General features: G+C 72.3%; 115 protein-coding genes and 2 pseudogenes (2 of these 117 only partly in view). 61 read left to right on the top strand and 56 right to left on the bottom strand.

The genetic code is table 11. The annotated features are described in order from the left end of the window. The 9 genes from ABGB11_RS02755 to ABGB11_RS02715 form a co-directional block, all read left to right on the top strand. Positions 1-2,040 carry the 3' portion of a glycosyl hydrolase 115 family protein gene (locus ABGB11_RS02755; RefSeq protein WP_347628392.1) on the top strand. It extends 1,137 nt beyond the left edge of the window, so 2,040 of the gene's 3,177 nt are visible here — the last part of the coding sequence; its start codon lies off the left edge, out of view; its stop codon occupies positions 2,038-2,040. Then, positions 2,037-3,092 carry an endo-1,4-beta-xylanase gene (locus ABGB11_RS02750; RefSeq protein WP_347628390.1) on the top strand — a complete coding sequence of 352 codons (1,056 nt, stop codon included), beginning with the start codon at positions 2,037-2,039 and terminating at the stop codon, positions 3,090-3,092. Before ABGB11_RS02755 ends, ABGB11_RS02750 begins: the two co-directional genes overlap by 4 nt. Positions 3,093-3,244: 152 nt before the next feature. Continuing rightward, positions 3,245-5,032 (top strand): glycoside hydrolase family 15 protein, encoded by a 1,788-nt coding sequence (locus tag ABGB11_RS02745; protein ID WP_347628388.1) that lies wholly within the window; start codon positions 3,245-3,247, stop codon positions 5,030-5,032. A 19-nt stretch (positions 5,033-5,051) separates the two neighbouring features. Next, the gene (locus ABGB11_RS02740) at positions 5,052-6,104 is read left to right on the top strand and encodes a glucose 1-dehydrogenase (RefSeq protein WP_347628386.1); all 1,053 of its coding nucleotides are present in this window, start codon (positions 5,052-5,054) and stop codon (positions 6,102-6,104) included. A gap of 353 nt (positions 6,105-6,457) precedes the next feature. After that, positions 6,458-6,673, top strand: coding sequence for a hypothetical protein (locus tag ABGB11_RS02735; protein WP_347628384.1), 216 nt, complete (start codon positions 6,458-6,460; stop codon positions 6,671-6,673). 57 nt (positions 6,674-6,730) lie between these two features. Then, on the top strand, positions 6,731-6,907 hold the full coding sequence (locus tag ABGB11_RS02730; protein WP_347628382.1) for a hypothetical protein: 177 nt from the start codon (positions 6,731-6,733) through the stop codon (positions 6,905-6,907). A gap of 273 nt (positions 6,908-7,180) precedes the next feature. After that, positions 7,181-7,678, top strand: coding sequence for a nuclear transport factor 2 family protein (locus ABGB11_RS02725; protein WP_347628380.1), 498 nt, complete (start codon positions 7,181-7,183; stop codon positions 7,676-7,678). Between the two features lie 312 nt (positions 7,679-7,990). Beyond that, entirely contained in the window at positions 7,991-8,164 is a 174-nt protein-coding gene (locus ABGB11_RS02720; protein WP_347628378.1) for a hypothetical protein, read from the top strand. 680 nt (positions 8,165-8,844) lie between these two features. Further along, on the top strand, positions 8,845-9,735 hold the full coding sequence (locus ABGB11_RS02715; protein WP_347628376.1) for an RNA ligase family protein: 891 nt from the start codon (positions 8,845-8,847) through the stop codon (positions 9,733-9,735). Positions 9,736-9,745: 10 nt separating this feature from the next. On the opposite strand, the gene ABGB11_RS02710 is transcribed toward ABGB11_RS02715, so the two are convergent. Continuing rightward, on the bottom strand, positions 9,746-10,210 hold the full coding sequence (locus tag ABGB11_RS02710; RefSeq protein ID WP_347628374.1) for an ATP-binding protein: 465 nt from the start codon (positions 10,208-10,210) through the stop codon (positions 9,746-9,748). Positions 10,211-10,348: 138 nt separating this feature from the next. Between ABGB11_RS02710 and ABGB11_RS02705 the strand changes: the two genes are divergently transcribed. The 6 genes from ABGB11_RS02705 (at position 10,349) to ABGB11_RS02680 (ending at position 14,943) form a co-directional block, all read left to right on the top strand. Further along, positions 10,349-11,164: a helix-turn-helix transcriptional regulator gene (locus ABGB11_RS02705; RefSeq protein ID WP_347628372.1), complete on the top strand. Its 816-nt coding sequence runs from the start codon at positions 10,349-10,351 to the stop codon at positions 11,162-11,164. Continuing rightward, positions 11,161-11,352: a DUF397 domain-containing protein gene (locus ABGB11_RS02700; RefSeq protein WP_347628370.1), complete on the top strand. Its 192-nt coding sequence runs from the start codon at positions 11,161-11,163 to the stop codon at positions 11,350-11,352. Before ABGB11_RS02705 ends, ABGB11_RS02700 begins: the two co-directional genes overlap by 4 nt. A gap of 85 nt (positions 11,353-11,437) precedes the next feature. After that, positions 11,438-12,190, top strand: a complete 753-nt coding sequence (locus ABGB11_RS02695; protein WP_347628368.1) for an SDR family oxidoreductase — start codon at positions 11,438-11,440, stop codon at positions 12,188-12,190. A 26-nt stretch (positions 12,191-12,216) separates the two neighbouring features. After that, a complete protein-coding gene (locus tag ABGB11_RS02690; protein ID WP_347628366.1) occupies positions 12,217-12,588 on the top strand; it encodes a MerR family transcriptional regulator in 372 nt (123 codons plus the stop codon). Between the two features lie 293 nt (positions 12,589-12,881). Continuing rightward, positions 12,882-13,991: a phosphodiester glycosidase family protein gene (locus ABGB11_RS02685; protein ID WP_347628364.1), complete on the top strand. Its 1,110-nt coding sequence runs from the start codon at positions 12,882-12,884 to the stop codon at positions 13,989-13,991. 28 nt (positions 13,992-14,019) lie between these two features. After that, on the top strand, positions 14,020-14,943 hold the full coding sequence (locus ABGB11_RS02680) for an SEC-C domain-containing protein (protein WP_347628362.1): 924 nt from the start codon (positions 14,020-14,022) through the stop codon (positions 14,941-14,943). Position 14,944: 1 nt separating this feature from the next. On the opposite strand, the gene ABGB11_RS02675 is transcribed toward ABGB11_RS02680, so the two are convergent. The 14 genes from ABGB11_RS02675 to ABGB11_RS02610 form a co-directional block, all read right to left on the bottom strand. Beyond that, positions 14,945-15,724, bottom strand: a complete 780-nt coding sequence (locus tag ABGB11_RS02675; RefSeq protein WP_347628360.1) for an NYN domain-containing protein — start codon at positions 15,722-15,724, stop codon at positions 14,945-14,947. 75 nt (positions 15,725-15,799) lie between these two features. Further along, positions 15,800-16,900, bottom strand: a complete 1,101-nt coding sequence (locus tag ABGB11_RS02670; protein WP_347628358.1) for an alanine racemase — start codon at positions 16,898-16,900, stop codon at positions 15,800-15,802. Beyond that, a complete protein-coding gene (locus ABGB11_RS02665; protein WP_347628356.1) occupies positions 16,897-17,724 on the bottom strand; it encodes an amidohydrolase family protein in 828 nt (275 codons plus the stop codon). Before ABGB11_RS02665 ends, ABGB11_RS02670 begins: the two co-directional genes overlap by 4 nt. Beyond that, the gene (locus ABGB11_RS02660; RefSeq protein WP_347628354.1) at positions 17,721-18,563 is read right to left on the bottom strand and encodes an IclR family transcriptional regulator; all 843 of its coding nucleotides are present in this window, start codon (positions 18,561-18,563) and stop codon (positions 17,721-17,723) included. The genes ABGB11_RS02665 and ABGB11_RS02660 overlap by 4 nt, the downstream gene beginning before the upstream one ends. A 135-nt stretch (positions 18,564-18,698) precedes the next feature. Further along, positions 18,699-20,276, bottom strand: a complete 1,578-nt coding sequence (locus tag ABGB11_RS02655; protein ID WP_347628352.1) for a D-aminoacylase — start codon at positions 20,274-20,276, stop codon at positions 18,699-18,701. Further along, positions 20,273-20,758, bottom strand: a complete 486-nt coding sequence (locus ABGB11_RS02650; protein ID WP_347628350.1) for a RidA family protein — start codon at positions 20,756-20,758, stop codon at positions 20,273-20,275. Before ABGB11_RS02650 ends, ABGB11_RS02655 begins: the two co-directional genes overlap by 4 nt. A gap of 23 nt (positions 20,759-20,781) precedes the next feature. Then, positions 20,782-21,783, bottom strand: coding sequence for an oligopeptide/dipeptide ABC transporter ATP-binding protein (locus ABGB11_RS02645; RefSeq protein WP_347628348.1), 1,002 nt, complete (start codon positions 21,781-21,783; stop codon positions 20,782-20,784). Then, a complete protein-coding gene (locus ABGB11_RS02640; RefSeq protein ID WP_347628346.1) occupies positions 21,770-22,771 on the bottom strand; it encodes an ABC transporter ATP-binding protein in 1,002 nt (333 codons plus the stop codon). Before ABGB11_RS02640 ends, ABGB11_RS02645 begins: the two co-directional genes overlap by 14 nt. Further along, entirely contained in the window at positions 22,768-23,670 is a 903-nt protein-coding gene (locus tag ABGB11_RS02635) for an ABC transporter permease (RefSeq protein ID WP_347628344.1), read from the bottom strand. The genes ABGB11_RS02640 and ABGB11_RS02635 overlap by 4 nt, the downstream gene beginning before the upstream one ends. Beyond that, positions 23,667-24,626, bottom strand: coding sequence for an ABC transporter permease (locus ABGB11_RS02630; RefSeq protein WP_083598088.1), 960 nt, complete (start codon positions 24,624-24,626; stop codon positions 23,667-23,669). Before ABGB11_RS02630 ends, ABGB11_RS02635 begins: the two co-directional genes overlap by 4 nt. A gap of 63 nt (positions 24,627-24,689) precedes the next feature. Beyond that, entirely contained in the window at positions 24,690-26,348 is a 1,659-nt protein-coding gene (locus ABGB11_RS02625) for a peptide ABC transporter substrate-binding protein (protein WP_347628342.1), read from the bottom strand. Between the two features lie 51 nt (positions 26,349-26,399). Further along, positions 26,400-27,251, bottom strand: coding sequence for a fumarylacetoacetate hydrolase family protein (locus ABGB11_RS02620; RefSeq protein ID WP_347628340.1), 852 nt, complete (start codon positions 27,249-27,251; stop codon positions 26,400-26,402). A 3-nt stretch (positions 27,252-27,254) separates the two neighbouring features. Then, positions 27,255-28,193: a Gfo/Idh/MocA family oxidoreductase gene (locus tag ABGB11_RS02615; RefSeq protein WP_347628338.1), complete on the bottom strand. Its 939-nt coding sequence runs from the start codon at positions 28,191-28,193 to the stop codon at positions 27,255-27,257. Continuing rightward, positions 28,193-29,215: a Gfo/Idh/MocA family oxidoreductase gene (locus ABGB11_RS02610; protein ID WP_347628336.1), complete on the bottom strand. Its 1,023-nt coding sequence runs from the start codon at positions 29,213-29,215 to the stop codon at positions 28,193-28,195. Before ABGB11_RS02610 ends, ABGB11_RS02615 begins: the two co-directional genes overlap by 1 nt. Before the next feature lie 166 nt (positions 29,216-29,381). On the opposite strand from ABGB11_RS02610, the gene ABGB11_RS02605 reads away from it, so the two are divergent. From ABGB11_RS02605 to ABGB11_RS02595, 3 genes are all read left to right on the top strand, one after another. Beyond that, positions 29,382-30,716, top strand: coding sequence for an aspartate aminotransferase family protein (locus tag ABGB11_RS02605; protein ID WP_347628334.1), 1,335 nt, complete (start codon positions 29,382-29,384; stop codon positions 30,714-30,716). 134 nt (positions 30,717-30,850) lie between these two features. Beyond that, positions 30,851-31,981 carry an acyl-CoA dehydrogenase family protein gene (locus tag ABGB11_RS02600; RefSeq protein WP_347628332.1) on the top strand — a complete coding sequence of 377 codons (1,131 nt, stop codon included), beginning with the start codon at positions 30,851-30,853 and terminating at the stop codon, positions 31,979-31,981. Then, positions 31,978-32,880, top strand: a complete 903-nt coding sequence (locus ABGB11_RS02595; RefSeq protein WP_347628330.1) for an acyl-CoA dehydrogenase family protein — start codon at positions 31,978-31,980, stop codon at positions 32,878-32,880. Before ABGB11_RS02600 ends, ABGB11_RS02595 begins: the two co-directional genes overlap by 4 nt. Here ABGB11_RS02595 and ABGB11_RS02590 read toward each other — a convergent pair. Beyond that, the gene (locus tag ABGB11_RS02590) at positions 32,864-34,426 is read right to left on the bottom strand and encodes a FadD3 family acyl-CoA ligase (protein WP_347628329.1); all 1,563 of its coding nucleotides are present in this window, start codon (positions 34,424-34,426) and stop codon (positions 32,864-32,866) included. The two genes, ABGB11_RS02595 and ABGB11_RS02590, sit on opposite strands and share 17 nt — an antisense overlap. 180 nt (positions 34,427-34,606) lie before the next feature. Between ABGB11_RS02590 and ABGB11_RS02585 the strand changes: the two genes are divergently transcribed. Further along, a complete protein-coding gene (locus ABGB11_RS02585) occupies positions 34,607-36,217 on the top strand; it encodes a Coagulation factor 5/8 type domain-containing protein (protein WP_347628328.1) in 1,611 nt (536 codons plus the stop codon). Positions 36,218-36,319: 102 nt separating this feature from the next. Further along, on the top strand, positions 36,320-36,553 hold the full coding sequence (locus tag ABGB11_RS02580; protein WP_347628327.1) for a hypothetical protein: 234 nt from the start codon (positions 36,320-36,322) through the stop codon (positions 36,551-36,553). 58 nt (positions 36,554-36,611) lie between these two features. Here the strand turns inward: ABGB11_RS02580 and ABGB11_RS02575 are convergent, their stop codons facing one another. The 3 genes from ABGB11_RS02575 to ABGB11_RS02565 form a co-directional block, all read right to left on the bottom strand. Further along, positions 36,612-37,205, bottom strand: coding sequence for a TetR/AcrR family transcriptional regulator (locus ABGB11_RS02575; protein ID WP_347628326.1), 594 nt, complete (start codon positions 37,203-37,205; stop codon positions 36,612-36,614). Continuing rightward, entirely contained in the window at positions 37,195-37,971 is a 777-nt protein-coding gene (locus ABGB11_RS02570) for an SDR family NAD(P)-dependent oxidoreductase (RefSeq protein ID WP_347628324.1), read from the bottom strand. The genes ABGB11_RS02575 and ABGB11_RS02570 overlap by 11 nt, the downstream gene beginning before the upstream one ends. 90 nt (positions 37,972-38,061) lie before the next feature. Further along, on the bottom strand, positions 38,062-38,691 hold the full coding sequence (locus ABGB11_RS02565) for an HNH endonuclease family protein (protein WP_347628322.1): 630 nt from the start codon (positions 38,689-38,691) through the stop codon (positions 38,062-38,064). A gap of 255 nt (positions 38,692-38,946) precedes the next feature. Between ABGB11_RS02565 and ABGB11_RS02560 the strand changes: the two genes are divergently transcribed. The 7 genes from ABGB11_RS02560 (at position 38,947) to ABGB11_RS02530 (ending at position 46,562) form a co-directional block, all read left to right on the top strand. After that, positions 38,947-39,279, top strand: a complete 333-nt coding sequence (locus ABGB11_RS02560) for a metalloregulator ArsR/SmtB family transcription factor (RefSeq protein ID WP_021599418.1) — start codon at positions 38,947-38,949, stop codon at positions 39,277-39,279. A gap of 109 nt (positions 39,280-39,388) precedes the next feature. Next, on the top strand, positions 39,389-39,871 hold the full coding sequence (locus tag ABGB11_RS02555) for an oxidoreductase (protein ID WP_347628553.1): 483 nt from the start codon (positions 39,389-39,391) through the stop codon (positions 39,869-39,871). After that, on the top strand, positions 39,868-41,895 hold the full coding sequence (locus ABGB11_RS02550) for a proton-conducting transporter membrane subunit (protein ID WP_347628320.1): 2,028 nt from the start codon (positions 39,868-39,870) through the stop codon (positions 41,893-41,895). Before ABGB11_RS02555 ends, ABGB11_RS02550 begins: the two co-directional genes overlap by 4 nt. Next, entirely contained in the window at positions 41,892-42,845 is a 954-nt protein-coding gene (locus ABGB11_RS02545; RefSeq protein WP_347628318.1) for an NADH-quinone oxidoreductase subunit H, read from the top strand. The genes ABGB11_RS02550 and ABGB11_RS02545 overlap by 4 nt, the downstream gene beginning before the upstream one ends. Positions 42,846-42,860: 15 nt before the next feature. Continuing rightward, on the top strand, positions 42,861-43,523 hold the full coding sequence (locus tag ABGB11_RS02540; protein ID WP_021600052.1) for a hypothetical protein: 663 nt from the start codon (positions 42,861-42,863) through the stop codon (positions 43,521-43,523). Next, entirely contained in the window at positions 43,520-45,010 is a 1,491-nt protein-coding gene (locus ABGB11_RS02535) for a proton-conducting transporter membrane subunit (RefSeq protein WP_347628315.1), read from the top strand. The genes ABGB11_RS02540 and ABGB11_RS02535 overlap by 4 nt, the downstream gene beginning before the upstream one ends. Before the next feature lies 1 nt (position 45,011). Continuing rightward, a complete protein-coding gene (locus tag ABGB11_RS02530) occupies positions 45,012-46,562 on the top strand; it encodes an NADH-quinone oxidoreductase subunit C (RefSeq protein ID WP_347628313.1) in 1,551 nt (516 codons plus the stop codon). Positions 46,563-46,578: 16 nt separating this feature from the next. Here the strand turns inward: ABGB11_RS02530 and ABGB11_RS02525 are convergent, their stop codons facing one another. From ABGB11_RS02525 to ABGB11_RS02495, 7 genes are read right to left on the bottom strand one after another with little or no spacing between them, the layout of a single operon-like run. Next, complete coding sequence (locus ABGB11_RS02525; protein WP_347628311.1) at positions 46,579-47,421, bottom strand: MaoC/PaaZ C-terminal domain-containing protein; 843 nt, start codon at positions 47,419-47,421, stop codon at positions 46,579-46,581. Next, entirely contained in the window at positions 47,418-48,593 is a 1,176-nt protein-coding gene (locus ABGB11_RS02520; protein WP_347628309.1) for a lipid-transfer protein, read from the bottom strand. The genes ABGB11_RS02525 and ABGB11_RS02520 overlap by 4 nt, the downstream gene beginning before the upstream one ends. Further along, a complete protein-coding gene (locus ABGB11_RS02515; protein ID WP_347628307.1) occupies positions 48,590-49,036 on the bottom strand; it encodes a MaoC family dehydratase in 447 nt (148 codons plus the stop codon). Before ABGB11_RS02515 ends, ABGB11_RS02520 begins: the two co-directional genes overlap by 4 nt. After that, positions 49,033-50,109: an acyl-CoA dehydrogenase family protein gene (locus ABGB11_RS02510; RefSeq protein ID WP_347628305.1), complete on the bottom strand. Its 1,077-nt coding sequence runs from the start codon at positions 50,107-50,109 to the stop codon at positions 49,033-49,035. The genes ABGB11_RS02515 and ABGB11_RS02510 overlap by 4 nt, the downstream gene beginning before the upstream one ends. Further along, entirely contained in the window at positions 50,109-51,041 is a 933-nt protein-coding gene (locus ABGB11_RS02505; protein WP_347628303.1) for a MaoC family dehydratase N-terminal domain-containing protein, read from the bottom strand. The genes ABGB11_RS02510 and ABGB11_RS02505 overlap by 1 nt, the downstream gene beginning before the upstream one ends. After that, complete coding sequence (locus tag ABGB11_RS02500; protein ID WP_347628301.1) at positions 51,038-52,201, bottom strand: acyl-CoA dehydrogenase family protein; 1,164 nt, start codon at positions 52,199-52,201, stop codon at positions 51,038-51,040. The genes ABGB11_RS02505 and ABGB11_RS02500 overlap by 4 nt, the downstream gene beginning before the upstream one ends. A gap of 34 nt (positions 52,202-52,235) precedes the next feature. Next, positions 52,236-53,891: an AMP-binding protein gene (locus ABGB11_RS02495; protein WP_347628299.1), complete on the bottom strand. Its 1,656-nt coding sequence runs from the start codon at positions 53,889-53,891 to the stop codon at positions 52,236-52,238. 136 nt (positions 53,892-54,027) lie between these two features. On the opposite strand from ABGB11_RS02495, the gene ABGB11_RS02490 reads away from it, so the two are divergent. After that, entirely contained in the window at positions 54,028-55,629 is a 1,602-nt protein-coding gene (locus ABGB11_RS02490) for an AMP-binding protein (protein WP_347628297.1), read from the top strand. A gap of 151 nt (positions 55,630-55,780) precedes the next feature. On the opposite strand, the gene ABGB11_RS02485 is transcribed toward ABGB11_RS02490, so the two are convergent. After that, on the bottom strand, positions 55,781-56,590 hold the full coding sequence (locus ABGB11_RS02485; RefSeq protein ID WP_347628295.1) for an NAD(P)H-binding protein: 810 nt from the start codon (positions 56,588-56,590) through the stop codon (positions 55,781-55,783). Between the two features lie 141 nt (positions 56,591-56,731). On the opposite strand from ABGB11_RS02485, the gene ABGB11_RS02480 reads away from it, so the two are divergent. From ABGB11_RS02480 to ABGB11_RS02470, 3 genes are all read left to right on the top strand, one after another. After that, positions 56,732-57,499: an SDR family oxidoreductase gene (locus ABGB11_RS02480; protein ID WP_347628293.1), complete on the top strand. Its 768-nt coding sequence runs from the start codon at positions 56,732-56,734 to the stop codon at positions 57,497-57,499. Positions 57,500-57,594: 95 nt separating this feature from the next. After that, a complete protein-coding gene (locus ABGB11_RS02475) occupies positions 57,595-58,527 on the top strand; it encodes an NAD(P)-dependent oxidoreductase (protein WP_347628291.1) in 933 nt (310 codons plus the stop codon). Continuing rightward, the gene (locus ABGB11_RS02470; protein ID WP_347628289.1) at positions 58,524-59,471 is read left to right on the top strand and encodes an RNA polymerase sigma-70 factor; all 948 of its coding nucleotides are present in this window, start codon (positions 58,524-58,526) and stop codon (positions 59,469-59,471) included. The genes ABGB11_RS02475 and ABGB11_RS02470 overlap by 4 nt, the downstream gene beginning before the upstream one ends. On the opposite strand, the gene ABGB11_RS02465 is transcribed toward ABGB11_RS02470, so the two are convergent. The 3 genes from ABGB11_RS02465 to ABGB11_RS02455 form a co-directional block, all read right to left on the bottom strand. Then, positions 59,428-59,787 (bottom strand): Type 1 glutamine amidotransferase-like domain-containing protein, encoded by a 360-nt coding sequence (locus ABGB11_RS02465; protein ID WP_347628287.1) that lies wholly within the window; start codon positions 59,785-59,787, stop codon positions 59,428-59,430. The two genes, ABGB11_RS02470 and ABGB11_RS02465, sit on opposite strands and share 44 nt — an antisense overlap. Positions 59,788-60,092: 305 nt before the next feature. Beyond that, the gene (locus ABGB11_RS02460) at positions 60,093-60,281 is read right to left on the bottom strand and encodes a DUF397 domain-containing protein (protein ID WP_347628285.1); all 189 of its coding nucleotides are present in this window, start codon (positions 60,279-60,281) and stop codon (positions 60,093-60,095) included. After that, positions 60,278-61,087, bottom strand: a complete 810-nt coding sequence (locus ABGB11_RS02455; RefSeq protein ID WP_347628283.1) for a helix-turn-helix transcriptional regulator — start codon at positions 61,085-61,087, stop codon at positions 60,278-60,280. The genes ABGB11_RS02460 and ABGB11_RS02455 overlap by 4 nt, the downstream gene beginning before the upstream one ends. A 114-nt stretch (positions 61,088-61,201) precedes the next feature. Here ABGB11_RS02455 and ABGB11_RS02450 point away from each other — a divergent pair, with 114 nt between their 5' ends. Then, positions 61,202-61,651: an ATP-binding protein gene (locus ABGB11_RS02450; protein ID WP_347628282.1), complete on the top strand. Its 450-nt coding sequence runs from the start codon at positions 61,202-61,204 to the stop codon at positions 61,649-61,651. An 11-nt stretch (positions 61,652-61,662) separates the two neighbouring features. On the opposite strand, the gene ABGB11_RS02445 is transcribed toward ABGB11_RS02450, so the two are convergent. Continuing rightward, on the bottom strand, positions 61,663-62,775 hold the full coding sequence (locus ABGB11_RS02445; protein WP_347628551.1) for an epoxide hydrolase family protein: 1,113 nt from the start codon (positions 62,773-62,775) through the stop codon (positions 61,663-61,665). 33 nt (positions 62,776-62,808) lie between these two features. Further along, positions 62,809-64,227: an AAA family ATPase gene (locus ABGB11_RS02440; RefSeq protein ID WP_347628280.1), complete on the bottom strand. Its 1,419-nt coding sequence runs from the start codon at positions 64,225-64,227 to the stop codon at positions 62,809-62,811. 145 nt (positions 64,228-64,372) lie between these two features. Between ABGB11_RS02440 and ABGB11_RS02435 the strand changes: the two genes are divergently transcribed. Continuing rightward, entirely contained in the window at positions 64,373-65,293 is a 921-nt protein-coding gene (locus ABGB11_RS02435) for a 3-oxoacyl-ACP reductase (protein ID WP_347628278.1), read from the top strand. A gap of 25 nt (positions 65,294-65,318) precedes the next feature. Here the strand turns inward: ABGB11_RS02435 and ABGB11_RS02430 are convergent, their stop codons facing one another. Then, on the bottom strand, positions 65,319-65,933 hold the full coding sequence (locus ABGB11_RS02430) for a TetR family transcriptional regulator (RefSeq protein ID WP_347628276.1): 615 nt from the start codon (positions 65,931-65,933) through the stop codon (positions 65,319-65,321). 168 nt (positions 65,934-66,101) lie between these two features. On the opposite strand from ABGB11_RS02430, the gene ABGB11_RS02425 reads away from it, so the two are divergent. From ABGB11_RS02425 to ABGB11_RS02405, 5 genes are all read left to right on the top strand, one after another. Next, positions 66,102-67,607 carry an FAD-dependent oxidoreductase gene (locus tag ABGB11_RS02425; RefSeq protein WP_347628274.1) on the top strand — a complete coding sequence of 502 codons (1,506 nt, stop codon included), beginning with the start codon at positions 66,102-66,104 and terminating at the stop codon, positions 67,605-67,607. A gap of 91 nt (positions 67,608-67,698) precedes the next feature. Further along, on the top strand, positions 67,699-68,535 hold the full coding sequence (locus ABGB11_RS02420; RefSeq protein ID WP_347628272.1) for an alpha/beta hydrolase: 837 nt from the start codon (positions 67,699-67,701) through the stop codon (positions 68,533-68,535). Between the two features lie 49 nt (positions 68,536-68,584). Then, positions 68,585-69,523, top strand: a complete 939-nt coding sequence (locus ABGB11_RS02415) for an alpha/beta hydrolase (RefSeq protein WP_347628270.1) — start codon at positions 68,585-68,587, stop codon at positions 69,521-69,523. A 189-nt stretch (positions 69,524-69,712) separates the two neighbouring features. After that, a complete protein-coding gene (locus ABGB11_RS02410; protein WP_347628268.1) occupies positions 69,713-69,859 on the top strand; it encodes a helix-turn-helix domain-containing protein in 147 nt (48 codons plus the stop codon). Then, complete coding sequence (locus ABGB11_RS02405) at positions 69,856-70,065, top strand: hypothetical protein (RefSeq protein WP_347628266.1); 210 nt, start codon at positions 69,856-69,858, stop codon at positions 70,063-70,065. Before ABGB11_RS02410 ends, ABGB11_RS02405 begins: the two co-directional genes overlap by 4 nt. Before the next feature lie 60 nt (positions 70,066-70,125). On the opposite strand, the gene ABGB11_RS02400 is transcribed toward ABGB11_RS02405, so the two are convergent. Then, complete coding sequence (locus tag ABGB11_RS02400) at positions 70,126-70,500, bottom strand: VOC family protein (protein WP_347628264.1); 375 nt, start codon at positions 70,498-70,500, stop codon at positions 70,126-70,128. Between the two features lie 146 nt (positions 70,501-70,646). Here ABGB11_RS02400 and ABGB11_RS02395 point away from each other — a divergent pair, with 146 nt between their 5' ends. Together ABGB11_RS02395 and ABGB11_RS02390 are read left to right on the top strand one after the other, a co-directional pair. Further along, on the top strand, positions 70,647-71,300 hold the full coding sequence (locus tag ABGB11_RS02395) for a response regulator transcription factor (RefSeq protein WP_347628262.1): 654 nt from the start codon (positions 70,647-70,649) through the stop codon (positions 71,298-71,300). 5 nt (positions 71,301-71,305) lie between these two features. Next, positions 71,306-72,556 (top strand): HAMP domain-containing sensor histidine kinase, encoded by a 1,251-nt coding sequence (locus ABGB11_RS02390; RefSeq protein WP_347628260.1) that lies wholly within the window; start codon positions 71,306-71,308, stop codon positions 72,554-72,556. Here ABGB11_RS02390 and ABGB11_RS02385 read toward each other — a convergent pair. From ABGB11_RS02385 to ABGB11_RS02375, 3 genes and pseudogenes are all read right to left on the bottom strand, one after another. Next, positions 72,544-74,142: pseudogene (locus tag ABGB11_RS02385) on the bottom strand (FtsX-like permease family protein); the annotation flags it as partial. The gene ABGB11_RS02390 and the pseudogene ABGB11_RS02385 sit on opposite strands and share 13 nt — an antisense overlap. Positions 74,143-74,705: 563 nt before the next feature. Then, positions 74,706-75,404 carry an ABC transporter ATP-binding protein gene (locus ABGB11_RS02380; RefSeq protein ID WP_347628258.1) on the bottom strand — a complete coding sequence of 233 codons (699 nt, stop codon included), beginning with the start codon at positions 75,402-75,404 and terminating at the stop codon, positions 74,706-74,708. Between the two features lie 66 nt (positions 75,405-75,470). Beyond that, the gene (locus ABGB11_RS02375; RefSeq protein ID WP_347628256.1) at positions 75,471-76,613 is read right to left on the bottom strand and encodes an acyl-CoA dehydrogenase family protein; all 1,143 of its coding nucleotides are present in this window, start codon (positions 76,611-76,613) and stop codon (positions 75,471-75,473) included. Between the two features lie 77 nt (positions 76,614-76,690). On the opposite strand from ABGB11_RS02375, the gene ABGB11_RS02370 reads away from it, so the two are divergent. Further along, on the top strand, positions 76,691-77,428 hold the full coding sequence (locus tag ABGB11_RS02370) for a MerR family transcriptional regulator (protein ID WP_347628254.1): 738 nt from the start codon (positions 76,691-76,693) through the stop codon (positions 77,426-77,428). After that, on the top strand, positions 77,425-78,072 hold the full coding sequence (locus ABGB11_RS02365; protein ID WP_347628252.1) for a hypothetical protein: 648 nt from the start codon (positions 77,425-77,427) through the stop codon (positions 78,070-78,072). The genes ABGB11_RS02370 and ABGB11_RS02365 overlap by 4 nt, the downstream gene beginning before the upstream one ends. Before the next feature lie 9 nt (positions 78,073-78,081). On the opposite strand, the gene ABGB11_RS02360 is transcribed toward ABGB11_RS02365, so the two are convergent. Genes ABGB11_RS02360 through ABGB11_RS02350 form a run of 3 tightly spaced genes read right to left on the bottom strand, consistent with a single transcriptional unit; the run spans position 78,082 to position 80,583 of the window. Beyond that, complete coding sequence (locus tag ABGB11_RS02360; RefSeq protein ID WP_347628549.1) at positions 78,082-79,689, bottom strand: polyamine aminopropyltransferase; 1,608 nt, start codon at positions 79,687-79,689, stop codon at positions 78,082-78,084. A gap of 11 nt (positions 79,690-79,700) precedes the next feature. After that, on the bottom strand, positions 79,701-80,138 hold the full coding sequence (locus ABGB11_RS02355) for a DUF350 domain-containing protein (protein WP_347628250.1): 438 nt from the start codon (positions 80,136-80,138) through the stop codon (positions 79,701-79,703). A gap of 10 nt (positions 80,139-80,148) precedes the next feature. Further along, positions 80,149-80,583, bottom strand: coding sequence for a DUF4247 domain-containing protein (locus ABGB11_RS02350; protein ID WP_347628248.1), 435 nt, complete (start codon positions 80,581-80,583; stop codon positions 80,149-80,151). A 95-nt stretch (positions 80,584-80,678) separates the two neighbouring features. On the opposite strand from ABGB11_RS02350, the gene ABGB11_RS02345 reads away from it, so the two are divergent. Beyond that, entirely contained in the window at positions 80,679-81,872 is a 1,194-nt protein-coding gene (locus ABGB11_RS02345) for a transposase (RefSeq protein WP_347628246.1), read from the top strand. Here the strand turns inward: ABGB11_RS02345 and ABGB11_RS02340 are convergent. The 4 genes from ABGB11_RS02340 to fdxA form a co-directional block, all read right to left on the bottom strand. Continuing rightward, entirely contained in the window at positions 81,851-82,411 is a 561-nt protein-coding gene (locus ABGB11_RS02340; RefSeq protein ID WP_347628244.1) for a DUF2617 family protein, read from the bottom strand. The two genes, ABGB11_RS02345 and ABGB11_RS02340, sit on opposite strands and share 22 nt — an antisense overlap. Before the next feature lie 2 nt (positions 82,412-82,413). Then, the gene (locus ABGB11_RS02335) at positions 82,414-83,034 is read right to left on the bottom strand and encodes a DUF4178 domain-containing protein (protein WP_347628242.1); all 621 of its coding nucleotides are present in this window, start codon (positions 83,032-83,034) and stop codon (positions 82,414-82,416) included. Positions 83,035-83,197: 163 nt separating this feature from the next. Continuing rightward, a complete protein-coding gene (dapC, locus tag ABGB11_RS02330) occupies positions 83,198-84,283 on the bottom strand; it encodes a succinyldiaminopimelate transaminase (protein WP_347628240.1) in 1,086 nt (361 codons plus the stop codon). A gap of 118 nt (positions 84,284-84,401) precedes the next feature. After that, positions 84,402-84,728: a ferredoxin gene (fdxA, locus tag ABGB11_RS02325; RefSeq protein WP_132203056.1), complete on the bottom strand. Its 327-nt coding sequence runs from the start codon at positions 84,726-84,728 to the stop codon at positions 84,402-84,404. Positions 84,729-84,840: 112 nt separating this feature from the next. Here fdxA and ABGB11_RS02320 point away from each other — a divergent pair, with 112 nt between their 5' ends. Next, positions 84,841-85,098, top strand: a complete 258-nt coding sequence (locus tag ABGB11_RS02320; RefSeq protein ID WP_347628238.1) for a hypothetical protein — start codon at positions 84,841-84,843, stop codon at positions 85,096-85,098. 94 nt (positions 85,099-85,192) lie between these two features. Here the strand turns inward: ABGB11_RS02320 and ABGB11_RS02315 are convergent, their stop codons facing one another. The 3 genes from ABGB11_RS02315 to ABGB11_RS02305 all read right to left on the bottom strand — a co-directional run bounded on the left by ABGB11_RS02315 (position 85,193) and on the right by ABGB11_RS02305 (position 87,494). Continuing rightward, complete coding sequence (locus ABGB11_RS02315; protein WP_347628236.1) at positions 85,193-86,041, bottom strand: polysaccharide deacetylase family protein; 849 nt, start codon at positions 86,039-86,041, stop codon at positions 85,193-85,195. A gap of 161 nt (positions 86,042-86,202) precedes the next feature. Then, positions 86,203-87,075 carry a crotonase/enoyl-CoA hydratase family protein gene (locus ABGB11_RS02310; RefSeq protein ID WP_347628234.1) on the bottom strand — a complete coding sequence of 291 codons (873 nt, stop codon included), beginning with the start codon at positions 87,073-87,075 and terminating at the stop codon, positions 86,203-86,205. Positions 87,076-87,161: 86 nt separating this feature from the next. Continuing rightward, positions 87,162-87,494: a hypothetical protein gene (locus ABGB11_RS02305; protein ID WP_347628232.1), complete on the bottom strand. Its 333-nt coding sequence runs from the start codon at positions 87,492-87,494 to the stop codon at positions 87,162-87,164. Between the two features lie 45 nt (positions 87,495-87,539). On the opposite strand from ABGB11_RS02305, the gene ABGB11_RS02300 reads away from it, so the two are divergent. Together ABGB11_RS02300 and ABGB11_RS02295 are read left to right on the top strand one after the other, a co-directional pair. Further along, positions 87,540-88,346: a methyltransferase domain-containing protein gene (locus tag ABGB11_RS02300; RefSeq protein ID WP_347628230.1), complete on the top strand. Its 807-nt coding sequence runs from the start codon at positions 87,540-87,542 to the stop codon at positions 88,344-88,346. Between the two features lie 21 nt (positions 88,347-88,367). Next, positions 88,368-89,033, top strand: a complete 666-nt coding sequence (locus ABGB11_RS02295; RefSeq protein WP_347628228.1) for a hypothetical protein — start codon at positions 88,368-88,370, stop codon at positions 89,031-89,033. A gap of 14 nt (positions 89,034-89,047) precedes the next feature. Here the strand turns inward: ABGB11_RS02295 and ABGB11_RS02290 are convergent, their stop codons facing one another. Further along, positions 89,048-90,946, bottom strand: coding sequence for a TNT domain-containing protein (locus ABGB11_RS02290; RefSeq protein WP_347628226.1), 1,899 nt, complete (start codon positions 90,944-90,946; stop codon positions 89,048-89,050). A gap of 216 nt (positions 90,947-91,162) precedes the next feature. Here ABGB11_RS02290 and ABGB11_RS02285 point away from each other — a divergent pair, with 216 nt between their 5' ends. Continuing rightward, complete coding sequence (locus ABGB11_RS02285) at positions 91,163-92,251, top strand: alpha/beta fold hydrolase (protein ID WP_347628224.1); 1,089 nt, start codon at positions 91,163-91,165, stop codon at positions 92,249-92,251. On the opposite strand, the gene ABGB11_RS02280 is transcribed toward ABGB11_RS02285, so the two are convergent. Next, positions 92,235-93,191, bottom strand: coding sequence for a zinc-binding dehydrogenase (locus ABGB11_RS02280; RefSeq protein WP_347628222.1), 957 nt, complete (start codon positions 93,189-93,191; stop codon positions 92,235-92,237). The genes ABGB11_RS02285 and ABGB11_RS02280 overlap by 17 nt on opposite strands. A gap of 156 nt (positions 93,192-93,347) precedes the next feature. On the opposite strand from ABGB11_RS02280, the gene ABGB11_RS02275 reads away from it, so the two are divergent. The 4 genes from ABGB11_RS02275 to ABGB11_RS02260 all read left to right on the top strand — a co-directional run bounded on the left by ABGB11_RS02275 (position 93,348) and on the right by ABGB11_RS02260 (position 97,301). After that, positions 93,348-93,941: a hypothetical protein gene (locus tag ABGB11_RS02275; protein ID WP_347628220.1), complete on the top strand. Its 594-nt coding sequence runs from the start codon at positions 93,348-93,350 to the stop codon at positions 93,939-93,941. Between the two features lie 23 nt (positions 93,942-93,964). Then, positions 93,965-94,720, top strand: coding sequence for a hypothetical protein (locus ABGB11_RS02270; RefSeq protein WP_347628218.1), 756 nt, complete (start codon positions 93,965-93,967; stop codon positions 94,718-94,720). Then, on the top strand, positions 94,717-96,468 hold the full coding sequence (locus ABGB11_RS02265) for a serine/threonine-protein kinase (protein ID WP_347628216.1): 1,752 nt from the start codon (positions 94,717-94,719) through the stop codon (positions 96,466-96,468). The genes ABGB11_RS02270 and ABGB11_RS02265 overlap by 4 nt, the downstream gene beginning before the upstream one ends. A gap of 86 nt (positions 96,469-96,554) precedes the next feature. Further along, complete coding sequence (locus ABGB11_RS02260) at positions 96,555-97,301, top strand: GNAT family N-acetyltransferase (protein WP_347628214.1); 747 nt, start codon at positions 96,555-96,557, stop codon at positions 97,299-97,301. A gap of 10 nt (positions 97,302-97,311) precedes the next feature. On the opposite strand, the gene ABGB11_RS02255 is transcribed toward ABGB11_RS02260, so the two are convergent. Next, positions 97,312-98,157, bottom strand: a complete 846-nt coding sequence (locus ABGB11_RS02255) for a helix-turn-helix transcriptional regulator (protein WP_347628212.1) — start codon at positions 98,155-98,157, stop codon at positions 97,312-97,314. Between the two features lie 476 nt (positions 98,158-98,633). Between ABGB11_RS02255 and ABGB11_RS02250 the strand changes: the two genes are divergently transcribed. Together ABGB11_RS02250 and ABGB11_RS02245 are read left to right on the top strand one after the other, a co-directional pair. Continuing rightward, positions 98,634-99,011, top strand: a complete 378-nt coding sequence (locus ABGB11_RS02250) for a zinc-binding dehydrogenase (RefSeq protein WP_347628210.1) — start codon at positions 98,634-98,636, stop codon at positions 99,009-99,011. A gap of 134 nt (positions 99,012-99,145) precedes the next feature. Next, entirely contained in the window at positions 99,146-99,514 is a 369-nt protein-coding gene (locus ABGB11_RS02245; protein WP_347628208.1) for a nuclear transport factor 2 family protein, read from the top strand. Here the strand turns inward: ABGB11_RS02245 and ABGB11_RS02240 are convergent. Next, on the bottom strand, positions 99,483-99,977 hold the full coding sequence (locus tag ABGB11_RS02240) for an ATP-binding protein (protein WP_347628206.1): 495 nt from the start codon (positions 99,975-99,977) through the stop codon (positions 99,483-99,485). The two genes, ABGB11_RS02245 and ABGB11_RS02240, sit on opposite strands and share 32 nt — an antisense overlap. A gap of 138 nt (positions 99,978-100,115) precedes the next feature. Here ABGB11_RS02240 and ABGB11_RS02235 point away from each other — a divergent pair, with 138 nt between their 5' ends. From ABGB11_RS02235 to ABGB11_RS02220, 4 genes and pseudogenes are all read left to right on the top strand, one after another. Continuing rightward, a complete protein-coding gene (locus ABGB11_RS02235; RefSeq protein ID WP_347628204.1) occupies positions 100,116-100,904 on the top strand; it encodes a helix-turn-helix transcriptional regulator in 789 nt (262 codons plus the stop codon). Then, positions 100,844-101,077 (top strand): DUF397 domain-containing protein, encoded by a 234-nt coding sequence (locus ABGB11_RS02230; RefSeq protein WP_347628202.1) that lies wholly within the window; start codon positions 100,844-100,846, stop codon positions 101,075-101,077. Before ABGB11_RS02235 ends, ABGB11_RS02230 begins: the two co-directional genes overlap by 61 nt. 49 nt (positions 101,078-101,126) lie before the next feature. Then, positions 101,127-101,258: pseudogene (locus ABGB11_RS02225) on the top strand (DUF397 domain-containing protein); the annotation flags it as partial. Positions 101,259-101,346: 88 nt separating this feature from the next. After that, positions 101,347-101,523, top strand: coding sequence for a DUF397 domain-containing protein (locus tag ABGB11_RS02220; RefSeq protein ID WP_347628200.1), 177 nt, complete (start codon positions 101,347-101,349; stop codon positions 101,521-101,523). 137 nt (positions 101,524-101,660) lie between these two features. Here the strand turns inward: ABGB11_RS02220 and ABGB11_RS02215 are convergent, their stop codons facing one another. The 3 genes from ABGB11_RS02215 to ABGB11_RS02205 form a co-directional block, all read right to left on the bottom strand. Beyond that, positions 101,661-103,652: a serine/threonine-protein kinase gene (locus ABGB11_RS02215; RefSeq protein WP_347628198.1), complete on the bottom strand. Its 1,992-nt coding sequence runs from the start codon at positions 103,650-103,652 to the stop codon at positions 101,661-101,663. Positions 103,653-103,762: 110 nt separating this feature from the next. Then, positions 103,763-104,452 (bottom strand): response regulator transcription factor, encoded by a 690-nt coding sequence (locus ABGB11_RS02210; protein WP_347628196.1) that lies wholly within the window; start codon positions 104,450-104,452, stop codon positions 103,763-103,765. Continuing rightward, positions 104,431-105,753, bottom strand: a complete 1,323-nt coding sequence (locus ABGB11_RS02205; protein ID WP_347628194.1) for a sensor domain-containing protein — start codon at positions 105,751-105,753, stop codon at positions 104,431-104,433. The genes ABGB11_RS02210 and ABGB11_RS02205 overlap by 22 nt, the downstream gene beginning before the upstream one ends. A 127-nt stretch (positions 105,754-105,880) precedes the next feature. On the opposite strand from ABGB11_RS02205, the gene ABGB11_RS02200 reads away from it, so the two are divergent. Continuing rightward, positions 105,881-107,176: an SGNH/GDSL hydrolase family protein gene (locus ABGB11_RS02200; protein WP_347628192.1), complete on the top strand. Its 1,296-nt coding sequence runs from the start codon at positions 105,881-105,883 to the stop codon at positions 107,174-107,176. Positions 107,177-107,206: 30 nt separating this feature from the next. On the opposite strand, the gene ABGB11_RS02195 is transcribed toward ABGB11_RS02200, so the two are convergent. Then, on the bottom strand, positions 107,207-108,124 hold the full coding sequence (locus ABGB11_RS02195; protein WP_347628190.1) for a chlorophyllase: 918 nt from the start codon (positions 108,122-108,124) through the stop codon (positions 107,207-107,209). 107 nt (positions 108,125-108,231) lie between these two features. Between ABGB11_RS02195 and ABGB11_RS02190 the strand changes: the two genes are divergently transcribed. The 3 genes from ABGB11_RS02190 to ABGB11_RS02180 all read left to right on the top strand — a co-directional run bounded on the left by ABGB11_RS02190 (position 108,232) and on the right by ABGB11_RS02180 (position 111,143). Continuing rightward, on the top strand, positions 108,232-108,807 hold the full coding sequence (locus ABGB11_RS02190) for a TetR/AcrR family transcriptional regulator (protein ID WP_347628188.1): 576 nt from the start codon (positions 108,232-108,234) through the stop codon (positions 108,805-108,807). Between the two features lie 35 nt (positions 108,808-108,842). Further along, on the top strand, positions 108,843-110,348 hold the full coding sequence (locus ABGB11_RS02185; protein WP_347628186.1) for a hypothetical protein: 1,506 nt from the start codon (positions 108,843-108,845) through the stop codon (positions 110,346-110,348). Positions 110,349-110,414: 66 nt separating this feature from the next. Next, positions 110,415-111,143: a hypothetical protein gene (locus tag ABGB11_RS02180; protein WP_347628184.1), complete on the top strand. Its 729-nt coding sequence runs from the start codon at positions 110,415-110,417 to the stop codon at positions 111,141-111,143. Here the strand turns inward: ABGB11_RS02180 and ABGB11_RS02175 are convergent. After that, a protein-coding gene (locus tag ABGB11_RS02175; protein WP_347628182.1) for an MmcQ/YjbR family DNA-binding protein crosses the window boundary here: on the bottom strand, positions 111,140-111,170 show its 3' portion. It continues 311 nt past the right edge of the window; 31 of the gene's 342 nt are visible here — the last part of the coding sequence; its start codon lies beyond the right edge, outside the window; its stop codon occupies positions 111,140-111,142. The genes ABGB11_RS02180 and ABGB11_RS02175 overlap by 4 nt on opposite strands.

Genomic DNA, 111,170 nt, shown 5'->3' with positions numbered 1-111,170 from the left:
GACGGCATCGAGCTGATGCAGAACATCATCTCCAGCGAGCGGGGCATCCTCGAAAAGGTCACCGGAAAGAACCCGTCCGCCACTCCCCAGGTATGGACGCTCTACAAGGAGGTGCAGCGGTACTGGGACCGGGGCCTGCGCGTTCCCGACGACGTGACGGTCGTCTTCACCGACGACAACTGGGGGAACATGCGCAAGATGCCCGACCGGAGCCTGCCGGATCGGGCCGGCGGTTACGGGCTCTACTACCACTTCGACTACGTCGGCGGCGGCCGCAACTACAAGTGGGTCGACACGGCGCAGCTCGGCAACACGTGGGAGCAGCTGAACCAGTCCTACCAGTACGGCATCCGCAACCTGTGGGTGGCGAACGTCGGCGACATGAAGAACAGCGAGCTGCCGCTCCAGTTCTTCCTCGACTACGCGTGGGACCCCGGCCGCTGGCCGCTGAACAAGCTCCAGGAATGGCAGGAGCAGTACGCGGCGCAGAACTTCGGCCCCGAGCACGCGGCCGAGATCGCCGAGATCCTCGACGGCTACGGGAACCTCCAGGCCCTCCGCAAGCCGGAACTGCTCAACCGCCGCATCACCGTCGACCCCGGAAAAGACTTGCCCACCGACTCCAGCGCGGTCGTCTACGACGACCAGCAGACGCCCTTCTACCTGAACCAGTACCGGGAGATGGACGGCGTGACCGCGCGGTGGCGGGAGCTGGCCGCCAGGGCCGAACGGGTCCGCAAGCGCCTGCCGGAGGCGTACCAGGATGCCTTCTACCAGCTCGTCTACTACCAGGTGAAGGCGACGGCGAACCTGTACGAGCTGCGCGACGCCGAATTCACCAACATCCTCTATGCCGGGCAGGGACGCGCGGCGACCAACGACTACGCCGATCTCGCCGAGGCGCGGTTCGCCGACGACCAGGCGATGGCGACCTACTACAACACCCGGCTCGCCGGCGGGAAATGGGACGGTTTCCAGACCCAGCCGCACATCGGCTACGGCGACGTCGAACGGTACGGCCCCAACGCGCCCTGGCAGCAACCGGAGCTGAACAACGAGGCCCTGCCGGACGAGATCTTCCCCAAGCTCAAGCGCATCACCGTCCCGGACGGCGCCGACATGGGGGTGGCGATCGACGGCTCGGACGAATGGTGGCCGGCGTCGAAGTCCGAGGCCGTCCTTCCGGAATTCAGCCCCTACCAGAGCGCGCCGGCCCAGTACATCGAGGTCTTCAACCGCGGTTCCGACCCCTTCACCTACCGGATCACCCCGGCCGAACCGTGGGTGAAGGTCGACCGCGCCCATGGCCGCGTCGGTAAACAGATCCGGGCGACCGTTCATGTCGACTGGTCCCGCGCCCCGAAGGGCACCAGCCGCGTTCCCATCGAGATATCCGGGCCGAACGGCCGCAAGGTCACCGTCCAGGCCGTCGTGAAGAAGCCGGCGTCGTTCAAGGCGCGCGGTTTCGTGGAGGCCGGCGGCTACGTCTCCATGGACGCCGGCCATTACAGCCGCGCGACCGGCACCGCCCAAGCGCACTGGTACCGCCTTCCGGGCATCGGGCGCACCGACGCGGGAATGGCGGCGTACCCCGTCACCGCGCCGGTCCAGGAGCCCGGCAAGGGGCCGCGTCTCGAATACGAGATGACGCTGACCACCACGGGCCCGGTGAAGGTCTGGGCCTACCTCTCGCCGCGCAACAGCGTCCTTTCGACCGAGGGGCTGACCTACGCCGTCTCCATCGACGGTGAAAAGCCCCAGGTCGTGAATGCCACCACGGCGACGGGCGCCAACGACACCACCATGAACAAGCAGTGGGAGCGGAACACGTCCGACAACGTGAACCGCACCGCCACCACCCACACCATCACCGGATCGGGGACGCACACCCTGAAGTTCTGGATGGTCGACCCGACGGTAGTCCTGCAGAAGATCGTGGTCGACACCGGAGGACTCAGGGCCTCGTATCTCGGGCCCCCGGAAAGCCGGCGGGCCGGGTTTCGCTCAACCCCCACCCTGCAAGGAGGAACGAAACCATGAGAAGAGCACTCACCGCGGTGCTCGGAGCGGGTGCACTGCTCCTCGCACCTCAGGCGGCCGTGGCGTCCCCCGCGCCCCCGGCCCACGGCTCGCTGGGCAAGGCCGCCGCGGCCACCGGACGGGTCTTCGGCGCCGCCATCACACAGGTCCATATGGACGAGCGGGCCTACGTCTCCACGCTCGACCGTGAGTTCAATCAGCTCACGCCCGAGAACGAGCTGAAGTGGGAGACGACCGAGCCGACCAGGGGCTCGTTCGACTACGCCCCGGCCGACCAGCTCGTCAGGCATGCCCAGTCGCGCGGCATGAAGATCCGCGGGCACACCCTCGTCTGGCACAGCCAGCTGCCGACCTGGGTGAGCGACATCTCCTCGCGGCGCGAGCTGCTGGGCGTCATGCGGAACCACATCTGGAACGTCGCCGGGCACTACTCCGGGAAGCTCCACTACTGGGACGTCGTTAACGAGGCGTTCGAGGACGGGACCGGCGCGCGGCGCGACACGGTCTTCCAGCGCGTCATCGGCGACGGCTACATCGAGAAGGCGTTCCGGGCGGCGCGCGCCGCCGACCGCAAGGCCAAGCTCTGCTACAACGACTACAACATCGACGGGCGGAACGCGAAGAGCGACGCCGTCTACGCGATGGTCCGGGACTTCAAGCGCCGCGGCGTCCCGATCGACTGCGTCGGGCTCCAGGCGCACCTGACGCTCGGGAACGTCCCGTCCGACATCCGGGAGAACATGCAGCGGTTCGCGAAGCTCGGCGTGGACGTGCACGTCACCGAGCTGGACATCCGCATGCAGACGCCGCCCGACAGCGCGAAGCTCGCCACCCAGGCGGACGACTACCGGAAGGTCGTCTCCGCGTGCGTGGCCGTGCCGCGCTGCAAGGTCCTCACCGTGTGGGGCGTGACCGACAAGTACTCCTGGATCCCCGACGTGTTCCCGGGTGAGGGCGCCGCGCTCCTCTTCGACGAGAACTACGCCAAGAAGCCCGCCTACCGCGCGGTCATCGCGGCCCTGAGAGGAAAGCACCCCGGCAGGCCGTCCTGACCTCCGATTGTCCGGCACGGCGGCAGCTCCCATGCCGCCGTGCCGGAGCCGTTTCCGGACGCCTTCCCCGGAAACGGCGGCGTCCGAGGAATACATCCACTATCACGGGTAGCTCGGAGGAAGCCGGCGAACAGAGGGCGGGTGGACGCGTCGTGGCGCTGCGGATCGAGGACTACGGGCTGCTCGGGGACACGCAGACCGCCGCGCTGGTCGGCAGGGACGGGTCCGTCGACTGGCTGTGCCTCCCCCGGTTCGACTCCCCCGCCTGCTTCGCCGCCCTGCTCGGCGACGAGCACGCCGGGTTCTGGCGGATCGCGCCCGCGGCGGGCGGGCTCTGCACGCGGCGCCGCTACCGGGGCGACACGCTGATCCTGGAGACCGAGTGGGACACCCCGGACGGGACCGTCCGGCTCATCGACTTCATGCCCCCGCGCGGCGAGGCCGCCGACGTCGTCCGGATCGTGGAGGGCGTCAGCGGCCGCGTCCCGATGCACATGGCGCTGCGGCTGCGGTTCGACTACGGCCGGATCGTGCCCTGGGTGCGGCACCGCGAAGGGGAGATCAACGCGATCGCGGGACCGGACGCCACATGGCTGAAGACGCCGGTCGAGCTCGTGGGCCGCGACCTGACGACGTGCGCCGACTTCACCGTGGCGCCCGGCGACCGGGTCCCGTTCGTCCTGACGTACATGCCGTCGCACCTGCCGCGCCCGAAGGCGGTCGAGGCCGAGCGGGCGCTGTCGGACACCGAGCTGTTCTGGTCGCACTGGATGCGCCACTACGACTACGACGGGCGGTGGGACGACGCGGTCCGCCGGTCCCTGATCACGCTGAAGGCGCTGACGTACGCCCCGACCGGCGGCATCGTCGCCGCGGCGACGACGTCGCTTCCGGAGCAGCTCGGCGGCCCGCGCAACTGGGACTACCGGTTCTGCTGGCTGCGGGACGCGACGTTCACCCTCCAGGTCCTGCTCGGCACCGGCTTCGTCACGGAGGCGAGGGCGTGGCGCGAGTGGCTGCTGCGCGCCGTCGCCGGAGACCCCGCCGACCTCCAGATCATGTACGGGATCGACGGCACCCGGCGGCTCACCGAGTACACCGTCGACTGGCTCGCCGGGTACGAGGGCTCCTCACCCGTCCGGGTCGGCAACGCGGCGTCCGACCAGTTCCAGCTGGACACGTGGGGCGAGGTCCTGGACGGCCTGCACCTGGCGCGCGAGGCCCGCATCGAGGCGGAGCAGAGCGCCTGGGACCTGCAGCGCTCCCTGATGGACTTCCTCGAAGGCCACTGGAGCGACCCCGACAACAGCCTGTGGGAGGTGCGCGGGGACCGGCGCCACTTCGTCCACTCCAAGGTGCTCGCGTGGGCGGGCGTGGACCGCGCCGTCCAGGCCGTCGAGAAGCACGGCCTGGAGGGCCCCGCGGACAGGTGGAAGGCGCTGCGGGAGCGGATCCACGCGGACGTGTGCGAGAACGGCTACGACGCGGCACGCGGCACGTTCACCCAGTTCTACGGCTCCCGCGGGCTCGACGCGGCGCTCCTGCTCATCCCGCAGGTGGGGTTCCTGCCGTGGAACGACCCGCGCGTGGTCGGCACCGTGGACGCGGTGCAGCAGGACCTGTGCCGGGACGGGTTCATGCTGCGCTACGACACCGGCTCCGACGGCGGCGTGGACGGCCTCCCCGGCGACGAGGGCTCGTTCCTGGCCTGCACGTTCTGGCTGGCGGACGCCCTGCACGGCATCGGCCGGACGAAGCAGGCCACCGAGGTGTTCGAGCGGCTGCTCGGCCTGCGCAGCGACCTCGGGCTGCTGAGCGAGGAGTACGACACCGCCGCGGGGCGGCAGATCGGGAACACGCCGCAGGCGTACTCGCACGTCGGGCTCGTCAACACCGCCCGGCACCTGAGCGGCACCCGCCCCGCGGACCGCCCGGTCTGAAGCAGAGAGGAGAAGCGTCATGCGCGCCTTGACCGTCCTGCCCGGGGAGCGCGGGTCGCTGGCCGTCACCGACGTCCCCGAGCCGGAGCCCGGGGACGGCGATCTGCTGGTCGACGGGCTCGCCGTGGGGGTGTGCGGCACCGACCGGGAGATCGCCACCGGGGAGTACGGGTGGGCGCCGCCCGGCCGCGACCGCCTGGTCATCGGGCACGAGTCGCTCGGCCGGGTCCGGCACGCCCCGCCCGGCAGCGGCTTCTCCCCCGGCGACCTCGTCGTGGGCGTGGTGCGGCGGCCGGACCCGGAACCGTGCGGGGCGTGCGCGCACGGCGAGTTCGACATGTGCCGCAACGGCCGGTACACCGAGCGCGGCATCAAGGAGCTCGACGGGTACGCCAGCCGGGCCTGGCGGGTCGAGGCGGGCTACGCCGTCGCGCTGGACCCGCGGCTGGCCGAGGTCGGCGTGCTGATGGAGCCGACGACGGTCGTCGCCAAGGCATGGGACCAGATCGAGAAGGTCGGCGGGCGGGCCTGGTTCGAGCCGCGCCGGGTCCTGGTGACGGGCGCCGGCCCGATCGGGCTGCTGGCCGCGCTGCTCGGCGTCCAGCGCGGGCTGGACGTGCACGTCCTCGACCGGGTGGCGGACGGGCCGAAGCCGCGCCTCGTCGCCGACCTCGGCGCGACCTACCACCACGACGGCATCGAGCGGGCGGTCGCCGGGGCGGAACCCGACGTGGTGATCGAGGCGACCGGGGTGTCCTCGCTCGTCTTCGGCGCGATGGCGAACAACGCGGCCTTCGGGGTCGTGTGCCTGACCGGGGTGTCGCCGTCCGGGCGCCCGCTGCGGGTGGACGCGGGCGGCCTCAACCGCGACATCGTGCTGGGGAACGACGCGATCATCGGGTCGGTCAACGCCGGCCTCGGCCACTACGCCGACGCCGCGCGGGCCCTGGCGAAGGCCGACCTGGACTGGCTCGGCCGGCTGATCTCGCGCCGCGTCCCGCTGGAGCACTACGAGGACGCGTTCACCCCGCACCCGGACGACGTGAAGGTCGTCATCACCCTCGACGAGTGACCGGCCCGCGGACGAATTTTTGCCGCGATTCACCTCAAGACCAGGTCTATCGGACCGTCGACTCGACCGGAATCCCTGCGCGGACCTGGGCTTTTCGGCCAGGATGCGGGCATGAGCCTCCCGCTGATGCGCGGGCCCGACCACGTCGAGGCGGTCGGCCGGCATCCCCACCACAGCTCGGCACCAGCGCCGTGCGCGAGCGTCAGCCGATGTTGGTCCTCCAGCGCCTGCCTAGTCCAGGACGAATACTGCCGCCCCGTGACACGCCAAGCCGTGGACGCCCGCGGGGCGGTTCTGCCGGCGGAGACGCTGGTCGCACTTCTGCTCGCCGTCGGCCAGGGGCGCGGCTGGGGTTGGTCATCGCCGCGGATCATCGGCCTCCCGACCGCCACGACGCCTTCGCCTCCCTGTTCCTGATCGCCGAACGCCGCGCGGCCGCACCGCTGATCGCGCCGCAGCTCCTCGTCGGCAGGCGCCTGGTCGCCCTCGACGTCGCCACCGCCGTCATCGCAGACCACTCCGGCGCAGGCCAGAGGACAGTTCACGGTCCGACCGCCGGGCTTCGATGACGCGACTTCAGAACATAATCTGAGTGCTATGGCGGCACGAGCACTACCGCGGATTCAGTGACCTTCTCCGACTTGTCACGCAATCCCAAGTCCGTCGCCGAGCGCGCCGCACGCCTCGGCCGGCTGCGTGACAACCATCGCGACGCTCCCGATTCCTACCTCACAGCCGCCGATCGGGAAGAGCGGCGCGATGAGAGCCTGACGACCGCGTCACGGATCTTCCTAGGCTCATGAAGCATGATCCGAGCGCTCGGGCGTTGCTCCTTGCCATAGCCGACGTGTTCCCCTGGATCCGTCACCTGTGCACCTCAGAGGTCTGCGCCTGATTCCAGAGGGCGCGGGCCAAGCGGACCGCTCGAGCCGGGCGGGCACAGATCGCCCGGCTTTCGTCGTCCTGGGAACCTAACTCGGGCCGTGAGTTCGCGGCACCACCTGACGTCGGCTGGGTGCAACCAGGTTGGGTGGGGCGGGGTTTCCAGGGGGTTGCCGGTGAGAGAGGAGCGGGTGATGACCATGGGATCCTCGGCGGAAGGCCGACAGGGGGCAGGCGATGCGTGGGCGGTCATGGAGAAGTTCTATGCCGCTGAGGCGGCGTACGTGGCCGCAGGCGGGCAGGGCACGGCGAACTATGAGCAGGCTGCCGCATATCTGGATCCGGAGGTGGTGCTGCATCAGGCTCCGGGCCTGCCGTTCACGGGGAGCGGAACGTGGCGTGGCCGAGACGGCATGGAGCGGTTCCTGGCCCGGTTCAGTGAGGTCTGGGAGTCGATGGAGTTCCTGGACCAGGAGCACTGGGGCGATGGGGACACCGTGGTGGTGCGCAGTCGGGTGCGGTTCCGTGCCCGGGCCACCGGCCGCGAGGTGGAGACGTTGATCTTGCAGCTGATCAGCGTGCGGGATGGGCGCATGCTCGAATGCCGTCCCTTCTACTGGGACCCGGCCGCCATCGCTGAAGCCTGTGGCTGGGCGGGCACGGAAGGGGAAGGCGAGGATCCGGCGGGTTGATCAGCCGGTCGCGGCGACCCCGGCGTCGAAGCGGGCTCGTGGTGTCAGCTTTGGGCGGCGGCCAGTAGGCCTTCCTAGTCGTCCAGGCAAGGGTCGCAGCTTCGCAGGTGAACGGCGACTCCGGGGAAGCGTTCCTCGGGGTCGCCGCCCGCGAGGCGTTCTTCCCCGTAGAGGTCGAGCAGATCGAAGGTGCCCGCGCAGCCCGCGTCGAGCGGATCCGTTCTGAGGAACCGCTCCAGGGGCTCCCAGCTTTTCGGCCAAGGCGTCCGCCGGCACGCCGCCCAGCACGAGGGCCGAGAAGATCGTGCGCTAATGTTCGGTCAGTTCGTCGTCCACCGCACGGCGCAGAGCCGAGACGACACGAACGCTCAAGAGGTCATCACCGGCTGGCGCGCCACAGCGCGCATCAAGGCGGACGGCACCCAGCACGAGGAAGCCCTCCGACCGACCTCCGGCGACTTCGGTCCCGTCGAGGTGACGCCTTGAGCCCAAACGAGGAGACAGGGTCACCGTCCCACCGCCGGACGGCGAATGGGACGTCAGGTTCGGCACCAGCGAGGCGGTACGAGGCCGGGAAGAGCTATGCCGCCTCGCAGTGTCGAATACTCGCCGTTGCCTGGAGGCCTTACGATCCGAGCCGCGGTCCCGCTCCAACCACGAGCGGCAGCACCGACTCCGCGGAGACCTTGCACACACCGACACAACGGTCAAGACCTTGAGCAGTGGGAGTACGAGGTCACGAGCGGTGGGCGCGTCCGCTACGTCATCAACGACGACGGCCGAACGGTCTGGATCGTCTACGCGTCCCCTCGCCACCCCAAGGACACCGACCGATGAGCACCGGACGCCGGTGACAGGACGTCCAAGCGGAGGCACGAGACGCGACAACGGCGATCAAGCAGGGGCATGGGACGCAACGGCCAGGCCCGTCGGCGACCCCGAACTCGCCGAGTCCGGGCTTGTGTCGAACTGGACGCTTGGGGTGGGGGTGCCGCTGCATCGGCCGTTCGGAAATAAGTTGATCTTCAGGTGGGCGTCGGAGAGGGTACCCGCCAGGGTGTCCCGGCTGGGCCGCAGGGCTTCCGGGGTCGAATGGAGGTCAGGCCTTGTGGTATCCGAAAATCCCGCAGCGGTTCGGCGACGGGCCGTTGCCCGGCGGGAGCTGGGTGGCCGAGGAGAAGGTGCACGGCGCCCACCTCGCGTTGGTCAGCGATGGCCGGACGGCGCGGGCCGCCGGGCGGCGCGGTCTGCTGGACGAGGAACGGCTTGAGGCGTTCTTCGGGGTGACGCGTCTGTGGCCGGTCCTGGCGACAGCGGCGGCGGCAGCGGCCCGGGCGGTCGGACAGGACGTGGTCTTGTACGGGGAACTGGCCGGCGGGGGCTATCCGCACCCGCAGGTACCGCCGGTCGAGGACATCGGCCCTGTACAAACCGGCGTTTGGTACTGCCCTGACCTGGTGTGGCTGGCGTTCGACGGCGCCGTCAGCACCTCCTCGGGACCGCGCTGGATGAGCCGGGCCGAACTGGCGGATCTGGCGGCCGGCGTCGGCCTGCAGTGCGTGCCGCTGGTGGGTCAAGGCCGTCGGCAAGAGCTGAGAGAGCTGGCGGTCGACTTCCTGACGCTGGTGCCCGGTGCGCTGGGTCTTCCCGAACTGCCCGGCAACCGCGCCGAAGGTTACGTCCTCAAACCCGCCGCAGCTTGGGATACGAGCGAACGGGGACCACGGCCGGTCCTGAAGGTCAAACATCCCGACTTCGCCGAGGACGCCCGCTACAACGGCGCCCGGCCGTTCGTGCCACCACCCGGTGGTGTGACGGGAGTAGCGGCATGGCTGCTGGCGGCTGCGGTCGAGCGGCTCACCCCACCGCGCGTGGACGCGGCCCGCAGCAAGCTGGGTCCGGCCGCCGACACCGCCGAGTTGGCCGACGAGGTGGTGGCCGACCTGCTCGCCGACCTTGATGAGGATCTGGGCGGCCTACCCGACTCCGACCACCGAGGCCTGGCCGCCGCGCTCACACCGGCGGCCCGCACGCTGGCCACGCTTCAAGACCACTGACCCGGCCGGTCTATGAGTGCAGCGGGATGTGCGGTCTGGCCACGTGGCGCAGGGGGCTGACGATCGGAGTGCCCGCCCTGCGTGCGGCGCCCAGCATGTATCCGTAGTCGATCGCGATCCGCGACCAGACGACCTTGCCCTCGCCCAGCTCGAACCACCCGCAGCCGCCGGACGCGAACGCCTGGACCAGGATCAGCCCGCGCCCGGAGGTGCTCGACTGGTGGGGCTGCTGGATGACGGGCCGGCCGGGGTGGTCGTCCCACACGCACATCTCGACACCCTGGTCGATCCGGCTGACCCACACGCGGATGATCCTGCCCTCGCAGAGCCGGGCCGCATTGGACGCGAGTTCGCTCACGATCTGTACGGCGTCGCCCTCGAAGGCGCCAAGCCCCCAGGAGGCGAGCGCGCTCTTCACGAGTTCGCGTGCCAGATAGACGGTCTCAAGGTAGGCCCGGAAGTTCTCGCTGAACATGTTTTGTGGATCTATGTCCATTATCGGGGTCGCGGACATCTACTCCCCTTCTCTCAGTCCGTGTAATTGACCACAGACTGACGCACGCGCTTATGCTTGTCTTCTTTCGTTCAGAAACATCAAGTCTGAGGATCTTGAGTGGCTAAGGCGGACCGTCTCGACCCGGACAACAATCCATGGCACTGGCTAGCCACTGACCTGCGAATATGGCGCATCGAGCGCAACCTGTCACAGGCTCGGCTAGCCGAGATCTTGAGGATTGATGATTCCACTGTTTCGAACTACGAATCGGGCACTACGAGAATCCCCGAGCGTACGACTGAAATTCTTGACCAACTTTGGGGTACTCGTGGGCACTTCTCCCGAATTCGCCGACATGCCGTGTCGGCACACAACCCTGACTGGCGTCACCAGAACATCGAGCACGAGGCAAAGGCGTCCGTCATCAGGACCTACGAGAGTTCTCTGGTTCCGGGTCTTGTTCAGACGGAGGGTTACGCGCGGGCGGGGTTCGACTCCGCGGGTATCGGCAAGACGCAGGCGGACGAACTTTGGGAACAGCGGCTGGCCCGCCAAGCGGTCCTGGACCGTCCCGACCCCCCGCAACTCTGCGTGCTGCTTGATCAGGCAGTGATCACGCGCCGAGTCGGCGGGCCGGACGTGATGCGTGAGCAGCTCACGCGGCTTCTCGAGGTGGCGGACTGGCCGCACACCATCGTGCGCATCATTCCTTGGGAGGCTGGCGCCCATATGGGACAAGATGGCGCATTCAAGCTCATGACGATTAATGCGAGCGATGTGGTCTACATCGAGGCTGCGATCGAAGGCAGATTGATCATCGACCCGACAAAAGTGCTTGATGTCCGGTTACGGTGGGAGCGGATCGGGGCCCGGGCGCTGCCTGAGGTCCTGACCCGTAGGTTGATCGCCGACCAGATGGAGAACACGCGATGACCGAGCCTGCCTGGCGTAAGGCAAGCCGCTCCAGCACCACGGGCGGAGACTGCGTTGAGGTCGCGGATTTCAGCACCGTGATCGGTGTGCGTGACAGCAAGGCTCGCGACGCCGGGCATCTCACGCTCTCCCCCGAGAGCTTCGCCCGGCTCATCACCGCTATCAAGCGAGGAGAGCTGCACTCGTAGTCCTGTCGCGTCCAGCTTGGCTTGCGGTTGGTGGCGGTGGGTGGGTTGACCTTGTCGTTGGCGGCAGGGTTTGAGGATTGCCCGCATGGACGGCTCGATGCGGGACAAGGTGGTTGTTGTTACCGGCGCGGGCACGGGCATAGGCCGTGCGACTGCGCGTCTGTTCGCCGGGATGGGCGCGCAGGTGGTGGCCGTAGGCCGCAGAGCGGAGCCGCTGGCGGAAACCGCTGATGGTCATGACGGCATCCATCCACTGACGGCCGACGTCGCTGCCGAGGGCGCCGCTGAGGAGATCGTGCGCGCCGTCACGGAGTCGTATGGACGGCTGGACGTGCTGGTCAACAACGCGGGGATCGTCGGCAGCGGGGCGCTGGGGACGATCACCCGGGATCTGATCGCACCACAACTGGCGACCAATCTGGTCGCGCCGGTCATGCTGGCGCAGGCCGCGTTGCCCGCGTTGGAAGCCGGCGGCGGGGTGATCGTGAACGTCACCACGTCGGTCGGGCAGCGGGCCTGGCCGGGCAACGCGGTCTATGCCGCGACGAAGGCCGCCCTGGAACTCCTCACGCGCAGTTGGGCGGTGGAACTGGCCCCTCGCGGGGTTCGAGTGGTCGCGGTCGCCCCTGGAGCGATCGACACCCCGATCGGGGAGCACCAGGGACTGTCACCTGAGCGGAAAGCAGCGGTCCGGGAATGGCAGGTCGCTCACACGCCGCTGGGGCGGATCGGCCGTCCCCAAGAGGTGGCTTGGGCGATCACGCAGCTGGCCTCGCCGCAGGCATCGTTCGTCACAGGGGTGGTCCTCCCGGTCGATGGCGGGGCGGTCGTCGCGTGATACGACTGGCGAGGGAGGTGGGGCCATTGCGGATCGGCGAGTTGGCGCAGGCCACGGGGACGACACCGCGTGCGCTGCGGCACTATGAACACGCAGGGCTGATCACCTCCGGGCGGGCGCCCAACGGCTACCGGATCTATGACGAGGGCGTCGTCGTGCGGGTCCGCAACATCCGCTACCTGTTGGCCGCCGGCCTCACGCTCGAAGACGTCCGCGCGTTCCTGCCCTGTCTGGACGGCGACGTGGCAACCGCGTCGCCCTCGGACAAGGCCATCCAGGTCGCGCTGGATCGTCTCGCCGTCCTCGACGAACGCATCACCGCCCAGACCGAGGCACGCGACCGGCTGGCGGCGGCACTGCACCAGGCGACCGGACAGAGCGGCCGCACGGTCGCCTGACTTCCGCGCGCATTACGTGATCTTGCGCGGGTGTTGGTCGTCGCGGGTGGGAGGGTTCACCGGGCGCGCGTCATGATCAGCGGGCTGTTCCGCTGAGAGGGGCGTTGCCGATGCGCTGGGTCGTGGCCGGGGTCGTCGTTGCGGGGCTGGTGGTCGGGGGGTTACCTGCGTTCGCGGAGACGGCGCCGGGAACCGACGGGGCCGGGTCCGGGGAGCGGGTCGGCGGGTGGGCGCGGAGGTCGGCTGGGGTCGGGGGGCTTCGGTTCACTTCGGTGGAGCGGACGGCGCCTGGGGTGGTCTTCAAGACCTTCGAGACGTCCGGGGTCGGGGGGCGGGTGGTGGGTGATCTGCTGGACGTCGATCTGCGCGGGCCCGGTGTCTCCGTGGGGCTGCTGCATCCGCCGGTGGTCGCGGCGAGGCGGACGGTGTCGGAGATGGCGGACGCGCAGCAGGCGGTGGCCGGGGTGAACGGCGACTACTTCAACATCAGCGAGACCCATCCGGGAGTGGTGCCGACCGGGGCGTCGTCCGGGCCCGAGATGGACGGCGGACGTCCGATCAAGGGGGCCGTGCCGGACGGGCAGCGGTTCGGGCCCGCGCTGCCGCCGGGCACGTCCGCCGAGGACGTCATCGGCATCGGGACCGACCGGCGCGGGCACGTCGGGCGGCTGCACCTGACGGGGACCATCCGGGCGGGGCGGACGTCCATTGCTCTGCGCGGGCTCAACCAGTACGCGCTGCCGGTGGGGAGTGCCGGGGTGTTCGATTCCCGGTGGGGTGCGGTCTCGCGGCAGCGCGCGGTGTGCGGGACGGACGAGGTGCGCGGCGCCCCGTGCAGCACGAACACCGCCGAGGTGACCGTCCGGCGGGGTGTGGTGACGGGTGTGTCCGACAGCGCGGGTGCGGGTGCGATTCCGGAGGGCACGACCGTGCTCGTCGGGCGGGAGAAGGGCGCCGACGCGTTGCGGCGGCTGCGGCTTGGGGAGAAGGTGCGGGTGTCCTACCGGTTCGCTGGTCCACGGTTCCGGTTCGCCGTCGGCGGGTTCCCGGTTCTCAGGAACGGCAGGCCGCTGGACGGTCTGAGCCCCTTCGGCCCCGCGCCGCGGACGGCCGCCGGTGTCAGCCGCGACGGGTGGCACCTGTACCTCGTGGTGGCGGACGGACGGTCGCTGCAAAGCGCCGGCCTGACCCTCGCTGAACTGGCGTCCCTCCTGTACAAGGCCGGTGTGGACGACGGCGTGAACCTCGACGGCGGCGGCTCCTCGACCTTCGTGTCGCGAATACCTGGGGCGACGTCGGTGACCGTCCGCAACGTGCCGTCCGACGGAACGGAACGCGCCGTCGCCAACGGCATCGCCGTGTCCAGCAGGAGGGCCGGTCTCCTCGCCGGCTTGGCCTCCTGACCGGGACGGCCTCTTGTACGGCGCCGGGGTGACGGACCGAGAACGTGAGCGAGCACGGCGGCTCGCCGAGGATCTGGAACGCGACGCCGAGAAGTACCCCGAGGAACGCGCGGAGATCCTGATAGAGGCCGCCACGCAGTGGTCGCGAGCGGGCGACCCGGACCGGGCGCTGCGGATCTACGATGGCGTCGTCGCCTCGGCAGAGGAAGAGGACGCCCAGTTCGCGGCGGCCGAACGGATCTCGCTGCTCGCCGACCTCGGCCGGACCGAGGAGGCGGACGCGGAGATCATCCGGCTCGGGAAGGCCAAGCTCCGTCCGGGACCGGCCCAGCTGATCGCGGAGTTCCTCGAGGAGCGGGGACGGCTGGAAGAGGCCCTCACGTGGTTCAACATCGCCTGCCGGGACCTCATGTCGGACGACGGCGAACTCGCCGAGACCAGTCTGTTCGCGCGGCCGGAGCTGCGGGGCCGCCGGCGCGTCCGCCGGTCCCTCGGCCTCCCGCCCGACGCTCTCGATCTGCACGGTGAAGACGAGCCGGCGGAGTTGGCCGAGCTTCTGGACAGGGCCGCAGCCCGGCCCCAGCCGAACGTGGGCTCGTTCTTCGTCCGTCCCGATGTCGCCCGCGCTTTCGCCGAGGGCCTCGTCCACGGCACCGCGCCCACCGACGCGGCCTCCTACTTCCGGGAGGTCGAGCGCGGGTGGCGCGCCTCCAGCGACGAGGCCGGCGCCTCCAAGCTCCGCATCCTGCCGACGAGGGTGGACGACATCCTCAAGTACGCAAGCGACCGGGGCCGCGACCCGAAGGACCAGCAGACCCGCGCCGACCACCTCCTGGACCGCGTCCGTGAAGGTGCGGTCACCCTTGATTGGCCGCCCGAACGCAACGCCCCCTGCTGGTGCGACTCGGGCCGCAAGTACAAGAAATGCTGCGGCTCCCCCACTGGCCGCTGAGTCAGGAGGACGGCTTCTTGTCCTGGCGGCGCTTGTCGCGGACGTAGATGATGCCGGCCTTCCCGTCGCCGGGGCTGCGGCGGTCCAGGTCGAAGAGCATCGTCGCGCTGATCAGTTCGCTGAGCTTGGCGTAGCCGTAGTTGCGGGAGTCGAACTCGGGGCGCTGCTTGGTGATGATGTGGCCGACGGACGCCAGGGGAGCCCAGCCGTCCTCGTCGGAGGCCGCCTCGACGGCGTTGCGGAGGAGGTTGACGAGCGCGGTGTCCTGCTTGAGCTTCGCGGCCGGGGTCGGGGGCGCCGCCTTGAGCGTCGCGGCGGCAGGGGTGGCCGGGTCCTGGTCGTAGGCCAGGTTCTCGATGTAGATGAACTTGTCGCATGCCGCCACGAACGGTTTCGGCGTCTTGCGCTCGCCGAACCCGTAGACGGTGAGTCCCGACTCGCGGATCCTCGCGGCCAGGCGCGTGAAGTCGCTGTCGCTGGAGACCAGGCAGAACCCGTCGAAGCGGTCGGAGTACAGCAGGTCCATCGCGTCGATGACCATCGCCGCGTCCGTGGCGTTCTTGCCGGTGGTGTAGGCGAACTGCTGGACTGGCTGGATCGACTGGGCGAGCAGCTGCTCCTTCCAGCTTCGGAGGCTGGTGCCGGTCCAGTCGCCGTAGGCCCGTTTGACGTGGGCCGTGCCGTACTTCGCGACCTCCGCCAGCAGCCCCTCGACGATGGCGGCCTGGGCGTTGTCGGCGTCGATGAGGACAGCCAGCCTGTCGGCGTTCTCGCTGACCACGCGTCACACTCCCCCAGACGGAGCCGTAGGTGTCCAGTAGATCAGAGGTCGGACGCGTCCGCTCGCCGACCGCCGTCAGTGGCGGGCCTGGATCGGATGCCGCTCGACGACGGCGCCCTTCTCCACGAAATGGACGGCGCTCCACATGTTCGTCGTGCCGCACGCGTGGTTGGGGATGATGCGCAGCAGGTCTCCCACGCGCAGGGACGCGGTTCCCGGGCCGGTGAGGTAGCCGTGCTCCTCGTTTCCGTTCGGGAAGGCGACGTCCTCGATGGGCGCACCCGACGCGTCGCAGACGATGCCGAGGCCTCCGGCGTTCGCGAGCGAGTCGGAGCTCATCGCCTTGATGCCCGCGTCGATGATCGCCGTCCCGGGGCGCTGGACGCTGACGACCCGGGTCAGGACGGTCTGCGCGCACTGCCTCACGCAGGCGCTGCCGAGCCCGACCTGGTTGGCGTCGAAGTAGACGTAGGTGCCGGGGCGCGCCTCGGTCACCCCCGGGGCGAACGGCGCCGACGTCGCCCCCGGCGTCGAGCCGACCGACACCAGCGGGCACGCGTGGCCGTCCGCGCGCAGGGCCTCGGCGACCTCCGCGAGCGTCCGCCCCGCGAGGCCTCCGGCCGCCTCCAGCGCCGGACGGTCGGTGCCGTGCGCGGCGAGGTGCCCTTCGTGCGTGAGGACGCCCCGCAGTTCGAGGGCGGGCAGCTTGGCCAGGTCCGCGGCGGTGCGGACGGCCCTGTCGGGGTCGACCCCCGCGCGGTGCAGGCCGGTGTCCACCTCCAGCACGAACGGGACGGCGACACCGGCCGCCGAGGCGGCCTCCGAGAGCGGCCCGGCGGCCTCCACCGAGTCGAGCGCGACGGTCAGCCCGCCCCGGGCGAGGGCCTCGACCGCGAACGCGACCTTGGCCGGCCCCACCGGCTGGTGCGCCCACAGCACGTCCTCGACGCCCTCGTCCTGGAGCAGCGCGACCTCCGCCGGGGTCGCGCACGTGAAGCCGGACGCGCCGTGCGCGAGCTGGCGGCGGGCGACGGCGACGCACTTGGACGTCTTGAAGTGCGGGCGCAGCGCCACCCCGGCCGCGCCGATCGCGTCGGCCATCCCGGCGAGGTTGTCCTCCATGCGGGTGCGGTCGACGAGCAGCGCGGGCGTGGCCAGGTCCTGCAGCGGGGTCACGCCAGCCCCATCTCCGGACGCGGGTCGCCGTCCAGAAGCCATTCGACGGTCTCCTTCCTGATCTCCGGGAAGCCGGACGGGCGCCGACCGACCATCTCGCGCAGCCCGGCGACGGCCTCGTCGGGCGTCCAGAGCGGGAAGTCCGAGCCGAAGACGAGCTTGCCGACCACGTCCCACTCCTGCGCCCGTGCGAGCGCGAGGTAGCCGTCCATCGGTCGCGCCCACGAAGCTGAGACGTCGGAATACACGCGGCGGTTCTTGCGCAAGGTCACGATCGTCTCACGCTGCCAGGGATGCCCGAGGTGCGCGATGATCTGGACGAGGTCGGGGTGCCGGCGCGCCACCTCGTCCACGACGAGCGGGTTGCTGACCGACAGGTCGCCCGCCGGGCTCGGCGTCGCCCCCATGTGCCACAGCACGACGAGGCCCGCGTCGGCCGCCGCCCGGTAGAACGCGTCGTACTTGGCGTCGCGCGGGTCGAACAGCGCCAGCACCGGGTACAGCTTGATGCCGCGCAGGCCGCGCGCCACGCCGTCGGCGAGCTGGTCGAGGACGTCGGGGTCGGTGGGGTCCAGCGCCATGAACCCGATCGTCTCCGTCTCGGTGCCCGCGCAGAACTCCTCGGTGTAGGAGTTCGGGGTGAGGACGCCCGCCGCGGTCGCCCGGATGCCGAACACGCAGGCGGCGGTCACCGGCTTCATCGCGCGGTCGTAGTCGGCCCGGCCGAACTCGTGGGCGCCCCGCCCGTAGACGGGCCGCCAGTGGTCGTCCCACTCGTGGCCCCAGTGCTCGGGACGCTGGCAGTGGGTGTGGAAGTCGATCAAGCATCCTCCCGGGGTCGGGGCGCGCCGGGGCGCAGGGACGAGCGGAGGTAGTCCAGCGCGGCGACGACGTCGGCGTCGGCGGCGAGGCCGGCCGCGGCGGCGCGCAGCCGGTCCAGGTAGCCGGCCCGCCGCGCGTCGTCGTACTCGGCGGACGGCCCCGACACGCTGACGGCGGCGACGCAGACCCCGTCCACCTCGACGGGCGCGGCGACGCAGCGCAGGCCGACGCTGCCCTCGTTGTCGTCGACGGCGTGCCCGCGCCGGGCGGTCTCGCGCAGGTCGCGGACCAGCGCATCGGTCGTGGTGAAGGTGTGCTCGGTGCGGGCCGGGAACGGCTCGGGCGGCAGGTGCGGGGCGAGCTCGGACGGGTCGAGGCGGGCGAGCAGCATCTTGCCGAGCCCGGTGCAGTACGCGGCGTCGCGGGTGCCGGGCGTGGTGTGGAAGCGGATCGGCCGGTCGGGTTCGCGGACGCACACGTGCAGGACCTCCCGGCCGTCCAGCACCCCGAGGTTGGCGGTCTGCCCGGTGTCCTCGGCGACGCCGGCGAGGTGCTCGCCCGCGACCTGCGACAGGTCGAGGCCGGTGAGGTACGCGGACGACAGCGTCAGCGTCTTGTGGCCGAGCCGGTAGGCGGGGCGCTCGTCGGCGCGGACCACGTACCCCATCTCCTCCAGCACGCCGAGGAGCCGGACGAGGGTGCTCTTCGGCAGGCCGGTGGCCGCGTTGAAGTCGTTGAGGGTGAGCGTGCCGCCCCGCTCGGCCAGCCGCTCCAGCAGGGCCAGGCCGCGGGCGAGCGCGTTCGCGTGGTAGTTGGCCGCGGCCGGGCGGTCGTCGTCCACGGTGCCGCCGCGGGGCCGTGCCGGCTTACTCGGTGCCGGCTTGTTCGGTGCCGGCTTACTCGGTGCCGGCTTACTCGGTGCCCGCGTGCTCGGTGCCCCTGGGGTTCTCTCCATGGGTGGGTGCCTCGTCTCCGATCAGGGGGTGCGCAGGATCTCGCCGGGCCGCGCGCCGCGGTGCGCGCCGTCCTCGACCACGGCGCGGCCGTTGACGACGACCGCGCGGATCCCGTCCGGATACTGCTGGGGTGCTGCGAACGTAGCCCGGTCGGCGATCCCGGCGGGGTCGAAAACGGCGATGTCGGCCGCCGCCCCCGCGCGGAGCACGCCGCGCCCGGCGAGCCCGGCCCGCTCGGCGGGCGCCGAGGTGCACTTGCGGACGGCCTCGGCGAGCCCGAGCCGGTCCGCTTTGGGACGGTCCCCCGCGCCCCGGACGTACTCGGCGAACAGCCGCGGGTAGCAGCCGTACGAGCGCGGGTGCGGGGTGCCGCTCCCGGTCGGTCCGTCCGGGTCGAGGGCCTGGCCGTCCGAGCCGATCACCCCGGCCGGGTGGGCGAGCGCGTCGAGCAGGTCGCGCTCGCTGCGCCCGCCCGCCACCATCTGCACGCCGTTGCCGTGCTCGGCGACGAGGTCGAGCGCCACCCGCGCCGGGTCGGTGCCGGCGTCGGCGGCGAGGTCGGTGAGCGGCCGCCCGCCCACGGCGATCTGGTCCCAGGTGTTCGGCATGTCGCGCCACTCGTCGGTGATGCGGGCGCGGACGGCGCTGTCGGCCAGCCTGGCCCGCATCGGGCCCTCGCCGCCGTCCTGCGCCCAGGCGGGCAGGAGCTGCGACAGCGGCGCGTTCCCGGCCAGGTAGGGGTAGATGTCGAAGGCGACGTCCAGGCCCGCTCCGCGGGCGGCGTCGATCAGCTCCAGCGCCCGCGCGACCGAGCCGTGGTTGCGGCGGCCGACGGCGACCAGGTGCGAGATCTGGGTGCGGCAGCCGGTCGCCGCCGCGACCCGCAGCGCCTGCCGGACGGAGTCGAGCAGCCCGTCGGCGTAGTCGCGGACGTGCCAGGCGAACAGCCGGCCGTGTGCGGCGGCGGTGCGGCCGAGCGCCTCCAGCTCGTCCTCGCGCGCGTAGCAGACGGGCGCGTAGACCAGGCCGGTGGAGACGCCGGCGGCGCCCGCGGCGAGCGCGTCGCCGAGCAGGCCGCGCATCCGGTCGAGCGCGGCGGCGCCGGCCGGGCGGTCGCCGAACCCGACCGCCGCCGCGCGCAGCGGCGTGTGCGCGACGAGCGCGGCCACGTTCACCGCCGGGCGGGCGGCGGAGAGCGCGTCGAAGTAGCCGGGCAGGTCCGTCCAGTCCCAGCGGACGGCCGGGTCCAGGTCCAGGTAGCCCGCGGCCGAGCGCAGGGCTTCCCGGTAGGCCTGGGAGGCGTCGGCGACGGGCGTCACGCCGAGGCCGCAGTTGCCGACCACGACCGTCGTGATCCCCTGCCGGACCGCGCTGTGGGCCTCGGGGGACGACAGCAGCGTCAGGTCGGAGTGGGTGTGGACGTCCACGAACCCCGGCGTCACGACGTGCCCGGACGCGTCCAGCGTCCGCGCCGCGGGGCGTCCCGCGAGGTCGCCGATCGCCTCCACCCGCCCGCCCGCCACCGCGACGTCGGCGCGGCGCGGGGCGGACCCGGTGCCGTCGACGACCGTCCCGCCGGCGATGAGCAGGTCCGTCACGGCGCCTGCGTCCGCAGCCGGAACGTCGCCTGCACCTCCACCGGGCTCCCGGTCGGCAGCGCCGCCACCCCGAGCGCGACCCGCGCGTGCCGCCCGGCGGACTCGCCCAGCACCTCGGTGAACAGCGCCGTCGCCGCGTCGGCCACCAGGTGCTGGTCGGTGAACCCGGGCGCGGACGCCACCCACACCGACACCGCCTCCACGTGCTCGACCGCGCCGAGCCCGCCGTCGCCGGCCAGCTCGTCCCGGACGGCGGTCAGGACGTTGCGGGCGCACTGCCACGCGCAGGACCGCGCCGTGTCGAGGGTGACGTCCTCCCCCACGCGGCCCTCCGCGAGCAGCTTCCCGTCGCGGGCGGCGACCTGCCCCGAGGCGATCAGGGACGCGCCGGTGCGGCGGGCGGCGGCGACGGGCGGCCGCTCCCCCGCGGGCCCCGGTTCGGCGGGGGCGGCGGCCAGTCGTCGGTCTGCGTCGTGGTGCACGGGTCTCCTCCGGGTGAGAGCGGTCAGGCCGTGGCCGGGACGTCGGCCTCGGCGAAGTGGCAGGCGACGGGATGCCCGGCGCCGGGGCGCACGACCAGCGGCGGCGCCTCGGTCGCGCAGACGTCCTGGGCCTTCCAGCAGCGGGTGCGGAAGCGGCAGCCGGACGGCGGGTCGATCGGGCTCGGCACGTCGCCGGTCAGCGTGATCCGCTCCCGGCCGGTGCGCCCGCCCGGACGCGGCGACGGGACGGCCGACAGCAGCGCCTGCGTGTAGGGGTGCGCCGGGCTCCGGAAGATCTCGTCCCGGGTGCCCTGCTCCACGATCGTCCCGAGGTACATGACGGCGATCTCGTGCGAGACGTGCCGCACCACCGACAGGTCGTGCGAGATGAACAGGTACGCCACGCCCAGCTCGCGCTGGAGCTCCCGCAGCATGTTGACGACCTGCGCCTGGATCGACACGTCCAGCGCGCTGACCGGCTCGTCCAGCACCAGGACCTTCGGGCCGAGGGCGAGCGCGCGGGCGATCCCGATCCGCTGCCGCTGCCCGCCGGAGAACTCGTGCGCGTACCGGCGGGCGTGCGACGGCGCGAGCCGCACCATGTCGAGCAGCTCGGCGACGCGCCTCTCGCCGCCGTCGCCGTAGCGGCCCTGCACGCGCAACGGCTCGGCGATGATGTCGTGGACGGTCATCCGCGGCGACAGCGACGCGTACGGGTCCTGGAACACCAGCTGCAGGTCGCGGCGCAGGGCGCGCAGCTCGGCGCCGCGGGCGCGGGTGACGTCCCGCCCGGCGACGACGATCCGCCCGGCGGTGGGCTCCAGCAGCCGCACCACCATGCGTCCCGTGGTCGTCTTGCCGCAGCCGGACTCGCCGACCAGCCCGAGCGTGCGCCCCGCGCGCAGGGAGAAGTCGACGCCGTCGACGGCGTGAACGCCGCCGGTCCGCAGGCGCAGCGGCCCCGACCGCACCGGATAGTGCTTCACCAGACCGGAGACGGAGAGGATCTCGTCAGGCTCGGCCATCGATGTCCTCCTCGGCCAGCTCGTGGTGGAAGTGGCAGGCGCTCGCGCGTCCCGCCCCGGCCGGGGTCAGGTCGGGACGTTCCTCGCGGCACCGGTCACGGGCCAGCGGGCAGCGCGGCGCGAACGCGCATCCCCGCGGGATCTCGCCGGGGGACGGCGGGGAACCGGGGATGGGCGTCAGGTCGTCGGCGTCGCCGTCCAGCGTGGGCAGGCTCTCCAGCAGGCCCCGCGTGTACGGGTGCCGGGGCGACTCGAAGATCTCGGCGACGGGTCCGTGCTCGACGACGCGCCCGGCGTACATCACCACGACCCGGTCGGCCAGCTCGGCGACCACGCCGAGGTCGTGGGTGATCAGCACGGTCGCGGCGCCGGTCTCCCGCCGCGTCAGCCGCAGCAGGTCCAGCACCTGGGCCTGGACGGTCACGTCCAGCGCGGTCGTGGGCTCGTCCGCGATCAGCAGGTCGGGGTCGTTGGCGATGGCCATCGCGATCATCGCGCGCTGGCGCATCCCGCCGGAGAACTCGTGCGGGTACTGCTTGAGCCGCCGCTCCGCCCCCGGCACCCCGACGAGGGTGAGCAGCTCGGCGGCCCGCTTCCGGGCCGCGCCCCGCGACATGCCCGGCCGGTGCAACCGGAGCGCCTCGCGGAGCTGCGCCCCGATCGACACGACCGGGTTCAGCGCCGTCATCGGATCCTGGAAGATCATCGCGATCCGGCCGCCGCGCAGGCCGCGCAGCTCGCGCGGGGGCATCGCGCGCAGGTCGGAGCCGTCGAACACGACCCGCCCCGACACCACCCGGCCGGGCGGCTTGATCAGCCCGAGCGCCGACATCGCGGTGACGCTCTTGCCCGACCCGGACTCGCCGACGACGCCGAGCGTCTCGCCCGGCGCGACGCTGTAGCCGGCGCCGTCCACGGCCCGGACGGTCTCCTCGTCGCCGTCGAACTCGACGACCAGGTCCTCGATCTCCAGCAGCGGCCGGGTCATGTCCGGCCTCCCGGCGTGACGGCGTCGCGCAGGCCGTCCCCGACGAAGTTGACGGCGAGCACCGTCACCGCGATCGCGACGCCCGGCGGTATCCACAGCCACGGCATCGTCTGGATCAGCGTCAGGTTCTGCGCGTCGTTCAGCATGTTCCCCCAGCTCGCCCGGGGCGGCCGGACGCCGAGGCCGAGGAACGACGCGGTGGTCTCCAGCATGATCGCCTGCGCGACCGCCAGCGTGCCGGTCACCGTGACCGGCGCCAGCGCCGCGGGGACGATGTGCTTTCGGATCAGCCACCACCCGTTCGCCCCGGCCGCCTCGGCGGCCTGGATGTACTCGCGGTCGCGCAGCGACAGCGTCACGCCGCGCACCACCCGCCCGGCGACCGGCCACTGCGTCAGCCCGATCGCGGCGATCAGCACCGTCACGCTCGGCCCGACGATCCCGGCGAGGACGAGGATCACCACCACCGTCGGGAACGACATCACGATGTCGGCGATCCGCATGATCGCGTTGTCGACGACGCCGCCGAACAGGCCCGCGACCGCGCCGAGCAGCGTCCCGGCCACCATCGCGCCAATGGCCGCGGTCAGCCCGACCAGCAGCGAGACCCGTCCCGCGTAGAGGGTCCGGGCGAACACGTCGCGACCGGAGGCGTCGGTGCCGAACCAGTGCGCGCCGGACGGCCCCTGCCGGACGGCGTCCAGGTCCACGGCGTTCGGCGGATGGCCCGCGATCAGCGGGGCCAGCACCGTCAGCAGCACCACCGCCGCGAGCACGGCGCTCCCGGCGACGGCGAGCCGGTTGCGGCGGAACCGGCGCAACGCCCGCGCCCGCGGCGAGGCGGACGCGCCCGGGCCGCCGGTCTTCCGCACCGCCGTGCCGGCGGGTGTCGCGCTCATCGCAGGCTCACTCTCGGGTCGACGACGGCGTACAGGACGTCCGCGATCAGGTTGCAGAGCAGCACCAGGACGGCCACGTACAGCGCGAAGCCGACGATGACCGGATAGTCGTGCTGGCCGATCGAGCTGACCGCGAGCTGGCCCATGCCGGGCCAGGCGAAGACCTGCTCGATCACCACCGCGCCCGCCAGCATCTGCGGGATCTGGTACATCACCACGGTGATCAGCGGGATGAGGGAGTTGCGCAACGCGTGCCGCAGCACGACCCGGGCCGGGGACGCGCCCTTGGCCTCGGCCGTCCGGACGTAGTCGGCGCCGAGCTCGTCCACGAGGCCGCCGCGCACGTACCGGGTGAACGGCCCCGCGGTGACGAACGCGAGGATCAGCCCAGGCAGGACCAGGTGCCGCAGCTGGTCGGCGGGCCCGCCGCCGCCCGGCGTGGTCATCCCGGCGGACGGGAGCAGCTGCCACTTCAGGGAGAACAGGTAGATCCCGACGATGCCGAGGAAGAACGGCGGCACCGACACGGCGGCCAGGCCCAGCACGGTCGCGCCGTAGTCGACGGCGGTGTTGCGGCGCAGCGCCGCGGCCACGCCGAGCGCGACCGACACGACGAGCGCGACCGCCAGGGCGGCGCCCATGAGCTGCAGCGTCGGCCCGAGCCGCTCGCCGAGCACCGCGGAGACGGGGCGGTGCCCGACGTAGGAGTACCCGAAGTCGCCGTGCAGCGCGCCCGACAGCCAGTGCCAGTACTGGACGACGACCGACCGGTCCAGGCCGAGCTCGTGCCGCTTCGCCTCGATGAACGCCGCGCCGCCGCCGCGCATCTGCTCGGGGTCGACCATCATGCGGACCGGGTCGCCGGGAGCGACCCGCACCAGGACGAAGATGCCGATGCTGATCAGCACGAACACCAGCACGTTGACCAGCAGGCGCCGGATGACGTAGGCCGCCACGCCTCACCTCCTTCCGTCCGTACCGGCCGGCGGCCGGGGGGCTCCCCCCGGCCACCGGGCGGGTCAGCTCAGTTTCCAGTTCGCGAAGTCCCAGAACCCGACCTCGTTCGTCGGGATGCCGGACGGCTCGAAGCCCGACAGCCGGGTCCGGTAGGCCCAGACCGTGTCCGGGTTGTACAGCCACAGGTAGGGAACCTGCGCGTTCTCGGTCTTGGCCGCCTGCTGGAACAGGCTCGTGCGCTCGGCCGGCGCCGCGACCGAGTCGGCCTTGGCGAGCAGGCCGTCCAGGCCCTTGTCGCAGAAGCGGCTGATGTTCCCGCCCGCCGGATAGGCCTGGTCGCAGGCGTCGATGGTGGCCACGGTGGACGGCTCGGTCGCGTAGTTGCCGCCGCCGAACAGCGCCAGGTCGAAGCTCTTCTTCTCGTAGGACGAGAGCAGCTCGTCGGCCTGCACCTGCTTGAGCTCCACGTTCACGCCGACGGCCTTGAGCTGGCTCTGGATCACCGTCGCGGCGGTGTCGCGGTCGCGCTGCCCGGGGATCCACGACAGCGTCACGGGCTTGGAGCCGTCCCAGCCGGCCGCGGAGAGCAGGCTCTTGGCCTTCGCCGGGTCGTAGGCGTACTGCTCCCCCGCGGACGAGGCGAGATCGCCGTAGAAGCTCGTGTTCACGACCGTCCCGGCGCCGCCGAGCACCTTGCCGACCAGGCCCTTCCGGTCGATCGCGGTCAGCAGGGCCTGCCGCACCCGCACGTCCTTGAACCGGCTCTGCGACTGGTTGACGGCGATCCGGGTGAAGCCGGGGCTCTTGGCCGAGACGACCTTGACGCCGTCCATCTTCCGGACGGTCGGCAGGTCGGTCGGGGACACCTGGGTGAGGTCCATCTCGCCGGTGCGCAGCTGGGCGGTGGCGACGTCGGAGGTGACCGGCTTCAGGAACACCTTCTTGATCGAGACGGGGTCCCGGAAGTTCGGGTTGGCCTTCAGCTCGACGTACTGGTCGGTCTTGTAGTCGACGAACGTGAACGCGCCCGCGCCGACGGTGGGCTTGGTGAAGAAGGCGTTGTCGCCGAGCCCCTTCGCCGGGACCTTGCCGAGGACGTGCTCGGGCAGGATCGGCGTGTTCCCGATCAGGCCGGGCAGCCCCGCCGCCGGCCGGCTCGTCGTGATCTTCACGGTGGTCGCGTCCGGCGCGGTGACGCCCTTGAGCGCGTCGGCCTTGCCGTCCGCGAGGGCCTTCGCGCCCGTCACGGCGCCGAACTTGCCCGCCTGGGCGCTGCCCGTCGCGGGGTTGGCGAGGGCGGTGAAGGTGAACACCACGTCCTTCGCCGTGAGCGGCTTCCCGTCGCTCCACTTCAGGCCGGGCTTCAGCGAGATCGTGATCGTCTTCGCGTCGTCGGACACCTGCGGCGCGTCGGCGGCCAGGTGCGGCTTCAGGCCGTAGGACGCGTCCGCGCCGTACAGCGAGTCGAAGACGAACGACATCACGAGCTGGTCGGGCCCGTTGTTGGGCGCGAGCGGGCTGAAGGTCTTCGGCTTCTGGTACAGGTACATGTTCAGCACGCCGGCGTCCCCGCCGGAGGACTTCTGCGTGGGGTCGGAACTGCAGGCGGCGAGCGCGCCCGCCGCGAGCACGCCGCCCAGCACGGCCGCGGCGCCCCGCCGCGCGGCCCCCCGGCCGGCCCTCGCGCCGCCGGCCCTCGCTCTGCCGGAACGAATGGTCATGACTTGCCTCTTCTCGGCGGTGGCCGGGACGCCGCCCGGCCACTGGTCCGCTCAGCGGACGCGGTTCACCAGGCTTCCGAGCCCGGTCACGCGGACCGTCATCTCGTCGCCTGCGGACAGGAACTCCCCCGATGCCAGCCCCACCCCGGACGGCGTGCCGGTGTACAGCACGTCGCCGGGCTCCAGCGTCATCAGCCGGGACGCGAACGCCACCAGCTCCGCGACGTTGAAGATCATCTGACCGGTGTCGCCGTGCTGCCGGACCCGCCCGTTGACCTCCAGGGTCACCTCGAGCTTCTGCGGGTCGGGCACCTCGTCCGCCGTGACGAGGTACGGGCCGAGCGCGGCGAACCCGTCGAGCCACTTGCCGTTCAGCCAGTCGAAGAACGCGACCGCGGAATCCTCGGTGTCGCGTTCGTGGCCGTAGTCCATCCTCCGGGCGGACACGTCGTTGCCGATCGTGTAGCCGCCGACGTGGCCGAGCGCGTCCTCGACCGGGATGTCCTTGCCGCCGCGGCCGATCACCGCGACCAGCTCGGCCTCCCAGTCGACGCTCGGGCTCACGGACGGGAGCGCGATCTCCTCGCCGGGGCCGCTGACGGCGGTCACCGGCTTGATGAACAGCCGCGGCGAGATCCGCGACTTGTCGAGCCGGTCGCCGCCGGTCTCGGTCACGTGCTCCTGGTAGTTGGCCGCGACCGCGAGGATCTTGCCGGGCCGCCGCAGCGGCGCGAGCAGCGCCACCTCGTCGAGGGGGCGGCCGGCGCCGGTCCCGGCCGGGATCGCGTCGAGCGCGCCGATCACCGCGCCGAGGTCGCCGGGGCCGAGGTCGGTGACCCGGTCGCCGGTGACCTCGCCGTGCCGGACCTCGCCGTCCGGCAGGCGGTAGGTGGCGAGCTTCATCGTTCAGACCTCCGGGGAGTCGAGCGGCACGGGCGTGCCGAGGGCGAGCGAGCGGGCCGCGGCGTCGGTGACGCGCAGCGCGGCGAGGGCGTCGGCGGGACCGGCCTCGGGCGGGCGCCCGGTGGCGATCGCGGTGTGCAGCGCCGTGAGCATGCGGGCGACGGTGCCGGGGCCGTGCCAGGCGTGCCGGTTCCCGGCCACCGTCCGGACGGACGCGCCGGGCCTGGCGGCGTCGACGTCGAGGACGCCGCCTGATCCGCTGACGCGGTAGCGGTGCAGCGCCATGCCCGGCGCGTCCGCGGTCCCGCGCAGCCGGCCGACCGTGATCGTGCTGGTCAGGCCGTGCTCGTGGTCGAGCAGCAGGACGGTGAGCCGGGCGCGGTCGCGGCCCGGCAGGGCGTGCACCCGGCGGACGGCCTGCCCGGTGAGGGCGCGCACCACGTCCACCGGGTAGAGGCCGAAGTTGACCAGCTCGCCGTCCGGGCACGGGTCACCGCCGTCGACGAGGAAGTCGGCCTGGACGTTCCAGGGGAGCCCGATCCGCCCCGAGGCGAGCGCGTTCCTGGCGGACTGGACGGCGGCGCCGAAGCGGTGGTGGTGGGCGGGCATGCAGACCAGCCCGGTCTCGGCGGCGACCGCCGCGATCTCCTCGACGTCGGCCTCCTCCAGGGCGAGGGGCTTGTCGGCGAGGACGTGGCAGCCGGCGCGCAGCGCCTCGATGACGCGTGCGGCCCTTTCGGCGGGCGGCGCGCACACGCAGACGACGTCGGCGCCGGTCTCGCGGGCCGCGGCCGTGAGGTCCGAGGCGGCGGGCTCCACGACGGTGAAGCCGGGGTGCTCGCGGAACGCGGGGAGGTACATGTCGTTCTGGTGGTCCTGGGTTCCGAACCCGCCGGCCCCCCAGGGCAGCACCTTCAGCACCCGCATGGCACGCCCGCTCATCACGGCGCCTCCTTCAGGACGTCGGCCACCCGCACGGGCCGGCCGCTCGCGATCGAGCGCTCCGCGGCGACGCCCATCGCCACGGCGAACAGGCCGTCCGCGCCGGTCACCGCGGGCGGCCCGCCGGCGACCGCGTCGGCCCAGGCCGCGATCTGGGCGGCGAACCCGTCGGTGCCGCCGGGCGGGAGCAGCGCGGTGCCGGACTCGTCGGTGACCGTCCCGGCCTCGGCGTCCCACGGGATCGTGAGGATCCCGCCGGTGCCGGCGAGCATGACGTCGCGGCGGGCGAAGGAGGCGGGGCGGTGCCCGCGGCTCATCTCGCACACGGCGGTCGCGCCGTCCGCGAACCCGACCGTCATCTCCAGGTAGTCGTGGATGCCGAGTTCGGCGGCGGTCTGCCGGCGGCCCCGCGCGTACACGGTCTCGGGAGTGCCGCCCGTCCACCAGGTGACGAGGTCCAGCAGGTGGACGCCGTTGTGCAGCGCGTGCCCGCCGGAGCGGACGGGGTCGAGCATCCAGCCGCGCCAGTCGGGCCAGATCCACCCGCCGAGGATGGACAGCCGGACGAGCTCCACCGTCCCGAGCTCGCCGGACCGGACGACGTCCCGGACCGTCCGCGCGTAGTCGTAGTGGCGGTGGCTGTGCGCCGGCATCAGCACCCGCCCGGCCGCGGCGAACGCCTCGACGGCGCGCCGGGCGCCCGCGACGTCCACGGCGAGCGGCTTCTCGATCAGCAGGTGGGCGCCCGCCTCGGCGATCTGGACGGCGAGCTCCGCGTGGGTGTCGTTCGGGGTGCACACCACGCAGCCGGACGCACCGGACTCGGCCAGCGCGGCGTCGAGGTCGGTGAACCACGGCACGCCGCCGTTCGCGCGGGACGCGGCGGCGGCCCGGCCGGGGTCGATGTCGACCACGCCGACGAGCGCCAGCCGCGGCTCGGCATGGATCGCGGCGGCGTGCTGCGCGGCGATGAAGCCGGTGCCGACGACCAGCGTCGGCATCGGCACGGAATCGGATTCCATGTCGAGGGATCCTGAGCGACCGGCCATTCGCGTGTCAAGGGGTGTTCAAAAAAAATCTCGACTCACAGCAGCTCAGACCACCTTCCTTCAAGTTCGACCTTGACATGGAACACCTTTCCATGAACCATTCGGCCGAAAGTCATCAAGGACCTTGGGGGCCATCAGAATGACCACCGCCGAGCTGGCCGGGCAGACCTCCGGCGGCGCGCGGCTGCTCGCCGCCGCCCGCGCCGTGATCCCCGGCGGCGTCAACTCCGCCACCCGCCTGGTGGGGCGGCCGCACGCGCTGACCGCCGCGTCCGGCGCCTACGTCACCGACGCCGACGGGCGCCGCTACCTCGACTACCACGCGGCGTTCGGCGCGATCCTGCTCGGCCACGCCGCGCCCGAGGTGGACGACGCGGTCCGCGCCGCCATCGGCGGGATCGACCTCGTCGGCTGGGGCGTCACCGAGCCCGAGATCGAACTGGCCCGGCTGGTCGCCGAGACGATCCCGTCCGCCGAGCAGATGATCTCGGCGATGTCGGGCAGCGAGGCCACCGCCCAGGCGATCCGGCTGGCGCGCGCCGTCACCGGCCGGCCGCTGATCGTCAAGTTCCAGGGCGGCTTCCACGGCTGGCATGACGCCGTCGCCCGCAACGTGATCTCCGCGCCGGAGCGCGCCTACGGCGCCGACCCGCTGTCGGAGGGCATCCTGCCCGAGGCGCTCGGCTCGACGCTGATCGCCGAGTTCAACGACCTGGACTCGGTGCGCGCGCTGCACGAGGCGCACCCGGAGCGGATCGCCGCCGTGATCATGGAGCCCATCCCGCACAACGTCGGCGCGCTCGTGCCGTCCGCGGAGTTCGTCGAGGGGCTGCGCGCCCTGACGCGGGAGCAGGGCTCACTGCTGATCTTCGACGAGGTGATCACCGGCTTCCGGCACGCGCCGGGGGGCTACCAGGAGGTCTGCGGCGTCCGGCCGGACCTCACCACGTTCGGCAAGGCGATGGGCAACGGCTACCCGATCGCCGGGCTCGCCGGGCCCCGCCGGCTCATGGAGCGGTTCAGCTCCGCGGGCGGCGACGTCCTGCTGGCCGGCACGTTCAACGGCAACCCGGTCTCGTCCGCCGCCGCGATCGCCACCATCCGCTACCTGCTCGACCACCCGGACTTCTACGAGCGGACGCACGCGCTCGGCGAGCGGATGCGCGCCGGGCTGGCCGGGATCTGCGAGGAGCTCGGCATCGAGGCCACCGCCGCGGGCTTCGGCGGCGTCTTCAGCCTCTACTTCGCCGCCGGCCCCATCCGCGGGTACCGCGACCTGATGCGCAACAACGACGACGCCTACGTCGCCTTCCACCGCCGCATGACCGACCGCGGCTTCCTGATGCTCCCGCTCTCGCTCAAGCGCAACCACATCTCCGCCGCCCACACCCAGGAGGACGTCGACCGGACGTTGGAGGCCGCACGGGACGTCCTGCGCGGCATCCGCGACGACGGCCTGCTCTCCCCCGCCTGAAGCGTGCCCGCCTGACCCGTGCCCGCCCGCGTCCCACTGTCCGGGAGGCGGCGGCCGGGCGCGGCGGGGGCCGCTACCCTACCAAACAGTTGTTAGAAAATGGGGTGGCGACATGGCGGCCGAGGCGGCATCGCATGGATCTTGAGGTCGGGGCGGCGGACGAGGCGTTCCGCGCCGAGGTGCGGGAGTGGCTGCGCGGGCACGTCCCGGCGGAGCCGCTGCCCTCGCTGGAGACCGAGGCGGGGTTCGCGGCCCACCGGGAGTGGGAGCGGGCGCTCGGCGCGGCCCGGCTCGGGGTGGTCTCGTGGCCCGAGGAGTACGGCGGGCGCGGCGCGTCCGTCCTCCAGTGGCTGATCTTCGAGGAGGAGTACTACGCGGCCGGCGCGCCGGGGCGGGTCAGCCAGAACGGCATCAACCTGCTGGCGCCGACGCTGATGAAGCACGGCACCCCTGGGCAGCTCGCCCGGATCCTGCCGCCGATGGCGGCCGGCGAGGTGATCTGGGCGCAGGCGTGGTCGGAGCCGGGCGCGGGCAGCGACCTCGCCGCGCTGCGGTCGACCGCGACGCGCACGGACGGCGGCTGGCTGCTGGACGGCCAGAAGACGTGGAGCTCCCGTGCCGCCTTCGCCGACCGCGGGTTCGGGCTGTTCCGCTCCGATCCGGAGTCAGCGCGGCACAAGGGGCTCACGTACCTCATGTTCCCGCTGGACGCCGAGGGCGTCACCGTCCGCCCGATCGGGAGGCTGGACGGCAAGCCCGCGTTCGCCGAGCTGTTCCTCGACCGGGTGTTCGTCCCGGACGAGGACGTCATCGGGACCGCCGGGGACGGATGGCGCGTCGCGATGGCCACGGCCGGCAACGAGCGCGGCCTCACCCTGCGCAGCCCCGGACGGTTCACGGCCGCGGCGGAACGGCTCGTGGAGCTGTGGAAGGAGCGCGGCGACCCGTCCGACACGGCCCTGCGGGACCGGGTCGCGGACGTGTGGATCAGGTCGCGGGCGTACCGGCTCAAGGGCTTCGAGACGATCTCCCGCAGCGACGACATCGGGGCCGAGTCGAGCCTGAACAAGGTGTTCTGGTCGGAGCTGGACGTGGCGCTGCACGAGACGGCCCTCGACCTGCTCGGCCCGGACGGCGAGCTGGAGTCGGAGTGGCTGGAGAACTACGTGTTCTCCCTCGCCGGGCCGATCTACGCGGGCACCAACGAGATCCAGCGCAACGTCATCGCCGAGCGGCTGCTCGGCCTGCCGAGGGGGTCGCGGTGAGGTTCGTCCTGGACGCCGAGCAGCGGATGTTCGGTGAGACGCTGCGCAAGCTGCTGGCCGGCGCCGGGACCGCGCGGGCCGCCCGCGCGTGGGCGGCCGGCGACCACGGGCCGGGCCGGGCGCTGTGGTCGGCGGTGGCGGAGGCCGGGGTGTTCGCGGTGGGCGTGCCGGAGGAGGCCGGCGGCGCCGGGCCGCTGCCGGTCGAGCTGGCCGTCGCGATGGAGGAGCTGGGGCGCGCCGCCGCGCCCGGACCCTATGTGGAGACGCTGGCCGCGGCCGAGCTGCTGGCCGGGACGCCGTGGCCGTCCCGGATCGCGGAGGGCGACGCGATCGTGTCGCTCGCCGTCCCGCACGCGCTGGACGCCGACGTCGCCGACCTGGTGCTCACCGCCGACGGTGCCGAGCGCCAGGCCGCCGGGGAGCCGGTCTCCTCGCTCGACCCGGCGCGGCGGCTGTTCCGGGTGCCCGGCGACGCGGGGTTCACCGACCTCGGCGCGCTGCTGTGCGCGGCCCAGCAGATCGGGCTCGGGCAGGCGCTGCTGGACGTGTCCGTGGAGTACGCCAGGACGCGGCGGCAGTTCGGGCGCCCGATCGGCGAGTACCAGGCCGTCAAGCACCACCTGGCGGACGCGATGGTCGAGCTGGAGTTCGCCCGCCCGCTCGTCTACGGGGCGGCGCTGTCCTACGGGACGCCCGATTTCGCGCGGGACGTGTCCGCCGCGAAGGTGGCCGCGTCCGAGGCGTCCTACGGGCTGGCCAAGACCGCGCTCCAGGTGCACGGCGCGATCGGCTACACCGACGAGTACGACCCGTCGCTGTGGATCCGCAAGGCGCGCGCCCTGTACTCGGCCTGGGGAACGGTCGCCGAGCACCGGGCCAGGGTCATGTCCGCGCTCTGAGGTCGACGCGGCGGACCTTGCCGGACGCGGTCTTCGGGAGGTCGTCCACGAAGACGACCTCCCGGGGGACCTTGAAGTTCGCGAGCCGCTCGCGGCAGTGCGCGATCAGCTCGTCCGCCGTCGCCTCCTGTCCGGGGCGCAGCCGCACGTGGGCGCGCCCGACCTCGCCCATGCGCGCGTCCGGCACGCCGACCACGCCCGACTCGGCGACGGCGTCGTGGCGGGCGAGGACGTCCTCGACCTCGGCCGGGTACACGTTGAAGCCGCCGACGACGAACATCTCCTTCGTCCGGCCGGTGATGGTGAGGTTGCCGCGCTCATCCAGGCGCCCGCGGTCGCCGGTGTCGAGCCACCCGTCGCGGATCGCCCGCGCGGTCTCCCCGGGGTCGCCCAGGTAGCCCTTCATCACGTTGTAGCCGCGGACCATGACCTCGCCGTCCGTCCCCGGCGGCACCCGCTCGCCCTCGGGGCCGACGATGGCGACCTCGACGTCGGCGATGGCCCGGCCGCAGGTGGTCGCGATCGTCTCGTCATCGTCGTCCACCGAGCACGCGGTCACCGTGCCGGACGACTCGGTCAGCCCGTACGCGGTCACGACCTGCGGGAACAGCTCGGCCCTGATGCGCCGGACGAGCGCGACCGGCACGTCCGCCGCGCCCGTCACGGCCAGCCGGAGCGAGGAGAGGTCGTGCTCGGCCCGGCCCGGGGCGTCCAGCAGCGAGGTGTAGACGGTCGGCGGGCCCGGCAGGACGGTGACCTTCTCCTGCTCGATCAGCCGCAGCGTCTCCGGGACGTCGAACGTGCGCTGCAGGACCATCGTGGCGCCCTTCAGCACGCACGCGAGCACGCCCGCCTTGTAGCCGAACGAGTGGAACATCGGGTTGACGATGAGGTACCGGTCGCCGGCCTTCACGCCCGTGCGTCCCGTCCACGCCTCGTACGTGCGGACGTTCTGCTCGTGCGTGCACATGACGCCCTTGGGCTTGCCGGTCGTCCCGGACGTGAACAGGATGTCGGCGATGTCGTCCGGGCGGACGGCCGCGGCCCGCGCGTCGGCCTCCTCGCCGGACACGGCTTTGCCCGCGAACTCGTCCCAGCTGATGACGCCTGGACGCGCCGCCCCGTTGAACGTGACGAAGGTCTCCAGCGCGGGCAGCCCCGGCACGGTGCCCGACTCGTCCAGGCCGAGCATGCCGGGATAGTCGATGCCGAGGAAGCCGTCCTCGACGAAGAGGACCTTCACCTCGGCCTTGGAGAGCGGCCAGCGGGCCTCGTCGCCCTTGAAGCGCGTGTTGAGCGGCACGAGCGTCGCGCCCGCGCCCATGGCGCCGAGCACGGTGACGATCCAGGACAGCCCGTTGGGCGCCCAGATCGAGATCCGGTCCCCCGGCGCGACCCCGGCGCCGATGAACGCGCCCGCCGCCTCGCGGACGCGGTCACGCAGCCCCGCGTAGGTGACCCGGACGTCCCCGTCCACGACCGCCTCCGCGTCCGGAAACTCCTCGGCCGCGCGCGCCAGCAAACCCGGAATCGTCAGCTCGCTCATGAGAGCCCATCATGACGATCCGGACCGGCGCCGGGCCGCACGGTCCCGGTGACCGGTACACGATCTCGCCGCGCGAGAGCCGGCAACGGGATTTAACATGAGGAAAGTTCATCCTTCCTTAAATCAGGGCATATCTCCCTCAGCTTCTGGACCGCTCCCACCTGCCCCCCGAGGTGCCAGATGTCCTTCGGTCATGCCCTCCGGCGCGCGGCGTCAGTGCCGCTCGCGCTCGCCCTCCTCGTCTCCTGCCTGGCCCCCGCGGCGCGCGCTTCGGCGCCGGCACGCGCGCCCGCGACCGGGGAGGTGCGGGGCTACCTCGACGCCCACTCCCATCTGATGGCCTACGAGGCGTTCGGCGGACGCCTGATGTGCGGCAAGCCGTTCGACCCGCGCGGGATCCAGGCGGCCCTGCGCGACTGCCCCGACCACGCGGGCAACGGCGCGCTCGCCATCTGGGAGAACTTCACCAGGCACGGCACCCCGTTCGGCACGCATGACCCCACCGGCTGGCCGACGTTCAAGGACTGGCCAGCCTGGGACTCGCGCACCCACCAGCAGGCCTACTACACGTGGCTGGAGCGGTCCTGGCGCGCCGGGCAGCGCATCCTCGTCAACCACCTGGTGGCCAACCGCCAGCTCTGCGAGATCTACCCGCTGAAGGGGAACGCCTGCGACGAGATGGACGTCATCCGGCTCCAGGCTCGGCGCATCCAGGAGATGCAGGCCTACATCGACGCGCGCAGCGGCGGCCCCGGCAAGGGCTGGTTCCGGGTCGTGCGCGACTCCGCGCAGGCCCGCGAGGTCATCGAGGACGGGAAGCTCGCCGTCGTCCTCGGCATCGAGGCGTCCGAGCCGTTCGGCTGCCGCGTGATCGGCGGGAAGCCCCAGTGCACGCGCGAGGACATCGACCGCGGGCTGGACGAGGTGAAGAGCCTCGGCGTCGCCTCCATGTTCGTCTGCCACAAGTACGACAACGCGCTGTGCGGGGTCCGCTTCGACGGCGGGACCACCGGGGCGTTCGTCAACGTCGGCAACTTCCTCGGCACCGGACGGTTCTGGCAGGTCGAGAAGTGCACCGGCGCCGCGCACGACAACACGCTCGTGCCCGCGGGCGGGCTCGGCGACACGTTCGCGGAGCTGCTGCGCCTGCTCGGCCTGGCGGGGATCACGCTGCCGGTGTATCCGAGCGGCCCGCACTGCAACGTCCACGGGCTCAGCGACCTCGGCGAGCACATGGTGCGGGGCATGATGGACCGCCACATGATCGTCGAGGTCGACCACATGAGCGTCAAGGCCGCCGACGCGACCCTCGGCCTCCTGGAGGACGCGCGCTACTCCGGCGTCATCTCGTCCCACAGCTGGACGGACGAGACGTACCTGAGCCGCATCTACGCGCTCGGCGGCATGGTGGCCGGCTACGGCACCGCCGCCGACCGGTTCGCCGCGGAGTGGAGGCGCACCAAGGAGCACCGCGACCCCCGCTACCTGTTCGGCTACGGGTACGGGCTCGACGTGAACGGCATGGGCGCCCTCCCGCCGCCGCGCGAGAACAACGGCGCGAACCCGCTGCGCTACCCGTTCACGTCGCCGATCGACCCGTCGGTGACGCTCGACCGCCAGCGCACCGGGCAGCGCACGTGGGACCTCAACACCGACGGCGTCGCGAACTACGGGCTCGTCCCGGACTGGATCGGCGACGTGCGCACCGTCGCCGGGCAGGGGCTCATCGACGACATGGCCCGCGGCGCCGAGGCGTACCTGCGGTTGTGGGGTCGCGCCGAGAACGGGTAGCGCCGCGCGGGCGGTGAACGTACGTGGTTTCCCGGATACCCCCTCCCATCTGGGCGAACACATACTGTGACCGTCCAGTCGCACTCCGCTACGGGAGGGTTCATGAAGATCCGGAAGGCCGCCGTCGCCATGGCGGTCGCGGGTTCGGCGCTGACGGTCGGGCTGACCGCCACGCCGGCGCTCGCGGCCTCGTGGCACAACACCGGGCAGACCTTCTACTGGTACTCCAGCTGCGCCGCCGCCGGCAAGGCCGGCATGCAGTCCGGCTGGCAGGCCTACGACTGCAAGGGCAGCTCCGCCCCCTGGGCCAGCTACGAACTGTGGGGCCTGTACTAACGCACCTCCGGTCACCGGCGTCGCCGCCCCCGTCCCCGCGGCGGGGGCGGCTCGCGCGTCACGGCTGGAGCGAGCGCCAGATCCGGGGCGGCAGGACGGCCGCGGCCTCGTCCAGGTCGACGGCCTCCGGCGCCGACAGCCAGCGCCGCGCGGTCTCGGCGACGGGCCCGATGAGCAGCATCTCCGTCATCACCGGCGACAGCCGGGCGACGCGGCCGGCGGCCGCGTGCGGGGCCATCCACGCGGTGAGGCGCGCGATGCGGGGCGCCTTCGACTCCGCGAGCATCGCCGCGTGGTCCGGCAGGAACGCCGCGTACGCCGACGCATGGATGAACCTGGCGGCGTCGCCGCGCTCCCGGGTGAACCGCAGGTACGCGCGCGTCACCGCCTCCACGCCGGCGCGCGGGCCGGTGACCCCGTCGAGCGCGTCCAGAAGTGCGTCGAGCAACTCGGCCATGCAGCGCGCGTAGAGGGCGGCGGCGAGGCCGTCGAACGAGCCGAAATGGTGGTAGAGGCTGCCGCTGCTCATCCCCGTGGCGGCGATGACCGCCTTCATCGTGAAGCCCTCGTGCCCGCGTTCGGCGTGCACGCGGAGCGCCTCGTCCAGGATCCGCGCGACGGTCTCGTCCGTGCCCTGGTGCTTAGGCGACATCGAGCAGCCTCTCGGCGTCGCTCCAGAGCCTGGCCGCCAGGGCCGGGTCGAGCGCCTTCGCCTTCAGCGGCGTCTCCTTCCGCACGTTGAAGTACCGGCCCGTCCCTTCCGCGGTGATGAGGTCCGCGACGGGCGGCCCGCTCTTCGATGCGGGCTTCAGCGTCCACTTGACCGTCTTCAGCAGGGCACCGAACAGCCCCGTCCGGGCGCCGAGATCCGTCCGCAGCACTCCGGGATGCACCGCGTCGATCGTCACCCCCGCGCCCTTCCACCGCTCGGCGAACAGCGGGACCATCATCAGGTTCGCCAGCTTGGTGTTCGCGTAGGTGTGGACGGCGTGGAAGTCGTCCCCGGTCGGCGTCCGGTCCGCGTCCACCCGCCCGGCGACGTACAGGCCCGCGCTGACCTGCACCACCCGCCGCAGCCGCTCCTCCAGCAGCCGGTTCAGCAGGAACGGCGCGAGATGGTTGGTGAAGAACGCCTGCTCGAACCCGTCCTCGGTGAGCACGCGCCGGCTGGGCCAGACGCCCGCGTTGTGGACGAGCACGTCGACCTCGGCCAGCTCGCCGGCCAGCTCCCGCACGGCCCGCACGGACGACAGGTCGCCCACGACCAGGTCCGCGCCGATCTCCCGCGCGGCGGCCGCCCCGGCGCCCGGCCGCCGCGCCACGATCACCACCCGGTGCCCCCGCCGGGCGGCCTCGCCCGCCACCGCGCGTCCCACACCCCGGTTCCCGCCGGTGACGGCGACCCGCACCTCGCTCATACCGGGCACCCTAGCGGTTTCCAGAGACCTTCTCTAGAACAAGTCTCCACTTACCGGTCACCGGACGGGAGACGGGCGGCGGTTGACGAATCAGCAGGTGTTGAGCATTGAGGTGAGGGCGCTCTTCTCCGCGCTGTCGACGGTGAGGTCGTAGTACCACTTCACCTGGATCCACGCGCGGGCGTAGGTGCAGCGGAACGCGGCGCGCGGCGGCTGCCACTCGGCCGGGTCCTTGTCGCTCTTGGACTGGTTGACGTTGTCGGTGACGGCCCACAGCTCGGGCCCGCCGAGGTCGTTGGCGTAGGTCTGGCGGCGGGACGTCGTCCAGGCCCAGGCGCCGGACGCCCACGCCTCGGCGAGCGGCACCATGTGGTCGATGTCCAGGTCGGACGCGGCGGTCCAGGTGGCGCCGTCGAAGGGCGAGTACCAGGAGCCGGACGTCGCGGCGCAGGACGAGTTGGTGACGACGTTCGTGCCGTCCCGCTTCAGGACGGTCTCGCGGGTGTTGCACGCGCCGGAGATGGTGATCCAGTGCGGGAACAGGTCGCGGTCGTAGGAGTCGCCGTGCGACTCGGCGGCGACGGTGAGGGTGGCCAGGCGGCTCGCGGCGGTGGCGGCGGACGGGATGTTCGGCGGTGTCGCGGACGCCGGCGCGCCCAGGGCGCCGATCAGCGCCGCGCCCAGGGCGGCCGGGAGCAGGAACAGCGGCAGGCGTCGCATCGGGGGAGCCCTTCCGCGGCCGTTCCCGGGCGGGGCGGGGCGCCCGGCGGGGGAGCGGGAACGGCGGCACTGCGACGGTGACATTTACCGCAAAGCGGATAAATATCACCGATTGCTCAGCGGCTCCCCCGCCCTTGGTCGGAAGCTGCCATAGGCTCGAAGGGAGGGGCGATCAACGGATTGCTAATATCGGCAAGCGCCCGTGGGTTTCCGCCGCCGCGGCCGGAAGTAGCAGACGGATGGGGGTCGGCCGGCATGAGCACCCCGCTGTACCAGCTGAAAGCCGAGTTCTTCAAGACGCTCGGCCACCCCGCGCGGATCCGGGTCCTGGAGCTGCTCAGCGAGCGTGAGCACGCCGTCTCGGAGATGCTGCCCGAGGTCGGCATCGAGCCGGCGCACCTCTCCCAGCAGCTCGCCGTGCTGCGCAGGGCGAACCTGGTCGTCTCCCGCAAGGAGGGGTCGGCCGTGTACTACTCCCTCACCAGCCCGCACGTCGCCGAACTCCTGGCCGTCGCCCGCCGGATCCTGACCGGGGTCCTGTCCGGGCAGGCCGAGCTGCTGGAAGACCTGCGCTCTTCCGCCGGCTGAAGCGGACCGCCCGTCTCGCCCGGCAGGCGCCCGATGTCGCACTACTGCGCACTTGCTAATATTCGCAACTGTCAATGTGCTGAATCACGTATGGGGGCCGGCGGGCGCGATGGGGTTGTTGAGCAGGATCAAAGCGGCGGGACGGATCGCCGAGGAGGCACCGCCCACACCCGACTCCCCCGTCCCCGAGGACGTCCGGCGGCTCGGCGGCTCGGTCCAGGTCCGGCATGTGGACGCCGGGTCGTGCAACGGCTGCGAGATCGAGGTCGGCCAGGCGTTCTCCCCCGTCTACGACGCGGAGCGGTACGGCGCCCGGCTCGTCGCCTCGCCCCGGCACGCCGACGCCCTGATGGTGACCGGGCCCGTGACCCGGAACATGGCCGACGCCCTCACGGCCTGCCACGACGCGATGCCCCGCCCGGGGCTGGTGATCGCGCTCGGCGACTGCGCGCGTGACTGCGGGGTGTTCAAGGGCGGTGCCGGAGTCCAGGGCGCGGTCGGCGACGTGGTCCCGGTCGACGCCGAAGTGCCGGGCTGCCCGCCCCCGCCGGACCGCATCATCGCCGCGCTGCGCGGCCTCACCGGCCGGTGAGCGCGGCCCTGAACCCCGTCCCGATAGCGCTGGCGGTGTCGGCGGCCTGCACGGCCGCCGGGGCCCTTGCCGCGATGGCGCCGCGGACCGTCCGCGCCCGGCTGGTGGGCGCGGCCGTGGCGCTGTCCGGCACCGCGGCCGCGGTGGCCGGGGCGGCGGCGCTGGCCGGACGGTCCTGGACGGCGTGGTGGCCGGACGTGCTGCCGCTCGCGGGCGCCCGGCTGGCCGCCGATCCGCTCGCCGGCTGGTTCCTGCTGCTCGTCGGGGCGGTCACCGCGGCCGTGGGCGTCTACACCGCGGGCTACGCCGGGACCGGCGGGCACGGGACGTCCTCGCGCGGCCAGCTCGCCGTGCTGCCCCTGTTCACGGCCGCGATGGCCGCGGTGCCGCTGGCGGCGAGCGTGTCGACGTTCCTGTGGCTCTGGGAGCTGATGGCGGTCGCGTCCCTCGTCCTGGTGCTGGCCGAGCATCGCGTGCGGCCGTCGGTGCGGAGCGCGGGCGTCTGGTACGCGGCGATGACGCACGCCGGGTTCGTCGCGATCCTGATCGGCCTCGCGTGGCTGGCGGCGGCCTGCGGCGGGGAGTCCTTCGCCGCGATCCGCGCCGCCGCACCGGACCTGCCGGAACCGGTCCGGGCCGGGGTGTTCCTGGCGGCCGCCGCCGGGTTCGCCTCGAAGGCCGGGCTGGTGCCGCTGCACCCCTGGCTGCCGAAGGCGCACGGCGAGGCGCCGAGCCACGTGTCCGCGCTGATGAGCGCGGCGATGGTGAAGCTCGGCGTGTACGGGCTGGTCCGCGTCGGGCTCGACCTGCTCGGCGGCGGGCCCGTCTGGTGGTGGCTCGTCCTCGGCGCGCTCGCGTCCGTCTCGGCCCTCTACGGCATCCTCCAGGCCGTCCTGGCGTCCGACCTGAAACGGCTGCTCGCCTACTCGACCTGCGAGAACGCCGGGCTGATCGTCCTCGGCGTCGCCGCCTGCGGGACGTTCGCGGCGCTGCACCGCCCGGCGCTCGCGGGCGTCGCGCTCGGTGCGGGACTCCTGCACGCCCTCAACCACGCCGCGTTCAAGACGCTGCTGTTCACCTCGGCCGGGTCGGTCGTGCACGGCACCGGGGAGCGCGACCTGGACCGGCTCGGCGGGCTGTCGGCGCGGATGCCCGCCACCACCGGCCTGTTCGCCGCCGGGGCGCTCGCCGCGGCGGCGCTCCCGCCCGGCAACGGCTTCGTCTCGGAGTGGCTGCTGCTCCAGTCCCTCCTGGGCGGGCTGTCCGAACGGCACCTCGTGGTGATGATCGCGGCGCCCGTCGCCGTCGCGGTCGTCGCGCTGTCGGCGGGGCTCGCGGTGGCGACGTTCGTCAAGGCGCTCGGCACCGGGTTCCTCGCCAAGCCGCGCGGCGACGCCGCCGCGTCCGCCCGGGAGGCCCCGGCGCCGATGCTCGCCGGGATGGGCCTCGCCGCCGCCGCGTGCGCCGTCCTGGCGGTCGCGCCCGCCCTGACCGGCCCCGCCCTCGAACGGATCGGCGGAGCGCTCGGCATGGGGGACCCGCTGGACGGCTCCGGGACGACCCTGCGGCTGGACGGCATCCAAGGCACGCTCGGCCCGGGCTGGATCGCGGTGGCCCTCGCCGTGCTGGTCGCCGCGATCGCGCTCGGCGCGCGGCTGCTCGGCGCGCGGCGGCGGGCGGCCGTGCGGGCGTGGGACTGCGGCTACGAAGGACTGACGGCCCGGATGGAGTACACGGCGACGAGCTTCGCGGAACCCCTGCAGCGGGTGTTCGACGACGTGATGCGTCCCGAGCAGGACATCGACGTCACCCACCATGTCGAATCGGACTACCTGGTGAAGAGCGTCGGCTACAGGAGGGCCGTCCCCGACCGGATCGAGGCGCACCTGTACCGGCCGCTCCTCCGGTTCGTCCGCGCGTGCGGGGGCGCGGCCCGGGGGCTCGCGACCGGGAGCGTCCACCGCTACCTCGTCTACATGTTCACCGCACTGCTGGTCGTGCTGGCGGCGGGGGTGGTCCGATGACGAATCCGATGACAGGCACGGTCGCGCTCGCGATCCAGGTGGTCCTGGTGGCGGCCGGGGCGCCGCTGCTGATCGGGCTGATGCGGCAGGTGCGGGCCCGGCTCGAAGGGCGGGCGGGCGCGGGCGTCCTGCAGCCGTGGCGCGACCTGCGCAAGCTCGCCCGCCGGGAGCCGATCGGCCCGCCCGGCTCCGGGATCTTCTTCACCGCCGCGCCGCCCGTCCTCGCCGCGACGAGCCTGCTGGTCGCGGCGGTGATCCCGCTGGTGTCCACCCGCACCCCGCTGGACGGCTCCATCGACCTGATCGCGGTCGTCGGGCTGCTGCTCCTCGGCACCGTCGCGCTCGCGCTCGCCGGGCTGGACACCGGGACGGCGTTCGGCGGGATGGGCGCCAGCCGCGAGATGACCATCGCCGCGCTGGTCGAGCCCACCCTCCTGCTGTCGGTGCTCGCGCTGTCGGTCCGCGCGGGGACGACCAACCTCGGCGCGATCGTGTCGGCCGGCGTGCACGACCCGTCCCGGGTCGTCTCCCCCGCCGGGGCGCTGGCCGCCGCCGCGCTCGCCATCGCGGTGCTCGCCGAGGCGGGCCGGCTGCCGGTCGACAACCCCGCCACGCACCTGGAGCTGACCATGGTCCACGAGGCGATGACCCTGGAGTACTCCGGGCGGGACCTCGCGCTCGTGGAGTGGGCGGCCGCCGCCCGCACGACGCTGCTGCTCGGCCTGCTCGCCACCCTGTTCCTGCCGTGGGGCGTCGCCACCGGCACCGGCGCCCTCGCGCTCCTCACGGCCACCGCCGCGTTCGCCCTGAAGACGGGCCTGCTGGCCGCCGGCCTCGCCGCCGCCGAGGTGTGGCTGGCCAAGGTGCGGCTGTTCCGCGTCCCGGAGCTGCTGGCCGGGTCGTTCGTGCTCGCGCTCCTGGCCGTCATGGCCTCCTTCATGCTCGTCTGACCGGAGAACCGATACGTGAACCAGGCACTGTTCGAGCAGCTCCTCGACCTCGCGGCCGGCGCCTTCCTGCTGACCGCCGTCGGGGTGCTGTGGCGGCGGGAGCTGACCGCGCTGATCCGGCTGCTCGCCGCGCAGGGCGCCGCGCTCGCCGCGATGGTCGCGCTGCTGGCCGCCCACGAGCGCGACGCCGAACTCGCCGCCGTCGCGGTCGTCGTCGCGACCCTGAAGGCCGTCGTGGTGCCGCGCCTGCTGCGCCGGACGCTCGCCGGCGACGGGCGGCCGCGCGAGACCGCGCCGCTGGTCAACGTGGCCGCCTCGCTGCTGGCCGCCGCCGGGCTGGTCCTGCTCGCCTACGCCGCCGCGCAGCCGCTGGTGCGGCTCGCGGACCCGGCGGGCGGGCGGGCCGCGCCCGCCGGCCTCGCCGTCATGCTGATCGGGTTCTTCGCCCTGGCGACCCGCCGCCGCGCGCTGTCGCAGATCACCGGGTTCCTGCTGGTCGACAACGGCATCGCCGCCACCGCGTTCCTGGCCACCTCCGGGGTGCCGCTCATCGTGGAGCTCGGGGTGTCGCTGGACGTACTGCTGGCCGTCCTGGTCCTGCAGGTCCTCACCACCCGGCTGCGGACCGCGCACGGCGTGGCCGACCTCGACGAGCTCCGGGAGCTGCGCGACTCATGACCCCTGTCCTGTACGCCCCGATCATCGTTCCGGTGGCCGTGGCCGCCCTCTGCGCCCTCGCCGGGCACCCCCGCCGGGCGGCGTGGGCCGCCTGGGCCGCCCGGTGGTCGAGCACGGCGTCCGCGCTCGCCCAGCTCGCCGCCGGGATCGCTCTCGGCACCGCCGTCGTCCAGGACGGGCCGCTCGCCTCCGGGCCGCTGCGCGCCGACGGGCTGTCGGCGTTCATGGTGCTCGTGATCGGCGCGGTCGCCGTCATCGCCACCTGGTCCGCCGCCCACGACCTCGCGCCCGGCGGCGACCCGGCCGCCGTCCGGCGGCATCTCGTCCTGGTGCAGCTGTTCCTCGCCGCGATGGCCGCAGCCGTCCTCGCCGACAACCTCGGCCTGGTGTGGGTGGCCCTGGAGGCCACCACCATCGTCACCGCGTTCCTCGTCGGCCACCGCCGCGACCGGGCGGGGGCCGAGGCGGCCTGGAAGTACATGGTGCTGTGCTCGGTCGGCATCGCGCTGGCGTTCCTCGCGACCGTCTGCCTCAACATCGCGTCCCTGCATGCGGGCGCGGAGGGGTCCGCCGCCCTCGACTGGAGCGCGCTGAGCCGCGACGCGGCCCGCCTCGACCACGACGTGCTGCGCCTGGCCGCCGCGCTCGCCGTCCTCGGCTTCGGCACCAAGGCGGGGCTCGCGCCCATGCACGCCTGGCTGCCCGACGCGCACAGCCAGGCGCCCGCGCCCGTGTCCGCGCTCATGTCCGGGGTACTGCTCGCCGTCGCCTTCACCCAGATCCTGCGGTACAAGGCCCTCGCCGACGCCGCGCTCGGCCCCGGCTACATGCGGGCGCTGCTGGTGGCCGCCGGGCTGCTCTCGCTCGCCGTCGCCGCCGCGCTGCTGATCGGGCAGCGCGACTACAAGCGGATGCTGGCCTACTCCTCCATCGAGCACATGGGCCTCGCCGCGCTCGGCGCCGCCGCGGGCGGCCCGCTCGCGACGAGCGCCGTCCTGCTGCACCTGCTCGGCCACGGTCTCGGCAAGGCGGTGCTGTTCTGCGGCGCCGGCCATGTCCTCGCCGTCACCGGGACGAGCCGGATCGCCGGCGCGCGGGGGCTCGCGACCCGATGGCCGGCGCTCGCCGCCGCGTTCGGCCTCGGGCTGGCGGCGCTGCTCGGCCTGCCGCCGTTCAGCCTCTTCGCGTCCGAGATCGGCATCGCCCGCGCCGCCTTCGACGCCGGGCTGGGCTGGGCCGCCGCCGCGGCGTTCGCGCTGGTCCTGGTCATCGCCGCCGCGCTGGCCAAGCACGGCGCCGCCATGATCCTCGGCGCCGCGCCCGCACCGGACGGCGCCCCATCCGCCGCCCTGCCCGCCATACGGGCCCGTCCCGCCGCGCTCGCCCCGCTCGTGACCGGGCTCGTCGCGTGCGCCGCGCTGGGCCTGGCGCTCGGGCCGCTGAACGAACTGCTGACCGCAGCCGCCGCAGCCGTGGGAGCACCCTGACATGATCGACGACCTGCTCGGCTCCGCACGTCCCGCGGGCTGGAAGCGGCTCAGCGCCGCCACCGCCCCCGCCGACCTGCCCGGACGGTTCGCGGCGCTGCACGCCGCCGGGTACCGGCTCGCCTCCGCCGCCGCCCACCACGACCCGGATGGGTCGCTCCGCGTCGTCTACCTGCTGGTCGAGGCCGGGTCCGACGCGCGGGTGGAGCTCGTCGTCCGGCCGGACGGGGACCCGCCCGCCGTGCCGTCCCTCGCCGCGCTGAGCTTCCCGGCGGGCCGGTTCGAGCGCGAGATGCACGACCTGTTCGGGATCACCCCGGACGGCCATCCGCTGCCGCGCCGCCTCGTCCGGCACCCGCACTGGCCGCGCGGCTGGTACCCGATGCGCGCCGACGCCGCCGACCCGCCCCCGCCGTTCGGCGACCCCGAGCCGTACCCGTTCCTGACCGTCGAGGGGCCGGGCGTCTACGAGATCCCGGTCGGGCCGATCCACGCGGGGGTGATCGAGCCCGGCCACTTCCGGTTCTCGGTCGTGGGCGAGACCATCCTGAAGCTCAAGGCGCGGCTGTGGTTCACCCACAAGGGCACCGAGAGGCTGTTCCAGGGCTCCCAGCCCGCCGACAAGCTGGCGCTGGCCGAGCGGATCAGCGGCGACACCGCCGTCGGCCACGCCCTGGCGTACTGCCTGGCCGTCGAGGACGCGACGGGCTGCCTCGTCCCGCCGGAGGCGCAGCGGGTCCGGGCGGTCCTGCTGGAGCTGGAGCGGCTGCACAACCACGTCGCCGACCTCGGGGCGCTGTGCAACGACGTCGGCCACTCCGTGCTGCACGCCCACGCGCTGCGCCTCCGCGAGACGCTCCTCCGCCTCAACGAGGAGCTGACCGGGCACCGGCTGCTGCGCGGCGGGATCGTGCTCGGCGGCGCGGCGCTGCGCGCCCTGCCCTCACCCGAGCGCCTCCGCGACCTCGGCGGCGAGGTCCGCGACCTGGCCGGCCTCGCCCTGTCGCGCACCATCGTTCGCGACCGGTTCACGGGGACGGCCGTGCTGGACCGCCGGGAGGCCGCCGGCCTCGGCACGCTCGGCTACGTCGCCCGCGCGAGCGGCATCGACGCCGACGCGCGCCGGGACCATCCCTTCACCGACGCGTACGCGGACCTCGGCGGCACGCTGGCGGTCCACACCGAGGCCGGCGGGGACGTGATGGCGCGGTTCCTCGTCCGCGTCCGGGAGATCGAGACGTCCATCGACGTCATCGCCGCGCTCGTGGACGGGCTCTCCCCCGGCTGGTATCCCGGCGCCGCCACCGGCTGGCCGCCCCGCCGCCCGCTCACCGGCCCGGCGAGCGGCGTCGGCATCGTCGAGGGCTGGCGCGGCAGGATCGTCCACCGGGTGGAGGTCACCGCCGACCGCCGGCTGACGCGGGTCAAGGTCGTGGACCCGTCGTTCTTCAACTGGCCGGCGCTGCCCGTCGCGCTCCGGGACACGATCGTCCCCGACTTCCCGCTGGCCAACAAGAGCTTCAACCTCTCCTACGCCGGCAACGACCTCTGAGGCCGCGGGCGGCGGGTCAGGCGAAGCGGGCGCGGCCGGCGGACAGGACCGTCGTGCCGTCCACGGCCGCCTCGAACAGGACGCCTCCGCCGTCCTGCCAGGTCTCCAGGTGGAGTTCGTCTCCGGGGAAGACCGGGGCGGCGAACCGGCCCTCCAGCTCCCGCAGCTCGGCCGGGTGGACGCCGTGGGACTCCGCCAGCGGCAGGGTGACCGCCCCGAGGGTGCACAGGCCGTGCATGACGGGGCGCGGCATCCCGGCGATCTTCGCCGCCTCCGGGTCGATGTGCAGGTGGTGGCGGTCGCCGAGCAGCCGGTAGAGGGCCGCCTGGTTCGGGGATGTCCGCAGGGTCGCGGCACCGTCCGGGGCCTGCTCGGGACGGCGTCGCGCCGACGGCCCGCGCTCGCCGCCGAAGCCGCCGCGCCCGGGCGCGAACAGCGACCAGACGGCCTCGAAGTACTCGCTCTCGACCGCGAGGTCGAAGACGGCCGCCGACCCCTTGTCCCAGACGTCGGCGACGCGGGCGGTCATCTCGACGGCCCCCGAGCGCGGCAGCGGCTTCAGGACGCGGAGGCGCTGCGTCCCGTGAATCGTCGTCCGGACATCGAACGCGCCGGCCGAGCCCAGGGCGTCCGGAGCCCACTGAGCGAGCGTCAGCGCGAACGTCGGCAGGACCCGGAGCCGCTCCTCGAAGACCAGGTCGAGGTCGGTGGCGCGTGCGCCGACCGCGAGGGCGTAGAGCATCGGCTGGGTGTCGTCGTACGCGACCGTCCTCGTCCCGAGCTCCCGGCCGCGCCATTCGCCCGCGCTCCCTGTGGGGGGACGACCCCCCACACCCCCCGACTCACTCCGCTCGGTCATTGGTCGGCTCCCAAGATCAGCCCGCTGGTCGGGACGCCGGTTCCGGCGGTGACGAGCACGTTGTGGACGTCGCCCGGCTGGTTCACCGACGTCCCGCGGACGAGCCGGACGCCCTCCGCGATGCCGTTCATGCCGTGGATGTACGCCTCCCCGAGCTGGCCCCCGTGGGTGTTGAACGGGAGCCGTCCGCCGAGCTCCAGGTTGCCGTCCGCGACGAAGTCCTTGCCCTCGCCCTTGGCGCAGAAGCCCAGCTCTTCGAGCTGCGGCAGCACCAGCGGCGTGAAGTGGTCGTAGAGGATCGCGGCCTGGACGTCGGCCGGGGTGAGCCGCGACTGGGCGTAGAGCTGCCGCCCGACCAGGCCCATCTCCGGGATGCCGGTGATCTCGGAGCGGTAGTAGCTGGTCATCATGTGCTGGTCGTTGCCGGACCCCTGGGCCGCGCCCCAGATCACGGCCGGAGGCTGCGGGAGGTCGCGGGCGCGTTCGGCCGACACGACGACGAGGGCCTGGCCGCCGTCGCTCTCCTGGCAGCAGTCCAGCAGGCGGAGGGGCTCGGCGATCCAGCGGGACGCCTGGTGGTCCTCCAGCGTGATCGGGCGCTCGTAGAACCACGCGGCCGGGTTGCCCGCCGCGTGCCTGCGGTCGACGACGGCGATCCGGCCGAAGTCCTCGCTGGTCGCGCCGTACTCGTACATGTAGCGGCGGGCGAACATCGCGACCCACTGGGCGGGGGTCGAGAGCCCGAACGGGTTCATCCAGGCGTAGGCGGCGCTGTCGGCGCTGACGTCCATCGGACGGTCCGCCTGGCCGAGGCCGTAGCGGGTGCCGGAGCGCTCGTTGAACGCCCGGTAGCAGACGACGACGTCGGCGACGCCGGTCGCGACGGCCAGCGCGGCCTGCTGGACGGTGCCGCAGGCGGCGCCGCCGCCGTGCCCGATCCGGGAGAAGAACGTCAGCTCGCCGATGCCGAGGTTCCGGGCGATGTGGATCTCGGAACTGGTGTCGGCGGTGAACGTCACCATGCCGTCCACGTCGGACGGCTGGAGGCCCGCGTCGGTGATGGCGGCCAGCACCGCCTCGCAGGCCAGCCGCAGCTCGCTGCGGCCGGACTCCTTGGAGAACTCGGTGGCGCCGATCCCGGCGATCGCCGCCGCCCCTGGCAGCACGCTCATGCCCCGCTCCCCCGCGTCGCGACGGCGGGCAGCTCGACCACGACCGTGCCGGTGACGTGCGGGCCGAGCGCGTTGACGCCGCGCACCGCGATCTCGACGCGGCGTTCCTCGGCGTGCTTGGCCGCGACGGTGCCGGTCAGGACCATCGTGTCGCCCGGGTAGTTCGGCGCGCCCAATCTGATCTTGATGGCCTTCACCACGGCGGCCGGCCCGGCCCAGCCGGTGACGAACCGGTCGACGAGCCCGTTCGTGGTGAGGATGTTCATGAAGATGTCCCGGGAGCCGCGCTCGACCGCGAGCGCCGGGTCGTGGTGGACGTCCTGGTAGTCGCGGCTCGCCAGCGCGGTCGCGACGATCATCGTGCGGGTCAGCGGGATGCTCAGCTCGGGGAGCTCCTCGCCGACCGCCACGTCTTCGAAGAGCTTCACAGTGCTCGTGCTCATAGGGCGGCTCCCAGCAGTTCCAGGTCGGACGACGCGCCGCCGAGCGTCCCGGAGATCTGCTTGCCCCACAGGAAGTGGCGGTGCACCGGGTAGTCGACGTCCACGCCGATGCCGCCGTGCAGGTGCTGGACGCGGTGGACGACGTTCAGCCCGCCCTCGTCCGACCACCACTTGGCGACCAGGACGGCCGTCCCGGCGTCCTCCCCGGCGGCGATGAGCGAGAGCGCGTGCATGAGGCAGACGCGCAGCGCGTCGATCTCGATGTAGCAGTCGGCGAGCTGGTGCTGCACGGCCTGGAAGGCGGCGAGCGGGCGGCCGAACTGCTCGCGGCCGGCGAGGTACTCGGCGGCGATGCGCAGCGCACCGTCGGCCACGCCGAGCTGGAGGGCGGCGAGCGAGACGCGGGTGAGCCTCAGCGCCTCGCCGAGCGCGCCGGGGCCGAGGGCCTGCGCGGGTGCCCCGTCGAGCGTCAGGTGGCCCGCGGCGTCGCGGCCGGTGGTCTCGGCGCGCTCCCAGGACGCCCCGGCGGCGGAGGTCTCGGCCAGGAACAGGCCCGGACCGTCCGGGGACGAGGCCGACACCAGGACGTGCCGGGCGCCGAACGGTGTCGGGACGGCGGCCTTCGTGCCGGTCAGCCGCCAGCCGCCGCCGTCGCGGACGGCGACGCAGCCGGGCCCGGCGGGATCCGCGGCACCGAACTCCTCCAGCGCGACGGTCGGCCGGGCCGTCCCGTCCAGGACGTCCGGCACCATCTCCCGCTGGGCGTCCGTTCCGTGCGAGGCGATCGTCAGCGCGGCCACGACGGCGGGCCAGATCGGGACGGGCGCGACGGTGCGGCCCTGCTCCTCCAGCAGGACGGCCAGGCCCGCCGCCCCGAGCCCGGCCCCGCCGAGCGGCTCCGGCAGCGCGACGCCCAGCAGGCCGGTCTCGCCGAGCTCCCTCCACAGATCCTCGTCGAACCCGTCTTCGGACTCCTCGGCGGCCTTGATCCGCGCCTGGGTGGCCCGGTCGGTGAAGACCCGGCGGGCCAGGTCCCTGACCGCCTCCAGCTCCTCGCCCAACGTGAAGTCCATCAGCGCTCCTTGGTGCCGGCCGGGCGGAACGCCGGCAGCGACAGGTCGGGGTCCGGGTCGATCCAGTCGAGGACGACGGGCATGCCGACCTCGACGTCCTCCGGCGCGACCCCGGTCATGTTCGTGATCAGCCGGGTGCCCTCGGCCAGCTCGATCACCGCGACGACCAGCGGGTAGTCGAACGCCGGGTGGCGCGGATGGTGGTTGACCACGTAGCTGTGGACGTGGCCCTCGCCCGACGCCTCCACGGTGTCCCACGCGAACGAGCCGCACTGCGGGCAACACGGACCGGGCGGGTGCCGCAGCGACTTGCAGTCGGCGCAGCGCTGGATCACGAGCCGGTGCTCGCGGGCCGCCTCGAACCAGAACGCGTTGTCGGGGTTGACCGCCGGGCGCGGGCGCAGGGCCTTCGGGGCCGGCTTCTCCGCCGGGCGGAACCGCAGGATGCGCCACCGCTGCGTCGCGACGACCTCGCCGGACGCGTCCCGGTACGTCTTGACCGTGCTGACGAACCGTCCCTCGCCGAGCGCGGTCTTCTTCTCCGGGGAGATCGACTCGACGGTCTCCTCGACGCTGACGCGGTCGCCCGGCACCAGCTCGCGGTGGAACTCGAACTCCGAGTCGGTGGCGACGACGGAGGTGTACCCGCCCTCGGCGAGCAGGTCGGTCAGCTCGTCCGGCCCCGCCGGGTCGTCGCGGACGGACGCCGCGTAGCCGCGCATCGTCCACGCCTGCATCATCGACGCGGGCGCGACGATGCCCTCGCGGCCGGTGGCCCGCGCGGCGGCGTCGTCCAGGTAGACGGGGTTGGCGTCGTCCATCGCCTCGACCCAGTGCCGGATCATCGGGACGTTCACCGGGTCCGGCGCGGCCCGCCGGACGCCCAGGGAACGCCCGACCCAGGCCTGGAGCCGCTCCTCGTACTCGCTCATGACCGCCTCGACCTCGGCAGGCCCAGCCCCTGGACGGCGACCATGTCGCGCAGCACCTCGTTGACGCCGCCGCCGAACGTGTTCACGATGCCCTGCCGGGACAGCTGCTCGATCTGCCCGTACAGCACCGCGCCCGGCGACTCCGGGCGGATCCTCCCGGCCGCGCCGAGGACGCCGGTCAGCGTCCGCTGGACGGCGATGTGCGTCTCGGTCCCGTAGGACTTGGCTGCCCCGGCCTGGGCGCCCGTCAGCAGCCCCGCCTCGACGGCCATCGTCATCTTCCAGTTCATCAGCCGCATCGCCTCCAGCCGCGCGTAGGTGCGGGCGAGGTCGGCGCGCACCCAGGGCAGGTCGATCACGCCGTTCTCGCGGGCCCAGTCGCGGACGTCCTCCCACAGCCGGATCATCCGGCCGCCGAGCGCGGCGAGCCCGATGCGCTCGTGGTTGAGCTGGGTGGTGATCAGGCGCCACCCGCCGTCGACGTCGCCGACGACCGATGACGCCGGCACCCGGACGCCGTGGTAGTACGTCGAAGTGACGATCATGCCGCCGACCGTCTGGATCGGGCTCCAGGAGAACCCGTCGGCGTCGGTCGGGACGATCAGGATCGAGATGCCCTTGTGCTTGGGCGCGTCCGGGTTCGTCCGGGCGGCGAGCCAGATGTGGTCGGCGGTGTTGGCGCCGCTGGTGAAGACCTTGCTGCCGTCGATGACGAACGCGTCGCCGTCCCGGACGGCCTTCGTGCGCAGCGAGGCGAGGTCCGTCCCGGCGTCGGGCTCGGTGTAGCCGATCGCGAAGACGATGTCGCCGGACAGGATGCCGGGCAGGAACCGCTTCTTCTGCTCGTCCGTCCCGAACCGCATCAGCGTGGGGCCGACCGTGTTGACCGTGACGAACGGGAACGGCAGCCCGGCCCGCTGCACCTCGTCGAAGAACACGTACTGCTCGGCGATCGACCTGCCCTGCCCGCCGTACTCCACGGGCCAGCCGTAGCCGAGCCAGCCGTCGTTGCCGAGCATCTTGACGATCTCGCGGAACCGGTCGCCGCCGACGCCCTGCTCTCCGGCACGGCGCCGGACGTCCGGGGGCAGCAGGTCCGCGAAGTACGCCCTCAGCTCCGCGCGCAGCTCGCGATGCGCCGCGGACTCACGCAGATTCATTCTTGGCCTTTCCTGTCACGGGAGGAACCGCCTGTCAGGGGAGGAAGCGGCGGCGGCCCGCGGCGGCGAACTCCGCGCGGAGCGCCTCCTTGTCCGCCTCGGTCATCGGGACGTACTCGGGCGTTCCCCGCCCCGCCCACCAGAACACGGGGTCGCGGGTGCGCCAGCCGTCGAGCCGGAGTTCCCTTCTCTTGAGCTTCCCGGAGCCGGTCGTCGGCAGCGCGTGCGAGACGCGCACGAAGCGCGGCGCGCCCTTGGTGCCGAGGTCGTCCTGGGCGGCGAGGAAGGCGGCGAAGTCCAGGTCCTCGAACCGGACGCCGGGCGGGACCTCGATCGTGGCCATCACCTGGTCGCCGGAGCGCGGGTCGGGGACGCCGAACGCGACCGCGTCCACGATCTTCGGGTGGCGCCGGACGACGTTCTGGGTGAGCAGCGCCGAGATGTTCTCCGAGTCGACGCGGATCCAGTCGCCGGAGCGCCCGCCGAAGTAGAGGAACCCGTCCGCGTCGACGTAACCGAGGTCGCCCGTCCAGTACCAGCCGTGCCTGACGCGCTCGGCGTCCGCCTCGGGGTTCTTGTAGTAGCCCTCGAACTTCGCGGCGCCGTGCACGTCGACGATCTCACCGACCGCCGCCTCGGCGTTGGTGACGCGGCCGTGCTCGTCCAGGATCGCGGGGGCGCACGTCTCGCGGGTCTCCGGGTGCACGACGCGGACGCCGTCGTGCGCGGGGTGTCCGAGTGCGGCCGGCGGCGTCCCGGCCACCCGCCGGATCATGCCCGCGCTCTCGCTGGAGCCGTAGCCCTCCATCAGCGTCGCGCCGAAGCGGCGCCGGAAGGCGGCCTTGTCCTCGGGGGACGCCTCCGTGCCGAACCCGTGCGTGAGCGTGTTGTCGCCGTCGTCCGGGCGCTCCGGCGTGGCGAGGATGTAGCCGATCGCCTTGCCGACATAGGTGAAGAACGTCGCGCCGTAGAAGCGGACGTCCAGCAGGAACCCGGAGGCGGAGAAACTCTCCGCCAGGACGACGGTCGCACCTACGGCGAGGGACGGTGCCCACAGCGCCATGAGCGCGTTGCCGTGGAACAGCGGCATCGGGCAGTAGCAGACGTCGTCGCGCTTGATGTCGTACTTGGCGCTGTTGTCGCGGCCCAGCTCGGCGAGCCGCCCCTGCGAGCAGCGCGCCGCCTTCGACGCCCCGGTCGTCCCGGACGTGAACAGCAGGAGGATCTGCGTCAGCGGAGTGATCGACGGGTCGTGCTCCGGCTCGCGGGCATGGGCCGCGACCCTCGCCTCGTAGCCGTCCTCGTCGATCAGGAGGAACCGGTCGCGCGGGACGCCGATGTCCAGGCCGTCCAGCAGCTTCAACCCGGCGCGGTCGGTGACGACGAGCTGGAGGTCGGTGTGCCGGACCTCCTGCTCCAGGTACGCGCCGGTGCGGGTCGGGTTGATGCCGACGATCGTCGCGCCGCTCAGCGCCGCCGCCCCGAGCCACAGGACGTACTCGGGGACGTTCTCCAGCAGCACGCCGATGTGGAACGGTCCGTCCCGGCGCAGCTCGCGGGCCAGGGACGCGCGCGCGGCGCTCTCCCTGACGACCTCGTCCCATGTCCAGGACCGGTCGCGGCCGCGCAGGCCGGGGCGGGCGTCTCCCAGCCTCGCCAGCAGCATCGCCGCGATCGTCTCGTCTCGCACTCCCGCTCCCTCCGCGGTCCCGACGTTAACCAGCGGGCCGGGCGGGCACCTCGGGCCGTCCCGGTGAGCGGAATTCCCAGGTGACGCCGTGGTGCGGCGGCTGAGAATGAGCCCGGCGGCGAGGAGGAGGGGTCCGATGGAGATCATCCGGAAGCTGACCGGTCCCGGGGGCGCGTTCGAGCTGCGGGAGGAGGACGTGCTCGGCGCGCGGGTCCCCGTGTTCGCCAACCGCGCCCGCAGCCTCGGCGAGGTCCTCGCCCGGTCGGCCGGGTTCGGCGACCGGGACTACATCGTCACCGCGTCCCGCCGGCTGAGCTTCGCCGAACACGCCGCGGCCGTCGCGTCCATGGCCAGGGCGTTGCGGGACGATCTCGGCGTCCGCCCCGGCGACCGCATCGCGATCGACGCGGCGAACAGCCCCGAGTGGATCGTGGCGTTCTGGGCGGCGATCGCCGCCGGGGCCGTCGCGGTCGGCTACAACGCCTGGTGGGCGCCGCGCGAGATCGAGTACGCCCTCGGGCACACCGACCCGAAGGTCGTCATCGCCGACGAGAAGCGGGCCGCCCTCATCTCCGAGGACGTGCTGACCATCGAGAAGGACGTCCCGTCGCTGGCGGGGCGCTACCCCGGCGCCGTTCTGGACATCCCCGAGGTCGCCGAGGACGACCCGGCCGTCATCCTCTACACCAGCGGCACGTCGGGGCGCCCGAAGGGGGCCGTCCACTCGCACCGGAACCTCACCTCGGTGATCGAGTACCACCGGTTCAACGACGCCGTCCTGCGGGCGTACGGCGACGACCCGTCCGCGCGGCGCTACCTGCTCGCGCTGCCGCTGTTCCACATCGCGCGCCTGCACAACCTGGCCGTCCCGCGGCTCGCCACCGGCACCGCCGTGGTCATGCACGAGGGCGGCTTCGACGTGGACTCCGTCCTCGCCCTCATCGAGAAGGAGCGCGTGACGAACTGGGGCGCCGTCCCGACCATGGCGCGGCGGATCGTCGAGCACGGCGGCGCCGGGAAGTACGACCTGGCGTCCCTCACCGCGTTCGCGCTGGCCACGGCCCCGTCCTCGCCCGCGTTCAAGGCGCGGCTCCAGGCCGCCTTCCCGCCCGCGAAGGGCGGCATGGTCGACAGCTACGGGCTCACCGAGTCGTGCACCGCCATCACCACCGCCACGCCCGCCGACCTGGCGGAGGACCCCGGGACGCTGGGCCGCCCGATCATCGGCGTCGAGGTGGAGATCCGCGACGCCGGCGGCGCGCCGGTCCCGGACGGGGTCGAGGGCGAGGTCTGCGCCCGCAGCGCCTACACCATGGTCGGCTACTGGCGCGATCCCGAGGCCACCGCCCGCGCGCTCGACGCGGACCGCCGGCTGCGCACCGGCGACATCGGCCTGGTCGAGAACGGCCGGCTGCGGCTCACCGCCCGCCGCTCCGACCTGATCATCCGCGGCGGGGAGAACGTCTACCCGGCCGAGGTCGAGAACGTCCTCGCCGAGTACCCGGGCCTGCGCGAGTGCATCGTCATCGGCGTCCCGCACCCCGACCTCGGCCAGGAGGCCGCGGCCGTCGCCGTCTTCGCCGGCCCGGCGCCGGCCGCCGAGGACCTCGCGGCCTTCGCCCGGCAACGGCTCGCCTACTTCAAGGTCCCGAGCCGCTGGCACATCACCGCAGACCCGCTCCCCCGCAACGCCACCGGCAAGGTCCTGCGCGACCGGGTCGAGGCCTGGATCACTTGACCCGACTGTCGGGGTTCCCGGCTGGCTCCCGCCAATTCTTCGCCCACCTGTACAGGGGGACGCTTCGGGACGTTCCCCGACACCGGTTCGGGCATCTCCCGCGAGTCCTGCTCGAACCCCGAGGGCTGGACGGCCTGACGCCGATCCGCCTCTACCGGCCGGTGGACGCCGCGGCCGGGGCGGGCTCGCCGGCCTCGCGTCCCACCCGTTCGGCCAGGAAGTCCTCCCAGGTGCGGGTGCCGTGGTCGGCGCCGTCGAGCGCCAGGTTGTCACCGGCCCGGTAGGCGCGGCCCGCCTTGCCCGGGATGCGGACGGGCAGCATCGGACGCCGCCGCCCGCCGCGCGCCTCCAGGTATCCGCGGACGAGCTCGCCCAGCCCGTAGATCCGCGGCCCGGCCAGGTCGGGGACGCGTCCGGCCGGCGCGCCGAGCGCCAGTCCCACGAGCCGTTCCGCGACGTCGCGCGCGTCGACGGGCTGGAAGCGCAGCCCGCCCGGCTTCGGGACGACCGGCAGCTTCGCCATGCTCCGCACCACCTTCAACACCAGGTCCTGGAACTGGGCGGCGCGCAGGATCGTGTACGGCACCCCGGAGCCGATCACGGCCTCCTCCACGTCCGCCTGCGACTTGAGCCAGGCCAGCGGCACCCGGTCGGCGCCGATGACCGAGATGAGCAACACGTGCTTCACGTCCGCCTGTGACACGGCCCGCATCAGGTTCCGGGCGGCCACCTCGTCGCCCTTGTTGCCGCCCGCCAGATGGACGACGGTCTCCACCCCGTCCACAGCAGCGGCGATGCCCTCGTCGTTCACCAGGTCACCGGTCACGTACTCGATGCCGGCGGCGGGCTCGCGCCTGCGCCTGCTGAGCACCCGCAGGTCCCGCCCCGCCGCCCGAAGCAGTGGGACGACGTGGCTCCCGAGCGTTCCCGTACCACCGGTGACCAAAATCGATGCCGTCATGTCTCCCTCTCATCGCGTTCTGCCCCAAGGACGGAAGCACCGCCCGGAAAGTGACATGTCACCGGCGGGCGGGCTGTCTCGTCTCGGGTCGCGTCATCGGGTTCCGCGAGGGGCCTGCATTCTCGACACGGAGGAGCGACCATGAACGAGCAGCCGACGGACCGGAAGGTCGCGCTGGTCACCGGAGCGAACAAGGGGATCGGCCGCGGGGCCGCCGAGCAGCTCGCCGCGCTGGGCATGACGGTCCTGGTCGGCGCCAGGGACCCGCGGCGCGGCGAGGAGGCCGCCGCGGCGCTGCGCGCGGCGGGCGGCGACGTGCACGCGATCGTCCTGGACGTCACCGACCGGGCCACCGTCCAGGAGGCCGCGCGGTGGATCGAGGAGCGCTTCGGCCGCCTCGACGTCCTGGTCAACAACGCCGGCATCACCGGCTCCGGGCAGGTCTCGCCCGAGGACGCCCACGACCAGGTGCCGAGCACCGTCGACCTGGACATGGTCCGGGCGGTGTTCGAGACCAACGTCTTCGGGGTGATCGCGGTGACCAACGCCATGCTGCCGCTGCTGCGGCGGGCGCCGGCGGCCCGCGTCGTCAACGTCAGCAGTCACGCCGCGTCGATGACCCTCTTCAGCGACCCGGACGGCCCCATGTCGGCGCTGCTGCCGTCGGCGGCGTACTCGCCGTCCAAGAGCGCGCTGAACGCCCTCACCGTCCAGTACGCCAACGAGCTGCGCAAGGACGGCGTCCTCGTCAACGCCGCCGCCCCCGGGTTCGTGGACACCGACAGCAACAACCACACCGGGTTCCTCACGGTCGCGGAGGGCGCCAAGGTCCTGGTGCGGCTGGCCACGCTGGGTGCGGACGGCCCGACCGCCGGGTACTTCAGCGAGGAGGGCCCGCTCCCCTGGTGAGGGCTCCCCCCGGCCACCTCGTGCGGATGTCACAGGTGGCCGGGCTGCCTCGTCTCGGGTCTGACAGCACATTCCCGGCCAGGAGGAGGATGGTCATGCGGGTCTTCGTAGCGGGCGGGACCGGCGTCCTCGGGCGGCGGCTGGTGCCACTGCTCGTGGAGCGCGGCCACGAGGTGACCGCCACCACGACGAGCGCGGCCAAGCTAGACGCGGCGGCGCGGCTCGGCGCCGAGGGCGTCGTGATGGACGGGCTGGACGCGGCGTCGGTCGGCGAGGCCGTCGCCAAGGCGCGGCCGGACGTCATCGTCCACCAGATGACCGCGATCTCGGTCGCCCACGCGGGCAAGGCCGACATGAAGCACATGGACCGGTGGTTCGCGGGCACCAACCGGCTCCGCACCGAGGGGACCGATCACCTGTTGGCCGCGGCGGACGCGACCGGCGTGACGCGCTTCGTCGCGCAGGCCTACGCGTCCTGGAACGGCATCCGCGAGGGCGGCTGGGTGAAGACCGAGGAGGACCCGCTGGACCCGATGGCGGGGACGCCGGCGCAGCCCGGGATGGCGGCGCTCGCCCACGTCGAGGACGCGGTCACCCGGGCGGGCGGCACCGTCCTGCGGTACGGCTGGTTCTACGGGCCGGGCGCCACCGACGACCTGGTCGAGCCCGTCCGCAAGCGGCAGTTCCCGATCGTCGGGGGCGGCGCCGGCCACTGCTCGTTCATCCACCTGGACGACGCGGCGCTCGCGACCGTCCTCGCCGTGGAGAAGCAGGCGACCGGTGTCTTCAACATCGTCGACGACGAGCCCGCCCCGGTGAACGAGTGGCTGCCCTACCTCGCCGAGTGCGCGGGCGCGAAGAAGCCGCTGCGGGTCCCCGCCTGGCTGGCCCGCCCCCTGGCCGGGGACGTCGCCGTCACGATGATGACCGAGGGACGCGGCTTCTCCAACGCCAAGGCCAGGGCCGAGCTCGGCTGGGAGCCGCGCTACGCGTCCTGGCGGCAGGGCTTCAAGGAAGAGCTCGCGTGAGCAAGGTCGAGGAGTTCCAGGAACTGCGGCCCCTGCTGTTCTCGATCGCCTACCGGATCCTCGGCAGCGTGAGCGAGGCCGAGGACGCGGTCCAGGAGACCTGGCTGCGCTACGAGACGTCCTCGGCCCGTCCCGCCTCGGCCAAGGCGTACCTGTCGGCCACCGTGAGCCGGATCGCGATCGACGTGCTGCGCTCGGCCCGCGTGCGGCGGGAGCGGTACGTCGGGCCGTGGTTCCCCGAGCCGCTGCTGTCCGACCCCTACGAGGACCCGCAGCGCTCGGCGGAACTCGCGGACTCGCTGTCGATGGCGGCGCTGCTGCTGCTCGAACGGCTCACCCCGCTCGAACGCGCGGTGTTCGTGCTGCGGGAGGTGTTCGGCTTCGGCTTCCCCGAGGTCGCCTCCGCCGTGGGCCGCTCGGAGGCCGCGTGCCGCCAGCTCGCGGTCCGCGCGCGCCGCCACATGGACGCGGGGCGCTCCCGGTTCGAGGCCGGCCGCGCCGAACGCGACGAGCTCGCCGGACGGTTCCTCGACGCCTTCCGCGACGGGGACGTCGACGGGCTCGCCGCGCTCCTCGCCGCCGACGTCCGGATGGTCGGCGACAATGGCGGCAAGGCCCCGCAGTGGGCGGACGCCTTCGCCGGCGCCGGGAACGTGACCCGGGTGCTCGCCGCGCTCGTCCCGCTGTTCGCCCGGATCGAGGCGCGGGTGGAGCCGCACCGGGTCAACGGGCAGCCCGGCGCGATCTTCCGCGACCGGGACGGCAGGATCCTGAGCACCTGGGCCTTCGACGTCCTCGACGGTCAGATCCAGACGATCCGCACGGTAACCAACCCGGACAAGCTCGGCCACCTGGGCCCGGTCGGCGACGCCTGGGCCTCCTTCCACGAGGCGACCAATCTCACGGGGACCCCACCACCTCGAAGCGGGCCCCGCCGACCGTGACGGCCTGATCATCATTGATCGACACCACCGGCCACCCACCCTGCCCGGCCAACCGGTCATGGCGTTCTGCACGCCCTCGATTGCGATGAGGCAGCACGACGAAAGGAACAAGACCGAGCCCGGCAGTGGAGGCGACGGCCCCAAGATCATCCACGTCGCGCAGCATCCGCAGATCCGGTCCTACCAGAGCCGCCCCAGCCGAAATGCCGACGTAAGCCAGAGCCCCACCGCCAACGGCGTCCACGGCGATGCGGTCGAATCCGCTGCCGCGAACATGTTGCAACAAGAACATGGGATACCCGCCGGCGACGAGCACCGCCTAAGCCCTCCCCAGGGCCCGCTGGACGTCTTCAGCCACGGCCCGTTCGAGATCGAGGTATTCGACCCCCAGCCCCTCGGCCCTGAGCGGGTCGGCGAGGGCATCAACGAACGGAGCGGACGGCAGCGGATTAGCCGCCGTGGGAATCAACACCGCCCGCCGAGGCATGGCGGGCAGCGCCTCCAGCCAGGCGGGCAAGGCTCCCAACCCCGCAGACCCCAAGAACAATCGGCGCCCCGCTCGCTCCATAGCCCACCTCCCCAGAGGCGACGAAGCGCCCTGGACCACGTGGCCCCAGCGACTCAGAACGCCCTGCCGCCGCGCTTCACCCGACCCACCAGCACCGCGAACGCCTCCCGGCTGAGGACGACGTGACCGAACTGGGGCGCCTTGCTGTCTCGAACGCCGATCGCGTTAGGGAGAACGGCCAGCTCAACGCATTCTTCGGTGCCACCTGCACCGCTGTGGCTGCTCTTGCGCCACGTTGTCATACGCGCATCCTCGCAATCCAGTCGCGGGACTGGTCCTCGTTCCAGGCACGTGCCGCGATCCGCTCGAAGCGTACAGCCACACGCGCCGCCTCTGTTTGATCATCAATGATCCGGCCGACTTTGAGGTTCGTCCCTGCGAATGCCGCCCGCAGGCCATTCCGCAACTCGAAATAGCTGAACCCGCCATCCACTCCAATGTGCGGAAGCGCACTTTCCGGAATCACCCGGATCGAGACGTATCTGAGGTCCATGAGCTTGAGCAGGAGGTCGCGCTGCTCCTCCATCACACCCGCGTCTCCCATAGGGCGGAGCGCGGCCTCATCGAGGACGGCCCAGATCGCAGAGCCGCGGGCGAGCATGGCCTCTTGGTGCTTCATCCGTTTCGTTACCGCCGCTTCAACGTCGTCCACCAGTTGGGCGTCGTGTCCCGCCGCCAGCAGAGCCCGCGAGTAGCTCTCCGCCTGGAAGGGCATCGGAATGACGTTGTTGTAGAAGAACCTCAGCGTTTCGGCCTCCCGCTGGTACTTGCGGAGCTTCTCGGGCCAATTGGGGTCGACGCCGAGCTTGGCGTAGCGCAACAAGATCGCGAATAGGCCCCCTGTGTCCCATGCCTTGTCAAGCGCGCAGCACTCTCGCTCGTCGAGTTGCCGGGTGCCGCCCTCATACTTGGAAACTTGACTCTTCGTGCACCCGATGATGTCGCCGACCTGAGTCTGGGTCATCCTGCGCTTGAGGCGCAGAAACCGCAGGTAGTAGGCCATGAGCGAGGAGAGTGACATCTCCGGGTCCGGCGACGCGTTGACCATGATCGAACACTCCCTCGCCCTCGCCCGGAGTTGCCAATGTGTCCAGCAACGGTGACAAGTTAAACCCGCCGCCGCAGTGTTGTCCCGGGAATTCGAAAGAGAAAGGAGGAACCCGTGGGGATTAATGCCTTGAATTCGGGCGAACTGGATATGTCGTTTCTGGCGGCGCGGTCGACGGCTGGACTGGTGCGGACGCTGGTGGAGTTCCGGCTTTGCGAATGGGGGCTCACGCGTATCGCCGGTGACGTTCGGCAGGTGGCCGGCGAATTGGTCGCCAACGCGGCGGAGAGCACGCCGGGCAGGGAGATCCGGGTCAGGTTCACCCGGGAGCCACGAGCCGTGACGATCGCGGTGTGGGACGCGTCCGACGCCATGCCGGTGGCGCAGCCGATCGTCGAACTGGTCCTGGACGACCTCGTCCCGGACGCGCGGGCGCTCGAACCCGGTCACGACGCCGGGATGCGCGGACGTGGCCTACCGATCGTCCAGGCGCTCTCCGCGGATTGCGGAGTCACCAGGACCGACCCCTGCGGAAAGTGGGTCTGGGCGAAAGTGGCGTTCTGACAGTGCGGTGGTCAGCGGAGCGGGCGGAAGAAGGCTGCTAGGTCGTGGGCGAGGAGGTCGGGTTCCTCGTGGGCGGCGAAGTGGCCGCCCCGGGGCATGACCGTGTACCAGGTGATGTTGTAGGTGCGTTCGGCCCAACTGCGGGGCGGCTGGGCGAGGTCGGCCGGGAACAGGGCAAGAGCCGTGGGCACGGTCACCTTCTCCACGCGGCGCGTCAAGCCCCGGTTGTACTCGTAGTAGGGGCGGAAGGACGTCCCGATGGTGCGGGTGAACCAGTAAAGGGACGCCTGCGTGAGGACGAAGTCGTCGCTGAACCGGGACGACAGGTCGCCTCCGCAGTCGCTCCACGCGCGGTACTTCTCCACGATCCAGGCGAGCAGACCGGTCGGTGAGTCGTCCAGCCCGTAGCTCAGAGTGACGGGCCGCGTGCTCTGTTCGTGCTGGTAGCCGCCCTCTTCGGCGCTCCACGCCGCGCGGGAGGCGAGGTACGCCTGCTCCTCCGGCGTGAGGCCGCCGGCGTCGTACGCCGGTGGGTCGGCCACCGCCAGCACGTGGATGCCGACCAGGGCTTCGGGGTGGGCCTCGCCGAGGCGGGAGCTGATTCCGGCGCCCAGGTCCCCGCCATGAGCGGCGTAGCGTTCGAAGCCGAGTTCGTCGTGCATCAGCCGGTGCCACAGGTGGTGCGTCTGCTGCGCCTCACCGAAGGAGGGCCGCTGCGGCGAGAACGCGAAACCGGGCAGCGACGGGACTATGACGGTGAACGCGTCGGCCGCGTCGCCTCCGTACCGCGAGGGTGCGGCCAGTCGGCGGGCCAGGCCGACCAGTTCGAGGATGGAGCTGGGCCATCCGTGTGTCAGGACGATCGGCAGGGCGCCGGCCCTCTCTCCGTCGAAGCGGAGATAGTGGACCGGTGTGCCGTCGATGTCCGCGTACCGGGACGGGAGCGCGTTGATGGCGGCTTCATAGACGCGCCAGTCGTAGCCGTTGGCCCAGTAGTCCGTCAAGCGGCGCAGTTCGCCTGCGTCGGTGCCTGCGTCCCATCCTGGTGTGGGCCATGCCGCCGGCCACCGTGTGCGGAGCAGTCGTGAGCGAAGGTCGTCCAGTTCGGCGTCGGTGACGGTGATCGCGGGCGCGGGCGTGAGGGGGGGTGTGCATGATCATCCCTTCCAGGCGGCGATGACGTCCTCTGGGGTCCAGAGGAGGTCGAGGCCGTCGGTGTTCGCACCGGAGAGGGAGACGGCGGCGAGGGCGGTCGTCGCCGGGTCCAGGCCGGGGACGTGGACGGCGGCGCGGCGGAGGGCGGCCAGGTCGTGGGAGTCGAACGGCGTGCCGAGCCATTTGATCGAGCCGGCGAACAGGACGCGGTTCGCCACGGGGGCGCGGTCCGCGCCGATCAGGTCGACCTCCGGGTCGAACCGGCGGTTCCACCAGCCGCCGACCGCCTCGACGTCCGGCCAGGGCAGGTCCGCCCGCTCCATGGCCTGGCGGACGAGGGGTTCGACGGCCCGGCCGCGCCAGGACGTCCAGCGGCGCTCGATGAGACGGAAGCCCGCTTCGGGGCGGCCCCGGCGGGCCTGCTCGTGGGCCGCGCGCAGGGCCGCCAGGTAGAGGCGCAGGTTGCTGTCGGTGATCCGGTAGAGGGCGGGCTTGCCCGGCCTGGTGGACAGCGGCTCGTCCACCGCGAGGACGTTCTTCTCGGTGGTGAGGCGGCGGAGGAGGGGCGAGAGGGTGCCCGAGGGGAGGGCGGCGTCGCGGTTGCCGGCGGTCGCCGCGATGTTGGCGTGGGTGCGGTCGCCGGACCCGATCGCCTCCAGGACGCGGCGGGAGATGTCGGGGTTCGGGAACTCGGCCAGCAGGGACGCCTCCGGGACGCTGAACAGCGCGGCGGCCGGGTCGGCGCACTCGGCTCTCAGGAAGTCCAGCGCGGGCGTGCCGTGGGGCCACGTCCGGACGATGCCGGGGAGGCCGCCGGACACCAGGTGCGCGTCGACGGCGCCGGCGGCGTCCAGCCCGAGGGCCTCGCCCGTGTCGGCCGGGTTCAGCGGGCCGAGGACGAGGGTGTCGGCGCGCCCGTAGAAGGGCCGGTCGTAGGCGGTGAGCCGCTCCATCATGTGGAGGTCGCTGCCCAGGAGCAGGAGGAGGACGGGCTTGGACGACAGGAGCCGGTCCCACGCGGTCTGGAGCGCGCCGTCGAAGACGGGGTCCTGCTCGGCCAGCCAGGGCAGCTCGTCCAGGACGACGATGGACGGCGTGCCCGGGAGCGCCGTGGCCAGGACGCGGAAGGCGTCCGGCCAGCTGCCGTTCTCCAGGAGCGGGACGAGCTCCGGGTCGTCGGGCAGCGCCGACTCCTTCAGGTCGCGCAGGAAGGCGGCCACCGCCTCGATGGGCGAGGCGCCCTTGGTGGCCGTGGAGAAGACGTAGGGCACGGCCGCGCGGTCGCAGAACTCCTGGACGAGCCGGGACTTGCCCACCTGGCGGCGGCCCCGCAGCGCGACCGCCGTGCCCGTCCCCGTGGTGGTGACGCGCTCAAGGCGCTTGGCCAGGAGCGCCAGCTCCGTCTTTCTGCCGATGAACACCGTGACTCCACTCTATGTAGATCACATCTACATAGATCCAGCCTACATTGCTAGGCCGTGCCCGCTCAGCGGGACGTGAGCGGAAGCGGCCTGGAGGCCGGTACTAGCGTCCGGCGTGCCATCTGACACCGACACGGAGGCCTCGATGAGCGCTGACCTCTCCCTGGCGGGCCGCACCGCCGTCGTCACCGGCGCGGGCGCCGGGCTGGGCCGCGCGGAGGCCCTCGCCCTGGCCGCGCTCGGTGCCCGCGTCGTCGTCAACGACATGGGACCGGCCGCCGGCGAGGTCGCCGCCGAGATCAAGAAGGCGGGCGGCGAGGCGGTCGCGGTCACCGGGGACGTCGGCGACTGGTCGATGGGCGACGCGCTGGTGTCCGCCGCCGTCGACACCTTCGGCTCCCTGGACGTCCTCGTGAACAACGCGGGCGTGCTGCGCGACAAGATGCTGTTCAACCTGTCCGAAGCAGACTGGGACGACGTCATCCACGTTCACCTGAAGGGGCACGCCGCGGTGTCCCGCGCGGCGGCGGTGCACTGGCGCGCGGCGAGCAAGGCCGCGGGCGGGCCGGTCTACGGACGGGTCATCAACACCGCGTCCGAGGCGTTCCTGTTCGGGCCCGCGGGGCAGCCGAACTACGCGGCGGCGAAGGCGGGCATCGTCGCGCTCACGCTGTCGACCGCGGCGGGCCTCGGCCGGTACGGGGTCCGCGCCAACGCGATCTGCCCCCGCGCCCGGACCGCGATGACCGAGGCGACGTTCGCCGAGGGCACCTCCCCCGGCGGCCTGGACGTCCTCGCACCCGAGCGGGTCGGGACGTTCGTCGGCTACCTCGCGTCCCCCGCGTCCGAGAAGATCAGCGGGCAGGTGTTCGTCGTCTACGGCGACATGGTCGCGCTGATGGCCGCGCCGGAGGTGGAGCGGAAGTTCACCGCGGCGGACGGCGTCTTCTCCGCCGAGGAGTTCGGCGAGCAGATCACGCCGTACTTCGAGGGACGGGACGCGCGCCGGACCTACGCCGCCTACAGCGTCGCCGCGCTCGACGACACCGGTACCAGCAAGCACTGACGCCCGGGGCGGGCACCCGTCCCGGTCACCGCGCGGCGTTCGAGCGGGGGGCGAGGAGGAGGCGGCAGGCCAGCCGGATGTCGCCCTCGATGTCCGCCATGGACGCGCGGCCGTTCAGGCTCGACTGGAGCACCCCGTACCAGCACTGCATCACGAGCCGGACGAGGGTGACGTCCTGCGCGGTCGGCACCTCGATGCCCACGGCCCGCAGCAGGATCTCGCGGAACGCGGTGTCGATGCGGACCGTCTCGGCGACGGTCGCGGCGTGCGCGGTGTTCGACGCGTGCAGCATCGACGCCGACAGGACCGGCTGGGCCATCAGATGCCGGCTGGCCTGCACGAGCAGGTCGGCGACGGCGTCCTCGGGGGCGGTGCCGGGCGCGGGCACGGTGACCTGCGCGCGGAGCCGCTCGACCTGCGCGGCCATCACCCCGGTGAACAGGTGGATCTTGGACGGGAAGTACCGGTACAGGGTGCCGATCGCGACCCCCGCCGCCTTCGCCACCTCGTGCATCTGCACGCGTTCGAGGGACTTCTCGGCGCCGATGCGGGTCGCGGCGCGGAGGATGCGCTGCCGCCGGTCGTGCTGCTCGGGTGAGCTGGGCTCGGCGGACAGCCTGGCCGCTGCGATCCTCGCCACGGTCCTCCCTCCGGTCCTGGTGGCGGCCCCGCCACCAGGAACAATATCCAGAGTCGCGGCCGCCCCCGCGATGCGCGATACCGGTCAGTGGGACGGTTCGGCCCGGGTCCCGGCGGGCGCGCCTACGGTGTGGCCGCGCCGAGATCCCGAGGCCGGAGGGGACGTCACGTGGGAACACCCGGGTGGGACGACGAGTATGACGTGGTGGTCGCCGGGTCGGGCGCCGGCGCGATGGCCGGGGCGCTGACCGCCGCCTCGACCGGGCTGCGAACCGCCGTCCTTGAGAAGACGGGCATGCTCGGCGGGACGTCCGCGTACTCGGGCTCGGCGATCTGGCTGCCCGGGACGCGCGTGCAGCAGCGGGCGGGCATCGGCGACTCGGCCGAGGCGGCGCGCGCCTACCTGCGGGCCCTGCTCGGCGACGGCGCCGCCGCGCACCGGGAGGCGTTCCTGGAGACGGCGCCCGAGCTGGTGGACTTCCTGGAGGACGACCCGGCGATCGAATTCGAGTTCCGGCCGTTCCCCGACTACTTCGACGCGCCGGGACGGCTGGACATGGGCCGCTCGTTCGTCCCGCTCGACCTGCCCGTGGAGCGGCTCGGGGAGCGGGCGGGGCTCGTCCGCCCGCCGGTCGACCGCGACAGGACGGGACGCGGGCACTCGTCCAGGCCGATGGCGCAGGGGCGCGCGCTGATCGGGCGGCTGCTGCTGGCGCTCACCGCGACCGGGAACGCGGACGTCCGCACCCGGACCCCGCTGACCGGGCTGATCATGGAGGGCGGCCGGGCCGCCGGTGTGGAGGCCGGCGGGCTCAGGCTGCGCGCGGCGCGCGGCGTGCTCCTGGCCGCCGGCGGATTCGAGTCCTCGGCCGCGCTGCGGGCCGGGCGCGGCGTCCCGGGCGACGCGCGGTGGACGATGGCCCCGGACGGCGCGAACACGGGCGACGCGATCGAGGCCGCCGTCCGGGCCGGCGCGTCCACCGGCCTGCTGGACCAGGCGTGGTTCTGCCCCGGCCTCCTCACCCCGGACGGGCGGCCCGCGTTCACGCTCGGGTTCCGGGGCGGGCTGATCGTGGACGGGTCGGGACGCCGGTTCGCCAACGAGTCCCTCCCGTACGACCGGATGGGGCGGCGGATGGGCGCGTCCGAGGGCCCCTTCCACCTGATCTTCGACTCGCGGACGCGCGGCCTTCCGGCGCTCTCCGTCCCGCCACTGGCGGCGGAGGAGCAGCTGGCGTCAGGCGCGTGGATCCAGGCAGGCACGCTGGACGAGCTGGCCGCGAAGACCAGGCTCCCGGCGGACGCGCTCACCAGGACGGTCGAGCGGTTCAACGGGTTCGCCCAGAAGGGCGTGGACGGGGACTTCCACCGCGGCGAGGACCCCTACGACCTGTACTTCACCGGCGGCAAGCCCTGCCTCGTCGCCGTCGGCGAGCCGCCGTACGTCGCGGCGGAGATCGTCCTGAGCGACCTCGGGACCAAGGGCGGGCTGCGCACCGACCCCGACGGCCGCGCACTGGACGGCGCGGACCGTCCCATCCCGGGGCTCTACGCCGCCGGGAACACCAGCGCCTCGTTCACCGGGCCCGTCTATCCGGGGCCGGGCATCCCGATCGGATCGGCGATCGCCTTCGCCTTCCGCGCCGTCCAGGACATGAGACGCCGGGGCGCCTGACCTGCGCGTGTGTCCCGTCCACATGGGCCGGGGCGGGCGCATAGGCGCTGGTCACCTTGCCGTGCCGGGGCGATTGGGCGACGGTGTGAGCATGTCCGGCCTGCGCGTGCCCTCCTACACCTCCGTTCCGGTGGACGGCGGTGAGCTGGCCGTCGCCGTGTGGGGCGACCTTTCGGACGGCGCGCCCGTGCTCGCCGTCCACGGCATCACGGCGTCGAGCATGGCGTGGATCGAGACCGCCACGCGGCTTCCTGGCCCGGTGGTGGCCCCGGACCTGCGCGGACGTGGCGGCAGCGGCACCCTGGGCGGCCCGTACGGGATGGCCTCGCACGCCCGGGACTGCGTCGCCGTGCTGGACGCGCTCGGGATCGAGCGGGCCCGCGTCGCCGGGCATTCGATGGGCGGATTCGTCGCGGCCGTCCTCGCCCACCGGTATCCCGAGCGCGTGGCGCGGCTGGTGCTCGTGGACGGCGGCGCGCCGCTGCCCGCACCGCCCGGCGGCCCGGAGACGGTGCTCGGCCCGGCCGCGCGGCGGCTGCGGATGCGGTTCCCGAGCCGGGAGGCCTACCGCGACCACTGGCGGGCGCATCCGGCGTTCGCCGACTGGACGCCCGCCGCCGAGGCCTACATCGACTACGACCTGGCCGGCGCGGACGGCGGATTCCGCAGCCGGGTGTCCGAGGACGCCATGGCCGCCGACTTCGTCGACCTGCACTCGGGCGCGGCGCCGCACAAGGCGTACGAGGCGCTGCCGCACGGCACGCCGTTCCTGCGCGCCGAGCGCGGCCTCCTGGACGAGACGCCGCCGCTCTACCCCGACCCGTCCGCCCTGGCGGAGCTCGACGTCACCACGGTCGCCGGGACGAACCACTACTCGATCCTGTTCGCCGACGCCGGCACGAAGGCCGTCGCCGCGGCCCTGTCCTGACCGCGGCTCGTGCTGACCGCGGCTTGTGCTTGCTGACAAGGAGGGCGCCATGCCATCACTTCTCGGCGGGATCACCGCTCGCATCGTCCCCGCCGGCCGGCTCCGGGTGAACGCCCTGGAGGTCGCCGGACGGGACGCGGGGGAACCGGTCGTCTTCGTCCACGGGAACGTGTCGTCCAGCCTGTTCTGGCAGCGGACGATGCTGGACCTGCCCGCCGGGTACCGCCCGGTGGCGGTCGATCTGCGCGGTTTCGGCGACACCGATCCCCTCCCCGTCGATGCCACGCGAGGCGTGCGCGACTACTCCGACGACGTCGCCGCGACCGTCGACGCTCTCGGCCTCGATCCGGTGCACCTGGCCGGCTGGAGCCTGGGCGGCGGGGTGGTCCTGCAACTCCTGCGCGACCGTCCCGGCTCGGTCCGGACGGTGACGCTGGTGAACCCCGTGTCCCCGTACGGCTTCGGCGGCACGCGCGGGGCGTCCGGCACGCCGTACGACGACCTCGGCACCGGATCGGGCGGCGGCACCGCGAACCCCGACTTCGTGCGGCTGCTACGGGAGGGCGACCGCACGGCCGGCTCCCCGCTGTCACCGCGCCAGGTCCTGCGCTCGTTCTATGTGAGGCCGCCGTTCGCCCCGGCCGACGAGGACATGCTCGTCGAGTCGATGCTCAGCACCCGGGTCGGCGACGACCACTACCCCGGCGACACGGTGAAGGCCGGCGGCTGGCCGGGGGTGGCGGCGGGGCGGCGCGGCGTCCTGAACGCGATCGCGCCCGGCAACTTCCGCCTGGACGACCTGCACACGATCGCGCCGAAGCCTCCGATCGGGTGGATCCGCGGCGACTCCGACCAGATCGTTTCCGACACGTCGATGTTCGACCTCGCCCATCTGGGGGCGCTCGGCGCCGTTCCGGGCTGGCCGGGCGAGGAGTCCCGTCCGGCGCAGCCCATGCTGGCCCAGACCCGGGCCGTCCTGGACGCCTAAGCCGCGGCCGGCGGCCGGCGGCCGGTACGAGGAGATCGTCATCCCCGAGACCGGCCACAGCCCCCACATCGAGAAGCCGGCCGACTTCGCCGCCGCCCTGATGCGGACCCTCACCGGCGCCTGAGTTCCCGCCCGGCGAACACTTAGCCCTTGCGCTAACCATTCGGCGCGCGCGCAATACTTAGCCACATGGCACAGTATTCGGCGCAGCTGGACGGCGTCTTCGTCGCCCTGGCCGACCCGACCCGGCGCGCCGTCGTCCGGCGGCTCGGCCGCGGACCGGCGAGCGTCGGGGACCTCGCCCGCGAGTTCCCGATCACCCTCCCTCGTTCATGAAGCACGTGCGGACGCTCGAAGCGAACGGGCTCATCCGCACGGTCAAGTCCGGCCGGGTGCGCACCTGCGTGCTCAACCGCGAGCGGCTCGGCCTCGTCGACGACTGGCTCGCCGAGCAGCGCCGGATCTGGGAGGAGCGCACCGACTCCGCCTGGTCCACCACGAGGCCACACCGAACGGCGTGCTGCTCCTCGAATACGAGGTGACCGGCCGGGCACCCCAGGGCGCGTACGAGGGCGTCGCCGCCCTCACCTGATCCTCGCCGGTCAGCTCGGGCGGGTCGGCTGCTGGACGTTCCAGCCGTTCCCGTCCGGGTCCTGGAAGAAGACGAAGCGCCCCCAGGGGAACTCCTGGACCTCGCTGACGTCGACGCCCCGGGCGGCCAGCTCGGCGCGTGCGGCGTCGGCGTCCTCGACGACCAGCTGGAGGCCCTGGACCGAACCGGGGGCCATCTCGACGCCGAGGCCGGTGCCGATGGAGATCGAGCAGGCCGACCCGGGCGGCGTCAGCTGGACGAAGCGGATCTCCTCGTTCACCCGGTGGTCGTGGTCCAGGACGAACCCTGCCTTGTCGACGTAGAAGGCCTTGGCGCGGTCGACGTCCGACACGGGGACGTTGACGAGTTCCAGCTTGTAGTCCACGACGGTCCTTTCGGCAAGGGTGTCCGGCGGCACCAATCGTCCCACCGCGATGCCGGACAGGCGCCCTGATGACGTCCTCGTGGACAAGTCCTTGTACGGGTGCGGCGTTAACCGCCGGCTTATGGGAGGTCTGCGGCAATAGGGGGATGCGGGTTCTGGTGGTGGAGGACGAGCGGTTCCTCGCCGAGCTGGTGGCGGAGGGGCTGCGGGAGCGGGCGATGGCGGTCGACGTCGCCCACGACGGGGACGGCGCGCTGGAGCGGCTCGCCGTCAACGCCTACGACGTCCTCGTGCTGGACCGGGACCTGCCCGGGGTGCACGGGGACGACATCTGCCGCGAGCTGGCACGGCGCGGGGAGCCGGTGCGCATCCTGATGCTCACCGCGTCCGGGGCCGTGCACGAACGGGTCGACGGGCTGAACCTCGGAGCGGACGACTACCTGGCCAAGCCGTTCGCGTTCGAGGAGCTGGTGGCGCGGGTGAACGCGCTGGCCCGCCGGAACGCGCCGCCGCTGCCGCCCGTCCTGGAACACCGCGGCCTCACCCTCGACACGGCGCGGCGGCAGGCGTTCCGCGACGGGCGCTACCTGCCGCTCTCCCGCAAGGAGTACGCGGTGCTGGAGGTGCTCATGCAGGCGCGCGGCACGGTCGTCAGCACCGAGAACCTGCTGGAACGGGCGTGGGACGAGAACACCGACCCGTTCACCACCGTCGTCAAGGTGACCATGAGCAAGCTGCGGGCCAAGCTCGGCGAGCCGCCCGTCATCGTCACCGTGCCCGGGAGCGGGTACCGGCTGTGAGGCCGATGACGATCCGGGCGCGGATGACGCTGCTCTACGGCGGGCTCTTCACCGTGATCACGCTGGGCGTGCTCGGCTCCGTGCTGTGGATCCAGCAGAGGATCGTGGACGACAGGGTGCAGGACGTCCCCTTCGTGTCCCAGGCCGCCGAGTGCCGTCGCGGCGCCGCCGACGGCTCCTGCCCCTCTCCCCCGCCGGAGGCGAGGCCGGTCCTCGGGCGGGAGGAGTTCCAGGAGGGCCTCGTCGACTCGCAGAAGGTCGTCATCCTCGGCGCCATCGTGGTGATCGCCGTGCTGGCGTTCGCGGTGTGCTGGTGGCTGACCGGCCGGCTGCTGCGGCCGCTGCACCGCGTCACCGCCACCGCCCGCCGGCTGTCGCTGTCCACCCTGCACGAGCGCATCGCGCTGGACGGGCCGCAGGACGAGGTGAAGGAGCTGGCCGACACCTTCGACGCCATGCTCGACCGGCTGGAGGAGGCGGTCGACAGCCAGCGCCGCTTCATCGCCAACGCGTCCCACGAGCTGCGCACGCCCCTCGCCATCCAGCGGACCGCCATCGAGGTCGGGCTGGCCGACCCCTCGCCGGAGAGGCTCGCCGAGATCCGGGCCGAGATGCTGCGCAACACCCGGCGGTCCGAGCGGCTCATCGAGGGGCTGCTCGTCCTCGCCCAGGGCGAGCGCGGGCTCGACGCCCGCGCCCCGGTGGACCTCGAGGCCGTGGTCGGGCAGGTCGTGGAGGACAACGCGGCGCTCGCCGGGACCGGCCGGATCGCCGTCACCACCGCCCTGCGGCCGGTCACGGTCTCCGGCGACGAGGTCCTCCTCACCCGGATGGCCGCCAACCTGGTGCAGAACGCGATCCTGCACAACCGTCCCGGCGGGGACGTCCGGGTCGAGCTGTCGAGCGGCGGGCTGGTCGTCCGCAACACCGGCCCGGAGATCACCGCCGACCAGGTGGACGGGCTGTTCGAGCCGTTCCGGAGGCTGCACGCCGACCGGACGGGCTCGGCCGAGGGGGCGGGCCTCGGCCTGTCGATCGTCGCCGCCATCGCCGCCGCGCACGGCTTCGCCGTGGAGGCCACGGCCAACCCCGGCGGCGGGCTGACGGTGGCCGTGGCCTTCACGGCGCCCGCTCATTCGCTGCGCAGCACCGCGGCGGTGCGGGTCGCGGCGGCCCAGCCGGCGGGCACCCAGGCGCCGAGGACGGCGACGACCAGCCCGGCGCAGGCGAGCGGAGCCAGCAGCACCCACGAGTAGACGTGGATCCATGACGCGGCCATCCCGCTGCCGAGCAACTCGCCGGTGAGCTCCACGACGCCGTGGTGGGCGAGCACGCCGAGCGGAACCCCGGCGGCGCCGGCGGCGGCACCGAGCACGGCCATGGACGTCACCATCATCAGCACCACCTGCCGCGGCGACATCCCGATGGCCTTGAGCACGCCGAGGTCGCGGGCGCGCTCCCGGGCGCTGAGGACCACGCTGTTCAGCACCCCGAGCGCCGCGGTCGTGCAGATGATCAGCGAGAACAGCAGGAAGAGGCCGCTGAAGACCGCGCTGCCGCCGAGATCGGACTCGCTGACCTCGGCGTACAGCCCGCTGGAGGCCGCGTTGATCCGCTCGGCGTAGGCCGCCGGGTCCGTCCCCGGCTTCACGATCACCGAGACCGGCCGGATCTCGGGGCCCTGCCCGGTAACGGGAAGGCTCGCCGCGTCCAGCATCAACCTCTTGGCGTCGTCGTGGGAGAACGCGCCCACGACGCGGACGGTGACCTGCTCCTCGTCCACCCGCAAGGTCAGGGCGTCGCCCACGTCCAGGTGGTCGAGCCGCATGAACGCCTCGCTCGGGACGATCTCGCCGGGCCCGCTGAACCAGCGCCCGCGGACGAGGTTGTCACCGAGGAACGCCCGGTAGTCGCCGCTGTAGGTCTCGGCGTTGAGCTTGGAGGGCGAGCCCGGCACCGTCACCACCGTGGTGCCGGACGACATCACGTGCGCGGTCCCGGGCTGCGCGCGCACCGCCGCGAAGATCTGCTGCTCGGACGTGCCGGACGGGCCGCGGCGCGGGTCGGGCCCCACCTGGACGGACGTGTGCCCCTCGGTGTCCGCCGTCAGGATGCCGAGGACGGTCTGCTGGAGCCCCGTCCCCATGGTCACCGCGGCCACGCCGAGGCAGAGCCCCGCGAGCGTGAGCGCCGCCCTGGCGGGACGCGCGACGGGCAGGCTGAGGCCCAGCCCGAGCGAGGCGGGCAGCCGGGTCCGCGCGAGCCACCGCTGCACGCGCCGGCCGCGTCCCCGCCGCGACACGGCCCCGGCGCTGATCGCCTGGACGGCCGGGAGCCGTCCGGCCCGCAGTGCCGGAAGGACCGACGCCAGCACCACCAGCGCGAGGACGCCCGCGCCCGCCGCCGCGTCCAGGAGAGGGTCGGCACCCCCGGCGGACGGCAGGTCGAAGCCGGACGCCAGGTCCGCCGCCATCCTCCCGGCGAGCAGGTGCCCCGCCGCCAGGCCCGCGGCGCAGCCGAGCACCGCCGGGGCCAGGACCGCCATGACGAAGACGGCGGTCACCTGGGCCGGGGTGAAGCCGATCGCCTTCATCACGCCGATGCGCCGGTAGCCGGAGATCACCGCGCCGCCGACCACGTTGGCGATCAGGAACACCGACACGGCCATCGCGAGGGCGCCGAACACCGTGACGAACGGGATCAGCTGCTTGAACTCCTTCTCGAACTCCTCCCGGACGGTCAGGTAGGACTCGAAGCCCCGCGCCGGCAGCCCTCCCGTCGCCGCGGACAGGCTCGCGCGGACCTGGGACGCGTCGGCGGCACGCGCGAACCGGTACTCCATCAGCAGCCCGTCCGGCCGGAGCGCGCCGATCTGCTCCGGCGTCACCCAGCCGCCTGGCCCGGAGTCGGTCGCCGAGGTGGCGAACCCGACGACGGTGAGGCCCGGCGAGACGGTGCTTCCCAGCCTCAGCGGCCCCATGGGCTTGCCCCGGAGCACGATCTCCCCGGCCTTCTCGGCCCACCGCCCGGACGTGATCGTCAGCCGGTCGACCGGCCCGCCGGGCCCGGACCGCCCGGCGACGATCAGGCTCTCGCCGCCGACCGGGACCGGCCCGGCTCCGCGGGGCAGCCCGGCCGTCTGGTAGGGCCCCGCCGCAGCGGTGACCCCGGACGCGTGCGCGGTGGCGGCGACCTGCGCGAAGGTCACCTTGGACGCATCGAACGACACGGTCGCGTGCGCCCCTCTCGCCTTCTCGAAGGCGTCGTCGAACAGCGAGTTCGACGCGGACAGCAGCCCCAGCCCGAACACGAGCGTCGCCGTGGACAATGCCACCACCACGGCGACGCTGACCGTCTGCACCCTGCGCCGCCGCACGCCCGCCCGCGACGCCGCCCAGACCGCGCTCATCGGACCCGCTCCTGCGCCGTCTCCCGGACGATCCGCCCGTCCACGAACTCGACGATCCGCGTGGCGCACCGCGCGGCCAGTGCCTGGTCATGGGTGACCAGCAGGACCGTCTGGCCCCTCCCGTTGAGGTCGAGCAGCAGGTCGATCACCTGCTCGCCGGTCGCGCTGTCGAGCGCCCCGGTCGGCTCGTCCGCGAGCAGCAGCGCCGGACGGTTCATCAGCGCCCGCGCCACCCCGACCCGCTGCCGCTCGCCCCCGCTCAGCACCGCCGGGTAGGCGTCCCGCCGCCCGGCGATGCCGAGCTCGTCCAGCAGTTCCAGCGCCCTGGCCCGCGCCCTGCGCGCCGGGACGCCGGCCAGCCGCCCGGCCAGCGCGACGTTCTCCAGCGCGGGCAGATCGTCGAGCAGGTGGAAGAACTGGAACACCATCCCGACCCGCCGCCGCCGGAACCGGGCCAGCGCCGCCTCGCCCATGCCGGTGAGCTCCCGGCCGTCCACCGCCACCAGCCCGGACGTCGGCCGGTCCAGCCCCGCGACCATGTTCAGCAGCGTCGACTTCCCGCTGCCCGACGGCCCCATCACCGCGACGGCCTCGCCGCGCCGGACCTCCAGCGTCACCCCGTCCAGCGCGGCGACGCTCCCGTACGCCTTCCGCACGGCATCGAGCCGCACGACCACTTCCTCATGAATGTCCACGCCCCCACCGTGGCGTCCACGAGGTTTCACGGCGGTGAGCGGAAACGCTGACCGCCGCCTTACACGTCAGACGCCGAGGGAGCGGCCGATGATCTCTTTCATGATCTCTGTGGTGCCGCCGAAGATGGTCTGGATGCGGACGTCCTGGTAGGCCTTGGCGATCGGGTACTCGGTCATGTAGCCGTAGCCGCCGTGGAGCTGGACGCAGCGGTCGACGACGCGCTTGAGCAGCTCGGTGTTCCACCACTTGAGCATCGCGGCCTCGTCCGCGGTCAGCTCGCCGTCGCTCTCCTTGAGGATGCACTCGTCGGTGAAGGAGCGGGCGACGGTCAGCTCCGTCTTCATCTCGGCGAGCGTGAAGCGGTTGTACTGGAACTTGCCGATGGGACGGCCGAAGGCCTCGCGGGTCTTGCAGTAGTCGAGGGTCCGCTCGAAGGCGTCCTCGGCGGCGGCCATCGCGGTGGCGCCGATGGACAGGCGCTCGCGGGCGAGGTTCGTCATCAGGTAGACGAAGCCCATGCCCTCCTCGCCGAGAAGGTTCTCCTTGGGAACGCGGACGTTGTCGAAGAACAGCTCGGCGGTGTCCTGGGCGTGCATGCCGACCTTGTCGAGGTTGCGGCCGCGCTCGAAGCCGTCCATGCCGCGCTCGACGACGAGGAGGCTGACGCCCTTCGCGCCGGCGGACGGGTCGGTCTTGGCGACCACGATGACCAGGTCGGCGAGGATGCCGTTGGAGATGAAGGTCTTCGAGCCGTTGAGGACGTAGTGGTCGCCGTCCCTGACCGCGGTGGTCCTGATGCCCTGGAGGTCGGACCCGGCGGCGGGCTCGGTCATCGCGATCGCGGTGATGATCTCGCCGGAGCAGTAGCCCGGGAACCAGCGCGCCTTCTGCCCGGGGCTGCACAGCTGCCGCAGGTAGCCGCCGTTGATGTCGTTGTGGACGGCGAAGCCGGGGCCGTGGATGCCGGCCTTCGCCAGCTCCTCGTTGAGGATCACGTAGTAGCGGTAGTCGCCGTCGCCGCCGCCCCCGAACTCCTCCGGCATGTCGATGCCCAGAAGGCCCGCGCGTCCCGCCGCCAGCCACACCTCGCGAGAGACGATGCCGTCCTTCTCCCACTGCTCGTGGAAGGGCGCCGCCTCCTTCGCGATGAAGGAGCGCACCATGTCGCGGAAGGCCTCGTGCTCCTCGGTGTAGATGTCCCGTCCCATCCGGCGGTCTCCCTCGGTAAGTGGCTGCTGATACAGCATTAATGTAACACTGGTGCTGTCACATAGAGGGAGGCGGGATGGAGCTCACCGTCGACGAGCTGGCGGCGCGCGCCGGGGTCACCGTCCGCACCGTCCGGTTCTACGCCGGGCGCGGCCTGCTCCCGCCCCCGCGGCTGCGCGGCCGGACGGGCCTCTACGGCCCCGCCCACCTCGCCCGGCTCGAACTCGTCCGGGAACTCCAGTCGCTCGGGCTGACGCTCGCCTCGATCGAGAAGCATCTGACGAAGATCCCGCTGGACGCGCCCGCGGAGGACCTGGCACTACAGCGGGCGCTGCTGTCGCCGTGGGCGCCCGAACGCCCGGAGGAACTCCACCGGGACGAGCTGGACCGGCGGGTCGGGCACCGGCTCGACGACGAGACGATCAAGCGGCTGGAGGCCCTCGGGGTCGTCGAGCCGCTCCCGGACGGCGCCGTGCGGGTCGTCAGCCCCGCCCTCCTCAGCAGCAGCGCCGAGCTGGCGCGGCTTCCGATGCCGCTGGAGACGCTGGTCGCGTCGCACGCGACCGTCGACCGGTACACGACCGCGCTGGCCGCCGAGCTCCAGCAGGTCTTCCAGGACACCGTCGTCCGGCCCTACCGGGAGGGCGGGCGCGCGCCCGAGGAGCGGGAACGGCTCATGGAGATGGCCGGGAAGCTCAAGCCGCTGATGATCCAGTCGCTCGTCACGTCGTTCCAGCGCGCGGTCGACAAGGCGATCCGGCAGTCGGTGCCCGCCGGCAGGGATCCGAGCGCCCGCGAAAGGACCTCCGAGTGAACGGTCGTTCCCGCATCTTGATCGCGGTTCTGAGCGCCGCCGCGGCGGCCACCGCCGGTGGCTGCGGGTCGACGGGCGACCGTCCCTCCACGGTGCCGTTCCAACCGGGCGAGCTGCGATCGGTGCCCGACCCTCTCACGCTGCTGACGGCCGACCTGCGCCAGGACATGCGCCTGGACGAGGACCGCCGTTCGACGTGCCGGAACTTCGGGTTCAACGCCGGCAGCGCCGTGACGATCTGGGATTGCACTCTGCGCCCGCCGCAAGGAAAGAAGGTGACCTTTCCCAAGAGCGAGGCGGATCACTCCGCGCGCGGAGCCGTGCTGCGTATCCGGCTGGAAGTGCATCACCCGAAAGGCGGCCAGACCGCCACCGCGCTCGCGGCGGCCGGATTCGCCGACGGCAGGAAGGTCTTCGGCCCGGCGGCGCGGCCCCTCCGAGCGGGCGATGAAGCCTTCATCTCGTCTGACGAGCCCGGCGAAGGCGAAGCCGTCACCGCCCTTGTCAGGGCGCGGAACGTGGTGGTCAGCATCTCCGCGGCCCTCTACCCGGCTCTCCGGCGGCCGACCCTCGCCGAACTGGAACGCCTCGGCGCGCGCGTCGCCACCGAAATGGGCCGTTCCCTCGCCGGACTCGAAAGCTGAACGGCCCGATCAGGAGTTCTTCCACTCCTCGCCCTCGTACTCCACCAGGCGCGGGTGGACGAGGGTGTTGACGCCGACGTCGCGGCCGCGGCGGTCCTTGGGGAAGACCGCCGACGCCTGGAGGACCGCCGCGTCGAGGAAGCGGAGGTCGGGGACCCCGGGCGCGAGGCCGAGCGCCGGAGGCCTCTTCGCGGGGGACGCCAGCACGTAGCCCCAGTCGCCGAAGCTCGGCACGTCCACGTGGTACGGGACGGTCGCGAAACCGGCCGCGGCTATCGACTTCTGGATGCTCCAGAACGACTTGGGCGCGAAGAACGGCGAGCCGGACTGGACGACCATGCGCCCGCCAGGGGCGAGGGCCCGCTTGACCATGCCGTAGAACTCGACGGAGTACAGCTTGGCGGTGGACACGTCGTCGGGGTCCGGCATGTCCACGATGACCGCGTCGTACTGCTGGTCCAGCCCGCGCAGCCAGGAGAACGCGTCGGCCGTGACGACCCTGGCGCGCGGGTCCTCGAACGCGTGCCGGTTGAGCGACACCAGGGGCCCGTACGTCCGGGCCAGGTGGATCATCTCCGGGTCCAGCTCGACGAGCGTCGCGCTCTGGACGTTCTTGTACCGCAGCACCTCGCGCAGCGCGAGCCCGTCCCCGCCGCCGAGGATCAGCACCCGCCCGTGCGGCCCCGACATCAGCGGATGGACGAGCGACTCGTGGTACCGGTACTCGTCCACCGACGAGAACTGGAGATCCCCGTTCAGGAACAGCCGCAGGTCGGACGGCCCCGGGCCGGCCTGCCGCGTGATGACGATCTCCTGGTACCGGGTCCGCTTCGACAGCGCGATCGGGTCGGCGTACAGCGCCTGCCGCGCCGACACCTCGAACCCGTCCGCGAGCGCGTACGTCCCGCCGAGGACGGCGAGGACGGCGACCATGCCGAGCCCGAGCGCGATCCGCGCGACGCGCCCGACCTGCCCGCGGAACAGCCACAGCACGACCGCCATCCCGGCGACCGCGTTGACGGCGCCGACGAGCAGCGCGCCCCTGATGTGCCCGAACGCGGGCAGCAGCAGGAACGGGAACGCCAGGCCGCCGATCAGCGCGCCCACGTAGTCGGCCGCGAACAGGTCGGCGACCGCGGACCCCGCGTCCTGCTTGCGGATCCGCTGCAGCAGCGTCATCAGCAGCGGGATCTCCGCGCCGATCAGCGCGCCGACGGCGAACGCCACCACCACCAGCGCCGGGACGTACAGGTCGAGCCACGCGAACGCCGCGTACAGCACCAGGACCGACACCCCGCCGATCAGCGCGAGGGCGCCCTCCACCACCGCGAACGCCACCACCGGGCGGCCCTGCAGCGGCTTGGCGAGCAGCGAGCCGATGCCCATGGCGAACACCATGACCGACAGGACGATCGACGCCTGCGTGACGGAGTTGCCGACGAGGTAGCTGCCGAGCGCGACCAGGGCCAGCTCGTACACCAGCCCGCACGCCGCGCACGCGAACACGGCGGCGAGGACCAGCGCCCGCGCCGCCCGCGCCGGGACGCGCGGCCGCCCCGGGCCGTCCCCCTCGGGCGGGGACGTGTCCGGGGCGGTCGGGCGGACGGCCTGGTCCAGGTCGCGGGGCGTCAGGAGACCGCCCCGGCCACGATCGCGGCGACGCCGAGGTCGGCGGCGGCGACGACCCAGCCCGCCGGGTGGATCGCGGCGCCCGCGCCGTCGGCGCCGACGAGCGTCGCGCCGAGCTTGCCGGGCGTCATCACGTCCAGCAGCAGGAACGCCACGATCATCAGCACGATGCCGATGCCGCCGAACACGGCCGTGTCGATCAGCCCGTCGCTGAGGTCGTTGTCGCTGGTGATGATCGCGGTGGTGACGATCATGCCGACGCCGAACAGCTTGACCGCCAGCAGCAGCGCCGCCCCCCGGTTTCCCTCGGTCCAGATCTGCTTGCCGAGCTTGCCGGGCGTCGTCACCTCCACCACCAGGTAGCCGAGCGCCATCAGCGCGATGCCCACCGCGCCGTAGGCGAACGTCGCGCCGATCTCCTGCAGGATGTCGTTCATCTGTCGCTCCTCATTTACCCGACCCTGGGCCGCCGCCGCGGAAGGATGCGGCGCCGCTGCTCGTCCATCCGTTGCTGCCGGGGCTGCTCCAGCGTCCGCCCACGTGGGAGTAGTGGCGGCTGTAGCCCCGGCGGGCCCCGTCGACCGTGATCCGGCTCCCGGTCCCGTCCGGCAGGACGCCGACGACCAGCTTCGGGTAGCGCATGAAGATGCCGCCGTTCGCGCCCATGGTGGCCATGTCGTCCACCCGGTCGATGGGCTTGAACTTGCGGCCGATCTCCGAGGCGACCGTCTGCGGGGGTTTCCCGGACCGGTAGGTGTCCGAGCCGACCTTGGTGTACTTGTCGGCGATCCACGACTTCTGCGAGGTGCCGCAGCCCCCGAGCGTCGCGACGGTCAGGGCGGCGGCGGCCACGGCGCCCGCCACCCGGTATCTGCTGCTCACCAGGCTTCTGGGGCGGCTGCCCCGTCCCTCAGCGCGTGGAGGAGGCTCCTCCAAGTGGTCATGTTCTGTCGGCCCTTTCCGCTAGCTTCGTGTGCATGGCCCGTTACCGCTTGCAGCCGACCGCCTGTCAGGAGGCGGCGCTCCTGGAGCACTGCGGACACGCCCGGTTTGTGTGGAACCTCGCTGTCGAGCAACATCGACACTGGCGACCAGGCCGCCGTTCGGCGCCGGGGTTCGCCGAGCAGTGCCGCCAACTCACCCAGGCCCGCGCCGCGTTCGACTGGTTTCGCGCGGGTTCGCAGACGGTTCAGCAGCAGGCGCTCAAGGACTTCGCCCAAGCCATGGCGAACTACTTCGCCGGAAGCCATCGGCGGCCGACGTGGCGTAAAGCCGGTCGGCACGAAGGGTTTAGGATCGTCGGCCAGCGTGGGAGCGCTTGGGATGTTCGGCGCGTCTCCCGCCGCGTGGGCCAAGTCAAGGTCCCGAAGGTGGGGTGGGTTCGATTCCGGTGGTCGCGCCCCGTCCCCCCTGAGGTGAAGTCGTTCCGGATCACCCGCGATCGTGCCGGGCGCTGGCATGTCGCGTTCACTGCGATCCCGGCCCCCCTTCCAGCGCCGGGCAACGGCACATGCGTCGGGGTGGACCGGGGCGTCACCGTGTCGGCGGCGCTGTCGACCGGGGAACTCCTGCACGCACCCTGCCTGACCGGCGCCGAGGCTGCGCGACTGCGGCGGCTGCATCGCAAACTGGCCCGTGCGAAGCGAGGTTCGAATCGCCGCGCCCGCGTCAAAGCCGCCATCGCCCGCCTGCGTGCCCGAGAAGTGGACCGACGCCGCGACTGGGTGGACAAGACCACCACCCGACTGGCCTCCGACTTCGATGTGATCGCGGTCGAGGACCTGAGCGTGCGGGCCATGACCAGGTCCGCCAAAGGAACCGTGGACGCCCCCGGCGCGGGCGTCCGGCAGAAGGCCGGGCTGAACCGCGCCATCCTCGCGGGCGGGTGGGGTTGCCTGGTCAGGCGACTGGAGCACAAGGCCCCCGGCCGGGTCATCCGGGTCAATCCGCGTTACACCTCGCAGACCTGCCATGCCTGTAGGCACCGCGCGCCGGACAACCGCAAGAGCCAAGCGGTGTTCCGGTGCGTCGCCTGCGGGTACCGGGCCAACGCCGACGTCAACGCGGCACGTAACATCCAACTCGCGGCAGGGCATGCCGTATCCGCGCGGGAAGGGCCACGGGTTGCCGGGCCAGTGCACCGCGAACCTCAACTCATCCTCCTCCCGTAGGCCGATGGGTTGGAATCCCCCGCCTTCGGTCCGGGGGAGGACGTCAACAACCGGCTTCGCGTCATGACGATCTCCCGGGTCTGGGGGTAGGCGTGCCAGGTCCGCCAGCCGAGCCCGGCCTCTTCCCGCGCTGTCTCTTCCAGGGTCAGGGCGGTGACGGCGTGCGGGGAGCCGGGGAAGGCCCCCGTCAGCGCGTCACCGCGGTCCGCGAGCCGCGCGCACACCGCCTCGACGGCGCGGGCGAACGCCGTCGCGTCGCTGTGCGCCGCGGTCGTCGCGGCGAAATCGTAGGTCCAGCCGGGCACGGTCGTGCTCGCGCGGCCGGGGAGCGGCTCGGTGGCGTCCGGCAGGCACGCCACCGTCTCGCTCAGCGGCCCGGCGATCACCTGGTGGGACGCGCCGAGCAGGCGGAACTCCACCGTCAGGCCCGCGCGCTCCACCGGCAGGACGGCGAGGGCGTCCAGCGGCGGCAGCCCGAGCGCGAACGACAGGCCGTCGGCGCGCGCGTCGGCGTAGGGGGTCTCGAGGGTTGCGCGCAAGGTCAGCTACCGCCACCCGGGTAGATCGTCATCGACCCGGTCGGGACGCGCTCGCCGAGGCCCGCCTCCCACTGGCCGCCGCCGTACTGCTCGAACGACAGGTACTTCCCGCGCGGGCCCTCGTAGTCGACGTACTCGACCCGGCCCTGGACGCCGACGCCGGTCGTGCCCTCGCTGGTGTAGTCGGCGGTGCCGTGCTCGTCGCGGCGGTACTCGACGCCGTCCACGACGAGGGTCTTCTCACCGGGCCGCAGGTCGCCGACGTCGTGCTCGGTCCACCAGACGACCTCCAGGTCGGGGTCCTCCTCGACGGAGATCCACACCTTGGTGCCCTCGATCGTGTCGGCGTCCAGGAGGTGCTCGCTCCAGGTGAAGCCGCCCTCCTTCAGCCGCAGCGAGCCGCGGACGAAGTAGCGGGTGCCGAGGTACTCGACCATGTCGCCGGCCTTGAGGGCGCGCGGGTCGCCGGCGACCTGCTGGTCGGCGGCGAACGGGTCGCGCGGGGCGGCGGGGGCGGGGGCCTGCGCCGCGGGGGCCGAGCGGCGCCGCAGCAGGACGGCGATGAGCACGACCAGGGCGACCAGGATCAGCGCGAGCAGGATCACTATCGCCGCTTTGTCCACGGGCACCTCCGTCGTTTCATCCACAACACGGGCAACAGACCTGCGGATCCTACCGACTGTGGCCTCTCATGCCCATACCGCATTCAGACGTATCAAACGGCCTGGCGGTTTCAGCGGGAAACGGCGGATTTCGCGGCGCCGTGCGCGGGGCGCTCTCCGCGCCTCAGAGCCGGTCGGCGGCGGCCGCCACGCGCTCGTCGGTCGCGGTGAAGGCGATCCGGACGTGCCGGGCCCCGGCCGGGCCGTAGAACTCCCCGGGGCCGACGAGGATGCCGAGGGACGCCAGGTGGGCGACGGTGTCCCAGCACGGCTCGTCCCGCGTGGCCCACAGGTAGATGGACGCCTCGGAGTGGTCGATCCGGAAGCCGTGCCTCTCGAACGCGGCGCGCAGGACGGCGCGGCGGCGCGCGTACCGGGCCCGCTGCTCGTCCACGTGCGCGTCGTCGCCGAAGGCGACCGTCATCGCGGCCTGCACCGGCGCCGGGACGATCATCCCGGCGTGCTTGCGGACCTCCAGCAGCCGCTTGACGATCGCGAGGTCGCCGGTGAGGAACCCGGCGCGGTAGCCCGCCATGTTCGAGCGCTTGGACAGCGAGTTGATCGCGAGCAGCCCCTCATGGGAGCCCTCGCACACCTCCGGGTGCAGGATCGAGACCGGCGGCCGGTCCTCGTCCCAGCCGAACTCCAGGTAGCACTCGTCGCTGATCACGAGGGCGCCGCGCCCGCGCGCCCACGCGACGACCTTGCGCAGGTGCTCGGCGGGCAGCACCTTGCCGGTCGGGTTGGACGGGGAGTTCACCCAGACGATCGTGGGGTTGACCGGGCCGAGCGACAGCAGCCCGTCCGCCGCGACGGGCGTCGCCCCGGCCAGCCGGGCCCCCACGTCGTAGGTCGGGTAGGCCAGCTCGGGGAAGACGACCCGGTCGCCGGGGCCGGCGCCGAGCAGCGTCGGCAGCCAGGCCACCAGCTCCTTGGTGCCGAGGACGGGCAGCACCGCGTCCGGGTCGGCGCCGGACACGCCGACGCGGCGGCGCAGCCACCCCGCGACCGCCTCGCGCAGCTGCGGCGTCCCGTAGGTCTGGGGGTAGCCGGGCGCGTCGGACGCGCCGGCGAGGGCCGCCCGGACCGGTTCGGGGGTGGGGTCCACGGGCGTCCCGACCGACAGGTCGACGATGCCGTCCGGGTGGGCCAGCGCCCGCTCCTTGTACGGCGCGAGCCGATCCCACGGAAAGTCCGGCAGCGTGAACACGGCCCCATCCTCCTCAGCAAACCCATCGGGCCGTGGTCGTGCCCGACCACGGCCCGTTTTCGACGCAGGCGGCCCCGGGGCCGCGCCCCCGTGGAGCGCTCCCGGCGCGCTCCCCCGGTCAGTCCTCCTGGCTCTGCGGGGGCAGCGCGGCGACGAGCGGGTGGTCCTTGTCGATCTTGCCGACCTTGGAGGCGCCGCCCGGCGAGCCGAGGTCGTCGAAGAACTCCACGTTCGCCTTGTAGAAGTCCTTCCACTGGTCAGGCGTGTCGTCCTCGTAGTAGATCGCCTCGACCGGGCAGACCGGCTCGCACGCACCGCAGTCCACGCACTCGTCCGGGTGGATGTACAGCATGCGCTTGCCCTCGTAGATGCAGTCGACCGGGCACTCCTCGATGCATGCCTTGTCGAGCAGGTCCACGCAGGGCTGCGCAATGACGTAGGTCACGTCAGTGACTCCTCTCGGATATCCGGCCCCGCCGCACGTCACGGGTCACCGCAAGCTCGCTGTGAATAGTATGGCCGCCACGGCGCAATCGATTCGACATGGGGGTCCTCACATGTCCGGCCGCTTTGCCGCGCGGCTGGTGGTGTCCATCAGCAGCGCCGACGTGGGCCAGCGGATCTCGCTGCGCCGCCGCCTGCCAACGGGAGAGTACAGCGACGTCGTGGGGGTGCTCGAATCCTGGTCCGCCGGGACGCTGGCGGTGCGCCGCCGCGACGGCGAACTCGTCGAGGTGCCCGAGAGGACCATGGTCGCGGCGAAGGTCGTCCCGCCGCAGCCGCCGCCCCGCCGGCGCCCTCGCGCCACCGAGTAGCGCCGGCCGGTCAGCGCTTGCCGGTCAGCGCTTGCCGGTCAGCGCTTGCCGGTCAGCGCTTGCCGGTCAGCGCTTGCCGGTCAGCGCTTGCCGGTCAGCGCTTGGCGGGCGACCGGGTCGCCACGACCTCGGCCGGCGGCTCGGTCGGTTCGGGCGCTTCGCTCCGTTCGGTGTAGGACTCGCCCGGTTCGAGGTCCCTGCCGCCGAAGAGCTCCGTGACGGTGACGAGGGTGAACCCGCGCTCGCGCAGCCCGGCGATCACCGCGGGGATGGACTCGACGCTCGGCCGGTGGGTGTCGTGGTACAGGACGATGCCGCCGCGCTTCGGCTTCCTGACCCCGATCCTGATGTCGCGGGCGCGGTCGCGGTAGCGCCAGTCGAGGGTGTCCACGCTCCACAGGATCAGCGGCATCCCGACCGCCTTGCCGACCCGGTCGTCCGTCGACCCGTACGGCGGCCGCACCAGCGCCGGCCGCACGCCGGAGGCGTCCTCGATGGCCCGCTGCGTCCGCCGGATCTGCGACCGTACCTCGGCGGCCGAGCGGCCGGTCAGGTCCGGGTGGGACCAGGTGTGGTTGCCCAGCTCGTGACCTTCGAGTGCCATCCGCCGCACCAGGTGGGGATGCTCGCGGACGTTCTGGCCGAGCAGGAAGAACGTCGCCCGCGTCCGGGTCCTCTTGAGCGTGTCGAGCAGGCGGGCCGTGTAAGGGCCGGGCCCGTCGTCGAACGTCAGCGCCGCGCACTTGACCCGCTCGCAGTCGATCCGCCTGGGCGGAGGCGGGGTGCGGCGCGCCGTCGGAGACGCGGACGGTGATCGCTCCGGCCGTCCCGCGGATTGCGGCGCGGTGTGCCGCCCGGACGGCCGTGCGTGCCGCTGCGGATGACCGCACCCCGCCGCGAGCAGGACTCCAACCCCGATGACGGCGAAAATCCGGATCCGCACCACGTACCCCCGAGCGTGTTACCTAGTGGAGGTGTGTACCCTCCGTCACGCTAGCGACACACGCCGTGAAGGTCCGGAAACGCAAGATCGTCCTTGACCGCGAGGAGGGATGTGCGTCCATCATGCAGGCGCCCCGTCCGGGGCGGGAACCCGGGGTGGGCCTACCGGACGGGCCAGTCGGGCACTTCGGGCGGAAGGTCCTTGCTGACGCGCAGCGGGAAGACCGCGCCGCGCTTCTCCAGGAAGGACGAGACGCCCTCGATCGCGTCGGCGCCCCCGCCGAGGGCGGCCATCAGGCGGGAGTCGGCGATGTGCGCGTCCCACGGGGACGCGGCGGACAGCCCCGACCACATGAGCCGGCGGATCGCGGCGACCGAGACCGCGGAGGTGTTGGCGGCGATCTCGCGAGCGAGGTCGTAGGCGGCGGGAAGGAGGTCGTCCGGCGCGTGGACGCGGGAGACGAGGCGGCCGTCGAGGGCCTCCTGCGCATCGAAGACGCGGCCGGTCGCCGCCCATTCCATGGCCTGGGCGATGCCGACGATGCGGGGCAGGAACCAGCTGGACGCCGCCTCGGTCACGATGCCGCGGCGCGCGAAGACGAACCCGAACCTGGCCTTCTCGCTGGCGAGCCGGACGTCCATCGGCAGGGTCATGGTGACGCCGACGCCGACCGCGGCCCCGTTGAACGCGCCGATGACGGGCTTGAGGCAGCGGGCGATGCGGAGCGCGACCGTGCCGCCGCCGTCGCGCTGGGTGCCGTCCTCCAGGACGTCGTCCTCGCCGGCGTACATGTCCCTCGACCGCTCCCTGTCGAAGGTGCCGCCACCGCCGCTCAGGTCGGCGCCCGCGCAGAACGCGCGGCCCGCACCGGTCACCACGACGGCGCGGACGTCGTCGTCGGCGTCGATCCGGTCGAAGACGTCGAGCAGCTCCTTCCGCATCACGAACGTGAAGGCGTTCAGCCGCTCCGGACGGTTCAGCGTGACGGTGGCGACCCCGTCCCGGACCTCGTACTCGATCTCCTGGTACGGCACCCTGTGATCCTCCTCGCGCCCGAGACTGGCCAGAATTGCATTCTAGAACGGTCTATAAAGGCACGGGACGTCCTGGTACCGGGAGGTCAGGTGCTCGCCTCGGGGAACAGCCGGACCACCACGTCCCGGAACCACTCCGCCGGCTCGCAGCCCGGCGGCGGGACGGGTTCCAGCATTCCGTCCTCGGCGAGTGTGAGACGGATCTCAGTGTCCCCGACCCCGCCGGGGATCTCACCGGTCGCCGCGAGGCGCTGCGCGAGCGCGGCGAGGACGCGCGCCCAGCCCTGTCCCAGATACGGCGGAAGCCCGGCGGCGCGCAATTCGGGCAGCCCTCGGGCGGACAGGCCGGACGTCCGCAATGTGAGCCCCGACGGCCCTTCGGCCCCCATGACGCGGACCTCGGACGTGACGTCCGCCATTGCAACGCCACCTCCTACGCGGGCATTGTCCGATAAATTATGACAGTGAACTGGGCCGTGACGACGTACGACTCCGCCTTCGGGTACGTGTCCGCGCACGGTGCGCCCCTCGTGGACCTGCTCGATCCGCAGCCCGGCGAGAAGGTCATCGACCTCGGGTGCGGCACCGGCTCGTTCAGCGCGGAGATCGCCGAGCGGGGCGCCGAGGTGCTGGGCATCGACGGCAGCCCGGACATGGTCGCGCAGGCGACCGCCACGCACCCGGGGCTGTCGTTCATCGTCGGCGACGCCCACGACTTCACGGTGGGCGACTCCTTCGACGCGGTCGCCTCGAACGCGGCCCTGCACTGGATGACCCGCGACCCCGACGCCGTCATCGGGCGCGTGCACGCTGCGCTGCGGCCGGGCGGCCGGTTCGTGGGCGAGATGGGCGGCGCCGGGAACTGCGCCGAGCTGATCGTCGCCATGCAGACGGCGTGGCGGGTGTTCGGCCTCGGCGAGCCGGAGCTGCCCTGGTACTTCCCGTCCCCGGCCGAGTACGCGACCAAGCTGGAGGACGCCGGGTTCACGCTGCGGCTGCTGGAGCACGCCGAGCGGCCGACCCGGATGACCGAGGGGCCGAACGGCGCCGCCGACTGGGTCCGCGCCTACGCCGCCCGCGCGCTCGCCGACGTCCCGCCGGAGCTCGTCGACCCGCTCCTGGAGCGGGTGAACGACCTGGCCGCGCCCGCACTGCGCCGCGAGTCGGGCTGGGTCGCCGACTACGTGCGGCTGCGGTTCGCCGCCGTCCGCCGGTCGGACGGCCCCTCGCCCGCGACCTTCGGGCCCCTGGCCTCCGACCGCCCGCTCTAGGCCCCGCCCTAGGGTGGAGTCATGCTGCGTCTGCATGACCACAGGACGGGACGGGCCGAGCCGCTGCCCGGCGGGCAGGGCCTGCGCGTCCAGGTCCTGACGGACGCCTCGGGCGGCGCCCGCTACCGGCGGGCGGTCGTCGCCGATCTGCTCCGGCGGGTCGCCGAGCGCGGCGGGCGCCGGGTCCGGGTCTGCTGCACCCCTCCCCCCGCGGACGACCTGGCGGACTACAACGTCCAGCCGTTCGAGGACATCTCGCTGCCGGAGGCCGACGTGTACGTCTCCGGTGCCGCCGACGCGGACGCGCTGTGCCTCGTCGTCCCGGACGAGACCGGCGGCTGGGCGGCCCCGGACGCGCTCGCCGCGCGCCTGGCGATGCTGGAGACGCCCTACCGGGAGCCGCTGGACCTGTCGCCCGCGCGGGTGTCGTCCGCCCGCGAGCGGCTGGACGGGTGGCGGCGCGGGGTCGCCGGCTGGGCGACCTCCCCGGGGCGTCCCCTGAACCGGGAGTACGCGCGCGAGGCGGAGGCGGCGCTGGCCGACGACCTCGGCGGCCCGGCCGCGCTCGCCGTCCTGGACCGGCTCGCCGCCGACCCGGACGTGCCGCCGGGCGCCAAGCTGGAGACCGCCATCCACCTGGACCTGCTGCTGGGGCTCGGGCTCGTCGCCGCGATCGGCACCGCTTGATCAGCACCGCTTGATCAGATCTCGATGAGGCTGCCGTCCGCGAGCAGGTCGGCGATCGACCGCCGGAACACGTGCGCCGTCCCGCCGCCCGGCTGGCCGAACCACGGGATGGCCATACCGGTCAGCGTCTCCAGAGGCCGCTGGAGCCGGTAGGCGTGGTAGGGGCGGTCCTGCCATTCGGGCGGCAGCGACCGCTGCGGATACGGCGTGCGGGCCGTGTAGGTCACGTTGCCGTCCGAGCCGCCGTAACGGTCCACTTCCGCTCCTGCGGCCAGTTCCGTCACGTGGCGGTCGCGCAGAAGGGACAGCGGGGGTTCGCCCTTGAACGGCTCGAACGGCCCGTCCTGGACGGTGTGGCGCGGGTCCATCAGAAGCCGTCCGAGCAGATGCACGGATGCCTGCTCGGCGTCGTCGAAAGTGGCCTCTTTAGCGCGTTCGCCGTCCCGCATCTGGAAGACGGACCAGCGGTCTGCCTGAGACAGAAGGCACCAGACGCCTTCCGCAGTGTCGTTGATGCGGTACGCGGCACGATCGACGCGGAGCTGGTCCAGGCGGTGCTGGAGCTTGCTCGTCCAGTCGGGTTCGGCGTCGGTGCGGACGCGTTCGGGGACGGCGCGTCCGGTCACTGCAGCGTTGGCCGCGTTCATCGTGTCGTCGTCGACCGCGGGGACGCGGAACCCGTTCGCCCTGATGTGCGCGACCAGATCGGGCTCCGGCGGGAGGCCGTGCTCGCTCAGGTAGTAGGCCACCGCGCCCGACCAGACCCACGTCCCGTCCGTGTGGAACGTCAGCGGCACCGAGGCGCCGCGCGACGGGTCGAGCCGGTCGGGCGCGTTCGAGCGGGCGGCCATGACGGTCGGGGCCTGCCGCAGGTACTCCGCCACGCGGCCGGCCTCCTCCGGCGGGACGGGCGGGCGCGACACGGCGGGACGGGCCCCGTCCGGGCCGGCATGGTCGAAGATCCTCGCCCGGCGGAGCCCCGACCGCGGCATCGGCGGCGGGGTGTCGGCCATCGCGGCCGGCACCGGACGCGGCCCGAGCCGCCGCGCCATCCACCCGGGCACGTCCTCGCGCGGGAACCGCTCCAGCTCGCGCCGGACGTCGTCGGCGGACGGCTCCGCCTCCCACGGCGGCTCGTCGTCGTAGGTGAAGTTCGCCCGGCAGCGCACCGCCCCGTCCTCGTACACGACCTCGACGTCGATCCGGGACCACGTGGAGCCCTGGAACGCGTGCGTGCCGGCGCGGAGCCGGTCGAGGAGCCCGGCGGCCGCGGCGGGCGCCGTCCAGTCCATGCGGGAGCCGCCGGCGCGCAGGCACGCCATCGCCGGGTACTCCACATGCCCGCCGACCGCCTGGTAGTGCCCGGAGATCCTCTCCCACAGCGGCGGCGCGTGGTCGACGATCAGGGTCGGGAGCTGGTTCGACAGCAGCTCCATCTGCTCGACCGGGTCCAGCGGCCCCGGGTCGGGCGCCGGCCGGCCGGCCGGCTCGCGGCCCTCCATCCGGTCGCGCAGCCAGTCCGGCATGTTGGCGCCGTCCCGCGGCATGACGATCTGGTCGCGCCGCCAGCAGTCCACCGGGATCGGCGGGTCCCACAGCGGGTCGAAGTCGTGGTTGTAGAGGCAGCGCGCCGAGCCGGGCTCGATGATCGCCGACATCGAGAACCAGGTGCCCTGCTCGGACAGGTACTGCGCCCGCCGCAGGTCCATCAGCAGGCCGCTCAGCTCCTCCGGGACGCTCTCCGCCATCACGATCTTGCCGTCGCCGGTGAGCACCGTCAGCGCCACGTCGTTCACGGCGACCGTCGCGACGCAGTGCAGGTCGATCCGCCGCCAGCCCGGAGGGGCGAGCCGCCGCGCGTAGGCCGCGGCCTGGTCCTCCAGTTCCGCGATGCGGTCGCTGCGCCCCGTCACGGCCCCGTCCTCCCCGTCCTGATGGCTCCCCCGATGGCACCTGCCCGGCAGGTTAACCGCACGGATCAATCTATTGCGGAGTGCCCCGGACGTTGGCGACGCTCGCGGGAGGCTAACTTCGATGTCGTGTCGACCGCAGCTCCAGAGTCATCCACGCCGGAGGCCCCGGGCCCCACGAGCCCCCCGAACCGGCCGCGCCGCCGTGCCCGCCGGCTGATGGCGGGGGCGATCGCGGCCACCGTGCTGCTGTGCGCGGTCGTCGGCGGGATCGGCTACTACTTCGCCGGCGTCGCCATCGAGGTCGATCACGCCCCCGAGTACCCGCTCACCATCGAGGACGCGGAGAACGGCACGGTCACCCTGCCCCGCGAACCTGCGACGGAGCGCGCCGGCACATGGGCGCTGGTCTGGGAGGGCGGGCGCGCGATGCTGGGGCCGATCGTCGGCGGCGACGACGACCACGTCGTCCGGAAGGTGTCGTCCCTCGTGGAAGGCACCCTGGAGAAGGGCGCGCCCGCGGCCATCGACCACTGGCTCTACGACGGCGACCCGAAAACGGCCCTCGGGCTGCCCTTCCAGGACGTCACTTATCCGTCCGAGGTCGGGCCCATGCCTGCGTGGCTGTTGCCTGGGACGTCCTTCCAGCGCACCTGGGTGATCGGCGTGCACGGACGGAACGCCGACAAGGCCGAGACGTTCCGCGTCATGCGAGCGGTCCACCAGCTCGGCATGCCGATGATGTCGATCGCCTACAGGAACGACGTGGGCGCGCCACCGTCCAAGGACGGCAAGAACCATCTCGGCAACACCGAATGGCACGACGTCGTCTCCGCCATCGGCTACGCGCGCGCACACGGCGCGACGGGCGTCGTCCTGTACGGATGGTCGATGGGCGGGGCGATGGCGATGACGACGCTCCGCAAGGACCCGACGTTCGTCCGCGGCGTCGTCCTCGACTCCCCCGTCATGGACTGGAGCGCCACCCTCGACAAGCAAGGCGACGCCCGCCACCTGCCCGTCTTCGTCACCGACGTGGCCAAGCGCATCCTGCAGTGGCGGATCGGCATCGACCTGGCCGACTTCGTCCAGCACCGGTACGCGCCCCGGCTCAGGACACCGGTGCTCCTGTTCACCACCGAGGACGACGAGATGGTCGCCAACCGCCCCGCCTTCACCTTCGCCGAGAAGGCGCCGCCCGGCATGGTCACGCACATCACCACGCCGGGCGACCACACCGAGGCCTGGAACGTCGACCCGGCCGCCTACGAGGGCGCGCTGGCGGCCTTCCTCAAGAAGGTCGGCTGACCTCCAGGAGGGTCTTGCCTATGGTCCGGCGCTCCTGGATCGCGGCATGCGCGCCGGCGGCGTCGTCGAGCGGGAAACGCTGCCCGATCAGCGGCTTCAGCCGTCCTGCGGCGGCCTCCGCCAGCGCGCTCGCCGTGTACTCGCGCAGCTGCTCGGGTGTCGCCTGTGGCCGGACGAGCGTCACGCCGCGCTCCCGCGCCTCCTCCTCGGGGACGTCCGCCCATTCACCGCTGGCGAGGCCGAAGCTGACCATCCGCCCGCCGTCCCGGAGCAGGCCGAACGCCTCGCGGGCCACCTCACCCCCCACACCGTCGAAGACGACGTCCACCTTCCCTGCCTTGCGCGCCCACCCGGGTTCGCCGTAGTCGACGGCCTCATCGGCACCGACCCGCATCGCCACCTCGGTCTTGCGCGCGCCCCCGGCCGCCGCGACGACCGTCGCCCCGGCGGCCTTCGCGAGCTGGACGAGGAGCGACCCGACACCGCCCGCCGCCGCCTCCACCAGCACCCGCTCACCCTCGCGCGGCCGCGCGGCGGTGACCATCATCGTGGCCGTCCGCCCGTCGGCCAGGAGCGCGACCGCGTCATCGAGCGCCAGACCGTCGGGCACCTCGAACAGGCCCCCGGCGTCCACGGCGACCTTCTCGGCGTAGGCGCCGCTGCCTCCCGTGCTGGTGACGACCCTCCGTCCGACCAGCCCTTCGTCAACGCCCGCGCCGACCGCCGAGACGACGCCGCCCACCCCGTTGCCGGGAATGACGGGCGGCTCCAGCCGCACCGGCGCCGGCCCGGTGCCCGACCGCATCTGCGTCTCCACGAACGTGATGTTGACAAAGGCGACGTCGACGAGCGCCCGCCCCTCGCCCGGCACCGGATCCTCGGCGTCTCCCGGGACCAGCACCTCCGGCCCGCCGAACTCTCGCAACCACACGGCACGCATCCGAACCCCCTCCGACAGCGGTAGTCGCCACAGCCTCCTACCTCAAGCTTGGTCGAGGTCAAGCGGGTCGCAACGAATCCCTTTTCTCCCCACACGCATCTCTGTAAGCTTTCGCGCGTATTCCGCCCCGTTGTCGGCAGCCGCTCAGGGATGGCGATGCGCACCCGGTTGGTCCGTTTCACCCCGCTGGGGTCCCGCCGCGCCGCCTGCCTGCCCGTCCTCCTCGCCGTGTGCGCCGCCGCGGGCTGCGGCTCGTCCGGCTCGTCCTCCAGCGGCGAGCTCGCCCCCAACGGCCAGTTCGACACCGGCGGCGCCGCCCCCGCGCAGACCGCCGTCGCCCCGTCCTCCATCCCCACGGCGCAGCTTTACAAGACGGTCCTCGACCGCTACCGCGCCTACCAGGCCGCCTACAAGAAGGCCTACGAGACCAACGACCCGGCGGGCCTCGCCGACGTCGCCACCGACCCCCTGCTCACCGAGGTCACGAACGACGTCGAGGCCACCAAGGCCAAGGGCGAGATCTGGCGCTTCACCAACACGTTCAACCCCCGCGTCTACGCCCGCTCCAAGGACAGCACGAAGGTCTACGTCATCGACTGCGTCCGCACCCTCGCCGGCTACCGCTACTCCGCCAAGACCGGCAAGCGCCTCGACGGCGGGCGGGGCGGGGCCTACGTGTATCGGACGACACTCCAGTACGACTCCGGCACCTGGAAGGCGGCCGCCACAGCCCGGGACAAGGCATGCTGACGGCCCGCAGGGAAGGACGCGCGATGTCTCCCACACTCCCCCGTCATCGCCGGGCGGCCTCCACCGCGATCGTCGCGGCGATCGTCACGGCGCCCGTCCTCACGGCCGTTCCCGCGCTGGCCGCGCCCTGCCTGGTCCCCGGCAAGCTCTCCTGCAACCCGAAGACCAGCACGACCGTGCCGGGCGGCGGAGGCGGCGGGGGCGGAGGCGGGGGCGGCGGTGGCCCCGTCGCGCCGCCCGACCCCGAAGGCCTGATCGACAACCAGGCGGTCGACGCGGTGGACGGCCCCGGGGCCGCACCCCTCGCGGCCGCCCCACCGAACACCCTTGAACTCGTCCAGCAGGCGCTGAGCGAGAAGGCGTTCCCCGTCCCCAAAGTCCACACGGCGCCGAGGGCGAAGACGTACGTGCGCATGCGGACGGCCCTGTGGGTGGACAACTTCGCGGTCGTGCAGACGGCGCCGGTGAGCGCGGGCGACCAGACGGTCCAGGCGACCGCGCAACCCAAGTCGGTCACGTGGAACCTGGGCGAAGGCAAGCTGGTCTGCAACAACGCGGGAAGCAAGGACGGCAAGTCCTGCAATTACACGTACAAACGAGCCTCCGCCGGGCAGCCGGGCGGACGATACGAGATCACCGCCACGATCACCTGGCACGTCACCTGGACGTGCGAAGGCGCCGACTGTGACGCCCCCGGCGGCGACCTCGGCGACCAGACCATGACGTCCCTGCCGACGCCACTCGTCGTCAGCGAGATCCAGACCAACACGGGCCAATGACTTCGGCCCAGCACCGGTTACCGGGCTTCGTCGAACTGGCGGAACTGGGGTCCGGCGCGCAGGGCGAGGTCGTGCTCGCGCGGCACCGGTCCGGCGGCGGCCCGGTGGCGATCAAGTACCTCGCCGCCGGCCTCCTCGGCGACACGAACGCCCGGACCACGTTCCGGGACGAGGCCGAGATGCTCAAGCGGGTGAACGACCCGCACGTGGCACGGCTGCTGGACTATCTGGAATCTCCCTGGGGCGCCGCGATCATCCTGGAGGCCGTGCCCGGCCGCCCGCTGCGCAAAGTGCTGGACGAACACGAGGGGCCGCTGGCGCCCGAAGCCGCCCTGGCAACGCTCAAGGGCTCCCTCCTAGGGTTGGCCGCTGCGCACGCGGTCGGCGTCGTCCACCGCGACTACAAACCGGCGAACGTGCTGGTTCAGGACGACGGCCAGAGCAAGCTGATCGACTTCGGCGTCGCCGTCCTCACCGGCCAAAGCGGTCATGCCGGGACGCCCGCATACATGGCGCCGGAACAATGGGCCGGCGAACCCGCCACCCCTGCAACGGACCTCTACGCTGCCACCGCCGTCTTCGTCGAGTGCGCCACCGGCGAAAAACCGTTTCGCGGGACGACGGTCGCCGAACTGAAAACGGCGCACACCCAAGGCTTAGCGTCGTTGGAACGAGTGCCTGACCCTTTGCGGCCGCTCGTCCAGCGCGGTCTGGCGATAAGCCCGTCCGAGCGGTTCTGGAACGCCTACGAGTTCGTGAGCGACCTGGAAGCGATAGCCGTCCAGAGCTATGGGCCGGACTGGGAACAGCGCGGGTTCGTGGCCCTCGCAGCGGTTGCGGCGACCGTTGCGACGTCGGTTCCCCTGGCGGTGCTCGGCGGCGCCTTTCTGGCACCCGGAACATCCGTGACCGGTGCGGGCGCGGCGGCCTCGACGGCGGCCGGTCACGCGGCGACGGGCCTCACGCAGGGGACCGCCTCGGCCGAGGTGATGGCGAAGACCGGAACGTCCGCGACCAAGGGCTTCCTCGGCAAAGTCGGCGGAGCCAAGGGCGCGACCGGCATCGGGGCCGTCGGCGTGGGCGCCGTGATCGCCGCCTGGGTGCTCTGGCCTTCAGGGCAGGGCGTCGGCGGAGTGAGCCACGGCGGTATCCACGCGTACTGGACGCGGCCGGGCATCCTGACAGGGCAGATCAACATGCCCGCCTCGGATACGCCCTACATGGACGTGACCATGACGGTGACCCCGGCCAGAGTCAAACGCGGGACGACCCTGCGGTTCGTTCAACAGTTCCGGGCTCGAACTCCGGAAGGTGCGAGGTACCTTCCAGGCGGCCGCCGCCAGTGCTTTGGCGAGAACTCGAAACGCACGGACACCGTAGGTGACTTCCAGTTCGGCTGGAACGGCGACGATGCGCCTTTCGACGGCGACTACCTCGCCTTCTACAGCGTCCCACCAGCGAAACCGAAGCAACTCCCCACCGGTACGGGCGCCATCTTCATCCCGGCGAAGTTCGCCGGGTCCAAAATGGCGCAACCCTACGTGCAGGCTGAGTGCGCCTACCTGAGCAGTCAGACGGACACGGCCACCCTCCGGATCCCAGGGCCGGATGTTCTGAAACCCGGAACCTATCTCGTGACGTCGATCTCCCCAATGCGGATAACGGGCACGAGGGAAGGCGTCTCCCAGGAAGCCATGGGGACGGTCAACCAGGGGGCGGCGCCGGTGATCGAGATCCTGGACGACTGATGCGAGGCCGCCCCACGGGAGTGGCCGCGGGGACGATTTAGGATCGGCGGGTGGAGGTTCGGTCTTTGGGGTTTCGTACGGATCTGTTGCTTCGCAGGTTGGCGGGGTCGGTCATCGCCGATCATTCGTCGTACCTGGTGGTCCGGACGCCGGCCAACCCGGACTTCTGGTGGGGCAACTTCGTGCTCGTCGCGCCCGATGCGCTCCCGGACGCTCCTGGCCTTTTCCATGCGGAGTTCCCGGACGCGTCCCATGTGGCGATCGGTGTCGACGGGGTCAATGGGGAGGCGGGGCTGCTCGCGGAGTGGGAGCGGCTGGGGATCGACGTCGCGATCGACCCGGTCCTGACGGCCTCCTCCCTCGAAGCGCCCGCGCGGCCTGCGCAAGCCGACCTGCGCGCGCTGACCGGGGACGACTGGGAGCAGGCGGCACGACTGCGGCGTGCGTGCGACGAGTCGGAGCCGTCCGAGGAGAACACCGCGTTCGTGACGGCGAAACTCGCTGAGGAACGGCGGTTGTGCGAGGCGGGCGACGCCACCTGGTTCGGCGCCTTCGTGGACGGGGAGATGCGCGCGGGCCTCGGTGTCGTCCTCGACGGCCACGGGCTGGCCCGCTACCAGCACGTCGAGACCCATCCGGCCTTCCGCCGGCGCGGCCTGGCCTCCTCGCTGGTCCACTTCGCCGGGATGCGGGCCTTCGCCGAGGGAGCCCGGACGCTCGTGATCGTCGCCGAACCGGAGTCCGAGGCGATCAGGATCTACCGGTCGCTCGGATTCGCCGAGACCGAACGCCAAGTCAGCCTCCAGCGCCCGCCCGGCCTCGGGGCCGCTTGACAGCAAGCGCCTAATCCGCGGCGTGGCGGTGTTGGGGGCCGAGGACGCGCAGCATGTCGAGTGCCTCGGTGCCGCCGGGCGGCGGGGTGAAGACGAGCAGTCGCTGGTCCGCCGCAGGTGTCGCAAGGACCTCGCAGTCGAACTCGATCGCGCCGAGTTCAGGGTGCAAGAGCCGGTACCGGTGTGATCGGCGCACCGCGACCTCGTGCCGATCCCAGAGCGCCGAGAACTCGGCGCTGCCGGCGCGGAGCCGGGCGATCAGTGCGCGGGAGGCCGCGTCGTCTCCGCGGTGGGCGACCGCGGCGCGCAGGTCGGCGACCATCTGCCGGGAGCGCTCCTCGTGCTCCTCGGCCGCGAAGTGACTGCGCACGTCCGGCTCGGTGAACCAGCGCAGGACGATGTTGCGGTCCTTCCGCGCCACGGTGCACACGCACCCGAACAACGCCTGCGCCAGGTCGTTCTGCGCCAGCAGGTCGCCGAGGTCGCTCAATACCTGGACCGGAACCCTGTCCAGCTGGTCCAGGAGATAGAGCATGCTGGGCCGCAGGTAGTCCCCCGCCCGCGCCGCCTCCGGCGGGCGATGCCCGGCGAGCAGGTACAGGTGGTCCCGCTCGTCGGCGGTCAGCCGCAGCGCGCGTGTCAGCGCGGCCAGCATCTGGTCCGAGGGTTGGGAGCTTCTGGCCTGCTCCAGCCGCATGTAGTAATCGGCCGACATTCCGGCGAGCGCCGCGACCTCCTCGCGGCGGAGGCCGGGTGTGCGCCTCCTCGGCCCCTCGACCAGACCGACGTCCCGTGGCCCGATCCGCTCCCGGGAGCGACGCAGGAAATCGGCCAGGTCGTCACGGTTCATCCCCATATCGCCAGTGATACCAGCATCCGGCGGACGCACCCTCGGAGTGCCGCTCCTAGGGAAAGGGCTCCGGTTCTCAGCCTGCTGATGCGAAGGCATGGTCGGAGGCACGGCCCCATCCGGCCGGTCCAGAACGAAAAGGAGCGGTGGTCACGCGATGAAAGCGGTGCGGTTCCACGAATATGGCGGGATCGACGTCCTGCGGGTGGAGGAGGTGGAGCGTCCGGAACCCGGCCCCGGTCAGGTGTACGTCGTAGTAGACGACGTGCAGATGACCCCGCGCCCCGAGGGGCTGTCCTGGGACGTGGCCGGGTCGTTGTACGTGGCAGGCACGACCGCATACGCCACCGTGTTCGCAGTTGACCTCGAACCGTCCGACACGGTCGTGGTGTCCGGGGCGGCAGGAGGCGTCGGCTCCACCGCCGTCCAGCTCGCACGCCGCCACGGTCATCGGCCTGGCGAGCGAGCCGAACCACGCCTGGTTGAAGGATCACGGCGTCATTCCGGTCGAGTACGGGGATGGAGCGGCCGAACGCATCCGGCAGGCCTCCGGAGGAAGCATCGACGCCTTCATCGACACGTTCGGGGACGGCTACGTGGACCTGGCGGTGGAGCTGGGCGTGCGCCCCGAGCGGATCAACACCATCCGCGACTGGGCAGCCGCGGCCAAGGTCGGTGCACAAACCTATGGGGAAGGGACGGCAGCGTCCGCGGTGGTGCTGGGCGAACTGGCCCGTCTGGCCGCCCGCGGGGAACTCGACGTGCCGATCGCTCGCGCCTACCCGCTGGAGCAGGTACAGGACGCCTTCCGCGAGCTGGAACAGCGCCACACCCACGGCAAGATCGTCCTCCGCCCCTGACGGCCCTTCAGTCGGCATCGGCACCGTTTCCGGGACGAGTTGCCGGGAGATGTCGAGAACTCTCCGCCCGCTCCGACCTGTCTCCGGGACCACCGGTTCGCCCGGTGAACAGCACCCGAAGCGAAGGAGCGGACATGTCACGCAACATCGAGACCGTCAACACCTACCTGGACGGATTCCGGAAGAACGATCACGAGCAGATCCTGTCCTGCCTGACCGACGACATCGAGTGGACGGTCTTCGGCGGCTTCCGCCTGACCGGCAAGGAGGCCTACGACAAGGCCATCGACGGCCCGCCCGAGTTCATCAACCCGCCCCACCTGGAGGTCGTGCGCATGGTGGAGCAGGACGACGTCGTCATGGCGGAACTCACCGGAACGGTCCGGCGGGCCGCGGGCGGCGAGATGCGCATGTCCATGGCGGAGGTGTTCGTCATGCGCGACGGCAAGATCGCCGAGCGCCGCGCCTGGGTCATCGAACTGAAGGAGAACGACCACCGCTGACCCGCGAGGGCGGCCCGGCCGGCGACGGCACCCCGGGCCGCCCACCCCCGCGCCCTTCGCGACGACGGCCCAGACCCGCGTTCTCGGTCACGACGTCGGGCAGAAGCGCCCAGACGACCTTGCCGCCGCCTCCGACCGGCTGGGCACCCCACTCCTTCACCAGGGCACCCAGCATCGCCAGTCCGCGCCCGCCCTCACTCAGCAGGTCCGGCGCCCCGGCCACCGGCAGGACGCCGCAGGAGTCGAGCACCTCCACGACCGTGCCCTTGTCGGCCTGAACGACCCGCACGGTCGCCGTCGTGCTTTCGGTGTGCCGGAGGACGTTGGTCACCAACTCCGACACCACGACCTTCGCCACATACGCGTCCTGCCCCCACTTCTTCAGGACGTCCTCCACCCAGTCCCGAACCACCTTGATCGACTCGGCCTGAACCGGCACAACGATCGCCGCGGGGCCCTGCATGAACGATCACCTCCAACTTCTGTGACTCCTCGCACAGGATCCACTTCAAGGCGTAATGTGACCATGCAAGTCGCGAGACGCACATCGAGGACTCAAAACCACTTAAAAGCAGTTCAGACGTGCTGGAGGCCCCCCGCCATGGCTAAGCGCAAGCCGTCCCCCGTTCTCAAGGCGTTCGGCGCAGAGGTCAGACGCTTACGGGAAGGGGCGGGCATCACGAGGACCGAACTCGCCGAGCGGGTAGTGGTGACGCCGTCGTACGTCTCGCAGGTCGAGAGCGGCAACACCCGCTGCCGCAAGGACTTCGCCGAGCGTCTGGACCAGGCGCTCGGCGGGGGCGAACAACTCGCGGCGGCCTGGACCAGGCACCTTCGCTCCGCGAGCTACCCCAAGTTCTTCGCCGACTTCTCGGAGGCCGAAGCGACCGCCGACCTCCTCCGCGCCTACGAGGCGACCTTCGTCTACGGGCTCTTTCAGATCGAGACATACGCTCGGGCTTTGCTGCTGACGGACGACGCGGTCGCGGCTCGGATGCGTCGACAGGAAGCAACGTTGCAGGTGCGGACGCCTCCCACAATCGGGGTGGTCCTCGGCGAGAGCGTCCTGCATCGTTGCGTCGGCGACTCGGCGATCATGCACAAGCAACTCGAATACCTACTCGAGATCACATACCGCGAGCACATCTGCCTGCAGGTAGCGCCTACCCGGTACTACCGCGGGGTGAGCGGGTCGTTCAACATCGCGACCCAGCCGACCGGCGATGAGTTGCTCTACATGGAGACAGCAACGGGTGGTGTCACGTCGAACGACACCAAGGAACTCCTCGACGTTGTGAGCTCGTTCACCATGCTGCAAGCTAAGGCATTGTGCGTAGATGCCACGCGCGTGTACATAAAGAAGGTGATGGACGAGTGGACTCGAATGTGACCGCCACCTGGCGTAAGTCGCGGCGGAGCGACGACAAAGGCGGTGCCTGCGTGGAACTGGCCGCTCTCCCCGAAGGGGTAGGCGTACGGGATTCTACGGCCCCACACGGGCCCCGGCTCCTCCTCGATACGAACACATTCCGCGCACTCCTGACCGCCCTTAAGGAGTACTGAACCTCTACCAGCCAGGGCGCCCCGGCCGCTCGGCCCGGGCAATCAAGGTGGTGCATGCGTAGAGGTCGCTACCTTTACCGAGGGCGTGGCCATGCAGGACTCCAAGGACCCGGACGGCCTCGTACTCTTGCTCGATCCCGCAGCGTTCCGCACACTCTTGAGCAGCCGTAAGCAGCAATAAGGCCTCCACGTGACGGCAGCCACGACCACACGGCAGCCCCCGGGCAACCCTGCATCCCGGAGTCTCATCGAAAGGTCTTGAGGGAACGATGGAGCTGAACTGGCGTAGGTCTAGTTACAGCGACAACCTGGGCGGCAACTGCGTGGAACTGGCGCCGACCGCTCATGGCGTGGGCGTGCGTGATTCCAAGGACCCGAACGGCCCCAAGCTCCTGCTCGATTCCGCCGCGTTCCGCGCGTTCCTCGCCGACATCAAGCGGCGATAACGCCTCCCCCGCCACGGTGCCGAACACCTGCTGGACCGACGCCTCCAGGGGACGCCCCACGCCACCATCTCCCCAGCTCGACTCCACAGAAACCTGAGGTTTCTCCCCGGCCGACCCGCAATGGGCCGTTTCGCTGGTCAGGCGGGCAGTTCGCCGACGATCTTGGGGTTGAGGAGGTCTCGGACCTTGGCGTACGGGGCGGTGAGCGTTTCGGTCGTGCAGGCGCTGCCTTCCTGGGCTGTGTTCACCTCGACGTGGTCGGGGGCGAAGAACACGGTGATCAGCGGGGGAGTCTGGGCCGGGTATCCGGGGAGCGGGGCGCCTTGCTGGGGGAAGAAGTCCGAGCGTTCCGGGTATCCGCCCAGGCATCCCCGCGGGCCCCACACCGGCCAGCCCTTGACGGTCATCCGACTCCGCAGGGTGCGGATACCTGATCCGGTGAGCGTCTCCGGCTTGAGGATGTCCTCGGCGGTGTAGGCGCGGCCCGTCTTCAGATCAACGGTGACGGCCCACCCGGGGGGCGACCCGTCCCCCGGCCAGCAGATCTTGCTGGCGTTGGAGTACTGCACCGAGACCAGGGACGGCCCGTTGACGCCGATGCGGGCGGTCATCGACGCCAGGGAGTTTTTGCTCGTGCAGGCGGCGCGTTCTTCGGCGCTGTGCGGCTGGACGCGCTGGATCGTCCAGTCGAGCGGGGCGCGCAACGCCTTGTCCGCCCGTTGCCGGACGGCGGGATCCGCGGGGCCGGCGAGCCGCGCGTACTGCGCGCGCACGTCGACCCGCTGCCCGGTGAGTGTCTGCCGCTGTTCGGCGATCGTGGCCGCGACGGGCTGTGCCGTGGCCGTGGGCCGGTCGGCGGGCGTCCCGTCCCGCTGGAGGGATGAGACGACCACGGCGGCGCCTCCCACCACCAGCGCGACCCCGGCTACGCCCGCCGCGATCGCCATGCCGGCGCCGACCTTCGCTCCCGCGGCTCCGGCCGCGGTCGTCGTGCCCCCGCCGCCCGCCGCCGTCCCGCCTGCGCCACCGCTCGTGGCCGTCCCGGCAGATCCTGCAGCGTGGCCGGTCGTCGAGGAGACCGCGGCACCTGAAGGGCCGCCCGCAGCCTGGACGGTCCCCGCGGCCGAGGAGCTCCCCGCGACTCCACCGCCGGACGCGGCCGTCCCACCTATGGCCTCGGACGCGGCCGTCCCGCCCACGGTCCCGCCGGACGCGGCGCCACCGCCTGCGGCGCCACCGGAGACCGCCGCGCCGCCCGTGGACGGCAGCAGCGCCGCGGCCAGCGGGAACAAGGACGCCAGGGCGGCTGCCGCGCCCGCCAAAGCGCGGACGGCACGGTGCTCCCAGTCCGGCCCGTACGCCGCGGTCGCGACGGCCTCCAACTCCTGGACGAACCCGGCGGCTTCACCGGGCCGTTCCTCAGTGGATTTGGCCATGCCGCGGGCGAGCAGATCGCGGACGGGCTCGGGTGCGTCCTCCAACGGAGGAGGCGCGTTCAGGTGCGCCTGCCGCAGGGCCGCCAGGTCCCCGCGGAATGGGCGCCGCCCGGTCAGGCACTCGAAGAACACGCAGGTGGCGGCATAGACGTCGGTGGCCGGGACGACCGGCTCGCCGCGCCACTGCTCGGGCGCCATATAGGAGGGCGTGCCCGACAGGTCACCCTCGCCGGCCGGGACCGCGATACCGAAGTCGATCAGCTTGCTCAGCCCGTCGGCGCGCACCACCACGTTGGCGGGTTTGTAGTCGCGGTGCACCACGCCGACGCCGTGCGTGGCGGCCAGGCCGAGCAGCGAGCCCTTCAGCACCAGCAGCGCCGCCTCCGGCTCCAGCGCGCCGTGCCGTTCCAGCACCCGCTTGAGGGAGACCCCGTCGATCGCCTCCATCACGATCGCCGCGCCCTGTTCGCTCTCCACCAGCCGGTACAGCCGAGCGACAAGGGGATCGTCCACCCGGCCGAGCAGCACGGCCTCGTCCCGCAGCCGCTCCTTCTGCTCGGCGTCCGCCCGCACGTACTTGATCGCTACGGGCATGCCCGACTCCTCATGGCGGGCCAGCACCACCCGGCCCTGGGCTCCGGCCCCCAGCTCGCGCAGCTCCACGAACCCGACGACCTGCCATGCCTCGGTCAACTGTCCTCCTCGTCCTGCCGTCCACCAAGATCAATACGTCAGATGCGTTTTCGGCGACAAAGGTTGTACTCAGCGTCACGCCCGGCGAGGCGGGCGGCTCGCCGCGCCGGTCAGAAGTCGCGCGGTTGCCGAGGGGTGTGGCCGCGCAGGTAGGTGAGGACGGCCATGACCCGGCGGTGGGTGTCCTCGGTCTGGGGGAGGTCGAGCTTGGCGAGGATGCTGCGGACGTGCTTGCCCACGGTGGCCTCCGAGATGACCAGCCGCCTGGCGATGGAGACGTTGGAGCCGCCTTCGGCGATCAGGGCGAGCACCTCGTGCTCGCGCGGGGAGAGGTCCGCCAGGGGGTCCCGCCGGCGGCGCAGCAACTGGCGGACGACCTGCGCGTCCACCACGGTGCCGCCGTCCACGACCTGGCGGAGGGCCGCGACGAACTCCGCGACGTCCACGACGCGGTCCTTGAGGAGGTAGCCGACCCGGCGGCCGTCCGCGGAGTCGAGTAGGTCCGAGGCGTAGCTGAGCTCGACGTACTGGCTGAGCGCCACGACCGCCAGGCCCGGATCGGCGCGGCGCAGTTCCACGGCGGCGCGCAGTCCCTCGTCGGAGAAGTCCGGCGGCATGCGGATGTCGGTCACCACGAGGTCGGGGGCGTGCTCGGCCACGGCCGCGTGGAGGGCGTCCGCGTCGTCCACGGCGGCGGCGACCTCGAACCCGAACCGGGACAGCAGGCCAGCGAGGCCCTCCCGGAGCAGGACGCCGTCCTCGGCGAGGACCACCCGGGTCAGTGAGCGTTCAGGGTGCACGGAAGCTCCACGCGTACGACGGTCGGGCCGCCGGCCGGGCTCGACACCAGCAGCCTGCCATCGATCACGGCCACCCGGTCCGCCATTCCGGTGAGGCCGGTCCCGCGGCCGGGGTCGGCCCCGCCGACGCCGTCGTCGACGATCTCGACGGTGAGGACGTCGCCGTCCCACCGGGCCGTCACCCGTGTCCGGTTCGTTCCGCTGTGCTTGGCGGCGTTGGTGAGCGCCTCGGCGGCGGCGAAGTAGGCCGTGCTCTCCACGTGATCGGGAGGACGCGCGGGCAGGTCCGCGTCGACCGTGACGTCCAGGGGCGATCGGTCGGCCAGTTCGAGCAGCGCGGCGGTCAGCCCCCGGTCGGTGAGGACCCGGGGGTGGATGCCGCGGATCAGCTCGCGCAGTTCCTCCATGAGCCGCTTGGCCTGCCGGTGCGCATCGGCGACGCCACCGGCCGCCGGGGACCCGGGCGGCAGGTCCAGCTGGACGAGGCCGAGCCGCATGGTCAGGTCGAGCAGGCGTTGCTGGGCGCCGTCGTGCAGGTCGCGTTCGATCCGGCGCCGTTCGGCCTCGAACGCGTCCACCAGCCGGGCCCGGGACCGTGCGACCTCGACGAGCTCGGCCTGGAGCCGTTCACCGGGGCCCCGTTGCAGCAGGGCCCTGGCCACCGCCCCGTGCGTCCCCGCGGACAGCGCCAGCAGGTACGGGACGCCGGGCAGCAGCACCACGGCGGCGATCGCGTACGGCAACGCCTCGGCGGTGCTCTCGACTCTCGCCGGACCGAGCGCCATCGGGCCGTCGTCCCCGAGGAGTACCAGCGGGCTCGCCATGCACGCCGCGAGGAACGCCAGCAGGGTCAGCAGTGCCGCGTACGCGACGGGAATCACGCTGATCATGAGCAGGAAGTAGCCGAGTTCCCGCCACGTGACCGGCTCGCGGTAGCGGGTGCGCAGCCACGACCGGATGCGCCGGTCCGGTGGCAGGCGGTGGCCCGTCAGGACGGGACGGTCGTCCACCAAGCGCAGGCGATGGCTCTCCAGACGGCCCAGCGGCATGGTCACCAGGGGTCCGAGCCCCGCGAGCAGCACTGCGCCGAGCACGGCGAGGAACGACCGCTCGGCGAAGGCCGCGTCCGGGGACAGGGCGAGGAGCCACGGCAGGCCCAGGACCGCCAGCGGCGGGCCCGCGGTGAACGCCACCGGTACGCCCGACGCGAGGTAGCCGGCCGACCGCCAGGGCCAGGTCGTCAGCAGGAACCGGCGCCGGCCGATGGCGGCGAGCGGGGTGGAGGGCGGGTCGGCTGGCACAGGCGTACGTTAACCGACGCCTCGGTGCTCCCCTCGGCATTCGCTCCAGAGGTAGGGACAGGCATACCTCGAAGTTGGAGGGCAGCCGTGATGTGCGCGACGGCGCCGCCGCGGTGGGATTCCCACCATGGATTTCAAGTTGTCCGCCCGCAAGGCCGTCCCCCTCGCCGGTCTCGCCGGCCTCGTGCTGATCGGCGGTTTCGTGTATGCGCCTTCTGCCGCTCCGGCGCCGCCTGCCCGATTGGCGTCCCATCCGTCTTCGAACTGGTCCCAGAGCTGGGGTGCCGCGATGCAGCGGCCCCTGGCGGGCGACCCGGACAGCGGGCCGAACTGGTCGACGGAGGGGTTCGGGAACCACTCGCTGCGCCAGGTGATCCGGGTGAGCACGGGCGGCACCCGCGTCCGGATCCGGCTCTCGAATCTGTACGGAAGCAGGCCGCTCAAGGTCGCCGGGGCCACGATCGGCCGTTCCGCGGGAGGAGCCAAGATGTGGCCGGGGACCATGGTGCCCCTGACGTTCGGCGGCGGCCGTTCCACCGTCGTGCGGCCCGGAGGCGAACTGGTCAGCGATCCCAAGCCGCTGTCCACCTCACCGCTGGAGAAGCTGGTGGTCACGCTGCGCTTCACCGGCGCGACCGGGCCGGCCACCTTCCACCGCTTCAGCCCCCAGAGCGCCTACCGGGCCTCCGGCGATCACCTGTCGGACGCCGGTTCCGATGCCTACCGCGAGTCCACCGGCGCGCTGTACTACCTGACGGGCGTGGACGTGACGGGCGGGGGCGCAGGCCGGGGCACCGTCGTGGCCTTCGGTGACTCGCTCGTCGACGGTGTCGGTTCCACGCCCGGCGCCGACGGCCGGCTGCCCGACGCGCTGGCCGAACGGCTGGCGGCGTCGCGCGGCGCACTCGGCGTGGTCAACGCCGGGATCGGCGGGAACCGGCTGCGTCACGACTCGTGCGGTGATGACAGGGCCACCGCACGCTTCGGGCGCGACGTGCTGGGCCGCCCCGGCGTCCGGACCGTGCTCGTTCATCTCGGCGCCAACGACATCCGGGACACGCCCGGCGATCCCTGCCTGCGTCCGGGCGGCCCGGCGACCGCCCGGCAGGTCATCGACGCGCAGCGGCGGCTGATCCGGGCCGCCCGCGCCCGAGGCGTGAAGGTCGTCGGCGCGACGATCCCGCCGATGAAGGGAGCCCTGTTCCCCGTGTGGACGCCGCAGGTGGAGAAGGTCCGCGACGCCGTCAACCACTGGATCCGGAGCGGCGGCGAGTACGACGCGGTCGTGGACGTGGACCGGATCATGGCCGACCCCGCCGACCCTGACCGGCCCCGGCTCGCCTACGTGTACGAGGACGGGCTCCACCCCAACGACGCCGGTTACCAGGCCATCGCCCGCTCGATCGACCTTGGAGCCCTCTAGCCGACGGAAGCGCGACGCCCCCGGCGCCGGTTACTTGGATTCGATGCGGCCGAGTGCCGGGGCGAGGGTGTCGCCTGCCGTCTGCCAGGCGGGGTCGCCGGGGTAGAGCCCGGAGCGGAGGTAGGACCAGGTGAGGTGCTGGACGGCGGCCACGCGCTCCGGGTCCTCGTCCGTGGTCTCGGCGACGTCGTAGCCGGAGATCCCGCCGAGGCCGTGTTCGGCGCCGAACAGGGTGAGCAGGGACTTGCGGCCCGGTGAGAGGAAGTACGGGTCGGCGTGCCAGGCCGGGCCCCGGACGGTCAGGTGCGCGGAGTCGTCCTTGTCGCCGGCGACCACGAGGGTGGGCGTCGTCATCGTGGAGAAGTCGGTGGTCAGGAAGAACGGCCAGTTCTGGGCCACGTGTTCGGTGAGGGCGTCGCCTCCCCTGCCGGGTGCGGCGAGCAGCACGCCCGCTTTGATCCGAGAGTCGGCCAGGTTCACCTCTGACTTGTCGTCCGGATCAGTGAGCCGGGCTCCCAGCAGGAGGCCGGCGGTGTGCCCGCCCATCGAGTGCCCGGCCACAGCGACCCGGCTGGGGTCGAGGCGCCCGGCGAGTTGCGGGACGGCCGTCTCGGTCGCGTCGAGCCTGTCCAGGATGCGCGTCATGTCCTCGGCTCGCGAGCGCCAGTACAGGGGCGCTCCGGGGGTGTCGGGGCTAAGTTCCAGGGTGGACGAGCTCAGGTGCGTGGGCTGGATGACGACGAACCCGTGCGCCGCCCAGTAGTTGGCCAGCGGGGCGTAGCCGTTCAGCGAGGAGAGGTGGTTCGAGTACCCCTGGCCGTGGGAGAGGAGGATGACCGGCAGGTCGCTCCCGGTGACGGGCGCCGACACCCGTACTTCGAGATCCACGGGGCGGTCGGGTGCCGGGATCACGACCGGGCTGACCGAGAGGACGGGGACTGCGCTCATGACGTGTGGTTTCCTTCCAGGAATGCCGCCGCTACGGTTATAAGCGGAGCGCTGTTCCGGAAAATATACGGAACGTTGTTCCGGTTCGTCAATGGGAAGGGAGTGCGGTGTCCGGTGAGGGGACGGCCCGGAAGAAGCGGGCCGACGCTCTGCGCAACCAGCAGACGCTGCTGGCCGCGGCCGCCGAGGTGTTCGTCACTTCCGGCGTCGACGCGCCGATCCGGGAGATCGCGGCCAGGGCCGGTGTCGGGGTGGGGACGATCTACCGCCACTTTCCGACCAGGGCGGATCTCGTCGTCGCCGTCTACCGCCACCAGGTCGAGGCCTGCGCCGAGGCCGGGCCGAAACTGCTGGAGACCGCCGGCTCCCCCTTCGAGGCGCTCCGCCAGTGGATCGATCTCTTCGTCGACTTCCTGGTCACCAAGCACGGGCTCGCCGAGGCCATGCAGTCCGACGCCGGCGGCTTCGAAGCGCTGCACACCTACTTCCTCGACCGGCTGGAGCCCGTCGCGACGCAGCTGGTCGAGGCCGCGGTCGAGGCGGGCGAGATCGGGTCCCGTGTGGAGACCTACGAACTGATGCGCGGCATCGGCAACCTCTGCATCGGGCGTGGTGGCGGCCGTGACTACGATCCCCGCCGGCTGATCGAACTGCTCCTGCTGGGCCTGCAGCGGTCCGGTTGACGTCCGAGCGGCGCTGGTAGGATCGCGGCCGGTGCGTGGGCGGTGACGTGGTCGGCCGCCCCGGCGTGACGCTGTCCGCCCGCACGTCCACAGTTAGGGTCCCTGTGTCGTTCTCCCCCTTGGCCGTTCGCCGCAATTGGCTGTTCTGCACGGTGCTGCTCGCGGGCATCGTGCTGCGCGTCATCGCCATGCTGGGGTTCCGGGGCGTGCTGTGGTTCAACGACAGTTACGACTTCATCAGGATCGCGGACGATCCGTTTCCCCATCCGCTGAGGCCGTCCGGATACGGGCTTTTCCTCTGGACGCTGAAGCCGTTCCACAGCCTCATGCTGATCACGGCGCTGCAGCATGCGGCGATCCTCGGGATCGCGGCGCTCGGCTACCGGATGCTCGTGCGCGATTTCGAGGTGCGGCGCACGTGGGCCGCGTTGGCGATCACACCGGTTCTGCTGGACTCCTTCCAGATCGAGCTTGAGCATCTGCTGTTGTCCGACACCCTTTTCGCCGTTCTGGTGTTCGGGGCGATGCTCCTGCTCGCGAAGCCGGGGGCGGCCGGATGGCGGCGGGCCGCGCTGGTGGGGACGCTGCTCGGACTCGCGTCCGTCACGCGCACGATCGGGTTGCCGCTGTTCCTGATCGCCGTGCTGTATCTGCTGGTGAGGCGGACGCGCTGGCCCGTCCATCTGGCTCTCGCCGTGACGTTCGTCCTGCCGGTCGGGGCGTACGCGACGTGGTTCCAGCAGGAGCACGGCCGGTTCCAGATGACCGGGGTGGACGGCATTTTCCTGTGGGGACGCACGGCCGCGTTCGCCGACTGCGACCGGTTCACGCCCCCGCCCGACATCGCGAAGCTGTGCCCGTACGGCGCGAAGAACGAGCGGCCTGCCTCGTCCCACCAGATCTGGGAGGACAACTCCCCGACCGGCTGGTCGAACGGCAAGGCGTTCGACGCGGAGACCAATGCGCAGGCGCAGCGGTTCGCGTTTTGGGCCATCAAGAACCAGCCGATGGACTATCTGCGAGTCGTCTCGTACGACTTCTTCGTCCGGACGTTCTCGTGGCACCGGTCGCGCTATCCGACGATCGGGACCGAGGCCCGGTATCACTTCCCGACGAAACCCACCGCGCGGAAGCCCGATCTGCCCGTGCTCGGCGGCGGCAACCGGCGCGAAGTGGTGGACGAGTACTCGCACGGGACGGGCCGCACGCACATCGTCGACCCCTATGCCGGTGTGATGCGCGGTTACCAGGAACGCGTGAGCGTCCCCGGCAGCGTGCTCGGCGGCGTTCTGCTGCTCGGCGCGGCCGGGATCGTGTGGCGGCGGGCGCGCGCGCGGACCGCGCTCTTCTGGACGTCCGCGGTCGTCCTCCTGGCCGTCCCGCCGATCACGGTCGACTTCGACTACCGCTACATGCTGCCCGCCCTCCCGTTCGCGTGCTTCGCGGCCGCGATGGCGTGGGGCCGCCGCGTTCCGTCCGCACGGCCGGAGCCCGAGCCGATCGAGGAGCCGACGGCCGAAGTCGAGCCGGCCGACGCCTGATACCCAGACCGGGTTGAGTACGACAGCGGATCACCGGCCCCACGCCCGGCCGGGATCATGAACGCCATGCGCCGCTCCCTGCTCGTCCTGCCGTCCGTGCTGCTCCTGGCCGGATGCGCGACGGCCGACGATCGAGCCGCCGACGACGCGCGGAAGGCCGCCGACCGGGCCGGCGACCGGCTCTACACCTCCCGCGTCCAGCCCGCGCAGGACGTCGCGCACCGGGCGGCGGACCTCGACGGCGTGGAGGTCATGGCGGTGACCGGCACCTCGACCGCCGCGAACGGGGTGCGGCTCGTGGTGCGGACGACCGGCACGGCGGCGGAGGACGGCTGGTTCCCGAGCGGGACGATCACCGTCAAGCGGTGCTTCGAGATGCGGTTCTCGACGACCACCGACTGGAAGGACTACGGCACTCGCCAGGTGCCGTGCCCGTCCGGGAAGCCGCTGACGCTCGGGCCGTGGCCGAAGACGCCGGAGATCCCGTACGAACAGCTGAAGAAGGCGCTCCCCCGCGTCCCCGAAAACGGCAGGGCGGACGAGGCGAAGGTACGGAAAGCGGTCGCGTCACTACGGCTCGACCGCGCGATCCGTAGCGAGTTGAGGACTGAGGGACCGGTGGTCGGCGTGGCGCTCACGGTCAAGCCGTACGGCTCGGACGTCTTCGACTGCGTCCTCGCCCGTGTCGCACCCGGCCGGACGAACGTGTGGACGCCGCCGCGCGTCCAGCGGGTGGCAGGGGAAGGCGGCTGCAGCGCCTCCAATGCCATCTCCCCGCTCCCACCACCGCATTAGAGGCCGAGGCGGGCGGCGGCGACTTTC

The sequence above is a fragment of the Actinomadura sp. B10D3 genome, from assembly GCF_039871695.1.
GTDB lineage: Bacteria > Actinomycetota > Actinomycetes > Streptosporangiales > Streptosporangiaceae > Spirillospora > Spirillospora madurae.
The sequence above is the reverse complement of the archived record's forward strand: the minus strand, read 5'-3'. Positions and strand labels throughout refer to the sequence as shown.

Excerpts from the sequence above, each read along its gene's own strand:
- ABGB11_RS02750 (WP_347628390.1), top strand. The coding sequence starts at position 2,037 with ATGAGAAGAGCACTCACCGCGGTGCTCGGAGCGGGTGCACTGCTCCTC.
- ABGB11_RS02740 (WP_347628386.1), top strand. The coding sequence starts at position 5,052 with ATGCGCGCCTTGACCGTCCTGCCCGGGGAGCGCGGGTCGCTGGCCGTC.
- ABGB11_RS02725 (WP_347628380.1), top strand. The coding sequence starts at position 7,181 with ATGACCATGGGATCCTCGGCGGAAGGCCGACAGGGGGCAGGCGATGCG.
- ABGB11_RS02720 (WP_347628378.1), top strand. The coding sequence starts at position 7,991 with ATGTTCGGTCAGTTCGTCGTCCACCGCACGGCGCAGAGCCGAGACGAC.
- ABGB11_RS02710 (WP_347628374.1), bottom strand. The coding sequence starts at position 10,210 with ATGTTCAGCGAGAACTTCCGGGCCTACCTTGAGACCGTCTATCTGGCA.
- ABGB11_RS02700 (WP_347628370.1), top strand. The coding sequence starts at position 11,161 with ATGACCGAGCCTGCCTGGCGTAAGGCAAGCCGCTCCAGCACCACGGGC.
- ABGB11_RS02695 (WP_347628368.1), top strand. The coding sequence starts at position 11,438 with ATGGACGGCTCGATGCGGGACAAGGTGGTTGTTGTTACCGGCGCGGGC.
- ABGB11_RS02645 (WP_347628348.1), bottom strand. The coding sequence starts at position 21,783 with ATGGCCGAGCCTGACGAGATCCTCTCCGTCTCCGGTCTGGTGAAGCAC.
- ABGB11_RS02640 (WP_347628346.1), bottom strand. The coding sequence starts at position 22,771 with ATGACCCGGCCGCTGCTGGAGATCGAGGACCTGGTCGTCGAGTTCGAC.
- ABGB11_RS02635 (WP_347628344.1), bottom strand. The coding sequence starts at position 23,670 with ATGAGCGCGACACCCGCCGGCACGGCGGTGCGGAAGACCGGCGGCCCG.
- ABGB11_RS02625 (WP_347628342.1), bottom strand. The coding sequence starts at position 26,348 with ATGACCATTCGTTCCGGCAGAGCGAGGGCCGGCGGCGCGAGGGCCGGC.
- ABGB11_RS02620 (WP_347628340.1), bottom strand. The coding sequence starts at position 27,251 with ATGAAGCTCGCCACCTACCGCCTGCCGGACGGCGAGGTCCGGCACGGC.
- ABGB11_RS02615 (WP_347628338.1), bottom strand. The coding sequence starts at position 28,193 with ATGAGCGGGCGTGCCATGCGGGTGCTGAAGGTGCTGCCCTGGGGGGCC.
- ABGB11_RS02610 (WP_347628336.1), bottom strand. The coding sequence starts at position 29,215 with ATGGAATCCGATTCCGTGCCGATGCCGACGCTGGTCGTCGGCACCGGC.
- ABGB11_RS02605 (WP_347628334.1), top strand. The coding sequence starts at position 29,382 with ATGACCACCGCCGAGCTGGCCGGGCAGACCTCCGGCGGCGCGCGGCTG.
- ABGB11_RS02600 (WP_347628332.1), top strand. The coding sequence starts at position 30,851 with ATGGATCTTGAGGTCGGGGCGGCGGACGAGGCGTTCCGCGCCGAGGTG.
- ABGB11_RS02590 (WP_347628329.1), bottom strand. The coding sequence starts at position 34,426 with ATGAGCGAGCTGACGATTCCGGGTTTGCTGGCGCGCGCGGCCGAGGAG.
- ABGB11_RS02585 (WP_347628328.1), top strand. The coding sequence starts at position 34,607 with ATGTCCTTCGGTCATGCCCTCCGGCGCGCGGCGTCAGTGCCGCTCGCG.
- ABGB11_RS02580 (WP_347628327.1), top strand. The coding sequence starts at position 36,320 with ATGAAGATCCGGAAGGCCGCCGTCGCCATGGCGGTCGCGGGTTCGGCG.
- ABGB11_RS02575 (WP_347628326.1), bottom strand. The coding sequence starts at position 37,205 with ATGTCGCCTAAGCACCAGGGCACGGACGAGACCGTCGCGCGGATCCTG.
- ABGB11_RS02570 (WP_347628324.1), bottom strand. The coding sequence starts at position 37,971 with ATGAGCGAGGTGCGGGTCGCCGTCACCGGCGGGAACCGGGGTGTGGGA.
- ABGB11_RS02565 (WP_347628322.1), bottom strand. The coding sequence starts at position 38,691 with ATGCGACGCCTGCCGCTGTTCCTGCTCCCGGCCGCCCTGGGCGCGGCG.
- ABGB11_RS02560 (WP_021599418.1), top strand. The coding sequence starts at position 38,947 with ATGAGCACCCCGCTGTACCAGCTGAAAGCCGAGTTCTTCAAGACGCTC.
- ABGB11_RS02555 (WP_347628553.1), top strand. The coding sequence starts at position 39,389 with ATGGGGTTGTTGAGCAGGATCAAAGCGGCGGGACGGATCGCCGAGGAG.
- ABGB11_RS02545 (WP_347628318.1), top strand. The coding sequence starts at position 41,892 with ATGACGAATCCGATGACAGGCACGGTCGCGCTCGCGATCCAGGTGGTC.
- ABGB11_RS02535 (WP_347628315.1), top strand. The coding sequence starts at position 43,520 with ATGACCCCTGTCCTGTACGCCCCGATCATCGTTCCGGTGGCCGTGGCC.
- ABGB11_RS02530 (WP_347628313.1), top strand. The coding sequence starts at position 45,012 with ATGATCGACGACCTGCTCGGCTCCGCACGTCCCGCGGGCTGGAAGCGG.
- ABGB11_RS02525 (WP_347628311.1), bottom strand. The coding sequence starts at position 47,421 with ATGACCGAGCGGAGTGAGTCGGGGGGTGTGGGGGGTCGTCCCCCCACA.
- ABGB11_RS02520 (WP_347628309.1), bottom strand. The coding sequence starts at position 48,593 with ATGAGCGTGCTGCCAGGGGCGGCGGCGATCGCCGGGATCGGCGCCACC.
- ABGB11_RS02515 (WP_347628307.1), bottom strand. The coding sequence starts at position 49,036 with ATGAGCACGAGCACTGTGAAGCTCTTCGAAGACGTGGCGGTCGGCGAG.
- ABGB11_RS02510 (WP_347628305.1), bottom strand. The coding sequence starts at position 50,109 with ATGGACTTCACGTTGGGCGAGGAGCTGGAGGCGGTCAGGGACCTGGCC.
- ABGB11_RS02505 (WP_347628303.1), bottom strand. The coding sequence starts at position 51,041 with ATGAGCGAGTACGAGGAGCGGCTCCAGGCCTGGGTCGGGCGTTCCCTG.
- ABGB11_RS02500 (WP_347628301.1), bottom strand. The coding sequence starts at position 52,201 with ATGAATCTGCGTGAGTCCGCGGCGCATCGCGAGCTGCGCGCGGAGCTG.
- ABGB11_RS02490 (WP_347628297.1), top strand. The coding sequence starts at position 54,028 with ATGGAGATCATCCGGAAGCTGACCGGTCCCGGGGGCGCGTTCGAGCTG.
- ABGB11_RS02485 (WP_347628295.1), bottom strand. The coding sequence starts at position 56,590 with ATGACGGCATCGATTTTGGTCACCGGTGGTACGGGAACGCTCGGGAGC.
- ABGB11_RS02480 (WP_347628293.1), top strand. The coding sequence starts at position 56,732 with ATGAACGAGCAGCCGACGGACCGGAAGGTCGCGCTGGTCACCGGAGCG.
- ABGB11_RS02475 (WP_347628291.1), top strand. The coding sequence starts at position 57,595 with ATGCGGGTCTTCGTAGCGGGCGGGACCGGCGTCCTCGGGCGGCGGCTG.
- ABGB11_RS02460 (WP_347628285.1), bottom strand. The coding sequence starts at position 60,281 with ATGACAACGTGGCGCAAGAGCAGCCACAGCGGTGCAGGTGGCACCGAA.
- ABGB11_RS02455 (WP_347628283.1), bottom strand. The coding sequence starts at position 61,087 with ATGGTCAACGCGTCGCCGGACCCGGAGATGTCACTCTCCTCGCTCATG.
- ABGB11_RS02435 (WP_347628278.1), top strand. The coding sequence starts at position 64,373 with ATGAGCGCTGACCTCTCCCTGGCGGGCCGCACCGCCGTCGTCACCGGC.
- ABGB11_RS02420 (WP_347628272.1), top strand. The coding sequence starts at position 67,699 with ATGTCCGGCCTGCGCGTGCCCTCCTACACCTCCGTTCCGGTGGACGGC.
- ABGB11_RS02415 (WP_347628270.1), top strand. The coding sequence starts at position 68,585 with ATGCCATCACTTCTCGGCGGGATCACCGCTCGCATCGTCCCCGCCGGC.
- ABGB11_RS02410 (WP_347628268.1), top strand. The coding sequence starts at position 69,713 with ATGGCACAGTATTCGGCGCAGCTGGACGGCGTCTTCGTCGCCCTGGCC.
- ABGB11_RS02405 (WP_347628266.1), top strand. The coding sequence starts at position 69,856 with ATGAAGCACGTGCGGACGCTCGAAGCGAACGGGCTCATCCGCACGGTC.
- ABGB11_RS02395 (WP_347628262.1), top strand. The coding sequence starts at position 70,647 with ATGCGGGTTCTGGTGGTGGAGGACGAGCGGTTCCTCGCCGAGCTGGTG.
- ABGB11_RS02390 (WP_347628260.1), top strand. The coding sequence starts at position 71,306 with ATGACGATCCGGGCGCGGATGACGCTGCTCTACGGCGGGCTCTTCACC.
- ABGB11_RS02375 (WP_347628256.1), bottom strand. The coding sequence starts at position 76,613 with ATGGGACGGGACATCTACACCGAGGAGCACGAGGCCTTCCGCGACATG.
- ABGB11_RS02370 (WP_347628254.1), top strand. The coding sequence starts at position 76,691 with ATGGAGCTCACCGTCGACGAGCTGGCGGCGCGCGCCGGGGTCACCGTC.
- ABGB11_RS02355 (WP_347628250.1), bottom strand. The coding sequence starts at position 80,138 with ATGAACGACATCCTGCAGGAGATCGGCGCGACGTTCGCCTACGGCGCG.
- ABGB11_RS02345 (WP_347628246.1), top strand. The coding sequence starts at position 80,679 with ATGGCCCGTTACCGCTTGCAGCCGACCGCCTGTCAGGAGGCGGCGCTC.
- ABGB11_RS02320 (WP_347628238.1), top strand. The coding sequence starts at position 84,841 with ATGTCCGGCCGCTTTGCCGCGCGGCTGGTGGTGTCCATCAGCAGCGCC.
- ABGB11_RS02305 (WP_347628232.1), bottom strand. The coding sequence starts at position 87,494 with ATGGCGGACGTCACGTCCGAGGTCCGCGTCATGGGGGCCGAAGGGCCG.
- ABGB11_RS02295 (WP_347628228.1), top strand. The coding sequence starts at position 88,368 with ATGCTGCGTCTGCATGACCACAGGACGGGACGGGCCGAGCCGCTGCCC.
- ABGB11_RS02285 (WP_347628224.1), top strand. The coding sequence starts at position 91,163 with ATGGCGGGGGCGATCGCGGCCACCGTGCTGCTGTGCGCGGTCGTCGGC.
- ABGB11_RS02280 (WP_347628222.1), bottom strand. The coding sequence starts at position 93,191 with ATGCGTGCCGTGTGGTTGCGAGAGTTCGGCGGGCCGGAGGTGCTGGTC.
- ABGB11_RS02275 (WP_347628220.1), top strand. The coding sequence starts at position 93,348 with ATGCGCACCCGGTTGGTCCGTTTCACCCCGCTGGGGTCCCGCCGCGCC.
- ABGB11_RS02270 (WP_347628218.1), top strand. The coding sequence starts at position 93,965 with ATGTCTCCCACACTCCCCCGTCATCGCCGGGCGGCCTCCACCGCGATC.
- ABGB11_RS02265 (WP_347628216.1), top strand. The coding sequence starts at position 94,717 with ATGACTTCGGCCCAGCACCGGTTACCGGGCTTCGTCGAACTGGCGGAA.
- ABGB11_RS02255 (WP_347628212.1), bottom strand. The coding sequence starts at position 98,157 with ATGGGGATGAACCGTGACGACCTGGCCGATTTCCTGCGTCGCTCCCGG.
- ABGB11_RS02245 (WP_347628208.1), top strand. The coding sequence starts at position 99,146 with ATGTCACGCAACATCGAGACCGTCAACACCTACCTGGACGGATTCCGG.
- ABGB11_RS02240 (WP_347628206.1), bottom strand. The coding sequence starts at position 99,977 with ATGCAGGGCCCCGCGGCGATCGTTGTGCCGGTTCAGGCCGAGTCGATC.
- ABGB11_RS02235 (WP_347628204.1), top strand. The coding sequence starts at position 100,116 with ATGGCTAAGCGCAAGCCGTCCCCCGTTCTCAAGGCGTTCGGCGCAGAG.
- ABGB11_RS02220 (WP_347628200.1), top strand. The coding sequence starts at position 101,347 with ATGGAGCTGAACTGGCGTAGGTCTAGTTACAGCGACAACCTGGGCGGC.
- ABGB11_RS02200 (WP_347628192.1), top strand. The coding sequence starts at position 105,881 with ATGGATTTCAAGTTGTCCGCCCGCAAGGCCGTCCCCCTCGCCGGTCTC.
- ABGB11_RS02195 (WP_347628190.1), bottom strand. The coding sequence starts at position 108,124 with ATGAGCGCAGTCCCCGTCCTCTCGGTCAGCCCGGTCGTGATCCCGGCA.
- ABGB11_RS02180 (WP_347628184.1), top strand. The coding sequence starts at position 110,415 with ATGCGCCGCTCCCTGCTCGTCCTGCCGTCCGTGCTGCTCCTGGCCGGA.